The organism is Microbacterium sp. GXF7504 (assembly GCF_054798235.1).
Genome location: NZ_JBSJZI010000004.1, coordinates 55,955 through 167,929, shown reverse-complemented (window position 1 = coordinate 167,929; position 111,975 = coordinate 55,955). Strand labels below are relative to the sequence as shown.

General features: G+C 71.2%; 109 protein-coding genes, 3 tRNA genes and 1 pseudogene (2 of these 113 only partly in view). 53 read left to right on the top strand and 60 right to left on the bottom strand.

Translation table 11 applies throughout. The features are described 5' to 3' along the window. The 3 genes and pseudogenes from ACWAUO_RS11395 to ACWAUO_RS11385 form a co-directional block, all read left to right on the top strand. Nucleotides 1-274, top strand: the final stretch of a protein-coding gene (locus tag ACWAUO_RS11395) for a heme/hemin ABC transporter substrate-binding protein (RefSeq protein ID WP_460775506.1). The gene continues 848 nt to the left of window position 1, outside the view; only the last 274 of its 1,122 coding nucleotides appear in the window; its start codon lies off the left edge, out of view; it ends in the stop codon at nt 272-274. Beyond that, nucleotides 271-1,344, top strand: coding sequence for a FecCD family ABC transporter permease (locus ACWAUO_RS11390; protein ID WP_460775504.1), 1,074 nt, complete (start codon nt 271-273; stop codon nt 1,342-1,344). Before ACWAUO_RS11395 ends, ACWAUO_RS11390 begins: the two co-directional genes overlap by 4 nt. Before the next feature lie 83 nt (nt 1,345-1,427). Continuing rightward, a pseudogene (locus ACWAUO_RS11385) lies at nt 1,428-2,117 on the top strand (heme ABC transporter ATP-binding protein); the annotation flags it as partial. Between the two features lie 10 nt (nt 2,118-2,127). On the opposite strand, the gene ACWAUO_RS11380 reads toward ACWAUO_RS11385, so the two are convergent. Further along, nucleotides 2,128-2,487, bottom strand: a complete 360-nt coding sequence (locus tag ACWAUO_RS11380) for a sterol carrier family protein (protein ID WP_460775502.1) — start codon at nt 2,485-2,487, stop codon at nt 2,128-2,130. An 83-nt stretch (nt 2,488-2,570) separates the two neighbouring features. On the opposite strand from ACWAUO_RS11380, the gene purD reads away from it, so the two are divergent. Further along, a complete protein-coding gene (purD, locus tag ACWAUO_RS11375; protein ID WP_460775501.1) occupies nt 2,571-3,842 on the top strand; it encodes a phosphoribosylamine--glycine ligase in 1,272 nt (423 codons plus the stop codon). A 3-nt stretch (nt 3,843-3,845) separates the two neighbouring features. Here the strand turns inward: purD and ACWAUO_RS11370 are convergent, their stop codons facing one another. Next, nucleotides 3,846-4,199: a DUF2695 domain-containing protein gene (locus ACWAUO_RS11370; protein WP_460775499.1), complete on the bottom strand. Its 354-nt coding sequence runs from the start codon at nt 4,197-4,199 to the stop codon at nt 3,846-3,848. Nucleotides 4,200-4,306: 107 nt separating this feature from the next. On the opposite strand from ACWAUO_RS11370, the gene ACWAUO_RS11365 reads away from it, so the two are divergent. The 4 genes from ACWAUO_RS11365 to ACWAUO_RS11350 all read left to right on the top strand — a co-directional run bounded on the left by ACWAUO_RS11365 (nt 4,307) and on the right by ACWAUO_RS11350 (nt 7,950). Further along, nucleotides 4,307-5,152 (top strand): siderophore-interacting protein, encoded by an 846-nt coding sequence (locus tag ACWAUO_RS11365; RefSeq protein ID WP_460775498.1) that lies wholly within the window; start codon nt 4,307-4,309, stop codon nt 5,150-5,152. 3 nt (nt 5,153-5,155) lie between these two features. Then, nucleotides 5,156-5,497, top strand: a complete 342-nt coding sequence (locus tag ACWAUO_RS11360; RefSeq protein ID WP_460775496.1) for a hypothetical protein — start codon at nt 5,156-5,158, stop codon at nt 5,495-5,497. A gap of 53 nt (nt 5,498-5,550) precedes the next feature. Then, nucleotides 5,551-6,471, top strand: coding sequence for a phosphoribosylaminoimidazolesuccinocarboxamide synthase (locus tag ACWAUO_RS11355; protein ID WP_460775495.1), 921 nt, complete (start codon nt 5,551-5,553; stop codon nt 6,469-6,471). A 159-nt stretch (nt 6,472-6,630) separates the two neighbouring features. Continuing rightward, complete coding sequence (locus tag ACWAUO_RS11350) at nt 6,631-7,950, top strand: uracil-xanthine permease family protein (RefSeq protein WP_460775493.1); 1,320 nt, start codon at nt 6,631-6,633, stop codon at nt 7,948-7,950. 127 nt (nt 7,951-8,077) lie between these two features. Here ACWAUO_RS11350 and ACWAUO_RS11345 read toward each other — a convergent pair whose 3' ends face one another. Genes ACWAUO_RS11345 through ACWAUO_RS11335 form a run of 3 tightly spaced genes read right to left on the bottom strand, consistent with a single transcriptional unit; the run spans nt 8,078 to nt 12,074 of the window. Next, nucleotides 8,078-9,088: a LacI family DNA-binding transcriptional regulator gene (locus tag ACWAUO_RS11345; protein WP_460775492.1), complete on the bottom strand. Its 1,011-nt coding sequence runs from the start codon at nt 9,086-9,088 to the stop codon at nt 8,078-8,080. Nucleotides 9,089-9,105: 17 nt separating this feature from the next. Continuing rightward, complete coding sequence (locus tag ACWAUO_RS11340; protein WP_460775491.1) at nt 9,106-10,551, bottom strand: glycoside hydrolase family 1 protein; 1,446 nt, start codon at nt 10,549-10,551, stop codon at nt 9,106-9,108. Nucleotides 10,552-10,607: 56 nt separating this feature from the next. Next, nucleotides 10,608-12,074 carry an extracellular solute-binding protein gene (locus tag ACWAUO_RS11335; RefSeq protein WP_460775489.1) on the bottom strand — a complete coding sequence of 489 codons (1,467 nt, stop codon included), beginning with the start codon at nt 12,072-12,074 and terminating at the stop codon, nt 10,608-10,610. 136 nt (nt 12,075-12,210) lie between these two features. Between ACWAUO_RS11335 and purS the strand changes: the two genes are divergently transcribed. Together purS and purQ are read left to right on the top strand one after the other, a co-directional pair. Continuing rightward, entirely contained in the window at nt 12,211-12,459 is a 249-nt protein-coding gene (gene purS / locus ACWAUO_RS11330) for a phosphoribosylformylglycinamidine synthase subunit PurS (RefSeq protein ID WP_460775488.1), read from the top strand. After that, nucleotides 12,456-13,163: a phosphoribosylformylglycinamidine synthase subunit PurQ gene (gene purQ / locus ACWAUO_RS11325; RefSeq protein WP_460775486.1), complete on the top strand. Its 708-nt coding sequence runs from the start codon at nt 12,456-12,458 to the stop codon at nt 13,161-13,163. The genes purS and purQ overlap by 4 nt, the downstream gene beginning before the upstream one ends. Before the next feature lie 119 nt (nt 13,164-13,282). On the opposite strand, the gene ACWAUO_RS11320 is transcribed toward purQ, so the two are convergent. After that, complete coding sequence (locus ACWAUO_RS11320) at nt 13,283-13,849, bottom strand: nucleotidyltransferase family protein (RefSeq protein ID WP_460775485.1); 567 nt, start codon at nt 13,847-13,849, stop codon at nt 13,283-13,285. Between the two features lie 49 nt (nt 13,850-13,898). Between ACWAUO_RS11320 and ACWAUO_RS11315 the strand changes: the two genes are divergently transcribed. From ACWAUO_RS11315 to ACWAUO_RS11300, 4 genes are all read left to right on the top strand, one after another. Beyond that, nucleotides 13,899-14,975 carry an XdhC family protein gene (locus ACWAUO_RS11315; protein WP_460775483.1) on the top strand — a complete coding sequence of 359 codons (1,077 nt, stop codon included), beginning with the start codon at nt 13,899-13,901 and terminating at the stop codon, nt 14,973-14,975. Nucleotides 14,976-15,185: 210 nt separating this feature from the next. Next, nucleotides 15,186-15,953 (top strand): nucleoside phosphorylase, encoded by a 768-nt coding sequence (locus ACWAUO_RS11310; protein WP_460775481.1) that lies wholly within the window; start codon nt 15,186-15,188, stop codon nt 15,951-15,953. Nucleotides 15,954-16,153: 200 nt separating this feature from the next. Then, entirely contained in the window at nt 16,154-16,981 is an 828-nt protein-coding gene (locus ACWAUO_RS11305; RefSeq protein WP_460775480.1) for an FAD binding domain-containing protein, read from the top strand. Further along, nucleotides 16,978-19,719, top strand: coding sequence for a molybdopterin-dependent oxidoreductase (locus tag ACWAUO_RS11300; RefSeq protein ID WP_460775478.1), 2,742 nt, complete (start codon nt 16,978-16,980; stop codon nt 19,717-19,719). Before ACWAUO_RS11305 ends, ACWAUO_RS11300 begins: the two co-directional genes overlap by 4 nt. A 273-nt stretch (nt 19,720-19,992) precedes the next feature. Here ACWAUO_RS11300 and add read toward each other — a convergent pair whose 3' ends face one another. From add to allB, 14 genes are all read right to left on the bottom strand, one after another. Then, nucleotides 19,993-21,036 (bottom strand): adenosine deaminase, encoded by a 1,044-nt coding sequence (gene add / locus ACWAUO_RS11295; RefSeq protein ID WP_460775477.1) that lies wholly within the window; start codon nt 21,034-21,036, stop codon nt 19,993-19,995. Then, nucleotides 21,033-21,704 carry a helix-turn-helix domain-containing protein gene (locus tag ACWAUO_RS11290; RefSeq protein WP_460775475.1) on the bottom strand — a complete coding sequence of 224 codons (672 nt, stop codon included), beginning with the start codon at nt 21,702-21,704 and terminating at the stop codon, nt 21,033-21,035. Before ACWAUO_RS11290 ends, add begins: the two co-directional genes overlap by 4 nt. Beyond that, nucleotides 21,679-22,719, bottom strand: a complete 1,041-nt coding sequence (locus ACWAUO_RS11285) for an adenosine deaminase (protein WP_460775474.1) — start codon at nt 22,717-22,719, stop codon at nt 21,679-21,681. The genes ACWAUO_RS11290 and ACWAUO_RS11285 overlap by 26 nt, the downstream gene beginning before the upstream one ends. Nucleotides 22,720-22,772: 53 nt before the next feature. After that, complete coding sequence (locus ACWAUO_RS11280) at nt 22,773-23,654, bottom strand: ABC transporter permease (protein ID WP_460775472.1); 882 nt, start codon at nt 23,652-23,654, stop codon at nt 22,773-22,775. Next, on the bottom strand, nt 23,651-24,481 hold the full coding sequence (locus ACWAUO_RS11275) for an ABC transporter permease (protein ID WP_460775471.1): 831 nt from the start codon (nt 24,479-24,481) through the stop codon (nt 23,651-23,653). The genes ACWAUO_RS11280 and ACWAUO_RS11275 overlap by 4 nt, the downstream gene beginning before the upstream one ends. Beyond that, nucleotides 24,471-25,295 (bottom strand): ABC transporter ATP-binding protein, encoded by an 825-nt coding sequence (locus tag ACWAUO_RS11270; RefSeq protein ID WP_460775469.1) that lies wholly within the window; start codon nt 25,293-25,295, stop codon nt 24,471-24,473. The genes ACWAUO_RS11275 and ACWAUO_RS11270 overlap by 11 nt, the downstream gene beginning before the upstream one ends. A gap of 35 nt (nt 25,296-25,330) precedes the next feature. Beyond that, nucleotides 25,331-26,401: an ABC transporter substrate-binding protein gene (locus ACWAUO_RS11265; RefSeq protein ID WP_460775468.1), complete on the bottom strand. Its 1,071-nt coding sequence runs from the start codon at nt 26,399-26,401 to the stop codon at nt 25,331-25,333. Between the two features lie 230 nt (nt 26,402-26,631). Continuing rightward, a complete protein-coding gene (locus tag ACWAUO_RS11260) occupies nt 26,632-27,123 on the bottom strand; it encodes a nitroreductase family deazaflavin-dependent oxidoreductase (RefSeq protein ID WP_460775467.1) in 492 nt (163 codons plus the stop codon). Between the two features lie 162 nt (nt 27,124-27,285). Further along, nucleotides 27,286-28,671 carry an amidohydrolase family protein gene (locus ACWAUO_RS11255; protein ID WP_460775465.1) on the bottom strand — a complete coding sequence of 462 codons (1,386 nt, stop codon included), beginning with the start codon at nt 28,669-28,671 and terminating at the stop codon, nt 27,286-27,288. A 144-nt stretch (nt 28,672-28,815) separates the two neighbouring features. Next, on the bottom strand, nt 28,816-30,126 hold the full coding sequence (locus ACWAUO_RS11250; RefSeq protein ID WP_460775464.1) for an allantoate amidohydrolase: 1,311 nt from the start codon (nt 30,124-30,126) through the stop codon (nt 28,816-28,818). Further along, nucleotides 30,126-31,310 carry a pyridoxal-phosphate-dependent aminotransferase family protein gene (locus ACWAUO_RS11245; RefSeq protein ID WP_460775789.1) on the bottom strand — a complete coding sequence of 395 codons (1,185 nt, stop codon included), beginning with the start codon at nt 31,308-31,310 and terminating at the stop codon, nt 30,126-30,128. Before ACWAUO_RS11245 ends, ACWAUO_RS11250 begins: the two co-directional genes overlap by 1 nt. 77 nt (nt 31,311-31,387) lie before the next feature. After that, complete coding sequence (locus ACWAUO_RS11240; RefSeq protein WP_460775462.1) at nt 31,388-32,974, bottom strand: AtzH-like domain-containing protein; 1,587 nt, start codon at nt 32,972-32,974, stop codon at nt 31,388-31,390. Next, nucleotides 32,971-34,074 (bottom strand): acetamidase/formamidase family protein, encoded by a 1,104-nt coding sequence (locus ACWAUO_RS11235; protein ID WP_460775461.1) that lies wholly within the window; start codon nt 34,072-34,074, stop codon nt 32,971-32,973. The genes ACWAUO_RS11240 and ACWAUO_RS11235 overlap by 4 nt, the downstream gene beginning before the upstream one ends. Then, nucleotides 34,071-35,411 (bottom strand): allantoinase AllB, encoded by a 1,341-nt coding sequence (gene allB / locus ACWAUO_RS11230; RefSeq protein ID WP_460775460.1) that lies wholly within the window; start codon nt 35,409-35,411, stop codon nt 34,071-34,073. Before allB ends, ACWAUO_RS11235 begins: the two co-directional genes overlap by 4 nt. Before the next feature lie 247 nt (nt 35,412-35,658). Between allB and uraD the strand changes: the two genes are divergently transcribed. Both uraD and uraH read left to right on the top strand, forming a co-directional pair. Beyond that, nucleotides 35,659-36,183: a 2-oxo-4-hydroxy-4-carboxy-5-ureidoimidazoline decarboxylase gene (gene uraD / locus ACWAUO_RS11225; RefSeq protein ID WP_460775458.1), complete on the top strand. Its 525-nt coding sequence runs from the start codon at nt 35,659-35,661 to the stop codon at nt 36,181-36,183. Continuing rightward, entirely contained in the window at nt 36,180-36,515 is a 336-nt protein-coding gene (gene uraH, locus ACWAUO_RS11220) for a hydroxyisourate hydrolase (protein WP_460775457.1), read from the top strand. Before uraD ends, uraH begins: the two co-directional genes overlap by 4 nt. 63 nt (nt 36,516-36,578) lie before the next feature. Here uraH and ACWAUO_RS11215 read toward each other — a convergent pair whose 3' ends face one another. Further along, nucleotides 36,579-37,112, bottom strand: a complete 534-nt coding sequence (locus ACWAUO_RS11215) for an adenine phosphoribosyltransferase (protein WP_460775456.1) — start codon at nt 37,110-37,112, stop codon at nt 36,579-36,581. 81 nt (nt 37,113-37,193) lie between these two features. Here ACWAUO_RS11215 and ACWAUO_RS11210 point away from each other — a divergent pair, with 81 nt between their 5' ends. Next, nucleotides 37,194-38,855 carry a glycoside hydrolase family 13 protein gene (locus ACWAUO_RS11210; RefSeq protein ID WP_460775454.1) on the top strand — a complete coding sequence of 554 codons (1,662 nt, stop codon included), beginning with the start codon at nt 37,194-37,196 and terminating at the stop codon, nt 38,853-38,855. 165 nt (nt 38,856-39,020) lie between these two features. Next, on the top strand, nt 39,021-40,241 hold the full coding sequence (locus ACWAUO_RS11205) for an amidohydrolase (protein WP_460775453.1): 1,221 nt from the start codon (nt 39,021-39,023) through the stop codon (nt 40,239-40,241). On the opposite strand, the gene ACWAUO_RS11200 is transcribed toward ACWAUO_RS11205, so the two are convergent. Beyond that, nucleotides 40,238-40,924, bottom strand: a complete 687-nt coding sequence (locus tag ACWAUO_RS11200; protein ID WP_460775451.1) for a Pr6Pr family membrane protein — start codon at nt 40,922-40,924, stop codon at nt 40,238-40,240. The genes ACWAUO_RS11205 and ACWAUO_RS11200 overlap by 4 nt on opposite strands. A 55-nt stretch (nt 40,925-40,979) precedes the next feature. Here ACWAUO_RS11200 and ACWAUO_RS11195 point away from each other — a divergent pair, with 55 nt between their 5' ends. Further along, the gene (locus ACWAUO_RS11195; RefSeq protein WP_460775450.1) at nt 40,980-43,025 is read left to right on the top strand and encodes an APC family permease; all 2,046 of its coding nucleotides are present in this window, start codon (nt 40,980-40,982) and stop codon (nt 43,023-43,025) included. A 206-nt stretch (nt 43,026-43,231) separates the two neighbouring features. Here the strand turns inward: ACWAUO_RS11195 and ACWAUO_RS11190 are convergent, their stop codons facing one another. Continuing rightward, nucleotides 43,232-44,311, bottom strand: a complete 1,080-nt coding sequence (locus ACWAUO_RS11190) for a hypothetical protein (RefSeq protein ID WP_460775448.1) — start codon at nt 44,309-44,311, stop codon at nt 43,232-43,234. Nucleotides 44,312-44,434: 123 nt separating this feature from the next. Between ACWAUO_RS11190 and ACWAUO_RS11185 the strand changes: the two genes are divergently transcribed. After that, entirely contained in the window at nt 44,435-45,709 is a 1,275-nt protein-coding gene (locus ACWAUO_RS11185; protein WP_460775447.1) for a SufS family cysteine desulfurase, read from the top strand. Continuing rightward, nucleotides 45,706-46,143: a Fe-S cluster assembly sulfur transfer protein SufU gene (gene sufU, locus ACWAUO_RS11180; protein WP_460775446.1), complete on the top strand. Its 438-nt coding sequence runs from the start codon at nt 45,706-45,708 to the stop codon at nt 46,141-46,143. Before ACWAUO_RS11185 ends, sufU begins: the two co-directional genes overlap by 4 nt. A gap of 92 nt (nt 46,144-46,235) precedes the next feature. Here sufU and ACWAUO_RS11175 read toward each other — a convergent pair whose 3' ends face one another. The 6 genes from ACWAUO_RS11175 to ACWAUO_RS11150 form a co-directional block, all read right to left on the bottom strand. After that, a complete protein-coding gene (locus tag ACWAUO_RS11175; protein ID WP_460775444.1) occupies nt 46,236-46,430 on the bottom strand; it encodes a hypothetical protein in 195 nt (64 codons plus the stop codon). A 136-nt stretch (nt 46,431-46,566) separates the two neighbouring features. Further along, nucleotides 46,567-48,099 carry a DEAD/DEAH box helicase gene (locus ACWAUO_RS11170; RefSeq protein ID WP_460775443.1) on the bottom strand — a complete coding sequence of 511 codons (1,533 nt, stop codon included), beginning with the start codon at nt 48,097-48,099 and terminating at the stop codon, nt 46,567-46,569. Between the two features lie 275 nt (nt 48,100-48,374). Further along, nucleotides 48,375-48,539 carry a hypothetical protein gene (locus ACWAUO_RS11165; protein ID WP_460775441.1) on the bottom strand — a complete coding sequence of 55 codons (165 nt, stop codon included), beginning with the start codon at nt 48,537-48,539 and terminating at the stop codon, nt 48,375-48,377. 184 nt (nt 48,540-48,723) lie between these two features. Beyond that, nucleotides 48,724-49,701 (bottom strand): SRPBCC family protein, encoded by a 978-nt coding sequence (locus ACWAUO_RS11160; protein WP_460775439.1) that lies wholly within the window; start codon nt 49,699-49,701, stop codon nt 48,724-48,726. A 49-nt stretch (nt 49,702-49,750) separates the two neighbouring features. Continuing rightward, the gene (locus ACWAUO_RS11155; RefSeq protein WP_460775438.1) at nt 49,751-50,089 is read right to left on the bottom strand and encodes an ArsR/SmtB family transcription factor; all 339 of its coding nucleotides are present in this window, start codon (nt 50,087-50,089) and stop codon (nt 49,751-49,753) included. Nucleotides 50,090-50,138: 49 nt separating this feature from the next. Then, nucleotides 50,139-50,528: a TraR/DksA family transcriptional regulator gene (locus tag ACWAUO_RS11150; RefSeq protein ID WP_460775436.1), complete on the bottom strand. Its 390-nt coding sequence runs from the start codon at nt 50,526-50,528 to the stop codon at nt 50,139-50,141. Nucleotides 50,529-50,603: 75 nt separating this feature from the next. Here ACWAUO_RS11150 and purL point away from each other — a divergent pair, with 75 nt between their 5' ends. The 3 genes from purL to ACWAUO_RS11135 are packed head-to-tail and all read left to right on the top strand — an operon-like array spanning nt 50,604 to nt 54,012. Continuing rightward, complete coding sequence (gene purL, locus ACWAUO_RS11145) at nt 50,604-52,967, top strand: phosphoribosylformylglycinamidine synthase subunit PurL (protein ID WP_460775435.1); 2,364 nt, start codon at nt 50,604-50,606, stop codon at nt 52,965-52,967. Beyond that, nucleotides 52,964-53,095 (top strand): hypothetical protein, encoded by a 132-nt coding sequence (locus tag ACWAUO_RS11140; RefSeq protein WP_460775433.1) that lies wholly within the window; start codon nt 52,964-52,966, stop codon nt 53,093-53,095. Before purL ends, ACWAUO_RS11140 begins: the two co-directional genes overlap by 4 nt. A 47-nt stretch (nt 53,096-53,142) precedes the next feature. Next, nucleotides 53,143-54,012 carry a hypothetical protein gene (locus tag ACWAUO_RS11135; protein ID WP_460775432.1) on the top strand — a complete coding sequence of 290 codons (870 nt, stop codon included), beginning with the start codon at nt 53,143-53,145 and terminating at the stop codon, nt 54,010-54,012. 36 nt (nt 54,013-54,048) lie between these two features. Here the strand turns inward: ACWAUO_RS11135 and ACWAUO_RS11130 are convergent, their stop codons facing one another. From ACWAUO_RS11130 to ACWAUO_RS11120, 3 genes are all read right to left on the bottom strand, one after another. Further along, complete coding sequence (locus ACWAUO_RS11130) at nt 54,049-55,017, bottom strand: aldo/keto reductase (protein WP_460775431.1); 969 nt, start codon at nt 55,015-55,017, stop codon at nt 54,049-54,051. Nucleotides 55,018-55,101: 84 nt separating this feature from the next. Then, on the bottom strand, nt 55,102-56,307 hold the full coding sequence (locus ACWAUO_RS11125; protein WP_460775429.1) for a cytochrome P450: 1,206 nt from the start codon (nt 56,305-56,307) through the stop codon (nt 55,102-55,104). 56 nt (nt 56,308-56,363) lie between these two features. Next, a complete protein-coding gene (locus ACWAUO_RS11120) occupies nt 56,364-57,344 on the bottom strand; it encodes a PDR/VanB family oxidoreductase (protein ID WP_460775428.1) in 981 nt (326 codons plus the stop codon). A gap of 348 nt (nt 57,345-57,692) precedes the next feature. Between ACWAUO_RS11120 and ACWAUO_RS11115 the strand changes: the two genes are divergently transcribed. After that, nucleotides 57,693-58,523 (top strand): fibronectin type III domain-containing protein, encoded by an 831-nt coding sequence (locus tag ACWAUO_RS11115; protein ID WP_460775426.1) that lies wholly within the window; start codon nt 57,693-57,695, stop codon nt 58,521-58,523. Between the two features lie 103 nt (nt 58,524-58,626). After that, complete coding sequence (locus ACWAUO_RS11110; RefSeq protein WP_460775425.1) at nt 58,627-58,914, top strand: DUF2470 domain-containing protein; 288 nt, start codon at nt 58,627-58,629, stop codon at nt 58,912-58,914. Between the two features lie 7 nt (nt 58,915-58,921). On the opposite strand, the gene ACWAUO_RS11105 is transcribed toward ACWAUO_RS11110, so the two are convergent. After that, nucleotides 58,922-59,470, bottom strand: a complete 549-nt coding sequence (locus ACWAUO_RS11105) for a TetR/AcrR family transcriptional regulator (protein ID WP_460775424.1) — start codon at nt 59,468-59,470, stop codon at nt 58,922-58,924. A 229-nt stretch (nt 59,471-59,699) separates the two neighbouring features. Between ACWAUO_RS11105 and ACWAUO_RS11100 the strand changes: the two genes are divergently transcribed. The 3 genes from ACWAUO_RS11100 to ACWAUO_RS11090 are packed head-to-tail and all read left to right on the top strand — an operon-like array spanning nt 59,700 to nt 61,686. After that, nucleotides 59,700-60,089, top strand: coding sequence for a GntR family transcriptional regulator (locus tag ACWAUO_RS11100; protein WP_460775422.1), 390 nt, complete (start codon nt 59,700-59,702; stop codon nt 60,087-60,089). Next, nucleotides 60,086-60,994, top strand: a complete 909-nt coding sequence (locus ACWAUO_RS11095) for an ABC transporter ATP-binding protein (protein WP_460775421.1) — start codon at nt 60,086-60,088, stop codon at nt 60,992-60,994. Before ACWAUO_RS11100 ends, ACWAUO_RS11095 begins: the two co-directional genes overlap by 4 nt. Continuing rightward, entirely contained in the window at nt 60,991-61,686 is a 696-nt protein-coding gene (locus ACWAUO_RS11090; protein WP_460775419.1) for a hypothetical protein, read from the top strand. The genes ACWAUO_RS11095 and ACWAUO_RS11090 overlap by 4 nt, the downstream gene beginning before the upstream one ends. 63 nt (nt 61,687-61,749) lie before the next feature. Here the strand turns inward: ACWAUO_RS11090 and ACWAUO_RS11085 are convergent, their stop codons facing one another. Beyond that, the gene (locus ACWAUO_RS11085) at nt 61,750-62,052 is read right to left on the bottom strand and encodes a chorismate mutase (protein ID WP_460775418.1); all 303 of its coding nucleotides are present in this window, start codon (nt 62,050-62,052) and stop codon (nt 61,750-61,752) included. A gap of 74 nt (nt 62,053-62,126) precedes the next feature. Between ACWAUO_RS11085 and ACWAUO_RS11080 the strand changes: the two genes are divergently transcribed. Beyond that, nucleotides 62,127-63,248: an AI-2E family transporter gene (locus ACWAUO_RS11080; protein WP_460775416.1), complete on the top strand. Its 1,122-nt coding sequence runs from the start codon at nt 62,127-62,129 to the stop codon at nt 63,246-63,248. Nucleotides 63,249-63,264: 16 nt separating this feature from the next. Here ACWAUO_RS11080 and ACWAUO_RS11075 read toward each other — a convergent pair whose 3' ends face one another. The 3 genes from ACWAUO_RS11075 to ACWAUO_RS11065 form a co-directional block, all read right to left on the bottom strand. Beyond that, the gene (locus ACWAUO_RS11075; RefSeq protein WP_460775415.1) at nt 63,265-64,440 is read right to left on the bottom strand and encodes a lactonase family protein; all 1,176 of its coding nucleotides are present in this window, start codon (nt 64,438-64,440) and stop codon (nt 63,265-63,267) included. Between the two features lie 7 nt (nt 64,441-64,447). Continuing rightward, nucleotides 64,448-65,734: an adenylosuccinate synthase gene (locus ACWAUO_RS11070; RefSeq protein ID WP_460775413.1), complete on the bottom strand. Its 1,287-nt coding sequence runs from the start codon at nt 65,732-65,734 to the stop codon at nt 64,448-64,450. Nucleotides 65,735-65,822: 88 nt separating this feature from the next. Further along, nucleotides 65,823-66,767 carry a DUF1254 domain-containing protein gene (locus ACWAUO_RS11065; protein ID WP_460775412.1) on the bottom strand — a complete coding sequence of 315 codons (945 nt, stop codon included), beginning with the start codon at nt 66,765-66,767 and terminating at the stop codon, nt 65,823-65,825. A gap of 94 nt (nt 66,768-66,861) precedes the next feature. Here ACWAUO_RS11065 and argG point away from each other — a divergent pair, with 94 nt between their 5' ends. The 5 genes from argG (at nt 66,862) to ACWAUO_RS11040 (ending at nt 72,610) form a co-directional block, all read left to right on the top strand. Next, nucleotides 66,862-68,304 carry an argininosuccinate synthase gene (gene argG, locus ACWAUO_RS11060; RefSeq protein WP_460775411.1) on the top strand — a complete coding sequence of 481 codons (1,443 nt, stop codon included), beginning with the start codon at nt 66,862-66,864 and terminating at the stop codon, nt 68,302-68,304. Nucleotides 68,305-68,441: 137 nt separating this feature from the next. Next, nucleotides 68,442-69,065, top strand: a complete 624-nt coding sequence (locus tag ACWAUO_RS11055) for a TetR/AcrR family transcriptional regulator (protein WP_460775409.1) — start codon at nt 68,442-68,444, stop codon at nt 69,063-69,065. Next, nucleotides 69,065-69,685, top strand: a complete 621-nt coding sequence (locus tag ACWAUO_RS11050) for a hypothetical protein (protein ID WP_460775408.1) — start codon at nt 69,065-69,067, stop codon at nt 69,683-69,685. Before ACWAUO_RS11055 ends, ACWAUO_RS11050 begins: the two co-directional genes overlap by 1 nt. Next, nucleotides 69,682-71,619, top strand: coding sequence for a YhgE/Pip family protein (locus ACWAUO_RS11045; protein ID WP_460775406.1), 1,938 nt, complete (start codon nt 69,682-69,684; stop codon nt 71,617-71,619). The genes ACWAUO_RS11050 and ACWAUO_RS11045 overlap by 4 nt, the downstream gene beginning before the upstream one ends. Nucleotides 71,620-71,857: 238 nt before the next feature. Further along, nucleotides 71,858-72,610 (top strand): aggregation-promoting factor C-terminal-like domain-containing protein, encoded by a 753-nt coding sequence (locus ACWAUO_RS11040; protein WP_460775405.1) that lies wholly within the window; start codon nt 71,858-71,860, stop codon nt 72,608-72,610. A gap of 128 nt (nt 72,611-72,738) precedes the next feature. Here ACWAUO_RS11040 and mnhG read toward each other — a convergent pair whose 3' ends face one another. From mnhG to ACWAUO_RS11005, 7 genes are all read right to left on the bottom strand, one after another. After that, nucleotides 72,739-73,140 (bottom strand): monovalent cation/H(+) antiporter subunit G, encoded by a 402-nt coding sequence (mnhG, locus tag ACWAUO_RS11035; protein ID WP_460775404.1) that lies wholly within the window; start codon nt 73,138-73,140, stop codon nt 72,739-72,741. Then, nucleotides 73,137-73,406 (bottom strand): monovalent cation/H+ antiporter complex subunit F, encoded by a 270-nt coding sequence (locus tag ACWAUO_RS11030; protein ID WP_460775402.1) that lies wholly within the window; start codon nt 73,404-73,406, stop codon nt 73,137-73,139. Before ACWAUO_RS11030 ends, mnhG begins: the two co-directional genes overlap by 4 nt. Further along, nucleotides 73,403-73,957 carry a Na+/H+ antiporter subunit E gene (locus tag ACWAUO_RS11025; protein WP_460775401.1) on the bottom strand — a complete coding sequence of 185 codons (555 nt, stop codon included), beginning with the start codon at nt 73,955-73,957 and terminating at the stop codon, nt 73,403-73,405. Before ACWAUO_RS11025 ends, ACWAUO_RS11030 begins: the two co-directional genes overlap by 4 nt. Continuing rightward, nucleotides 73,954-75,522 carry a Na+/H+ antiporter subunit D gene (locus ACWAUO_RS11020; protein ID WP_460775399.1) on the bottom strand — a complete coding sequence of 523 codons (1,569 nt, stop codon included), beginning with the start codon at nt 75,520-75,522 and terminating at the stop codon, nt 73,954-73,956. Before ACWAUO_RS11020 ends, ACWAUO_RS11025 begins: the two co-directional genes overlap by 4 nt. Next, nucleotides 75,519-76,043, bottom strand: coding sequence for a Na(+)/H(+) antiporter subunit C (locus ACWAUO_RS11015; protein WP_460775398.1), 525 nt, complete (start codon nt 76,041-76,043; stop codon nt 75,519-75,521). Before ACWAUO_RS11015 ends, ACWAUO_RS11020 begins: the two co-directional genes overlap by 4 nt. Beyond that, a complete protein-coding gene (locus ACWAUO_RS11010; protein ID WP_460775396.1) occupies nt 76,040-78,943 on the bottom strand; it encodes a Na+/H+ antiporter subunit A in 2,904 nt (967 codons plus the stop codon). Before ACWAUO_RS11010 ends, ACWAUO_RS11015 begins: the two co-directional genes overlap by 4 nt. Before the next feature lie 78 nt (nt 78,944-79,021). Beyond that, entirely contained in the window at nt 79,022-80,071 is a 1,050-nt protein-coding gene (locus ACWAUO_RS11005; protein WP_460775394.1) for a LacI family DNA-binding transcriptional regulator, read from the bottom strand. A 50-nt stretch (nt 80,072-80,121) separates the two neighbouring features. On the opposite strand from ACWAUO_RS11005, the gene ACWAUO_RS11000 reads away from it, so the two are divergent. From ACWAUO_RS11000 to ACWAUO_RS10985, 4 genes are read left to right on the top strand one after another with little or no spacing between them, the layout of a single operon-like run. Beyond that, the gene (locus tag ACWAUO_RS11000) at nt 80,122-81,351 is read left to right on the top strand and encodes an MFS transporter (RefSeq protein ID WP_460775393.1); all 1,230 of its coding nucleotides are present in this window, start codon (nt 80,122-80,124) and stop codon (nt 81,349-81,351) included. A gap of 32 nt (nt 81,352-81,383) precedes the next feature. Beyond that, a complete protein-coding gene (nucS, locus tag ACWAUO_RS10995) occupies nt 81,384-82,079 on the top strand; it encodes an endonuclease NucS (protein WP_460775392.1) in 696 nt (231 codons plus the stop codon). Nucleotides 82,080-82,098: 19 nt separating this feature from the next. Next, nucleotides 82,099-82,779 carry an HAD hydrolase-like protein gene (locus ACWAUO_RS10990; RefSeq protein WP_460775390.1) on the top strand — a complete coding sequence of 227 codons (681 nt, stop codon included), beginning with the start codon at nt 82,099-82,101 and terminating at the stop codon, nt 82,777-82,779. Nucleotides 82,780-82,816: 37 nt separating this feature from the next. After that, entirely contained in the window at nt 82,817-84,895 is a 2,079-nt protein-coding gene (locus ACWAUO_RS10985; protein ID WP_460775389.1) for a bifunctional lysylphosphatidylglycerol flippase/synthetase MprF, read from the top strand. 56 nt (nt 84,896-84,951) lie between these two features. Here ACWAUO_RS10985 and ACWAUO_RS10980 read toward each other — a convergent pair whose 3' ends face one another. Beyond that, complete coding sequence (locus tag ACWAUO_RS10980; RefSeq protein WP_460775387.1) at nt 84,952-85,158, bottom strand: cold-shock protein; 207 nt, start codon at nt 85,156-85,158, stop codon at nt 84,952-84,954. A 432-nt stretch (nt 85,159-85,590) separates the two neighbouring features. Then, nucleotides 85,591-86,064: a VOC family protein gene (locus ACWAUO_RS10975; protein WP_460775386.1), complete on the bottom strand. Its 474-nt coding sequence runs from the start codon at nt 86,062-86,064 to the stop codon at nt 85,591-85,593. Between the two features lie 99 nt (nt 86,065-86,163). Between ACWAUO_RS10975 and ACWAUO_RS10970 the strand changes: the two genes are divergently transcribed. The 4 genes from ACWAUO_RS10970 (at nt 86,164) to ACWAUO_RS10955 (ending at nt 91,348) form a co-directional block, all read left to right on the top strand. Further along, the gene (locus ACWAUO_RS10970; RefSeq protein ID WP_460775385.1) at nt 86,164-87,150 is read left to right on the top strand and encodes a helix-turn-helix transcriptional regulator; all 987 of its coding nucleotides are present in this window, start codon (nt 86,164-86,166) and stop codon (nt 87,148-87,150) included. A 79-nt stretch (nt 87,151-87,229) separates the two neighbouring features. Beyond that, complete coding sequence (locus ACWAUO_RS10965; RefSeq protein WP_460775383.1) at nt 87,230-88,027, top strand: cytochrome c oxidase assembly protein; 798 nt, start codon at nt 87,230-87,232, stop codon at nt 88,025-88,027. Then, entirely contained in the window at nt 88,024-88,503 is a 480-nt protein-coding gene (locus tag ACWAUO_RS10960) for a DUF2243 domain-containing protein (RefSeq protein WP_460775382.1), read from the top strand. The genes ACWAUO_RS10965 and ACWAUO_RS10960 overlap by 4 nt, the downstream gene beginning before the upstream one ends. A 187-nt stretch (nt 88,504-88,690) precedes the next feature. Further along, nucleotides 88,691-91,348: a S8 family serine peptidase gene (locus ACWAUO_RS10955; RefSeq protein ID WP_460775381.1), complete on the top strand. Its 2,658-nt coding sequence runs from the start codon at nt 88,691-88,693 to the stop codon at nt 91,346-91,348. Nucleotides 91,349-91,409: 61 nt separating this feature from the next. On the opposite strand, the gene ACWAUO_RS10950 is transcribed toward ACWAUO_RS10955, so the two are convergent. After that, nucleotides 91,410-91,493 (bottom strand) — tRNA-Leu (locus ACWAUO_RS10950). Between the two features lie 151 nt (nt 91,494-91,644). Between ACWAUO_RS10950 and ACWAUO_RS10945 the strand changes: the two genes are divergently transcribed. The 7 genes from ACWAUO_RS10945 (at nt 91,645) to pknB (ending at nt 100,489) form a co-directional block, all read left to right on the top strand. Continuing rightward, nucleotides 91,645-92,382, top strand: a complete 738-nt coding sequence (locus ACWAUO_RS10945; protein ID WP_460775379.1) for an FhaA domain-containing protein — start codon at nt 91,645-91,647, stop codon at nt 92,380-92,382. Continuing rightward, on the top strand, nt 92,379-92,900 hold the full coding sequence (locus tag ACWAUO_RS10940; protein ID WP_460775378.1) for an FHA domain-containing protein FhaB/FipA: 522 nt from the start codon (nt 92,379-92,381) through the stop codon (nt 92,898-92,900). The genes ACWAUO_RS10945 and ACWAUO_RS10940 overlap by 4 nt, the downstream gene beginning before the upstream one ends. A 10-nt stretch (nt 92,901-92,910) precedes the next feature. Next, the gene (locus tag ACWAUO_RS10935) at nt 92,911-94,146 is read left to right on the top strand and encodes a Stp1/IreP family PP2C-type Ser/Thr phosphatase (protein WP_460775376.1); all 1,236 of its coding nucleotides are present in this window, start codon (nt 92,911-92,913) and stop codon (nt 94,144-94,146) included. Then, nucleotides 94,143-95,522 (top strand): FtsW/RodA/SpoVE family cell cycle protein, encoded by a 1,380-nt coding sequence (locus tag ACWAUO_RS10930; RefSeq protein WP_460775375.1) that lies wholly within the window; start codon nt 94,143-94,145, stop codon nt 95,520-95,522. The genes ACWAUO_RS10935 and ACWAUO_RS10930 overlap by 4 nt, the downstream gene beginning before the upstream one ends. Continuing rightward, a complete protein-coding gene (locus ACWAUO_RS10925) occupies nt 95,519-96,976 on the top strand; it encodes a peptidoglycan D,D-transpeptidase FtsI family protein (protein ID WP_460775374.1) in 1,458 nt (485 codons plus the stop codon). Before ACWAUO_RS10930 ends, ACWAUO_RS10925 begins: the two co-directional genes overlap by 4 nt. Beyond that, nucleotides 96,973-98,700 (top strand): protein kinase domain-containing protein, encoded by a 1,728-nt coding sequence (locus tag ACWAUO_RS10920; RefSeq protein ID WP_460775372.1) that lies wholly within the window; start codon nt 96,973-96,975, stop codon nt 98,698-98,700. The genes ACWAUO_RS10925 and ACWAUO_RS10920 overlap by 4 nt, the downstream gene beginning before the upstream one ends. A gap of 82 nt (nt 98,701-98,782) precedes the next feature. Next, nucleotides 98,783-100,489, top strand: a complete 1,707-nt coding sequence (gene pknB, locus ACWAUO_RS10915) for a Stk1 family PASTA domain-containing Ser/Thr kinase (RefSeq protein ID WP_460775370.1) — start codon at nt 98,783-98,785, stop codon at nt 100,487-100,489. Here pknB and ACWAUO_RS10910 read toward each other — a convergent pair. The 3 genes from ACWAUO_RS10910 to ACWAUO_RS10900 are packed head-to-tail and all read right to left on the bottom strand — an operon-like array spanning nt 100,464 to nt 102,057. Next, on the bottom strand, nt 100,464-101,132 hold the full coding sequence (locus ACWAUO_RS10910) for an anthranilate synthase component II (RefSeq protein ID WP_460775369.1): 669 nt from the start codon (nt 101,130-101,132) through the stop codon (nt 100,464-100,466). The two genes, pknB and ACWAUO_RS10910, sit on opposite strands and share 26 nt — an antisense overlap. Beyond that, the gene (locus tag ACWAUO_RS10905) at nt 101,129-101,284 is read right to left on the bottom strand and encodes a hypothetical protein (protein WP_460775367.1); all 156 of its coding nucleotides are present in this window, start codon (nt 101,282-101,284) and stop codon (nt 101,129-101,131) included. Before ACWAUO_RS10905 ends, ACWAUO_RS10910 begins: the two co-directional genes overlap by 4 nt. Then, nucleotides 101,284-102,057: a class E sortase gene (locus ACWAUO_RS10900; RefSeq protein WP_460775365.1), complete on the bottom strand. Its 774-nt coding sequence runs from the start codon at nt 102,055-102,057 to the stop codon at nt 101,284-101,286. Before ACWAUO_RS10900 ends, ACWAUO_RS10905 begins: the two co-directional genes overlap by 1 nt. Nucleotides 102,058-102,110: 53 nt before the next feature. On the opposite strand from ACWAUO_RS10900, the gene ACWAUO_RS10895 reads away from it, so the two are divergent. Then, the gene (locus tag ACWAUO_RS10895; protein WP_460775364.1) at nt 102,111-102,341 is read left to right on the top strand and encodes a cell division protein CrgA; all 231 of its coding nucleotides are present in this window, start codon (nt 102,111-102,113) and stop codon (nt 102,339-102,341) included. 61 nt (nt 102,342-102,402) lie between these two features. On the opposite strand, the gene ACWAUO_RS10890 is transcribed toward ACWAUO_RS10895, so the two are convergent. Continuing rightward, nucleotides 102,403-103,278 carry a rhomboid family intramembrane serine protease gene (locus tag ACWAUO_RS10890; protein WP_460775362.1) on the bottom strand — a complete coding sequence of 292 codons (876 nt, stop codon included), beginning with the start codon at nt 103,276-103,278 and terminating at the stop codon, nt 102,403-102,405. A 3-nt stretch (nt 103,279-103,281) separates the two neighbouring features. Next, complete coding sequence (locus tag ACWAUO_RS10885) at nt 103,282-103,839, bottom strand: peptidylprolyl isomerase (RefSeq protein WP_460775361.1); 558 nt, start codon at nt 103,837-103,839, stop codon at nt 103,282-103,284. A 100-nt stretch (nt 103,840-103,939) separates the two neighbouring features. On the opposite strand from ACWAUO_RS10885, the gene ACWAUO_RS10880 reads away from it, so the two are divergent. Then, nucleotides 103,940-104,524, top strand: coding sequence for a DNA helicase (locus tag ACWAUO_RS10880; protein ID WP_460775359.1), 585 nt, complete (start codon nt 103,940-103,942; stop codon nt 104,522-104,524). After that, entirely contained in the window at nt 104,521-105,021 is a 501-nt protein-coding gene (locus ACWAUO_RS10875; RefSeq protein WP_460775358.1) for an aminoacyl-tRNA deacylase, read from the top strand. The genes ACWAUO_RS10880 and ACWAUO_RS10875 overlap by 4 nt, the downstream gene beginning before the upstream one ends. A gap of 1 nt (nt 105,022) precedes the next feature. Here the strand turns inward: ACWAUO_RS10875 and ACWAUO_RS10870 are convergent, their stop codons facing one another. The 8 genes from ACWAUO_RS10870 to ACWAUO_RS10835 all read right to left on the bottom strand — a co-directional run. Further along, nucleotides 105,023-105,460 carry an NUDIX hydrolase gene (locus tag ACWAUO_RS10870; protein ID WP_460775357.1) on the bottom strand — a complete coding sequence of 146 codons (438 nt, stop codon included), beginning with the start codon at nt 105,458-105,460 and terminating at the stop codon, nt 105,023-105,025. Nucleotides 105,461-105,543: 83 nt separating this feature from the next. Continuing rightward, nucleotides 105,544-106,089 carry a hypothetical protein gene (locus ACWAUO_RS10865; protein ID WP_460775355.1) on the bottom strand — a complete coding sequence of 182 codons (546 nt, stop codon included), beginning with the start codon at nt 106,087-106,089 and terminating at the stop codon, nt 105,544-105,546. 94 nt (nt 106,090-106,183) lie between these two features. After that, nucleotides 106,184-106,259, bottom strand: a tRNA-Ala gene (locus ACWAUO_RS10860). Between the two features lie 13 nt (nt 106,260-106,272). Beyond that, nucleotides 106,273-106,346: transfer RNA gene (locus tag ACWAUO_RS10855), tRNA-Ile, on the bottom strand. A 72-nt stretch (nt 106,347-106,418) separates the two neighbouring features. Continuing rightward, the gene (locus ACWAUO_RS10850; RefSeq protein WP_460775354.1) at nt 106,419-106,823 is read right to left on the bottom strand and encodes a DUF3566 domain-containing protein; all 405 of its coding nucleotides are present in this window, start codon (nt 106,821-106,823) and stop codon (nt 106,419-106,421) included. Continuing rightward, nucleotides 106,820-109,369 (bottom strand): DNA gyrase subunit A, encoded by a 2,550-nt coding sequence (gyrA, locus tag ACWAUO_RS10845; RefSeq protein ID WP_460775352.1) that lies wholly within the window; start codon nt 109,367-109,369, stop codon nt 106,820-106,822. The genes ACWAUO_RS10850 and gyrA overlap by 4 nt, the downstream gene beginning before the upstream one ends. A gap of 29 nt (nt 109,370-109,398) precedes the next feature. Beyond that, entirely contained in the window at nt 109,399-111,423 is a 2,025-nt protein-coding gene (gene gyrB / locus ACWAUO_RS10840) for a DNA topoisomerase (ATP-hydrolyzing) subunit B (protein WP_460775351.1), read from the bottom strand. A gap of 120 nt (nt 111,424-111,543) precedes the next feature. Beyond that, nucleotides 111,544-111,975, bottom strand: partial view of a DciA family protein gene (locus ACWAUO_RS10835; RefSeq protein ID WP_460775349.1) — the 3' portion only. The gene runs 54 nt beyond the window's last position; only the last 432 of its 486 coding nucleotides appear in the window; its start codon lies off the right edge, out of view; its stop codon occupies nt 111,544-111,546.

The following is a 111,975-nucleotide window of genomic DNA, read 5'->3' as shown; positions in this document are numbered from 1 at the left end:
GATGACCGCGGAAGCGCTCGTCGCCGCCCAGCCCGACGTCATCCTGATGATGACCGACGGCCTCGCATCCGTCGGCGGCATCGACGGCCTCCTCGAGCGCATCCCCGCCCTGCAGCAAACGCAGGCCGGCCAGAACCGCCGCGTGATCGACATGGCCGACGGGCAGATCCTCGGATTCGGGCCGCGCACCGCCGAGGTCATCATGGCCCTGGCGAAGGCGCTGTACGCACCGGCCGACACGGCCGCGCCGACCGCCGGACCCTCCGACTCATGACCGGCGAGGTCGTGGTCCCGACGCCGTCACGGCATCGCGGGTCCCGGTTCGCGATCGCGGTGGTCGTCCTCGCGATCGCCCTCGTCGTCGTCTCGATCGTCTCACTGGGGCTCGGCCAGTACGCCCTGTCGCCCGCCGAGGTCGTCGGCATCCTGCTGCGCTCCGTCGGCATCCCGAACGACTGGGCGCCGACCGCGCCCGCGGCATTCGGGGTGCTCCTCGACATCCGGATGCCGCGCATCGTGCTGGGACTGCTGGTCGGGGCGGCACTGTCGGTCTCCGGTGTACTCATGCAGGCGATCTTCGGCAACCCGCTGGCCGATGCCGCCGTCGTCGGGGTGTCGTCGGGCGCAGCCCTGGGCGCGGCGCTCAGCCTCACGTTCTCACTCACGGTCCTCGGCATGTGGACGACCCCGGCGTTCGCGTTCCTGGGCGGCCTCGTCGCCGTGTTCGCGGTCTACCTCATCAGCCGGTCGGGCGGACGCACCGAGGTCGTGACCCTGCTGCTGACCGGTATCGCGATCAACGCGATCGGCGGTGCGGGCCTCGCGTTCCTCACGTTCCTCGGCACGAGCTCCACGCGGGAACAGATCGTGTTCTGGCAGCTCGGCAGCCTCAACGGCGCGATCTGGACGAACGTGGGCGTCATCGCGCCGCTCATCACCGTCGGCATCGTCGCGTCGCTCTTCTACGCACGGAAGCTCGACCTCTTCGCACTGGGTGAACGCACCGCGCGCCACCTCGGCGTCCGCGTCGAACTCCTGCGGATCGTGGTGATCGTCACCGTCGCACTGCTCGTCTGCGCCGCGGTCGCGTTCGCCGGGATCATCGGCTTCGTGGGACTGGTCATCCCCCATCTCATGCGGATGCTGATCGGTCCGGCCCACCTGCCGCTCATGATCACGAGCGCCCTCGGCGGCGCTCTCCTCATCGCCCTCGCCGATCTCGTCGCGCGCACCGCGATCCCGCTGGCCGACATGCCGATCGGCATGATCACCTCGCTGGTCGGTGGCCCGTTCTTCCTGTGGTTGCTGGTGCGGACCCGGCGCCGGGCGGGAGGCTGGGGATGAGCATCCGACTCGTCGCGGAAGCGGTCACGGTCGTCCCCGACGGCGCCGACCGCGCGATCCTGCAGGACGCATCGATCACCCTCCGGGCGGGCGAACTGCACGCGCTCGTCGGCCCGAACGGCGCCGGCAAGTCCACGCTCTTCGGGGTGCTCGCGGGTGACGTGACCCCGACCGCCGGCAGTGTCACGCTCGACGGCACCCCCGTCGCGAGCATCCCGCCCAAGGAACTCGCCCGCAAACGCGCCGTGCTGCTGCAGTCGAACACGGTGACCTTCCCGTTCAGCACGGAGGAGGTCGTGCGCATGGGCCGCGCCCCGTGGGCTCGCACCCCGGCGGAGGACGACGACGATCGCATCGTCGCCGCGGCGATGGCCGAGGCCGACGTCACCCGTCTGGCGCACCGTCCGATCTCCGCACTCTCCGGCGGCGAGCGCGCCCGCGTCGCCCTCGCCCGCGTGCTGGCGCAGGACACCGGCATCCTGCTCCTCGACGAGCCGACCGCCGCACTCGACCTGAAGCACCAGGAGGACGTGCTGCGGATCGCCCGGTCCCGGGCAGCCGCCGGCGCGTGCGTCGCGATCGTGCTGCACGACCTGAACATCGCACTCGCGTTCGCCGACCGGGTCACCCTCCTCTCGCAGGGACGCGTCACCGCGACCGGCGCCCCCGCGGAGGTGCTCACCGCCGAGCGGATCGAGGAGGTCTACGGCCAGCCCGTGGACGTGTTCGACCACCCCGTCACGGGCGTGCCGTTGGTGGTCCCGCGCCGCTGACCGGTCCCGGTCAGGGCCGAAGCGGCAGCAGCGGCGACAGGTCGGCCCGCGTGCCGGAGGCGATGATGCGGCCGGCGGACACCGCATCCGTCCAGTGCTCGGCCCCGGTGGCGAGTGCGATCCAGGTGTCGGGGTCGGTCTCGACGACGTTCGGCGGGGTCCCGCGGGTGTGCCGCGGCCCCTCGACGACCTGCACCGCACCGAACGGCGGCACCCGCACCTCGACCGTGTGCCCCGGCGCCTTCTCGGCGAGCAGCTGCAGCAGGTAGCGCACGGCGGTGGCCCGGTCGGTGCGCGAAGGCGCGTCGGACACCGCGACCGCCTGCAGTGCCGCCCGTCCGTCCTCCGTGCTGATCCCGCGCCGTGCCATGCCCCCACGCTATCCCCGGCATGTCCCACTTCCGACAGCACGTGGGACATGGACGCGGGGACGGAGCTGGATAGGCTGGCGGGGTGAGAATCCTCGTCCTCGGCTCCGGCGCGCGTGAGCACGCCATCGTCCTCGCGCTCGCCTCCGAGGCGGAGCCGCACGAGCTGTTCGCCGCCCCCGGCAACGCGGGCATCGCACAGGATGCGACCATCGTCGCGGTCGATGCGAACGACCCGGTCTCCGTGACCGACTACGCGAACACGAACGCGATCGACCTCGTCGTCATCGGCCCCGAGGCGCCGCTGGTCGCCGGTGTCGGCGATGCGCTGCGCGAGCGGGGCATCCCGGTGTTCGGCCCGGGCAAGGCCGCCGCCCGGCTCGAGGGCTCCAAGACCTATGCCAAGCGCATCATGGATGCTGCCGGCGTGCCCACCGGCCGGGCGGTCCGCGCCCGCGACCTCGACGAGGTCGCCGCGGCGCTGGACGAGCTCGGCGCACCCCACGTGGTGAAGGCCGACGGGCTCGCCGCGGGCAAGGGCGTCATCGTCACGACCGACCGGGAGCTCGCCCTCGAGCACGCCGCCGCCTACCTTCCCACCGGCCCGGTGCTGGTCGAGGAGTTCCTCAGCGGCCCCGAGGTCTCGCTCTTCTTCCTCAGCGACGGCGACACCGTGCGCCCGCTCAGCCCCGCCCAGGACTACAAGCGCCTGCGCGACGAGGACGACGGCCCCAACACCGGCGGCATGGGCGCCTACTCGCCGCTGCCGTGGCTCGCCGACCGCTTCGGCGGCGAGGACGCGTTCGTCGACCTCGTCACCCGCGAGATCGCGGAGCCGGTGGTGCGGCAGATGGATGCCGAAGGCAACCCGTTCATCGGTCTGCTGTACGCGGGGCTCATCCTCACCGAGCAGGGCGTGAAGGTCATCGAGTTCAACGCGCGTTTCGGCGACCCGGAGACCCAGGTCGTGCTCCCGCGCCTGGCCGAGCCGCTGTCCGCCCTGCTGCTCGCGACCGCGACCGGCACGCTCGAGGGCGTCGCCCGTCCGGCGTTCGACGACACCGTCGCCGTCACCGTCGTGCTCGCCAGCGAGGGCTACCCGGAGAAGCCGGTGACCGGCCGAGCGCTCACCGGGCTCGACGTCGCGGCACGGACCGAGGGCGTGCACCTCGCCCACGCCGCCACGGCGGTCGAGGGTGACGGCCTCGTCGCGACCGGCGGACGGGTGCTGAACGTCGTCGCCGTCGGCACCGACTTCCGGCAGGCCCGCTCCCGCGCGTACGACGCGATCGGGCACATCGACCTCAAGGGCGGCCGGTTCCGCTCCGACATCGCGGCGCGGGTCGCGAAGGACTGACGCTCACCAGCGCCTCGCGCGCCAGAGCCCGCAGGGACGGGTGGTCGCCGCGCGGATGCCCAGGCAGCTCGGGAGCGGAGCGTCCTCGGGCATGTCGACCGCGGGACGGACGGCGTTCCACAGCACCTCGCAGTCGCAGTACGCGCCTGCCCCGCGCAGCCGCGACTCGAGCGCCGTGGCCCGCGGCATCCGTTCGTCGCGGAACGCGCCCGTGAACCGGTGCGTGTGGTCGCATCCGAACTGCCCGAGCACACGGTGCAGGTAGCAGATCAGGCATTCACCGGGACCCGACCGCGTCAGATCGGCCGCAAGGGCCCGCACCAGCTGCTCGGCTTCCGTCACGATGCCCGCGTCCATGCCGAGACGATGCCACGCACCACCGACATCCCCCGCGACCGATGCCCGGCATCCGGGCAGACTGTGCTTGGCTCGATCCGAGCAGAGGCTTCAGGGAAGGACGTCGCATGACGGATGCAGTGGACACGGCGGCGGAGTTGTTCCGGCGGGAGGGCGGTCGCAACCGCTTCACGGCCCGGACGGCGACGGTCACCGCGATCGCCGAGGTCGGGGAGTTCATCCGGGTGACGCTCACCGGACCCGAGTTCGTCGACTTCGTCTCGGGCGGGCCGGCGGACCACGTGCGGGTGTTCTTCCCGGACCCCGAGACCGGGGAGCTGGTGGCGCCCGCGCCGGCCGGCCCCGGCGAGGACGGCATCGTCCGTCCGGACCGCCCCATGTTCTCGCGCGACTTCACGCCGCTGCACATCCGTGAGATCGAGGGGTCGCGCTCGATCGACCTCGACATCCTGCGCCACGAGGCGCCCGGCCCCGCCGCCCGCTGGGCCGCGGCCGCCTCGGTCGGCGACACGCTCGTCATCGTGGGCCCGCGCGGCTCCCGCGGCGCGACGCTCCACGCCCCGCGCGTGCTGCTCGTCGTCGACGGCACGGCGCTGCCCTCCGCGGGGCGCTGGATCGCCGACCTGCCCGACACCTGCGACGTCGAGGTGGTCGCGGACGTCACCGGCGATCTGGAGTGGGTCCGGACCTACCTGCGCGGCGAAGGCGGGCGCGACGTCCCCGTCCTGGCCGCGGGCGACGACCTCGCCGAGACGGTGCGTACGCGCAGGATCGACGCGGGCACGTTCGTCTTCGCCGCGGCCGAGGCGTCGCGGCTCGTGCCGGTGCGCCGGTACCTGCGGCACGAACTCGGCCTCCCGCGTGCACAGTACGCGGTCAGCGGGTACTGGAAGCGCGGTACCGCCGGCTTCGACCACCACGCCCCGATCGACCCCGAGGACCCCGAGGACTGACGGGTGCCCGCCCGGGGTGACGTGAAGCGGCGCGGACACGAGCTGTTCGCGCCGATCGAGGACGACCTCCTCACCCGGGACGGCGTCGAGGTGGGGCCCATGTTCGGCTCGGACGGTCTCCGCATCCGGGGCAAGGTGTTCGCGTTCATCGGCTGGGACGGCGGCCTCATCGTGAAGCTCCCCGCCGCCCGGGTGGCGTCGTGGCCGGCCGACAGCGCGGCGATGCCCATGGTGATGCGCGGGCGCACGATGCGCGAATGGCTCGTGGTGCCGCAGTCCGAGGCAGACACGTGGCCGGGGATCGTGCACGAGGCGTTCACGTACGTCGACGCCATCACGCCCTGACCGTCGCGGACGACCCGCGACGGCGGTCCGGCGCTGGGCGGGATAATGGGCGGGTGAGCAACGAGAACCTTCCCGGCTGGCGGCACGTCTACTCCGGCAAGGTGCGCGACCTGTACGTGCCGGCCGAGACCCCCGAGGGCGGTTCCGCCGAGCGCATGCTCGTCGTCGCCAGCGACCGGGTGAGCGCGTTCGACCACGTGCTCGATCCCGGCATCGAGGGCAAGGGCGCCATCCTCACGACCCTCAGCCTGTGGTGGTTCGATCGGCTCGCCGGCGCCGACGGCGGTCGCCGCATCCCGAACCATCTCGTCGCCGACCACGTGCTCGGCGACGACGAGGCCGTCTCCCTCGTGCCGGATGCGGTCACCGGGCGCGCCATGGTCGTGAAGGCGCTCGACATGCTGCCGATCGAGTGCGTCGTCCGGGGGTACCTCACTGGTTCCGGTTGGGCGGAGTACCGGGCCGCAGGCACCGTGTGCGGCATCCCGCTCCCCGACGGACTGCAGGACGGGGACCGGCTGCCCGAGCCGCTGTTCACCCCGGCGTACAAGGCGCCCCTCGGCGAGCACGACGAGAACATCTCGTTCGAGCAGACGGTCGAGCTCGTGGGGGCCGAGCACGCCGCGGCCCTCCGCGACCTGTCGCTCGAGATCTACCGCCGCGCCGCGGCCACCGCCGAAGAGCGCGGTCTCATCCTGGCCGACACGAAGTTCGAGTTCGGCCTTGACGCGGACGGGGTGCTCACCCTCGCGGACGAGGTGCTGACGCCCGACTCGTCGCGGTACTGGGATGCCGAGTCCTGGCGCACCGGCACCACCCCGGCCGAGCGCATGGCGAGCTTCGACAAGCAGATCGTCCGCGACTGGCTCGCGGCGAACTGGGACAAGCTGGGCGAACCGCCCGTGCTGCCCGCCGACGTCGTCGAGCGCACCGTCGCCCGCTACCGCGAGCTGCTCGACCGCCTCGCGCACTGACCTGCGCGCCGCGCGCGCACGGATCCGCCGATCCGCGAGACTCCCCCTGGGAACCGCGAGACTGCATCTGCGCGCCGAGACTGCGGGGTAACCCCGCTGTCTCGGCGGTGGGATGCTGTCTCGCGGCCCGACCCGCATGAACCACTGAGGAGAACCACCATGGCCATCTGGAAGCTGCACGGCGACGGGCGCACCGTCGAACCCGGACAGGTCGTCGCGCCCGACGAACGCCTGAACTGGCCCGCGACCATCGCCATCGGCATCCAGCACGTCGTCGCCATGTTCGGCGCGACCTTCCTCGTGCCCGTGCTCACCGGGTTCCCGGTGCCCACCACGCTCCTGTTCTCGGGTGTCGGCACGCTGCTGTTCCTCATCGTCACGAAGAACAAGCTCCCGAGCTACCTCGGTTCCTCGTTCGCGTTCATCGCGCCGATCACCGCCGCCACCGCGACCGCCGGGATGGGCACCGCCCTCGCCGGCATCGTCGCGGTCGGCCTGCTCGTCATCCTCGTGGGCGTCATCGCCCAGTTCGCGGGCACCGGCTGGATCGACAAGCTCATGCCGCCGGTCGTCGCGGGCGCCATCGTCGCACTCATCGGCTTCAACCTCGCCCCCACGGCGTGGATGAACTTCCAGGCGCAGCCGCTCGTGGCATCCATCACCCTGGTCGCCGTCATCCTGTTCAGCGTGCTGTTCCGCGGCTTCCTCGGCCGGGTCTCGATCTTCCTCGGCGTGATCGTCGGCTACATCGCCGCCGCGATCGGCGGCGTGCTCGACTTCAGCGCCGTCGAGGAGGCCGCCTGGGTGGGCCTGCCCGAGTTCCACCTCGCCGACGTCACGCAGCCGGGCACCTGGGCCGCGATCGCGATGTTCCTCCCGGTCGTGCTCGTGCTCCTCGCCGAGAACATCGGCCACGTGCGCGGTGTCGCCACCATGACCACCCCCGCGGTGAACAAGCAGACCGGCCGCGCGCTCATCGCCGACGGCGTCTCGACCACGATCGCCGGCCTCTTCGGCGGGTCGGGCACCACCACCTACGGCGAGAACATCGGCGTCATGGCCGCGACCCGCGTCTACTCCACGGCCGCGTACTGGGTGGCCGGTGCCGCCGCGATCGTGCTGAGCCTGTCGCCGAAGGTCGGCGCCGTGTTCAACAGCATCCCGGCCGGCGTCCTCGGCGGTGCGACCACCGCGCTGTACGGCCTCATCGGCATCATCGGCATCAAGATCTGGGTCGACAACCGCGTCGACTTCTCGCGCCCGGTGAACCAGTACACCGCCGCGGTCTCGCTCGTCGTCGCGATCGCCGGCTTCACCATGCAGTGGGGCGACTTCCAGCTCGGCGCGATCGTCATCGGCTCGCTCGCCGCGCTCGTGATCTACCACCTGGGCAACTTCATCGCGCGCGTCCGCAAGACCGGCGCGGACGACGGCGGCCCCATCCCCGCGGTCGGCCCGCTCGGCGGCGACCCGGAGTGAGCGCGGTTCATCCGTCTCGGATGCAGGGTGCGCACCGTCCGCACCGCGAATCTGCGACGGGTGAACGGGCCTGAACAACGAACCGCCGCATCCCGGAGCAGGGATGCGGCGGTTCGGCGTTCGGAGGTCAGGCGGATTCGCGGACGATGAGCTCCGTGGGGAGGATCGTGGCGTGATCCGGTTCGCCGCCGGCGAGGAGTTCCAGCAGCACCCGCGCCATCGTCTGGCCCTGCGCGAAGGACGGCTGCCGCATCGTGGTGAGCGTGGGCGTCACGTTCGTGGCGAGCTGGGAGTCGTCGAACCCCATCACGGCGATCTCCTCAGGCACCCGCACCCGGGCGGCCTGCAGCACGCTCATCGCCCCGCGGGCCATGAGGTCGCTGGCGACGAACACGGCGTCCGGAAGACCCGGACCCTCGAGGATGCGGCGCATCGCCGCCGCACCGCCCTCCGCGGTGAAGTCGCCGTCCTCGACCGCGACCTCGGGGAGCCCCGCGGCCTTCATCGCGGCCCGGTAGCCGGCCAGCCGGTCGACGCCGGCCGCCATGCTCCCGGGGCCGGTGATGGTCGCGATGCGGCGGCGCCCCTGACCGATGAGGTACTCGACCGCATCCCGCGCACCGGCGGTGTTGTCGACGTCGACGTAGTAGTCGTTCGGTCGGACCGAGAGGGGACGACCGGCGTAGACGACCGGCATGGTCGAGGCGATGGCCGAGACGAACGTGTCGCTGGTGTGGTGCGAGACGACGATCGCGCCGTCGATGGAGCCGCTGCGCGCGTAGCCGACCATCTTGTCACCGGGGTCGTTGCTGGCGATGTACAGCGTCAGCACGTACGGCGACGAGGCGATCGTCGCGTTGATCCCGGAGACGATCGCGGCGAAGAACGGGTCGCCGAAGAACCGGTGGGTGTCCTCCGGGATGATGACGCCGACCGCCATGGTGCGGTTGCTCGCCAGCGATCGCGCTGCGCGGTTGGGCACGTAGTTCAGGCTCGCGATCGCCGCCCGGACGGAGGCGACGGCCTCGGGGCTGACCGATTCGGAGCCGTTCACGACCCGCGACACGGTAGACCGGGAGACGCCCGCGAGACGGGCGACCTCCTCGATCGTGGCCGTGGTCCGTAACTGCACCGTCATGACCAGATCCTTCCGGCTTACTCCGCGACGGCTCGTGCGGCGATGATGCGACTGTACCTGTGGGCGCTCTCCTTCGGGGTGCGCTCCTGGGTGTCGTAGTCGACCCGCACGATGCCGAAGCGCTTCTCGTAGCCCCAGGCCCACTCGAAGTTGTCCAGCAGCGACCAGTAGAAGTAGCCGCCGACGTCGACGCCGGACTCGATGGTGTCGAGGATCGCCTGCAGGTGCCCGGCGAGGAAGTCGGCACGCTCGATGTCGTGCACGGCGGTGACGCCGTCCTCGACCACGGGGACGTCGTCGTACGCGGCACCGTTCTCGGTGACGAACAGCCGGGTGCCGGCCGCATCCGAGTACTCGGTCGCGACCCGGGTGAGCAGGCGCTTCAGCGTGGCGGGGTCGACCTCCCAGTGCATGGCGGTGCGCGGCAGGCCGCGGTCGTGCCAGTGGATGTCCTGGCCGACCGGCCAGGGCGAGCCGGCGAAGCGGTCGGTGGGCGCGTCGCCCGCGGCCGGCGGGTTCGCGGACGCCTCGGCGCCGACGAACTCGCCGTGGTAGTAGTTCACGCCGAGGGCGTCGATGGGCGCGGAGATGACCTCGAGGTCACCGGGGCGCAGCACCGCTTCGAGGGATGCGGCGGCCTCCGGCGTGCGCTGCCGCATGTCCTCGACGATGTCCTCCGGGTACGAGCCGCGGAAGACCGGGTCGAGGAACCACCGGTTGAACTGCCCGTCGATGCGGCGGGCGGCGTCGACGTCGGCGGGGTCGGCCGGGTCGGCCGGGTCGGCAACCGTGAGGTTGAGCGTGATGCCGAGGTTCAGCGACGCGTCGCGTTCACGGAGTGCGCGGATCGTCTGCCCGTGGCCGAGGAGCAGGTGGTGTGCGGCGGCGACGCCCTCGGCGGCGGAGTAGTGACCCGGGGCGTGGATGCCGGCGGTGTAGCTGAGGAACGAGGAGCACCAGGGCTCGTTGAGGGTCGTCCACACCGACACCCGGTCGCCGAGCGCGTCGTGCATGTCGAGCGCGTACTCGGTGAACCGCTCGGCGGTGTCACGGTTCGTCCAGCCCCCCTGCTCCTGCAGCGCCTGCGGCAGGTCCCAGTGGTACAGCGTGAGCCACGGCAGGATGTCGGCCTCGAGCAGCTCGTCGACGAGACGCTGGTAGAAGTCGATGCCGGCGGGGTTCACCGGGCCGCCGTCGGGGCGCACGCGCGACCACGACGTGGAGAAGCGGTAGGTCTGCAGGCCAAGGCGCTTCATCAGGGCCACGTCGTCGCGGTAGCGGTGGTAGTGGTCGGTGGCGACCTCGCCGTCGTCGCCGTTGATGACGGCGCCCGGCACACGGCAGAACGCGTCCCAGATCGAATCGCGGCGGCCGTCCTCGTGCGCGGCGCCCTCGATCTGAAACGCGGCGGTGGCCGCCCCGAAGAGGAAGTCCTCGGGGAAGGTTCGGGCAGTGGTGCTCATCGCGGGGGTTTCCTCACTGGTCACTGTCGCGGACCGCGCGCGGCGGCCGCAGGGGGTCATGGAACGGTGGTGGCCTCGACCGCCAGGACCCAGCGGTCCCAGGCGTCGGCGGCGGTCACGGCCCCGGCGGTCACGCGGGTGAGCGCGAACGCCATGAGCCGGTCGATCTCCGGGGTCTCGGGGCCGCGGAACCGGAGCCCGGGGATGGCCGCGGCGCGCTCGCGCAGGAGCGCGGCGATCGGGCCCGCGAACGGGTCGTCGTCCTCATCCGGGTCGGTCGTGGCCCCGTCGTCCGGCGCGGCTTCGTCCTCGGGATCCGGCTCACCGGTCGCGTCGGGTCCCGGGGTCTCGCCCTCGGGCGTCGCGGATGCGGTGGGCTCGGCCGCATCCGTCTCCTCGTCGGCGAACGAGAGGCTGGGGAACGCGCCGACCGCGGCGAACATCGCGAGCTGCTGCTCGGGCGCGGTGAGCCAGTCCGCGACCTCGCGGGCGCGGTCGACGTGGGCACCCGCGGCCGGGACGGCGAACGCGCTGAGGACGCTGGTCGCACCACCGCCGGGGAACGCGTCGGCGACCTCCCAGCCGGCGTCGAGGAGCGTCGCGAGCGTGCCGCTGCCGGGGGTCACGGTCTCGGGGTCGGCCGGCGGTGCGGATTCGTCCGCTGGTTCGTCCGCGATCTCGGTCTCGGTGACGGCCTCGGGGTCGGTCGCGCCGATCGTGCCGGCCGCGCACAGGCTCGCCGCGAACCCGCCGGTCGCGGCGGCGGCCAGCCACTCGTCGGTGCCGGGTTCGAGCCCGGCGAAGACCGCGGGATCGGCGGTCACCCGTTCGTAGGCGGTGCGCACGGTCGGGTTGGTGGTCGCGATCACCTCGCCCGTCGCGCGCTTCTCGTACGGCGCGGCGAGCTGGTCCATGGCGACCGAGAAGACGTCGGCGGCGGAGTCCAGGAAGGGGCGGCCGGTCGCCGCGGTGTACCCCGCCGCGGTCTGCAGGAGCCCGGCCCAGTCCTCGGCGAGCGCCCCGAAGCCTGCGGGATCGGCCGGGAGGCCGGCTGCCGCCACCAGCTCGGGGTCGTAGCAGAGCGCGCGCGGCGCGATCGCGGCGGGGTAGGCGTAGACGCGGCCGGCGGTGTCGGTGACCGTGCGCACGGCCCACTCCGGCCAGCGCCCCTCGTCATCCTGCAGTTCGGTGCGCGGGATCGCGGCCAGGAGGTCGGAGTAGAGCATGAGCTCGGGCAGCCAGGTCGAGTCGATCGTGACGACGTCGGCGAGGCCGCTGCGCCCGAGGTCGGCGAAGAGCAGCTCCCGCGCCTCGTCGGCCGGGAGTTCGCGCACGACGATGCGGACGTCGCGGTTCGCCCGGTCGTACTCGCCGAGCAGCGCGCGGTAGGCGGCCCCGGTGGCGTCGCCGGTCACCTGCACCGTCAGCACGGTGGGGCTGGACCGCGCCGTGGCGCCGCTGCATCCGCTGGTGACGGCCACCACCGCGACCCCCAGCGCGAGCGCCCGCGTGCGTCGATGCACCGCGCCCCTCCTCGTCCTTCGCCGATCGTCCTGCAATGATGTCACGATCTGCGAGGGAGCGCTCCCACGAGGCCGGATGCGGGGTGTCGGCCTAGACTGGTGGGGCACATCCGCCGCGCACCCCGGGAGCCTTCGAATGCCCACCATCGTCGTCGACGTCATGCCCAAGGCCGAACTGCTGGACCCGCAGGGCAAGGCCGTCGCCGGAGCCCTCTCCCGGATGGGCGTCGAGTCCTTCTCCGATGTGCGCATCGGCAAGCGTTTCGAGCTGACCGTGGACGGCGAGGTCGACGAGGCCGTGCTCGAGACCGTCCGCACCCTGGCCGACGAGGTGCTCTCCAACGCCGTGATCGAGGACGTCGTCGGCATCGAGGTCGTCGAATGAGCGTCCGCGTCGGGGTCATCACCTTCCCCGGGTCGCTCGACGACCGCGACGCGCAGCGCGCGGTGCGCCTCGCCGGCGCGGAGCCGGTCGCCCTGTGGCACGGCTCGCACGACCTCGAGGGCGTCGACGCGCTCGTCCTGCCGGGCGGCTTCAGCTACGGCGACTACCTGCGTGCCGGCGCCATCGCCGCCCTCGCGCCGATCATGAGCGAGGTCAAGGATGCGGCCGCGGCCGGCATGCCCGTCCTCGGCATCTGCAACGGTTTCCAGATGCTCGTCGAGGCGCACCTGCTGCCGGGCGGGCTCATCCGCAACGCGCATCAGCAGTTCATCCGCCGCGACCAGCGCCTGCGCGTCGAGAACGCGTCCACCGCGTGGACGAGCGACTTCGAGCAGGGGCAGGAGATCACGATCCCGCTGAAGAACGCGGACGGCGGGTACATCTGCTCCGCCGAGACGCTCGAGCGCATCGAGGGCGAGGGCCTCGTGGCGTTCCGCTACGTCGGCGTGAACCCGAACGGGTCGCTCGACGACATCGCGGGCCTCACGAACGAGCGCGGCAACGTGGTGGGGCTCATGCCGCATCCCGAGCACGCCGTCGAGCCGGGCTTCGGCCCCGACACGACCGCCGCGATGCGGTCGGGCACCGACGGTCTGTCGTTCTTCACCTCGGCCGTCGCCGCCGTCGTCTCCGCCGCGGCCTGACGCCGTCCGCGGCACCCCGCGCCGGCGCTACCCCCTCCGCATGCGACACCCGCCTCCGCATCGAGTTGCCTCAGATGTACGCGTGGGAGCGGTTCCCTCGTACATCTGAGGCAACTCGATCAGGGGTGCGGGCGGCGGTCGATGTCGGCGCCGGACCACAGGTCGGCGCACTCGACACCGACGGCGCCGTGCGCGCGGAGGTACGGACCGGCACCGCGGTCGCCCTCCAGGTCTGCGGCGAGCGGCCCCCAGTGGTCGCGGCCGACCAGCACCGGATGCCCGGGGCGACCGTCGTAGACGGCCTGGGCGAGCGCGTCGGGAGCGGCGAGCGACCGGATGCGGTGCACCGCAGCATCCGGCAGGTCCGGGGTGTCGACGGTGACGATGAGGAGCGCCCCGGCATCCGTGGCGGCGGCCGCGGCGAGCCCTGCCCGGACGGTCGCCGCGAGCCCGTCGGCCCAGTCCGCGACCGGCACGGTCTGCACCCCGGGCAGGACCAGCGCACCGACCTCGTCGGCCTCCGCACCGACGGCGACGAGCACCGGTCCGCATCCGCCGCCCCGGAGCGCGTCGACCGCGAGCCCGACCCAGGGGCGGCCGTCCGGCGTCCGCGCGAGCCCCTTGGGACCGCCGAACCGGGTGCCGGCGCCTGCGGCGAGCACGAGGCCGGCGGTCGGTCGATCCATGATCGGTCAGCGTAGCGCGCCGGTAACACGCGGGGACTACCGTGGCGACATGCTCGAACTGGCCGCAGACCTCCTCCCGCTCCTGCGGGCTGGCGAACGCGTCGCCGTGGTCACGGTCGCGCGGGTCGCCCGCAGCGCCCCCCGGGGAGCGGGCGCCGCCATGGCGGTGACCGCCGACGCGCGCGTCATCGGCTCGATCTCGGGCGGGTGCGTGGAGTCGGATGCGGTCTCGCTCGCCCTCGCCGCGCTCGCCCGCGACCGCGGCACGTCGGGGCGCCTCGGGTTCTCCGACGAGCAGGCGTTCGCCGCCGGGCTCGCATGCGGCGGCTCGATCGACGCGGTCATCAGCGTGCTGCATCCGGACGACCACGTCGTGATCGACGCGTTGGAGACGGCGCAGGCCGGCGGGCGCGCGGCCGTCGCCGTCGTGGCGACCGGTCCGCGCATCGGCGAGGTGATCGACCCGGTCGTCGTGGACGGGGTCACGGCCGGCAGCGAGACCCGCATGCTCGAGGCGGCGTACGAGGGCGCCGACGTGCTCCTGGTCCGCACCGCACCGCCGCCGAAGCTCATCCTCCTCGGCGCGGGCGAGCACGCTGCGGCGCTGTGCCGGCTCGGCACCGCGGCGGGCTTCGCCGTCACGGTGTGCGACGTGTGGGACCTCCTCACGACCCGCGAGCGGTTCCCCGACGCGGCGGAACTCGTCACGGCGATCCCGGCCGAGCACCTCGCTTCGCTCGGCCCGGACGAGATCGACGAGCGCACCGCGGTGTGCGTGCTCACGCACGACGTACGGCTCGACATCCCCGCCCTGCGCACCGCGCTCCGGATGCCCGTCGGGTTCGTCGGCGCGATGGGCGCGCGCTCCACGGTCGCCCGCCGGGCGGAGCTGCTCCGGGCCGAGGGCGTCACGGACACCGAACTCGCGCGGCTGCATTCGCCGCTCGGGCTCGACCTCGGCGGCACCAGCCCCGAGCACACCGCGATCGCGGTGCTGGCGGAGATCGTGGCGGTCCGTCACGGCCGCGACGCACAGCCGCTCCGTGACGGCGTCGGCCCCCTGCACGCCCGCGTCGCTCCCGATGCCGGCGCGACGGTCGCCGCGAGCGCCTGCAGCGTGGCCTGAGCGCCCTCTCCCCCTCGCCGAGACCACACCCATTCGCCGAGGCCACATCCAGTTGGGTGTGGTCTCGCTGGATGGATGTGGTCTCGCGCGTTCACAACGGCGTCACACGCGGCGGGTATCCTCGCCGATGCGTGTCCTATCACCATGGAGCCACCCAGGGCGGGGACTGCGACGACACATCGTCCCAGCACCCACCGAGGAGGTACCCCCATGTCCGCAGCCGTCGACAAGTCCCAGGTCGGCCGTGACGCCCGCCAGTTCCACATCGGCATCGCGCCCGGCGAGGTCTCGACCGTCGCCCTGCTCCCGGGCGACCCGTTCCGGGTCCCCTTCGTCGCCGAGTTCCTCACCGAGGTGAAGGAAGTGGCGCACAACCGCGAGCACCGCACCATGACCGGCTGGTACAAGGGCCGACTCATCACCGCCACCTCGACCGGCATGGGCTGCCCGTCCACCGCGATCGCCGTCGAGGAGCTCCACCGGGTCGGGGTCACCTCCGTCATCCGGGTCGGCAGCTCCGGCGCCCTGCAGCCGGGCATCGCCCCCGGCGACCTGATCGTGAGCGAGGGCAGCTTCCGCAACGACGGCACGACCGACGCGTACCTGCCGAAGGGGTTCCCCGCCGTGCCCGACCTCGAGCTCACCGCATCCCTCGACCGCAACTCCCGGCGCATCGCGGAGGCCGTCGGCACGAAGTCCGTGCGCGGCATCACGGTCAGCGACGACGCCTTCTACGCCGAGACGCCGGAATGGATCGCCCAGCTCAACGCCATGGGCATCGTCGGGGTCGAGATGGAGGCGTCGGCGATGTACATCGTCGCGCGCCTGCGCGGCATGCGCGCCGGCATGGTGTGCGCCGCATCCAGCAACCTCGTCGACGGCACCTCGCTGTACGACGACGCGCACCACGGCATCAAGGACGGCTGGATGCGGTCGATCGAGGCCGCGCTGGAGACCGCCGTCGAGCTCGAGCTCTGACCCACCCCGCCGAGACCACATCCTTCCCGCGAGACCACATCCGGTTGGGTGTCGGCGAACGGATGTGGTCTCGCGCTGCCGGGAGGGTGTCCGGCCAGCGGGATCCATGGGGATACTGCCGGTGTCATCACCGGTAACAGCCGTGAAACGTCGCTCTGCTTGACTCACGGTGTTCGTGCCATCAACATTCGGGAGGTCTCGTGGACATCACCACCGTCACGGGCTACCGTGTCGCCCGCTCCCGCGACGACCTGGCGCTCGCGCCGGGCGAGGTCGTGCTCGCCGGGGGCACGTGGCTCATGAGCGAGCCGCAGCCCGACACCACCGGGTTCGTCGACCTCACCGGACTCGGTTGGGACGAGATCGACGCGACCGACGAGGGCCTGCGCATCGGCGCCACCTGCACGATCGCGAACCTGCTCGCGTGGGCCGAGGGGCGTGCCGCGACGACTCCCCCGGCGGACTGGACCGCGGTGTCGATGATCCCGGATGCGGTCAACGCCCTGCTCGCATCGTTCAAGATCTGGAACACCGCCACCGTCGGCGGCAACATCTGCCGCTCGTTCGCGGCCGGCGCCATGGTCTCCCTCACCGCGGGACTCGACGGCGTCGCCGAGATCTGGACCCCCGCCGGGGGAACGCGCCACCAGGCGGTCGCCGAGTTCGTCACCGGCAACGGCACGAACACGCTCGCACCGGGCGAGGTGCTGCGATCCGTGTTCGTCCCCGCATCCGCCCTCCGGTCGCGCGCGCTGCTGCGCAAGATCGCGCTGGCCGAGCTCGGCCGCTCCGGCGCGGTCGTCACCGGGCGCCGCGACGAGGACGGCGCGTGCGTGTTCGTCGTCACCGCCGCCACGCTCACCCCGACCGTGCTGCGATACGCGGGCGTGCCCGCCGCGGCGGAATTGGCGGATGCGGTCGCAGCCGCATCCGGGTACTACACCGACCCGCTCGGCTCGGCGGACTGGCGCCGCGGGGTCAGCGGCGTGCTGGCGGAACGGATCCGCGTGGAGTTGGAGGCCGCATGAGGTTCGAGGTCAACGGCGCGGCGATCGACGCGGAGCCCGCCGCGGGACAGTGCCTGCGGACGCTCCTGCGCGAGCACGGCCACACCGAGGTGAAGAAGGGCTGCGACGCCGGCGACTGCGGCGCCTGCAGCGTCCTCGTCGACGGCCAGCCGGTGCACTCGTGCATCATCCCCGCCGTCCGCATGGAGGGCCGGGCCGTCACGACGGCCGCGGGGCTCGCGCCCGGCGACGAGCTGCACCCGGTGCAGGAGGCGCTCGTCGAGAAGTTCGGCTTCCAGTGCGGGTTCTGCACGCCCGGCATGAGCCTCACCGCATCCACCCTCTGCGCCTCCGACCTCGACGACCTCGACCGGCGCATGAAGGGCAACCTCTGCCGCTGCACCGGGTACCGCCCGATCAAGGAGGCGATCCGCGAGTCCGTGCTCGGTCCGGTGCGCGAGACCGGGCCGGCGCCGGCGCCGCAGGGCGTCGGGCAGTCGGTGCGCCCGGAGGCCGGCCGCCGCGTCGTCCAGGGCAAGGAACCGTACACGTTCGACATCGTCGGTGCGCCCGACCAGCCGTGGGAGGGCACCGCGCTCACCCTGCGCGTCGTGGCCAGCCCGCACGCGCACGCCCGCATCCGGTCGATCGACACGAGCGAGGCGCTCGCGGTGCCCGGCGTCGTCGCCGTGCTCACCCACGAGGACGCGCCCCTCACCCGCTTCTCCACCGGTCGTCACGAGCACCGCACCGACGACTCGGACGACACCCGCGTGCTCGACGACACGGTCCGGTTCATCGGACAGCGCGTCGCCGCCGTCGTCGCCGAGACCGCGGCGGCGGCGGATGCGGCCTGCCGCCTCGTCCGCGTCGACTACGAGGTGCTGCCGGCGGTGTTCGACCCCGAGGAGGCCCGAAGCGGCCGCGCCCCGGTGATCCACCCCGGCCGCACCCCCGAGGACCGCGTGCAGGACGCCGAGCGGAACACCGTGCTCTCCTTCCAGGAGGTGCACGGCGACGACGTCGAGGAGGTGCTCGCCCGCAGCGCCGTCACGGTCGAGGGCACCTGGCGCACCTCCCGGGTCACGCACGCGCAACTCGAGACGCACGGCGCGATCGGGTGGCTCGACGACGAGGGCCGCATCGTCATCCGCTCCTCGACCCAGGTGCCGTTCCTCACGCGCGACGAACTGTGCCGCGTCTTCGGCCTCGAGCGCGACCGGATGCGCGTGTACGCCGCCCGGGTCGGCGGCGGGTTCGGCGGCAAGCAGGAGATCTTCACCGAGGACCTCGTGACCCTCGCGGTGCTGCGCACCGGGCGCCCGGTGGCGTACGAGTTCGCACGCACCGACCAGTTCCAGCGCGCCGCGCTGCGGCATCCGATGCGGGTGTCGGTGCGGCTCGGCGCCGACCCCGACGGGCGCCTCACCGCGATGGCGGTCGACGTGCTCAGCGACGCCGGCGCCTACGGCAACCACTCCCGCGGCGTGCTCTTCCACGCCGTGTCGGAGTCGACGCACATCTACCACGCGCCCAGCCGGCGGATCGACGCCGCCGCGGTCTACACGAACAACGTGCCCTCCGGCGCGTTCCGCGGCTACGGGCTCGGGCAGGTCATGCTCGGTGTGGAGTCCGCCATGGACATGCTGTCGGAGCAACTGGGCATCGACCCGTTCGAGCTCCGCCGGATCAACGCGGCGCGACCCGAGCACGGCGAGCTCGGCAACGGCCTCACCTGGGGCAGCCACGGCCTGGACCAGTGCCTCGCCGACGCGCGTGCAGCGCTCGCCCGCGGCAACGGCGTCACCGCCCCCGACGGATGGCTCGTCGGGGAGGGCATGGCCGCGGCGATGATCGCGACGATCGCGCCGTTCGGCCACGTGTCGCGCACGCACGCGACGCTCCGCCCCGACGGCACCTACCTGCTGCAGGCCGGCACCGCCGAGTTCGGCAACGGCACCTCGACCGTGCTCCGGCAGATCGCCGCCACCGTCTTCGACGTCGGCTTCGACCGACTCACCCTCTGGCACGCCGACACCGACGCCGTCGCCCACGACACCGGGGCGTTCGCCTCGACGGGCATCACGGTCGCGGGCAAGGCGCTGTATGCCGCGTGCGGCATGCTCGAGCGGCGGATGCGGCGGATCGCCGCCGGGCTGACCGGCACGGCGCCCGAGGACGCCCGCGTGACGGCCGACGGCGTGGTCACGGCGGCGCGGACGGTCGGGTTCGACGAGATCGTTGTCGCGGCTCCCGACGACGAGCGGAACGCCGAGGGGCTCACCGCCGACGGCAGCGAGCTCGGCGACATCCGCTCGCTCGCGTTCAACGTGCACGCGGTGCGGGTCGCGGTGGAGCCGGAGACGGGCACGGTCCGCATCCTGCAGTCCGTGCACGCCGCCGACGCGGGCACGGTCATGAACCCGGCCCAGGCGCGCGGCCAGGTCGAGGGCGGTGTCGCGCAGGGCATCGGCAGCGCCCTGTACGAGGAGGTCATGACCGACGGCGCGGGCCGGGTCATCACGCCGGTGTTCCGCACGTACCGCGTGCCGCAGTTCGCGGACGTGCCCGAGACCGAGGTGTTCTTCGCCGACACCGAGGACGCCGTGGGCCCCTTCGGTGCGAAGCCGATGAGTGAGAGCCCGTACAACCCGGTGGCCCCGGCGATCGGCAACGCGATCGCGCGCGCCCTCGGCGTGCGGCCGTTCGAGCAGCCGTTCAGCCGCGACCGCGTCTGGCGCCTCGCCCAGGAGCGCTGAACCCCGCCTCATCCGTCGCGAATGTCGCATCCGCACCCCGCGGATGCGACATCTGCGACGGGTGAAACCCTCCTCGCCTGTCGCGAAGTGCGGCCGCGAGCGACACGTCGCGACAGGTGAGCGGGGCGGCGCGAAGCCGGGACGCGGGCGGCGGGCCGTGCACAACTGCGGAGATCGCGGGCGACACGCCGCATCCGGATGCCGGTGGCACGGCGTGTCGGGGACGAACTCCGCAGTTGTGCTCGCGAAGACGAGCACGCACGCGCGGGCGGGTCAGGCGGGGGCGAGGAGCGCGTCGAGGGCGAGGAACTGCGCCTGGAAGTCCGCGCGGAGGCGGGCCTTCCGGGCCTCGTCGCAGAACGCGCCGTCGATGCCGTTGAGGGCGATCTGCTTCGCGGTGGCGGCGTCGACGCCCATCGCGGCGAGCCCCTCGCGGTACTCGCGGCCGAGGTCGGTGCGGAAGAACATGGCGTCGTCGGTGGAGACCGCGACCCGCAGGCCCGCGTCGATCATGGCGCGGATGCGGTGGTGCTCGTCCAGCGTCCAGCCCGAGCAGATCGTGGTCGAGACCGGCGTCACGGTGAACACGACGTCGCGCTCACGGGCGGAGGCGACGAGCTCCGGATCGTCCACGATGCGGTAGCCGTGGTCGAGGCGGTCGCAGTCGAGCACCTCGAGCGCCTCACGCACGGCGGCCGGCTGCGCGTATGGCGTCTCCGCCACGTGCGCGGTGCGCAGCAGCCCGTGGCGCTTCGCGAGCGCGTACGCCTCGGCGAACCGCGCCGGGTCCTCGGTGTCCTCGGGGGTCAGGTCGTCCTGGCCGATCCCGACGACCTCGGGCAGGTCGTGGTCGATCACCTGCTGCACCATGTCGACGGCGGATGCGGCGGACTCGCGGCGGTTGATCGCCGCGACGATGCCGAACCCCACCCCGAAGTCCTGCTCGGCGGCGCGGAGCCCCGCGATGATCGGGTCCATCACCTGCCGGTACGTGAGCCCGCGGGAGAAGAAGTACTGCGGGTTGACGTAATACTCGCGGTAGCGGAGGTTCGCCTCGGCGACAGCGGCCCGCACGCCCTCGTACGCGACGCGTTCGAAGTCCTCCGGATCGCGCAGCACGTCGTGCGCGTACCGGAACGCGACGAGGAAGTCACGGAGGTCCTCGAAGTCGAACAGGGTCGCCGGGTCGGACGAGGGCAGGCTGACGCCGTGCTTCGCCGCGAGTTCGAGGAACAGCGGCGCACTCATGGTGGAGGCGAAGTGGCAGTGCAGCTCGGTCTTGGGCAGCAGCTGCAGGTAGTCAGGGTACGAGATCACGGGAGCTCCTGGGTGGGGGCGGGCGACCGCAGCCGCGGGCCCTCCTTCACGACGATGAGGCGGTACGGCTCGCCGTCCGCCGACCACCAGCGGTGGCGGACGCCGCCGCCGTAGTAGAGGGAGTCGCCCGGGCCGAGGCGGTACTGCTCGCCGGCGAGTTCGACGACGACCGAGCCGTCGGCGACGTAGAGGAACTCGTCCTCCGCGTGGCTGAACGCCTCACCCGGCTCCACCGCGTCGGAGAGCACCTCCATCGGGTGGAACGGCGACGCGCCGGGCGCCAGCATCCGCGCCGTGCCGATGGCGAAGCCGTCGGGCACCGCACCGGATCCGGCGCGCCGGAGTTCGACGCCGCCGGTCTCCGCCGACGGCTCCTCGGATGCGGCGATGAGCTCGATCGGGCTGGTCTGCAGCGCGAGCGCGATCCGGCGCAGCGACCCCAGGCTCGGCTGGGCGAGGCCGCGCTCGAGCTGGCTGAGGAACGGGTGCGACAGTTCGGTGGCCGCCGCGAGCTGCACGAGGGTGAGCTCGCGAGCTTTGCGCAGCTCCCGGATCCGCGCCCCGAGGCGGAGCACCGCGGCGGTGTCGTCCTCCTGGGCCGGATCCGCGGATCCCGGGATGCTGCTGATCACGGTCGTGGGATCACTCGGTCGGCGCCGCTGCTGCATGCGCGGCAGCGTACTCCTCGACCTTCGCGAGGAACGCCGCGCGGCGGGCCGGGGTGAGCCAGGACGCCTCGAAGGAGTTCTTCGCGAGCTGCACGAGCTCCTCGCGGGTGAGTCCCGCGTGCTCGGCGAGCGCGACGTAGTTGTCGCCGACGTAACCGCCGAAGTAGGCCGGGTCGTCGGAGTTGACGGTGACCTTCACGCCCTGCCGCATGAGCGAGACGATCTCGTCCGACTTCATCTGCTCGGTCACGAACGAGTTCGAGACGGGGCAGCAGGTGAAGCCGAGGCCCCGCTCGGCGGCGAGGGCGACGAGCGCGGGGTCCTCGACGATGTTCGTGCCGTGGTCGATGCGGTCGACCTGGATGTCGTGCAGCACCTGGCCGATGTGCTCGATCGACCCGGGCTGGTCGATGTCGCAGTGCATCGTGAGCAGGAACCCCTCCTGGCGGGCACGGGCGAACACCTCGGCGAACTTCGCCGGCGGGTTGCCGCGCTCGTCGGAGTCGAGACCGACGCCCACGATCCACTGCTTGTAGGGCAGCGCCTCCATGAGGGTGGACATGGCGTGCTCGGCGGTGAAGTCGCGCAGGAAGCACATGATGAGCTCGGCCGAGACGCCGAGCTCGCGCTCGGCGCGCACGACCGCGCGGCGGTAGCCGCCGATCACGTGCTCGAACGGCACGCCGCGGCTGGTGTGCGCCTGCGGGTCGAAGAACATCTCGGCGTGCACGACGCCCTGCGACGCCGCCTTCTGCAGGTACGCCCAGGCCAGGTCGTGGAAGTCGTCCGCGGTCTGCAGCACCCGCATCGCCGGGTAGTACACCTGCAAGAAGCTGGTGAGGTCGGTGAAGTCGTACGTCGCGCGGACGTCCTCGACGGTCTTCTCCGCCAGCTCGATGCCGTTGCGGGCGGCGAGTTCGAACTTGAGCTCGGGCTCGAGGGTGCCCTCGAGGTGCAGGTGCAGCTCGGCCTTCGGCAGGCCATAGGCGAACGCGGTCAGCGCGGTGTCGGTCATGAGGGTCTTCCTGGGTGGTTCTTCGGGTGGGACGGATGCGGACGCGGCGCGGCTCAGATGCCCTTCTGCGCCCGCATCCCCATCCTGGCGAGGACGACGTCCTCGACGATCTGGATGACGTTGTAAAGCACGAGCGACACCACGGTGACGAGCACGACCGCGGTCCACAGCGCGCTGAACTGCGCCTGCGGGATGTAGCCGGCGATCGAACCGCCGATGCCGCCGCCGACCGCGAGCCACTCGGCGAGCAGGGCGCCGGTGATGGCGCCCGGGACCGAGATGCGCACCGCGGCGAAGAACGCCGGGAGCGAGGAGGGCATCGCGACCTTGCGGAGCTTCGTCCAGGAGCCGCCGCCGTAGACCTCGACGAGGTCGTTCATCTGCGGCGAGGCGGACTTGAGACCGAACGAGATGTTCACGAGGGCGGGGAAGAGCACCACGATGCCGCCGATGACCGCGACCGTGGTGATCTCGCGACCGAAGATCATGATGATGACCGGCGCCATGGCGACCAGCGGCACGGAACGCAGCAGCATCGCGACCGGCATGAGCGCGTTCTCGATGCCCTTGGACAGCTGGAACAGCGAGGCGACGATGAGCGCGACGACGAGGCCGGCGATGAAGCCGATCGCCGCGTCGGCGAGGCTCTGGCCGAGCTGCGTGAACATCGTCTCCCGGTTCACGGCGGCGTTGGGCACCGTGAACAGGTAGTTCCAGACGTCGATCGGCCCCTTGGCGATCATCGGCGAGATGTTGAGGAGCGAGATCGCACCCACCCACAGCACGAGGACCGCGGCGATGGTGCCGAAGAACGTGAGCAGCCCCCAGAGGAGCGCCTTGAGGGCGCCGGATGCGGCCTGCTTGCGCATCTTGCCGGCGAGTTCCGGCGCGGGGGTGGTGACGACGGCGGCGGGCGCCTGGGCGGTGGTGGTCACTTGGTTCCTCCCTTCGACCACGGCGCGATGGCGCGCGCGATCAGCCCGACCACACCGAAGCCGGCGAGGGCGACGGCGCCGCTGGCGAGCGCGAGGGCCCAGACGACAGGCGCGTTGGACGCCTGCTGGGCGAGGATCATGGCGAGTCCCACGCCGGCCTCGATCTTGCCGAAGAACTCACCGAGCACGGCGCCGAGGAAGGCGGCGGGCACGGCGATCTGCAGCGCGTTCAGGATGGCGGGGAGGGCGGCGATGAGCCGCACCTTGGTGAGCTGGGTGAGCTTCGAGCCGCCGTAGACGGTGATGACGTCGAGGCTGGCCTTGTCGGCCGACTTCAGCCCGAGGAGGGCGCCGACGACGGTCGTGAAGAAGCAGGAGAGCGCGGCGAGGAAGACGGCGGTGCCGCTGGGGGCGCCCACAGGCGGGGCACCGAACAGGACGACCGCCAGCATCCCGATCGCGACGATCGGCACGCAGTAGGTGAGGATCGCGATCTGCATCGCGACGCCTTCCAGTCGCGGCACCAGCAGCACGAGGAACGCGAGCAGGAGGGCCAGGCCGTTGCCCCACAGGTAGCCGATGCCGGCCTCGGTGAGGGTGACGGAGAAGTTGCGCCAGTAGTAGGCCCAGCCGCTCTCGACGTAGCTGAGGATGACCTCGGGCGGGCTCGGGATGATCTGCTTGCCGGACGGGTTGAGGAACACCGCGGAGAGGATCCACCACAGCGCGACGAGCCCGATCCCGCCGATCGTCCCGGTCACCCAGCCGGGAAGACGGACGTCCTCCCACTGGATGGCGCGGCCCTTCGGCGCTGTCTCAGTGGTCATCGGCGGCGGCGCCTCCCGCGCCGAAGAGGAGTTCGGAGGCCTCGTCCACATAGGCGTGGAACTCGGGCGTGCGCATCATCTCCGGGGTGCGCGGACGCGGCAGGTCGATGTCCATGACCGCCTTGACGCGACCCGGGCGCGGGCTCATGACCGCGACCTTGTCGGAGAGGAAGATGGCCTCGGAGATGCCGTGCGTGACCAGCAGGGTGGTCGCCGGCTTCTCGCTCCAGATGCGCAGGAGCTCCAGGTTGAGCTTCTGGCGCGTCATGTCGTCGAGCGCACCGAAGGGCTCGTCGAACAGGAGCACCTCGGGACGCATGATGAGCGAGCGCGCGATGGACACGCGCTGGCGCATGCCGCCGGAGAGCTGGGCGGGCTTGGCCTTCTCGAAGCCACGGAGCCCCACCAGGGCGATCATCTCGTCGACGTAGGCCTTGTCCACCGGCTTGCCCGCGATCTCGAAGGGCAGCTTGATGTTGCTGTACACGCTCCGCCAGGGCATCAGCGCGGAGTCCTGGAAGGCGATGCCGAGCTTGTTCTCCTTGCGCATCTCCCGGGGGCTCTTGCCGTCCACGCGGGTGGTGCCGCTGGTGGGCTGGTCCAGTCCCGCGAGGATGCGCAGGATCGTGGACTTGCCGCATCCGGACGGCCCCAGCAGCGAGAGGAACGTGCCCTGCTCGGTGTGGAGGTTCGCGTCCTGGAGGGCGACCACGCTCTTGCGGCCGGTGGTGAAGACCTTGTTCAGGCCGGTGATCTGAAGGCCGGTGCCCAGGGTGGTCCCCTGGGCACCGGTCTCGACGACGGTGTTCGTCACGATGGTGCTCCGTGTCGGATTTCTTCGAGGATCGCTTACTTCGCGTAGGCGATCAGGTCGGGGTTCTCGGCGTAGACCTCTTCGAGGAGCGACGTGTCGAACAGCTGCTCGGCGGTCACGTTGATGCCGGCGTTCGCCAGGCTCTTGATCGTGTCGGCCTGCAGTTCGTCGGAGATCGTGAAGAGGCCGTTCTCGACGGTCTCCTCGGAGACGACGAGCTGCTCGAGCTGTGCGATGGCACCCTCGGTCGAGTTGACCGGGTCGAGGTCGAGGTCGGCACCGAAGTCCTCGTAGGCGAGACGGGCGCACTCCTCCGGGTCGTTGACCGCGGCGGCCCAGCCCTGGATCTCGGCCTTGAGGAACGCCTTCACGAGCTCGGGGTTGTTCTCGATCATCTCCTCGGTGGCGACGATGGTCTCGGCCGGGTAGGCGAGGCCGTTGGTCGCAACCGGCAGGTTGACCGTGTCGTAGCCCTCGTTCGCGACGATGATCGACTCGTTGGTGAGGTAGGAGACGAAGCCGTCGACCTCGCCGTTGGTGAGCGGCGCCGGGTCGTACTGCACCGGGACGATCGTCACATCGGAGGTGGTCATGCCGTTGGCGGCGAGGAAGGCGTTGATCAGCGAGGTGTTGGAGTCCTGCACACCGATCTTCTTGCCCTTCAGGTCCTCGACGGTGGCGATGTTGCCGCCGTCCTTGAGGGACAGGATCGTGAAGGGGTTCTTCTGGAAGGTGGTGGCGATGATCTTCAGCGGCGCACCCTCGTTCGCCACGACCGTGCCGACGGCGACGGCGTCGGAGAGCCCGAAGTCCGCGGTGCCGGAGAGCAGCTCGGTGGTGGAGGTGGACGGGCCGGGGACCAGGTTCACGGTGAGACCCTCGGCCTCGTAGAAGCCCTCGGTCTCGGCGAAGTACTCGCCGCAGAACTCCTCGTTCTTGATCCAGGAGAGCTGGACGGTGACGTCGTTGCCGGCGCTGTCGGCGTCGGCGGACGCGCTCGAGGAGGCGTCGGACGCGCCGGAGCAGGCGGACAGGGCGAGCGCCGACAGCGAGACGGCTGCGACGGACAGGGCGACGCGCTTGCGTCGAGGGGTGAAGAAGGACATGGGCTGTGTCTCCAGATGCCGGGTGGTGCACTCGGGTGGGTGAGTGTGCGGTCCTGTGGAACTCGGCCCCGCAACGCATCCGAAGCTATGGGATGTAGATTTCACCAACACTGGCCGAACTGTTTCCGCCCCGTTACGCATTCGGCACTTTTGTTTCGGGGCGACGAGCGGGCGTGTCGGCGACGGGCTGTGACGGCCGGCGGATGCGGGGTGCCTCGCGGCTGTGTCGGTCAGCGGATGCGGCGGGTCGGGCGCAGCAGGAACAGCCGCACCGTGCGACCGGACTCGCGCTCGTACGCGCGGTAGCCGGGCCACTGGCGCTCGATGCGTGCCCACGCCGCGTCGCGTTCCGCATCCGGGATGCGGGTCGCGTGCACCGTGTACTCGCGGCCGCGGACGAGGATGCGGGCGTCGGGGTGCGCCATGAGGTTGTAGGTCCAGCCGGGGTGGCGTTCGCGGGCGAAACTCGTGCCGGCGACGATCGCCCGGCCGTGCCCGTCCGGGGTGTACATGAGGTACGACTCCCGCTCCGCCCCGCTCCTCGCGCCGCGGGTGACGAGGACGAGCGAGGGCACCAGCAGCCCGCTCAGCTGCACCCTCCGGCCGCTGAGGCGCGTCAGCATCCGCTCGATCGGCGGCATCGCCCGCGGTGCGATCCGGCGGAACGCGCGGGTGCGCGTCACCGGTGCGATGCAGCGGCGCACCACGTCGCGGACGTCCATGGCGTCAGCCTAGGCGCGCGGTGCGTGGCGTGCGCGCTTCGCGTCCCGCCGCCCGTGCGCCGTGCACAACTGCGGAGTCGACGGCCGACACGCCGCGTCCGGATGCGGGGGGCACGGCGTGTCGGCGACCATCTCCGCAGTTGTGCTCGCGGCGGGGGCCGCTCAGCGCGGGTGACCGTGCTGCGCGGCGCGAGCCGGCAGGTCGGTGTGCACCCGGGCCGACGCCTCCTCGGCGAGCGGGTTCGTCGAGCGACCCTCCTCGCTCGTGAGGACGCCGCCGACGTAGACCTGCTTGAGGTTCCGCAGGCTCATCGACAGCACGTAGGAGCGCACCGGATGCCACAGCGGACCGACGTCGGGGGTGCGCGGGTCGACGACGACGAAGTCGGCGAACTTGCCCACCTCGAGGCTGCCGACCCGGTCGGCGACGCCGAGGATCTCCGCCCCGCCGAGGGTGTGCAGGCGCAGCACGCGCTCCGGGGTCATCGACAGCGGGTCCTTGGTGCGGGCGCGCTGCATGAAGATGCCCGCGCGCATGTTGCCCCACGGGTCGGCGATGTCGGTGCACGCCTGGTCGTCGAGGCCCATGCCGACGCCCATGCCGAGCTCGAGCATCTCCGGCACGAGGGCGACACCCGAGGCGAGGCGGCCGTTGGAGGCGGGCTGCCACGACATCGACGAGCCGTGCTCGGCGGTGGTGCGGATGATCTCCTCGGTGGTCTGGATGAAGTGGCCGAACATCATGTCGGGGCCGAGGGCACCCGCATCCCGGTACATCGCGAACTTCGCCTGCTGCACCGCGACCGCCTCGGGCGACTCGAGGAAGTGCGCCTGGTTCGTGACGCCGAACCGGCGCATCGCCTCGACCTCGAGTTCGGCGGCCTCGGGACGCGGCGACCACTGCACCTGGCCCATGATCGAGACGCCGAGGGCGAGGTCGGGGTCGAGCGACCGGGTGTGCGCGACCTCGGCGGCGAACCGCTCGAAGATCTCGTCGTCGCTGCCGGTGGACACGTCCATGCCGATCGCGTCGACGAAGCGCAGGCCGGCGTCGAGGCAGCCGTCGGCCTGCCGCGTGTGGTAGGCCAGCTCGCGCAGCGGCGCGTCGCCGCCGAGCCGCTTGCCGTCGACCATCGACTCCCACGCCTGCAGCGGATCGGTGAAGTTGTAGGCGGTGGTGACGCCGTTCGCGAGGAAGTCGAGCGACCCGTGCAGGGTCGACCAGTACATGTCCTCGGGGCTCAGGTGGGCCGTGAACCCGAGCATGGAGTCGCACCAGCCGTACAGGGTCTCGTTCGCGCCGAGCCCGCGCAGGCCGCTCGTGAACAGGTGCGAGTGGCTCGACACGAACCCGGGCGCCACGAACGCGCGCTCGACGTCGAGCACCTCGTCCGCCGCCGTGCGCGTCTCGACGGGGGCGTCGCCCTCGCCGATCGCGGCGATGCGGCCGTGTTCCACCAGCATCCAGCCGTGGTCGATGTACCCCGGATCGTCGGTGCCTGCGGGCACGGTGATGAGGCGGGCGTTCACGACGAGGAGCGTGGTCATGGGCGGTTCCTTCTTGGATCGTCGGGGTGTGCGCCACGCTACCCGTGCCGTGTTTCGGCGCTGCTACGGGGCGTCGGGCGGCGTTCGCCCGTCGCGAATGCAGGGTCCTTGGCGGTGCGACCCCACATGTGCGACGGGCGAACCTCAGGCGGCGGTGCGGTCGGAGGCGAGCTGCAGCACGGACTCGGCGAGGGCGCGGATGCCGAGGGCGACGTCCGACCCGGAGACCGCCTCGGCGGGGTGGTGGCTCACGCCGTCGGGGTTGCGCAGGAACAGCATCCCGACGTCGGTGACGGCGCCGATCGCCATGCCGTCGTGTCCGGCCGGGCTGAACAGGGTCGGCGGCTCGTCGCCCGGGAGCGTGGACAGGATGCCCTCGCGGACGACGTCCTGCAGCAGCGGCGCGCACATCACGGCCGGCGCGTTGTGCACCTCGCGGGCGCTCCAGCGCAGGTGCCGGCGGCCCATGATGGCGTCGAGCTCGCGGGAGATCTCGTCCCACACGCGGTCGCGGTCGCCGTCGAACTCGCCGCGCAGGTCGAGCGAGAAGCGGGTCTCGCCCGGCACGACGTTCACCGCGCCGGGGAACGCCTCGAGCTGGCCGACGGTGCCGATGATGTGGTGCTCGGCGCTGCAGATGCGCTCGACGGCCAGCGCCGCCTCGCTCGCACCGAGCAGCGCGTCACGGCGCATGTCGTACGGGGTGCCGCCCGCGTGTCGGGCCTCGCCCTCGACGACGAGCTGGAACCGGCGTGCCGCGGCGATCGACGACACGACGGCGAGCGACTCGCCCCGGCGGTCGAGCTCGGGGCCCTGCTCGATGTGCGCCTCGAGGTAGCCGACGAGCTCCTCCGGGCGCCGGGCCGCCTCACCGACGCGGGCGGGGTCGAGACCGAACTCGAGGAACGCCTCGCGCAGGGTCGTGCCGTCGGCGTCGGCGAGCGCCCACCACTCGTCGCGCCACTGGCCGGACACCGCCGACGACCCGAGCAGCGCCTTGCCGAAGCGGGTGCCCTCCTCGTCGGAGAACGCGATCACCTCGAGCGCGAAGGGCAGTGCGACGCCGAAGCGGTCGTCGGATGCGGGGGCCCGCAGCAGGCGCGCGACCTCCAGCGCCATGAGCACGCCGACGATCCCGTCGTACCGGCCCGCGTCGATGACGGTGTCCAGGTGCGAACCGAGCACGAGCGCCGGCCGCTCCGGGTCGAGCCGCCCGTCCCGCACGGGTTCCAGCCGGCCGACCTGGTTGCCGGCCGCATCCTGCCGGGTGCGCATGCCGATCTCGCGCATCCACTCGGCGGCGAGCCGGTTCACGCGTGCGTGCTCGGGCGAGAGGTAGACGCGCTCGATGCGACCGCTCGTCGCGGAGACCCGGGCGAGCTCATCGCAACGTGCCATGACGCGCCGTGCGGCCGCCGCCACGCGATCGGGGCTGACCCCGGTGAGCAGGGGCATCAGGCGCGTCCCGCGTAGACGTCCGCCCCCGCTTCGACACCGCCGCCGGCCGGCACCTTCGCGCCGAACCGGCGCAGCGTCGCCTCGAGGGCGGCGAGGGTCGTGAGCACGGCGCCCTTGCGCGCGTTGTAACCCATCGTGCCGATGCGCCACACCTTGCCGTGCAGCGGACCGAACGAGGTGCCGATCTCGATGCCGAAGTCCTCGAGCATCGCGCCGCGGGCGGCATCCCCGGGGACGCCCTCGGGGATCTCGACCGCGACGACGTTGTTCATCTTGTGCGCGACGTCGCCGAAGACCGTCATGCCGAGCCCCTGGACGCCGGCGAGCATGGCGTCGCCGGCCAGCTTGTGGCGGGCGATCACCTCGTCGCGTCCCTCGAGGAGGAGCACGCGGGCGCACTCGCGGGCGGCGTAGAGCATGCTCGTCGCCTCGGTGTGGTGGTTGAGGCGGCGCGGCCCCCAGTAGTCGAGGATCATGCCGAGGTCGAAGTAGTTCGAGCGGACGAAGTCGGATGCCGACTCGTCGCCCGCCTCGCGGATGCCCGCCTCGATGCGGCCGCGGCTGCGGATGACCTCGACCGCCTTGTCGCTGAGGGTGATCGGCGCGGAACCCGAGGGACCGCCGAGGCACTTCTGCAGGCCGGCGGTCGCCGCATCCAGCCCCCAGGCGTCGGCCTCGAAGTCGTTGCCGCCGAGGGACGCGGTCGCATCGGAGTAGAACAGCACGCCGTGCCGGTCGCAGATCGCGCCGATCTCGTCGAGCGGCTGGTTCATCGTGGTCGACGTGTCACCCTGCACGAGTGCGAGCAGCGTCGGCCGGACCCGCACGATGGCCTCCTCGATGACGCTCGGCGCGAACACCTGGCCCCACGCGGTCTCGATCGTGTGGACCTCGGCCATCGCGCGTTCGGCGATCTCGGCGAGGAGGTGCCCGAAGCGGCCGAACACGGGCACGAGCACGCGGTCGCCGGGGCGCACGAGCGAGGTGATGGCCGCCTCGATGCCGGCGCGGGAGGTGCCGTCGACGAGCATGGTGCCCTCGTTGCGGGTGCCCCACACCTGGCGGTACAGCTCCTGCGTCTCGTTCATCGCCGCGGTCATGAAGGGGTCGTACTGGCCGACGAGCGGGGCGGACATGGCCCGCAGCACCGAGGGGTACGCCGAGATGGGCCCCGGTCCCATGAGCAGGCGGGCGGGCGGGTCGATGGGGCCGGGGATCGTCACGGTGGTACTCCTTGTGGTTCTGCTGGTGCGGTCGCTCAGCGGGCGACCGCGGCGAGGCGCCGCGCGAGGCGGACCAGCGCGATGTCGGTGCCGGCACGCGAGACCAGGCACACGCCGACGGGGGCGGGGCCGAGCTGCGAGCGGACGGTCATGAGGGGGGCGGACAGGGCGGGGAGCCCGCCGATGGCCGCGGGGGCGGTCATGCGGAGGGTGGCCTGGCGGACCGCATCGATGCGGGCGCCGTCGGCGGTGCGCATCGGTGCCGGACCGGGGACGGTGGGCAGGATCAGCACCGCGTCGCGCACGACCTCGTGGATGCGCTCGCGCAGCGTCTCGAGGCGGCCGCGCGCATCCTGCTCCTGTGCGGGGGTGACCTCGCTCGCGATGCGGAAGCGCTCCGCGACGGCGGGGCCGACCGCCCCGGGGTGGTCGCGCAGCCAGCGCTCGTTGTTGCGCCACGCCTCGGCGCCCTGCACGACGCGGAACGGGTCGTAGTAGTCGTCGAGCGACCCGATCTCGACCCGGCGCATGACGGGGGCGTCGTCGGATGCGGCGAGTCTGGCGAGGAAGGCGTCGAACGCGGTCCGGGTGTCGGGCTCGACCGCCTCCATGACCTCGTGCGGGACGACGAAGCGCCAGGGCAGGTCGTCGCCGGACTCGCCGTAGACGCTCTCGGTCGACTCGGAGCCGTCGTAGCTCAGCACCCAGTCGGCGACCCGCTGCAACGTCTCGCCGTCGCGGGTGAGCCACCCGACGGTGTCGAACGACTGCGCGAGCGGCAGCATCCCCATGCGCGGGACGAGCCCGTGCGTCGTGCGCAGGCCCCACAGTCCCTGGTAGGAGGCGGGCACGCGGATCGAGCCGGCGGTGTCGGTGGCGAGACCCACCTCGGCCTGCCCGGTGGCGACCGCGGCGGCAGGCCCGGAGGAGGAGCCGCCGGGGAGGGCACCGGGAAGACCGCCGTTCGGCGGGGTGCCGTAGTGCGGGTTGTCGCCGGCGATCGAGTAGGCGAACTCGTCGGTGCGGGCGATGCCGCGCAGCGACGCGCCGCCGCGGAGCAGGTCGGTGACGGCGGGCGCGCTCGTCGGCTCCGGCTTGGCGGATTCGAGGAATGCGGGGTTGCCGGCGCCGATGCGGTAGCCGGAGATCGCGAAGAGGTCCTTCACCGCGACGTGCAGACCCTCCAGCGGGCCCTCCCAGGCGCCCTGGAGCAGCGGGTCGCCGACCGAGCGCCACACGGAGCGGTCGAGCGCCTGCGGGCGGGGCGACACGTGCGCCGCGGTGATGAGCCAGCGTCCGTCGAGCTTCTGCCAGACCTGGGTCTGCAGGCCGGTGCCGCCGCCGCGGTACCGGGAGATGGAGACGAGGAGCGCCACGTCCGGGCCGAGCGGACGGTACTCGATGCGCTCGATCTCGCGCGGCGGGACCCCGCCGCGCACGCCGCGGAACGCGCTGATCGCGTCGTGGCCGACGAGGAGCCCCGCCGCGTCGCCGCGCATGGTGCCGGGGCCGGGCGCGAACATCTCGTCGAGCACGTCGAGGTCGTTGTCGAGGATCGCCCGCTCGTACCGGTCGAATGCGGTGAACAGGTCGTCCGGGACGTCCTCGCCGATGGCGCTCACGCGTCGGCTCCGTTCGCGGTCACGGCGGCGAAGTCCGCCTCGCGGATGCGGGCGTGCACACCGCAGACGATGTCGACGACCTGCGAGATGTCGAAGTCGGTGGCGGCGGACAGGTATGCGTAGGCGAGGTGCTCGTCCATCCCGTACCGGGCCTGCAGCAGGCGGAGGGCATTGCGCACGCAGCGGCGCATCGCCTCGCCGAGGTCGGGGTCCATGCCGGTGGGCACGAGGTAGTCGCCCGTGCGCACGAGCGGGCCGGTGAGCTCGCCGAAGGCGGCGAGCGCCTCCTCGCGGGGCACGACGTCGAAGCGGAGCGTCGCCCGCAGCGACGCCTCCAGCGCGGTGAGCGCCACCTCGCCGTCGCCCTGCGCGAAGTGCGGGTCGCCGACGTAGGCGAGGGCACCCTCGACCTGCACGGGCAGGTAGAGCACGGCGCCCTCGACGAGCAGGTTGATGTCGATGTTGCCGCCGTGGTCGCCCGGGGGCACGGAGTGCGGTCGCTCGTCACCGGCGACCGCGACGCCCATGGTGCCGAGGAACGGTGCGAGCGGGAAGGCGACGGATGCGGGACCGCCGTCGGTGAGCGGCAGCATCCCGACGGCGCCGTCCTCGCGCTCCTCGACGGCTGCGAAGACGCTCACGTTGTGCTGCCCGCGCGGCAGCTCGCCGACGAGTGCGCCCTTGCCGTGCCGGTTGGAGATGACGCCGTACGGCACGCGCGGGTCGAGCGTGACCACCGTGATCTTCAGCAGGTCGCCCGGCTTCGCGCCGGAGACGCGGATCGGGCCGGTGACGACGTGCGGGCCGTCAGCCATGACGTCGCGCGACAGCGAGCGGGCGATCTCGATCGCGTCGGTGAGCACCTGGTCGGCGGGCACGCCCTTGCCGGTGAAGTAGCCGAGCGGGTCCTTGCCCTGGTCCTCGAGGATCCCCTCGTGACTGACCGTGTCGATCGTGACGAGGTCACCGGGCTCGACCGTCAGCACGGGGGCGTCGACGGCGCAGGGCAGACGCCCCCACAGCACGGTCTCGGGGGTCGCGGGCAGGTAGTGGTCGCCGGGGATGGGACCGGTGCCCGGCTGCAGGATCTGTGACGTCACGCTCGCTCCTTCGCGCGGATGAGTTCACGGCCGTGTCGCACCGACACCGCCTCGCCGTGACGGTACACGGCTTCGCCACGCAGGTAGGTCGCGCGGACCCGCCCGGTGAGGGTCGCGCCGTCCCACGGCGTGACCGGGTTGCGGTACTCGAGCTCGTCGGCCCGCACGGCGAACGCGTCGTCCGGGCCGAACACGACCAGGTGGGCGGGCGCGCCCGGTTCGATGCGACCGAGGCCCTCCAGTCCGCCGATGCGTGCGGGGCCGGTGGTCATGAGCGGCAGCACGGTCTCCAGCGGGATGCCGCGTGCCACGGCCGCGGTGTGGACGGCCGCGAGACCGGTCTGGAGCCCCGCGATGCCGCCCCAGGCGAGCCCGAAGTCGGGCTCCCCCTTCAGCTCCACCGTCGCGGGCGAGTGGTCGCTGACGATGGCGTCGATCGTGCCGTCGACGACGCCCGCCCACAGCAGGTCCTGATTCGCGGTGTCGCGGATCGGCGGGCAGCACTTGAACGCACCGGCGCCGTCGGGCACCGTGGCGGCGTCGAGCGTGAGGTAGTGGGGGCAGGTCTCGACCGTGAGCCGGACGCCGTCCGCCTTCGCGGCGCGGACGTCGTCGAGCGCCGCCCCGTCGGAGACGTGCACGATGTGGGCACGGGCGCCGGTGCGCCGGGCGGCCTCGATCACGCTGCGGATCGCGGCGCGCTCCCCCATCGGCGGGCGCGAGGCGAGGTAGTCGGCGTAGTGGACGCCGAGCGAGCCCTCGCCGTGGACGTGCGCCGCATCCTCCGCATGCACGATGAGGAGGCCGTCGAACGCCGCCAGTTCGGTCAGCGCGGCCTCGAGCTGGGCCGCATCCAGGTGCCCGAACTCGTCGATGCCGCTGGGCAGCAGGAAGCACTTGAAGCCGACCACGCCCGCGTCGGCGAGTTCGCGCAGGTGCCCGAGGTTCTCCGGGACGGCGCCGCCCCAGTAGCCCACGTCGACCGCGAGCTTGCCGGTCGCGGCCGCGCGCTTGGCGGCGAGCGCCTCGGGGGTGGTCGTGACCGGCACCGAGTTCAGCGGCATGTCCAGGAGCGTGGTGACGCCCCCGGCGGCCGCGGCGGCGGTGCCCGTGGCGAAGCCCTCCCACTCGGTGCGGCCCGGTTCGTCGAGGTGCACGTGCGAGTCGACGAGGCCGGGGAGCAGCATCGCGTCGTCGGGCAGCACGGTGTCGGCGTCCGGATCGAACGCCTCCACCGCCGCGATCCGGCCGTCGAGGATGCGCACCGTTGCCGGTGTGAACGCACCGTCGACGAACACCCGACGCGCGGCGATCCGCGAGGGCAGGGAATCGGTCATGTCGTTCACGCTAGGCCCCGCGCGTTTCGCGAATGTAACCCAGACCAACATTGCACGTGTCGCGCCGGCGTCCGGGCTCGCGTCGGCGGCGGGTCTCTCGTCGCCGACCCACCCCCTTCTCTGCGAGCCACCCCTCTTTCTGTCGCAGAAACAGGGGTGGTTCGCAGAAAGGGGGGTGGCTCGGCGGGAGGGGATGGCGGATGCGGCGGAAACGGACGCGTCACATCGGCTGGATAGGGTGTCCGCCATGCACCTCAGCGAGTTCAACTCCCTCGACCCCGACGCGGCGGCGCAGACCGTCGCGGTGTGGGCCGCGATCCCCGGCTGGGTGGACGCGGTCGTGGCGGGCCGCCCGTACGCATCCGTCGACGCGCTGGCCGCCTATGCGGGCGAGCTGGCCGACGTGTGGTCGCGCGCCGACCTCGATCAGGCCCTCGCCCACCACCCGAGGATCGGCGAGAAGCCGAAGGGGTCCGGCGCGGAGGCCGCCGCATCCCGGTCCGAGCAGGCGTCCATGCAGACGGCCGCGGACGAGGTCGCCGCGGCGATCGCGGCCGGGAACGCCGCCTACGAGCAGCGGTTCGGCCGGGTGTTCCTCATCCGTGCGGCCGGACGCACGCCGCAGGAGATGCTCGCCGAACTGCACCGCCGCCTCGGGAACGACGACACGACCGAGGCGCGTGAGGCGACGCAGCAGCTCGCGGAGATCGCGCTGCTGCGCCTGCGCACCGCGATCCACGACGACCGCACCGACCCGGAGGACGCGAAATGACCCCCCACCTGACCACGCACATCCTCGACGCCACCGCCGGCACGCCCGCGACCGGGGTCGCCGTCGCACTCCACCGGCAGGCCGACGACGGCTCGCTCGAGCACGTCGCCGCCGGGTCCACCGACGCCGACGGCCGCCTGGGCCTCGGGCCGGAGACGCTCGAGCCGGGGGTGTACGCCATCACGTTCGAGACCGGGGCGTACTTCGTGACCCGCGGCGTGGAGCACTTCCACCCGCGGGTCACGGTGCACTTCACGGTCGCCGACGCCCGGCACTACCACGTGCCGCTGCTGCTCAGCCCCTTCGCGTACTCCACGTACCGGGGCAGCTGACCGCCCTCACGGGTGGGCGGCGGCATCCGCTCTGCGCCGGGGCGCGGGGCGCGCGGCGGGGACTCAGGCGCGGAACACCGCGTGCAGGCCGTCCTCACCGAGCACCGCACGGCCGCCGAGGGCCTCGAGCTCCATAAGCACCGTGATGCCGGCGACCCGGCCACCGACGCGCTGGACGAGTTCACGGCCCGCGGCGAGCGTGCCGCCGGTGGCGAGCACGTCGTCGATGAGCAGGACCCGCGAGCCCTCGGGGATGTCGTCGTGCATCTCGATCGTGGCGGTGCCGTACTCGAGCGCGTAGTCGACGGCCGCGGCCGGACGCGGCAGCTTGCCCGCCTTGCGGATGGGGACGAGCCCCACGTCGTACGCCATGGCTGCGGCGCCGGCGAGCAGGAACCCGCGCGCCTCGATGCCGGCGACCACGTCGAACTCCCCCTCGAACGGGGCGACGAGCGCGTCGATCACGGCGCGGAGGGCGGGGCCGTCCGCCAGCAGCGGGGCGATGTCACGGAAGAGGACACCGGGCTGCGGGTAGTCGGGGATGAGGGCGATCAGGTCTTCGGCGCGCGAGAGGGCGTGCGGATCGGGATGCGGCACCCGTCAACTGTAGTCGTGAGCCGCTGAACGCCCGCCCGACGCCGTATCGAATCGATACGATTTTCCGGGTACCCTGGGTGCATGACCCAGCTGCACGACGCCGCGCCCACCCCCGGCTCCGAGTGGTGGCGCACCGCCGTCATCTACCAGATCTACCCGCGGTCCTTCGCGGACGCGAACGGTGACGGCATCGGCGACCTGCCCGGCATCACCGGCCGCCTCGGCGCCCTCGCCGAGCTCGGCGTCGACGCCATCTGGCTCAGCCCGTTCATGGTGTCGCCGCAGAAGGACGCCGGCTACGACGTCGCCGACTACTGCGACGTCGACCCGCTGTTCGGCTCCCTCGAGGACTTCGACCGGATGCTGGAGACCGCGCACGGCCTCGGCATCCGCGTGATCGTCGACCTCGTCCCGAACCACTCCTCCGACCGGCACGAGTGGTTCCAGGCCGCGCTGAAGTCGGCGCCCGGCAGCCCGGAGCGCGCCCGCTACATCTTCCGCGACGGCCGTGGCGAGCACGGCGAGCTCCCCCCGAACAACTGGGAGTCGGTGTTCGGCGGCCCGATGTGGGACCGCGTGATCGAGCCCGACGGCACCCCCGGCCAGTGGTACCTGCACATCTTCGACTCCTCGCAGCCCGACTTCGACTGGACGAACCCCGAGGTCCGCGCCGAGTTCCGCCGCATCCTGCGCTTCTGGCTCGACCGCGGCGTGGACGGCTTCCGCGTCGACGTCGCCCACGGGCTCATCAAGAAGGACGGGCTCCCGGACTACACCCCGGCCGACGACGCCGACTCGATGGGCGGCGAGGAGGACGACGTCCCCTACTGGGGCCAGCCGGGCGTCCACGACGTATACCGCGATTGGCATGAGGTGCTCGCGGAGTACCCGGGTCACCGCGCCCTGTGCGCCGAGGCGTGGCTGCCGACGCCCGAGAAGACCGCGCTGTGGGTGCGTCCGGACGAGATGCACCAGGCGTTCAACTTCCCGTACGCCATGACCGACTGGGACGGCCCGGCGCTGCGCAAGGTCATCACCGACTCGCTGCGCGCGTTCCCCGCCGTGGGCGCGCCCGCCACCTGGGTGCTCTCCAACCACGACGTGATCCGCCACGCGTCGCGCCTCGCCCTCACCGGCGAGAGCCCGCAGGGCGAGGGCATCGGCCCGATGTCCGAGGCGCAGCCGATCCCGGAGCTGGGCCTGCGCCGCGCACGCGCCGCCACCACGGTCATGCTCGCGCTGCCCGGTTCCGCGTACCTGTACCAGGGCGAGGAGCTGGGCCTCCCCGAGGCCGTGGACCTGCCCGACGACTCGCGGCAGGACCCGACCTGGTTCCGCACGAACCACGAGAAGTACGGCCGCGACGGCTGCCGCGTGCCGATCCCGTGGGAGGCCGATGCGCCGGCGTTCGGGTTCAACGCGACCGGCGAGTCGTGGCTGCCGCAGCCGGCGGAGTTCGGCCGTTTCGCCCGCGACGTGGAGCAGGGCGACCCCGACTCCACGCTGTCGCTGTACCGCACGCTGCTGCGCCTGCGCCGCGAGCACGCGCTCGGCGCCACCGAGCTGACGTGGCTCGACGGCTACGGCGACGAGGTCATCGCGTTCCGCAACGGCGACGTCGTCGTGGTCGCGAACACCGGCACCGAGCCGGTCGAGCCGCCCGCGGGCGACGTGCTCGTGGCGAGCAACCCGCTCGAGGGCGGGCTCCTGCCCGCCGACACCACCGTCTGGATCGCCGCGTAAGCCGCATCCCCACCGAGTGCGCATCCGTTGCGCGAGCGCGTATCCGATCGGGTGCGCACTCGCGGAACGGGTGCGCACTCGTCGTCCGCGTGCACGGATGCGGGGGCGTGCGCGGTCCGGGAGCACGGATGCGGCGGCGCACCCGCCGCACGTAGGCTCTGGCGCATGCCGCTCGACCTCGAGGCGATCTACATCGATCTGCACCGTCACCCCGAACTGTCGTTCCAGGAGGTGCGCACGGCGGAGGTGATCGCCGGCCACCTCGCGGGCCTCGGCATCCCGGCGGAGACCGGCGTGGGCGGCACCGGGATCGTCGCGCGGATCGACAACGGCGACGGACCCGTCGTGTGGCTTCGCGCCGACATGGACGCGCTCCCGGTCGAGGAGCGGACCGGCCTCCCCTACGCGAGCACCGCCCGCGGCGTCGACCCGAACGGTATGGACGTGCCGGTGATGCACGCGTGCGGCCACGACATGCACGTCACCGCCCTCCTCGGCGCGCTCGAGCGACTCCTCGCGACCCGGGACGAGTGGGCGGGCACGGTCGTCGCGGTGTTCCAGCCCGGCGAGGAGCTCGGCGCCGGCGCGCGGGCGATGCTCGATGCGGGCATCCTCTCGCGGCACCCGACCCCCGACATCGTGCTCGGCCAGCACCTGCACCCGCTGCCGGCGGGGGTCATCGGCGTGCGGCAGGGCACGCAGATGGCCGCCGCCGACGCGCTCACGGTGACGCTGCACGGCCGCGGCGGGCACGGCTCCCGGCCGCACGGCACGGTGGACCCGATCGTGATGGCGGCGGCGACGGTGATGCGCCTGCAGACCCTCGTCGCGCGCGAGGTCGACCCGCGGGAGATGGCCGTGGTCACGGTGGGCTCGCTCAACGCCGGCCTCAAGCACAACATCATCCCGACGGAGGCCGTGCTCGGGCTCAGCATGCGGTACGCCGACGACGACGCCCGCGAACGGATGCTGGCACGCGTCGAGCGCGTCATCCGCGCCGAGGCGGCCGCATCCGGGGCCGAGCGGGAGCCCACGATCGAGCGCGAGCACTCCCTCCCGCCGACCATCAACGACCCGGGCGCCACCGCGCGCACGGTGGAGGCGTTCCGCGCCGCGTTCGGCCCGGAGCGTGTGACCGATCCGGGCATGGCCACCGGCAGCGAGGACGTGTCGTGGTTCGCGCGCGACGCGGGCGTGCCGCTCGTGTTCTGGTTCTGGGGCGGTGCCGACCCCGAGGTGCACGCCGCCGCGAAGGCGAACGGCACGATCGACCGCGACATCCCCACGAACCACTCGCCGTTGTTCGCCCCGATCCTGCACCCGACGATCGAGCAGGGTGTCGCGAACCTCGTCGTCGCGGCGCGGACCTGGCTCGAATCGGCCTAGACGGTCACGGGCGCAGGACGGCCGACGCGGCCGAGCAGGCGGTCGATCGCGACGTAGACGAAGGCGACCGCCTCCAACGCGACCGCGAGCGCGACGATCCACACGGCGACGCCGCCCACCCCGAGCCGATCGACCTCCATGAACGGGTACGGGTACGGGCTGCCCCCGCCGAAGGTGCCGCCGAGCGCACCGTAGACGAACGCGAACGCGAGGTACGCGAGCGGGATGATCGCCCACAGCGGCGGGTCGAACCAGCGGAACCGCCCCTTCGGGGTGAACAGCAGCCAATCGAGGATCGTCAGCACCGGCGTGATGATGTGGATGAGGTCGTCGGTCAGTGTGAACGGTGTGTAGCCGTTGCCCTGCGTGAAGGTCTCCGGCACGAGCAGGATCAGGTAGATCAGCATCGTGACGGTGATGGCCATCATGACCGCACCGCCGAAGCGGGCCGAGGGTGTGGACCATCCGCGCGCACCGGAGCGGGCGAGGTCGCGGCCGGTGGCGACGGCGAGCGCCACGAACCAGCCGAGGCACAGGATGTTGCTCAGCACCGTGAAGTACAGGAACTGCACCCCGCTCACGTGACCGGAGAAGAGCCCGGTGATGCGCGCGATGCCCCAGAAGGCGACGAGGGCGGACAGGATGCGGAAGGCCAGCGCCGCCCGTCGGTCGGGGATGTACACGCGTCGATCGTATGCGGCGCACACCACCGTTGCGCACCGGCCGGGCGCGGGCGTAGTGTCACCCGCCGTGATACCTGACGACCGGAGTTCCGGCGCGGATCCGACACCCGACGTCCCCTTGGCCAAACGCATCCTCCTGGGTGACCCGCTGCCCTCCGGCGACGCCGAGGACCACCTCCTCCGCAAACGCATGGCGCTGCCCATCTTCGCCTCCGACGCGCTCTCGTCGGTGGCGTACGCCCCGCAGGAACTGCTGATGATCCTGCTCATCGGCGGCACCGCATTCCTCGCCTTCAGCCCGTGGATCGCGGCGGCGGTCGTGGTGCTGCTCGTCGTGGTCGTGCTGTCGTATCGGCAGCTGATCAAGGCGTATCCGTCGGGCGGCGGCGATTACGAGGTCGCGCGGACGAACCTCGGGGAGGTCCCCGGTGTCGTGGTCGCGTCCGCGCTGCTGGTCGACTACATCCTCACCGTCGCCGTGTCGGTCGCGTCGGGGGTCGACAACATCATCTCGGCGCTGCCGATGCTCGCTCCGTGGCGGGTGGAGCTTGCCGTGGGGTTCGTGGTGCTGCTCGTCGTCGTCAACCTGCGCGGTGTGCGCGAGGCCTCGCGCGCGTTCGCACTCCCGACCTACCTGTTCATCGGGTCGGTCGCGGTCATGGTCGCGGTCGGCGTCATCCGGTGGCTGCTCGGAGATCCGCCCGTCGCGGCGAGCGCCGAGTACGCGGTACAGGCAGACGACCTGTCGCAGGCCGCCGTGATCCTGCTCATCCTGCGCTCGTTCTCCAGCGGATGCTCGGCCCTCACGGGCGTCGAGGCGGTCTCGAACGGGGTCCCGGCGTTCCGGCGGCCCAAGGTCCGCAACGCCCAGCAGACCCTCACCGGGATGGGACTCATCGCCATCCTGCTGTTCGCCGGGCTGGCCCTCCTCGCGCTCGTGTCCGGCGTGCACTACGCAGAGGACCCGTGCCGGCTCGTCGGCTTCGACTGCTCGGCCCCGCAGCCGAGTCTCATGGCCCAGGTGGCGGCGGCGACGTTCGGGATGAACTCGGTGCCGTTCTTCGTGATCCAGGCGGCGACGGCCTGCGTGCTGCTGCTGGCAGCCAACACCGCCTTCAACGGCTTCCCGCTGCTCGGCGCCGTGCTCGCGCGCGACGGCTACGCCCCGAAGTCGCTGAACACGCGGGGGGACCGGCTCGTCTTCTCCAACGGCATGATCATCCTCGGCATCGCCGCGATCGTGGTGCTCGTGGCCTCGGGCGCGAGCCTGTCGATGCTCATCCAGCTGTACATCATCGGCGTGTTCGTCTCGTTCTCGCTCGGCCAGCTCGGCATGGTGCGGCACTGGCGGCGAGCGCTCCGCCGGATGCGGGCGCCCGACGGCCGGGGCGTCACCGGGTTCAGCCGCCGCGAGGTCAGGAACGGCCTGGTGATCAATGCGCTCGGGGCGGGACTGACCGCATCCGTCTTCCTCATCGTGACGGTCACGAAGTTCACACACGGCGCGTGGCTCGTCTTCCTCGCGATCCCGCTGCTCTCACTCGCGATGATCGGGGTCAACCGGTACTACCGCGATGTGGAGCACGAGATCGCCTACGACGACGACACCCGGTTCGGGGCGAGCGGCGACGTCGCGATCGTGCTGGTGGGCAAGCTCCAGAAGCCGGTCGCGAAGGCGCTCGACTACGCCCTCGCCGCTCGGCATCACACGACGATCGCGGTGCACGTGGCCGTCGACCGGGACGCCGCCGACGCGTTGCAGCGGCAGTGGCAGGAGCATCGGATGCCGGTGCCGCTGTACATCATCGAGTCGCCGTACCGCGCCTACGGCGGTCCCGTCTCCGCCTTCATCGACCAGTACCGCGCCAAGCACGGTCCGGCAGTGGTGACGGTCTACCTGCCGCAGTACATCGTCGGGCACTGGTGGGAGGCGTTCCTGCACAACCGGCGGGCGCGGCGTCTCGCGCAACAGCTGATGCTCGTGCACGGGGTGACCATCACGCTCGTGCCGTGGCTGCTGGATTCGTCCGAGCTGATCTACGGCCGCCGGTCGAGGCCGCTGCCGGGGCAGGAGCGCGCGGGCCGTCGCATCGGCGGGTGAGCGGTGGTGCGTCGGGCCGACGGACCCGATTCCGTCGGCCCGACACGATCCGGGGACGACAGGTCCGCTCCGGGCACCCTGGCGCGCGACGCCCCCAACTTCGTTACGCGACACCTCCGGAGCGGACCGTGTCGTGCGATTCACGCTAGCCAGCGACGGCGGCGGGAACCCGTTTGGACTGCAAGTCCGGACAATCCCGGACAGTCTCAGCGCGACGTCGGGAAGGCCGTGCGGGCGCGGCCGGCCGCATGGAGGTACATGATGACCGAGATCGCGGCATAGGCCAGGACCGCTGTCATGAGCTTGTCCCCGATCGAGACGCTGAGGTTGATCGCGGTGACGGTCCGCCAGACATTGTCAGCGATCTCGTGTATGCCGAGATTGGAATGCAGGAGCTGACCGTGGTACATCAGCACGTTGATCGGCGCGCCTATCAACGTGCACAGTCCCGCGACGAGCATGCTCAGTCCGAGGAAGCGCGTGAACGAGCGATCGGCGCGCCAGAGCCGCGCCCCGTACCCCCAGGCGAGCCCCGCCGCGGCGTTCACCAGACCGAAGACGATGGTCTCCGGGAGCGCGATCAACGACGCGAACGCATTGGTGAGCAGGCCCACGGCCGCGCCACGCCACGGTCCGAGCAGCACTGCGGCCACGGCGGTGCCGATGGTGTCGAAGTAGAACGGGCTGTCGAAGCGGTTCGCGAGGGTGCCGCCCACCATGTTGATGCTGATCGCAGCCACCATCACGACCGCCGCGAACTCCGGGGTCGCCGCGAGGCGTTCGGCGACGCTCCGCTCCTCCGTCGGGGGCGGGAGACGACGGGCCGGACCGGACGCCCCACGGGAACCGCGGGCCGTCACCGGCGTCGCGGATGGTGCGGGCTTCGCGGGAGGCACCGGTGAACGCCCCGTGCCTGATCCGTCCGCGGGTGAGGTTGAGGCGTGCGCGACCGACCCCGTGTTCGTCTCCTCGCCGCGAACGGCACCGGCCTGCGCGCGCAGACACCGGGTGCGCCACACCTCCGCCTCGTGCTCGTCACCGCCGAGAGCGAGCACGATCTCCGCGACGAGGTCGGCGTTCACACGACGACGGCCGGTGCGGAACACGTCGTAGACCGAGGACCGCGCGACCTGCGCGGCGGCCGTCGGAACGCCACAGGCCTCGCGGACGGCGCTGATCCGGGCCGCGATCTGCGCGAACGAGGGAGCGCCTGCCTCGAGGCGGCGCTCCTGCAGGGCTGCGGCGAACTCGTCGAGCGTCGCCGGTGCCGTGCTGGCCCCTGTCACATCCACTCCAGATCGACGGCTTGCTGAAGACAGCAGCATAATCCCCGGGCGGGAACGTTCCCGCCCGCCGATGTCACCCAGTGACACGGAGCGGGTCCACTCCCCCGCCCGTACCCTGGAGAGGTGACCCCTTCAGGCTTCGATCCGCTGCGCGTGCGCGCGGAGTTCCCCCTGCTCGCTCAGGAGGTGAACGGGCATCCGCTCGTCTACCTCGATTCCGGCGCGACGAGCCAGAAGCCGCAGCAGGTCATCGACGCCGAGGTCGACTTCCTCACCCGTACGAACGCCGCCGTCCACCGCGGCGCGCACACGCTCGCGGCCGAGGCGACCGAACTGTTCGAGGACGCCCGGCACACCGTCGCCGCGTTCGTCGGCGCCGACGAGGAGACCCTCGTCTGGACGCACGGCGCGACCGAGGGGCTGAACCTCGTCGCGTACGGGATCGGCAACGCCACCGCCGGTCGCGGCGGCGCCGCATCCGCGCACCTGGCGCTGCGCGAGGGCGACGAGCTCGTCGTCACCGAGACCGAGCACCACGCGAACCTCATCCCCTGGCAGGAGCTCGCCGTCCGCACCGGCGCCAGGCTCCGCCACATCCCCGTGCACGACGACGGGACACTCGATCTGGATGCGGCGGCCTCGATCATCGGCGTACGCACCCGCGTGGTCGCGTTCCCCCACGTCTCCAACGTGCTCGGCATCGTCAACCCGGTCGCGGAGCTCGTCGGGCTCGCCCGCGCCGCCGACGCGCTGACCGTCATGGACGCCTGCCAGTCGGCGCCGCACGTGCCGCTCGACCTTCCCGCGCTCGGCGTCGACCTGGCCGTCTTCAGCGGCCACAAGATGCTCGGCCCCTACGGCGTCGGCGGCCTCTACGGGCGCCGCGAGGTGCTCGAGGCGCTGCCGCCGTTCCTCACCGGCGGCTCGATGATCACCACCGTCACGCTCGACGACGCCGAGTACCTCCCGCCGCCGCACCGCTTCGAGGCCGGTACCCAGCCGGTGTCGCAGGCCGTCGGACTCGCCGCCGCCGTCCGCTACCTCGACGGACTCGGGATGGCCGAGGTGCACGCGCACGAGCGGCTGCTCGAGGCGCGGATGCGCGACGGCCTGCGGGGCATCGACGGCATCCGGATGCTGGGTGACGCGGATGCCGAACGCGTCGCGCTCGTCGCGTTCGAGGTCGAGGGCGTGCATGCGCACGACGTCGGGCAGGTGCTCGACGCCCGCGGCGTCGCCGTCCGGGTCGGCCACCACTGCGCACAGCCGCTGCACCGTCGGTTCGGGCTCACCGCCACGGTGCGCGCCTCCGCATCCGTCTTCAACACGGTCGACGACGTCGACGGGTTCCTCGACGCCGTCTCGGGCGTGCGCGCGTACTTCGGGGTGCAGGCATGAGCGGGCTCGACGGGCTCTACCAGGAGCTCATCCTCGACCATTCCAAGGCTCGCGACGGCTTCGGGCTCGCCGAGGAGGAGGGCGCCTGCGCGACCTCGCACCAGAAGAACCCGATCTGCGGCGACGAGATCACGCTGCGGGTGCGCCTGGACGGCGATCGCATCCGCGACGTCACCTGGGAGGGCGCGGGCTGCTCGATCTCGCAGGCGTCCGCCTCGATGCTCACCGGGCTCGTCGACGGCGTCGAGCGCGACCGGGCGACCGCGCTCATCGACGCGTTCCGCGAGGCGCTGCGCTCGCGGGGCAAGGTCGAGCTCGACGAGGACGACTTCGGCGACGCCGCGGCCCTCGGCGGGGTCTCGAAGTTCACCGCACGGGTCAAGTGCGCGATGCTCGCATGGGTCGCGCTCGAGGACGCCCTCGCCCGAGCCTGAGCAGCCCCGGTCGAGTTGCCTCACATGTACGCGACACGCCGCCGTGCGCGGACATCTGAGGCAACTCGATCCGAAACGGAACGCTGCGGGCGCTACAGCCAGACGAACGGGATCGTCAGCGTCAGCACGGCCGTGACGATGAAGATCGCGGTACCGGTGCCGATGAGGATCCACTGCATCAGCGGGCGGCGCACGACGGCGGCGACACCGAGGAGGAACAGCGTGATGGCCATGAGCGCGGTGTAGAGCCCCAGCGTGTCGCCGCGAAGGCCACCTATCGGCGACACGTCGGCTGCCTCCCCGGTCGACTTGCCTCAGATGTACGCGACGCGCGGTCGTACGCGTACATCTGAGGCAAGTGGACCGAGAACGGGTCCGCCCCCGTCGTGCGCGACGACGGGGGCGGACCCGGGAAACGAGCGGTCAGCGCGAGGAGCTTGACCACACGGTGGTCGAACCGCCGCCGCCCGACGCGCGGCGGTTGCGGCGCTGGCCGCCGGTGCGCCCGGCGCCGGATGCTGCGGGGCGACCCGTGCCGGACGCCGCGGCGGGGCGCTGCGCGCCCGCGGCCGCCGGTCGGCCCGACACCGTCGCGCCGGAACCGGCCTGACGGCGCTGGCCGCCCTGCCCGGCGCCCTGCGAGCGGCCCGAACCGCCACGGCCGGAGCCGCCACGACCCGAACCGCCGGCGTTGCCGCCGCGTCCGCCGCTGCCGTTGCCGCCGCGACCCGAGCCGCGCCCGCCGCCCTGCGGCTGCTGCTGCGCCTGCACGGGCGCGGGCTTCACGTACGCCGCGACCTCGCCGACGAGCTCCGCGACGGCCGGGTGGGCGGCGTCGACGGACTCGAAGTCGGCGCTGATCGCCGCCTGGCGCAGCATCTGAGACACGTCGCGCTTCTGCGAGGCGAGCACGACCGTGACGACCGTGCCCTCGGCACCGGCGCGCGCGGTGCGGCCGGAGCGGTGCAGGTACGCCTTGTGCTCGGTCGGCGGGTCGACGTGCACGACCAGCTCGACGCCGTCGACGTGCACGCCGCGGGCGGCGACGTCGGTCGCGACGAGCACGCGCACGCCGCCCTCGGAGACGGGTGCGCCGAACGCGGCGAGGTTCCGCTCGCGGGCGTTCTGCGACAGGTTGCCCTGGAGGTCGACGGCGGGGATGCCGGCGGCGGTGAGGGTCTTCGCGAGCTTCTTCGCCTGGTGCTTGGTGCGGGTGAAGAGGATGCGGCGGCCCTCGCCGGACGCGAGGGTGCGCACGAGCTCGTTCTTCGCGTCGTCGGCGACGAGCAGCACGCGGTGGGTCATCGCGGCGGCGGGGACGCTCGACTCGTCGACCTCGTGGCGCACCTCGTTCTGCAGGAACTTGCGGACGAGGCCGTCGATGCCGCGGTCGAGGGTGGCGCTGAACAGCATCCGCTGGCCGCCGGTGGGCGTCGCGCCGAGGATGCGGGTCACGACGGGGAGGAAGCCGAGGTCGGCCATGTGGTCGGCCTCGTCGAGCACGGTGATCTCGACGCGGTCGAGGTGGATGAGCTGCTGCTTCATGAGGTCGTCGAGCCGGCCGGGGCAGGCCACGACGATGTCGACGCCGGCGCGCAGCGCCTGCTCCTGCGGCTTCTGGCTCACACCGCCGAAGATCGTGGTGACGCGCAGACCGGAGGTCTCGGCGAGCGGCGTGAGGGTCGCGGCGATCTGCGTCGCGAGCTCACGGGTCGGGGCGAGCACGAGCCCGCGGGGGCGACCCGGGGTGCGGCGGCCGTCCGCGAGGCGGGCGACCATCGGCAGCGAGAACGCGAGCGTCTTGCCGCTTCCGGTGCGGCCGCGGCCGAGCACGTCGCGCCCGGCGAGCGAATCGGGCAGGGTGCTCTGCTGGATGGGGAACGGTTCGGTCTTGCCGGACTCGGCGAGGACCGCGGCCAGGCGTGCGGGCACGCCGAGGTCGATGAACGAAGGCATAGGGATGCGACTTTCGGGAAGAGCGCGATCGGAGTCGATCGCGGAACGTGGGCGACGGCGCGGATTCGCGCATCGGTTCGCCGCTCGAGAAGAGGCCCAGCGGTCCGAGACCGGGGCAGCGTATCGACGACGCAGGCGCTGGGAAGCGCCGCACCGACCCTAGCACGCGGCGCTGCGCATCGGTTGTGAGGCCCTGGGAAGACGAGGGAGGCCCCGATCCGTCTGGATCGGGGCCTCCCGGAAGCGGTCAGGCGGTCAGCTGAGCGCCTTGGCCTTCAGCGCATCGAACTCCGCCTGCGTGATGCGCCCGCATCCAGCAGCGCCTTCGCCTTCGCGATCTCGTCGGCGGGGCTCACGGTGCCGTCGCCTGCGAGCGACTTGATGCACTCGGCCTGGGCATCCTGCAGCTGCTGGGCCTGCGCGCGACTGCGTGCGCCCATGCCCCGGCCGCGGGCGATCAGGTAGAGATCGGTCCCTCTCGGATGCGGGTGGAGACGCGGTCGACGGGTTCCGACGCGCGTCAGGGCGCACAGCGCACCCCCTGATCCTGCGCGTCGGACGCCGTGCCCGTGCGCGGGCGGACGAAACGTCACCGTGGCGCTCACCCGCGACCCCACCCGCCTCTCACCCGGCGAGCACGGTCTCCAGCCGGGCGTAGCTCGTCTCCATGCCCTCGGTCATGCCGGTCGCCAGCACCGTGTCGCGCGTCTGCATGTCGGGGTACTCGATGAGGAGCGTGAGGAGGGTCGCGCCGTCCTCCTCGTAGAGCTGGAGGTCGTTCGTCGTCGACGGGTAGTCGGTGTCGGTCATGTGCTCGGTCGAGACCATGCGCCGCGTCGGTTCGACGAGCAGCGTCTCGCCGTCGAACCCGAACGCCTCACCCGGCGTGTCCCCCACCGGCGCCCAGGCATACCGGTAGCGGCCGCCGGGCGTGGGGTCGAGCTCGCAGACCGTCATCTCCCAGCCGTCCGGGCCCAGCATCCACTGCCGCAGCAGCTCCGGCTCGGTGTGCGCGCGCCAGACGAGGTCCTGCGGCCCTTCGATGAGACGCGTGATCCGCACGTGCGTGTCGTCGAGCAGGTCGGTGCGGGTGCCCTTTCCGCCGGCGTATGCGCGGAGGTCCTGCAGCACGGCGTCGAGCTGTTCCATTGCCATCCGCGACCCCTCGACGGCGCCCATCGCGACGACCTGGTCGAGCGCCTCCACCGAGGTGAAGTAGGTGATGTTGCGCAGGCGCGACCCCTGTTCGGTCTCCTCGACGAGGAAGCGCATGCGCATGGCCGGCATGTCCTCGACCGGCTTGCCGTCCTCGCCGTAGAACGCGTCGAGCACCTCGAACGCGTCCGGCTCGTCGATGCTGAGGAACTCCCAACCACCGCGGGACTGCTCACCGGTCGGGCTGGTCATGGCGTACCGCGCGCCGCCGCCGACCGTGAAGTCGAAGTGGGTGAACGTCGCGGGCCAGCCGGGAGGGCCCCAGAAGCGCTCGAGCTGGCGGGGGTCGGTCAGGGCGCGCCACAGTCGCTCGCGCGGCGCGTCGAAGTCGGCCACGAGCGTCATGGTGAGCTGGTCGGGATCGGTCGTGATGTCGGTGACGGGCATGTCGGTTCCTCACGGATCGTGGATGCGGCGGCATGCCGGCCGCATCCGGTCACGGTTCTTCGGACAGCAGTGCGTCGAGTCGGTCGATGCGTGCGCGCCACAGCTGCTCGTAGTCGGCCAGCAGGCGGCGGGCGCGGGCGATGGTCTCGGGGCGCGCGCGGACGAGTCGTTCGCGCCCCTCCGCCCGCTTGATCACCAGTTCCGCCGCTTCCAGCACGGCCACGTGCTTCTGCACCGCCGCGAACGTGACCTCGTAGGCCGCGGCGAGTGTCGAGACGGACTGCTCCGCCTCGATGGTGCGCCGCAGGATGTCACGGCGCGTGGCGTCGGCGAGCGCGCGGAAGAGCCGGTCCACCGCGGCGTCGTCGAGTTCGTAATGTACAACCATTTGGTTGCACGTTAGACCTGTGCGGGCGCGTGCACAACCCCCGGATGCCTCAGCCCCCGGTCGCCGCCTGACACGCCACGCACATGGTGGCGAAGGGGCGCGCCTCGAGCCGCGCCGCCGGGATCGGCTCGCCGCAGCGCGCACACACCCCGTACGTGCCCACTGCCACGCGCGCGAGCGCGGCCTCGACCTGGGCGCGCTCGGCGAGGGTGGCGCGGCGGAGCGCCTCGACCCGCTGCCACTCGCCGGAGAGCGTCGACCCCTCCGGGTCGTGCTCGTCGTCGGCCGTCCCGTCGGCGCGGTCGACGCGGAGGCTCGCCTCGTCGTCGTCGAGCCTCGCGAGCATCGCGTCGAGAGCGTGCGCACGGGCGGCGAGCGCCGCCGCGGGGCCGGTGGCGACCGCATCCGACGCGGCCGGATCGGACTCGGACGAGGACATGTGTGGAGACTACGCCCGACCTGTGGTGGTGCGGCCCGACGCAACTAGACTGGTCGCGTCCGGCACCCGCGATCCATGGAGCTCAGCCGCGTGACCACCCCCACCGAGAACCCCACCGCCGCGCGTCCCGTCGCCGACACCGTGGAGAACGCCATCGCGACGCCTGAGAAGGAGCAGCCGTACGCGGCGCTCGGCCTCAAGGACGACGAGTACGCGAAGATCCGCGAGATCCTCGGCCGCCGCCCCACCTCGGGCGAGCTGGCCATGTACTCGGTCATGTGGAGCGAGCACTGCTCCTACAAGTCCTCGAAGATCTACCTCCGCAAGTTCGGCGAGAAGGTCTCGGACGAGATGAAGACCCGCCTCATGGTGGGCATGGGGCAGAACGCCGGCGTCGTCGACATCGGCGAGGGCTGGGCGGTCACCTTCAAGGTCGAGTCGCACAACCACCCGAGCTACATCGAGCCGTTCCAGGGCGCCGCGACCGGCGTCGGCGGCATCGTCCGCGACATCATCTCCATGGGCGCGCGCCCCGTCGCCGTCATGGACCAGCTGCGCTTCGGCGCCATCGACCACCCCGACACCGCCCGCGTCGTGCACGGCGTCACCAGCGGCATCTCGTTCTACGGCAACTGCCTGGGCCTGCCGAACATCGGCGGCGAGACCGTGTTCGACGCGGTCTACCAGGGCAACCCGCTCGTGAACGCGCTCGCGGTCGGCGTCATGCGCCACGAGGACATCAAGCTCGCGAACGCCACCGGCGCCGGCAACAAGGTCGTGCTGTTCGGTGCGCGCACCGGCGGCGACGGCATCGGCGGCGCGTCGATCCTCGCCTCCGACACGTTCGCCGACGGCGGCCCGACCAAGCGCCCCGCCGTGCAGGTCGGCGACCCGTTCGCCGAGAAGGTGCTCATCGAGTGCTGCCTCGAGCTCTACCGCGACGAGCTCGTCGAGGCCATCCAGGACCTCGGCGCCGCCGGCATCTCCTGCGCGACCAGCGAGCTGGCCGCCAACGGCGGCTCCGGGATGCGGGTCGACCTCGAGAACGTGCTGCTGCGCGACCCGTCGCTCACGCCGGAGGAGATCCTCATGAGCGAGAGCCAGGAGCGCATGATGGCGATCGTCGCGCCGGAGAAGCTCGACGCGTTCCTCGCGGTCGTCGGCAAGTGGGACGTCGAGACGAGCGTGCTCGGCGAGGTGACCGGCGACGGGCGCCTGCAGATCTTCTGGCACGGCGAGCAGATCGTCGACGTCGACCCCTCCACCGTCGCGGTCGACGGCCCGGTGTACGAGCGCCCGGTCGCGTACCCGACGTGGATCGACGCGCTGCAGCAGGACTCCGCGGCGGCCCTGGCCCGCCCGACCGACGCGGAGACGCTGCGCACGCAGTTCCTCGACCTGCTCGGCAGCCCAAACCTCGCCGACACGTCGTGGGTCACGAACCAGTACGACTACTACGTGCTGGGCAACACCGCGCTGAGCTTCCCCGACGACGCCGGCATGATCCGCGTCGACGAGCAGTCCGGCCTCGGCTTCGCGATCGCCACCGACTGCAACGGGCGCTTCTGCCAGCTCGACCCGTACCAGGGCGCCAAGCTCGCCCTCGCCGAGGCCTACCGGAACGTCGCCGTCACCGGCGCCACCCCGACCGCGGTCACCGACTGCCTGAACTTCGGCAGCCCCGAGAACCCCGAGGTCATGTGGCAGTTCTCGCAGGCCGTCGAGGGCCTCGCGGACGGCTGCCTCGAGCTCGGCATCCCGGTCACCGGCGGCAACGTCAGCTTCTACAACCAGACCGGCGACGTGCCGATCCACCCGACCCCGGTCGTCGGCGTCATGGGCATCATCGACGACGTCGCCCGCCGCATCCCGAGCGGCTGGCAGGACGCCGGCGAGAACATCTACCTGCTCGGCATCACCCGCAACGAACTCAGCGGCTCGGCGTGGTCGCAGGTCGTGCACGACCACCTCGGCGGGCGTCCCCCGGTCGTCGACCTCGCCGGGGAGAAGCGCCTCGGTGAGCTGCTGCGCGCGGCGTCCGACCAGGGGCTGGTCTCGAGCGCGCACGACCTGTCGGCCGGCGGCCTCGGCCAGGCACTCGCCGAGGGCGTCATGCGCTTCGGCGTCGGCGCCCGGGTGTGGCTGCGCGAGATCCTCGAGCGCGACGGGGTGGATGCCGCATCCGCCCTGTTCTCGGAGTCGACCGGCCGCGTCATCGTCACGGTGCCCCGCGAGGAGGACGTGAAGTTCCGCGGGCTGTGCGAGGGACGCGACTACCCGGTGCTGCGGATCGGCGTGACCGACATCGCCACCGACGGCGCGGCCGCCCTCGAGGTGCAGGACCTCTTCACGGTGTCGCTCGGGGAGCTGCGTTCCCGCTCGCGCGCCACCCTGCCGGCCGCCTTCGGTCCGACCGTCACCGAGGAGGTCACGGCGTGACCGACGACGAGATGGACGACCTGCGCACCCGGCGCCAGTTCCGGATGCGGGTGACCGCGTGGATCGTGATCATCTCGCTCGTGCTGGTCGGCGGCGGCTCGACCGTCATCGCGCTGCTGTTCGGCTGATCCACCGTGCCGGCCGGCGCCGGACGGACCGCGGCTAGCATGGCAGGGTGGAGCCGATTCTCGTGTTCCTCACCACATGGTGGTGGGCCGCGCCGACGGCCGCCGGTCTCGGCGCCATCGGCTATGCCGGCCTGACCACCGGACGACGGCGCTCGAAGCGCCTGGCGGTCGACGCGGCACGGCACGAGGAACGCGAGGCCCTGAACCGGCTGATGCAGGCGCAGGCCGACACCCGTTCCGCGCAGGCGGTGGTGCTCGCCGCGAAGGCCAACCGGGGCGATCTGCGCGGGATCCTCGACGCCCGTGCGGCGCTGCAACGCGCGAAGCAGGCGCAGCGTGCGGCCGCACTCGCGCTGAAGGCCGCGCGGGCGCACGTCCGCGCCGAGCGGGTGCGCGCCCAGTCGGTGCGCGGCGACGACCTGCCGTTGCCGAGGCTCATGCGCGAGCACGACGCACTCACCGCGCGGTGGCTCGAGTACGAGACCGACGTCGAGAACGCCATCGCCTTCCCGCAGATGAGCGACCCCCATCATCCCGTCACGGCCGCGTTCCTCCGGGCCCAGCAGGAGGCGCTGCAGCTGCGCCCGGCGTCGGCGGGCGCACGGATGCGGCCGGAGGAGTTCGTCGCGTACCGTGCGGCGGTCCGCCGTGCGACGGAGGCGTTCGAGACGGCGGAGGATGCGGCGCTGCGGGCGTCCGCGACGCGGCGACCGGTCCGTCCGGCGGCACCACCGCGTGCGACCCCGCGGCCGTCGCCGCAGGCACGGCCGGCGGAACCGGAACCCGTCTCGGAGCCGCGGCGGGAACCCGCGGCCGAACCGCATCCGGGAGCCGCAGCCGAGACCCCACGGCCCGAACCGGTCCGGCGAGCGCCCTGGCCGGTGCCCCGCCGAGACCCGCGACCCCCGGCAGGGTGACCGGGCTATGGGCACCGATCGTTGCTCACCCCGTGCTCAGTACCCGATCGGGGATCGGGGCCTGTACGCGCTCTCCAATCGACTGCGCTCATCCTCGGTCAGCGTGATCTCGAGTGCAGCCACCGCGTCATCCAGGTGGTGGGGTGCGGTGGCGCCGGCGAGGGCGACCGCGACGACGGGGTTCGAGAAGACCCAGGCCATGGAGATCTGAGCCATGGGGACACCGCGCTCGCCCGCGATCTCTTGGGCTGCGCGGATGATCTGTTCGTCGCCGTCCCCGAAGAACCGCTTGCCGAAGCCGTCGTGCTCGGAGCGTCGCGTGGTGGTCTGGAACGGTCGAGCAAGCCGCCCTTGGGCCAGTGGACTCCAGACGATGCTGTCTACCTGTTCGTCCGCCAGCAGACCGAACATTTCGCGCTCCTCTTCTCGCTCCAGGAGCGAGTAGTGGTCCTGCATGCTGATGAACGGTGTCCATCCGTTCGCGCGTGCTGTGTATTGGAGCTTCGCGAATTGCCACGCGTGCATCGAGGACGCGCCGAGGTAGCGGACTTTGCCTCCTTCGACGAGCTCGTGGAGTGCTTCCAGGGTTTCCTCGACCGGGGTCTCGGGATCGAATCGATGGATCTGGTAGAGATCGATGTAATCGGTTTGCAATCGTCTCAGGGATGCATCGATCTGTTTGTTGATCGCCCGTCGTGACAGCCCTCGGTCGTCCGCGGCCGGTCCGACGGGGTAGTACACCTTCGTGGCCAGAACGATCTCGTCCCGCGTGGTCAAGGACGTGAGTGCCCTGCCGATGAATTCTTCTGAGGTGCCTCCGCCGTAGATGTTCGCCGTGTCCCAGAACGTGATGCCGAGGTCGAGCGCGCGCCGGAGCACCGGTCGCGACTCGGACTCGGAGAGCGACCATTCGTTGAATCCCGGGACATGCTCGCCGATGCTCATGCAACCGAGTCCTATGCGGCTCACGGTGAGGTCGGTGCCTCCGAGGGTCGTGTACTGCATGAAGCTCCTGCTTGTCAGAGGGATCGGGGGCAACACGCAAGCAGACGGCCCGAGCGCTGGGCCCAGGCCGTCTGTGCGTTCGGATCAGGCGGGGGTGAAGGTGGCCCGGAACTCGGACACCATGTTGAACCGTGGGTTCGCAGGGCGACGCAAGTCGGCTGTGACGGTGATGTCGGATACGCGCTCGAGGAGCTGCTCCAGGAAGACCCGCATCTCTCGCCGTGCGAGATGCTCACCGAGGCACTGGTGGGGGCCGCCGGCGCCGAACGCGACCTGCTTGCTCGCATCCCGAGTGATGTCGAAGCGCTGAGGGTCCTCGAAGACCCTGTCATCGAAGTTGGCCGCCTCATAGTACATGACGACCTTGTCGCCCTCGGCGATCTGCTGTCCGTTGAGTTCGATGCCTTCGGTGGCGGTGCGCCGCCAGGCCACGACAGCGGAGGTGTAACGGCAGAACTCGTCGACGGCTTTGGGGATGAGAGTTCGGTCGTTCTTGAGCAGCTGCCACTGCTCAGGGTTCTTGGCCAGCTGCCAGAGGCCGGTGGCCAGGGAGGAACCGGTCGTCTCGGCACCGGCGCCGATGAGGAGGGACACGAAGCCTCCGACCTCCAGATCGGTGAGCTGGCGGCCCTCGACTTCGGCGGTGACGATGCGGCTCATCACGTCGTCGCCCGGGTTCGCCCGGCACTTGGCCGCGAGAGCGGTGCCGTACTCGATGAGCGCTCGGTGTGCGGCGTTTCCCTTCACGCGGTCTGTTCCGAATGCGAGGTAGGTCCATTCGACGAACTGGTCGTGGTCCTCCTTCGGCATGCCGAGCATGTCGGCGATGACGCGCACGGGGTAGGAGTTCACCAGGTTCGTGACGACATCGACATCGGGCTCTGCGATGAGTTTGTCGATCACATCGTTCGCGTTCTCACGGATCTTGTCGAGGATGCGGTCGAGGTAGCGCGGGGCGAAGGCGGGGCCGACGATGGAGCGCCAGATACGGTGCTCCGGGTCGTCCATGTGGAGCATTCCGAGCGCGCGGACGCGGTCCTCGGGCCATTCCTCGGGCTGTGTCCCGCCCCGGGTGCTGAACGTCTGCGTGTTCCGGGTCACCGCGGTGACATCTTCGTGGCGAGTGATCGCCCAGTATCCCGCACCTCCCTCCGGTGCCCACGGAGCGGGGACTTCGGGGTGGAATGCGACCGGCATCCGGTCACGCATGACGCGGAACGCGTCCGCTCTGTCGGGACGTGCCCAGAAATCCGGTCGGGAGAGGAGTAGGTCGTCCGTCTCGTCGACCATGGCCTTGGTGTCAGTCATCTCGTGAGCTCCTTCGCTCTGTCGGTTGGTGGTGGGGGCTAGATGTCGAGGACGATTCGGGGGCAGGCCGCCCGAGAGACGCAGATCATCATCGAGCAGGACGCCTGGCGTTCTGCGTCGCTCAGGACGGAGTCGAGGTGGACGACCTCGCCCGAGATGATCGGCGTTTCGCAGGTGCCGCATGTCCCTTCGGCGCATGAGGCGGGCGCTTCGATCCCGGCTTCGGCAACCGCGTTGAGAATGCTCTGGCCGGGCCCGACGTGCACGTCGATGCCCGTGTACTCGCAGTGCACATCGAATTCATCAAGGCCGCGATCGTCGCCGAGCGGACGTGGGATGAATCGTTCGACGTGCGCGTCGATGTCCTCGTGGGTGCGACCGAGATTCTCGACTGCCGCCATGAGCGTCTCGGGACCACAGCAGTACACATCTGTCGGCCGGTGCCCACGGATGATCTCATCCAGATCCGGTCGAGCGGACGTGTCACGCGGGTAGAGGTGAACCCGTCCGGTGTACACCGACAATTCGTCTGCGTACGGCATGTGGTCCATCGATCGACCGACGTAGTGGATCGCCCAGTCGAGTCCGGCGGCGTCCGCAACCTCGATCATGGGCAACAGCGGAGTGATGCCGATGCCGCCGGCGACGAAGACCGGGCGGACCTCGGGTTCCGCCGAGAACGGGAAGTGATTCCGCGGGGTGCTGAGGGTGAGCTTCGTGCCTGGGCGCGCGTTCTCGGCGATCCACACAGAGCCGCCGCGGCCTTGCCGGTCGATGAGAACGCCGAGTGTCCATGTGGGAGCGGTCGGCGACCCCGCAAGCGAGTACTGGCGCGCGGTGCCGTCGGGCAGGATCACATCCACGTGGGCGCCGGGCGCCCACTCGGGGAACCGCCCGCTCGTCGGCTCCAGCGTGATCTGCAGCACATCTGCCGCGATCTCGCGGACGCCCGTCACAAGCGCCGTGATCTGTCCAGTCGCCGGCGACACGGTCTGCAAAGCACTCAACGTCGAGGTCATGCGTGGAATGGTAATCGTCTTACCGTTTCAGGTCAAGGGCTGTGGAGCGAACCAGTGACGGCGTCATCGCGGCGCGGGAAAAGAAGGTGTTGGCGTCGAACGGTAATCGCATTACCATCACACCTGGATCGCTCGGCACGGCCGTCACGTCACGGGGTCATCTCGTCGATCCGTTGTTCGGCACGATCAGTGGGCGACGAGGCGCTCATGACCGGGCGGCTCGACGCCACCGATGATTCGGCGGAATCGCCCTCAGCGTGAAGTCCGGGGAGCAGTCGGCACTGCTGCCCGTGGCTTTTCGGACCTCGACCCCGGGCGCCTTCGTGCGCTCGCAAAGGAGAGAGTCACTTGAAAGACAGAACCAAGAACCGATCGGGACGTCTCGTCGCTGGTGGGTTAGGCGTTGCACTCACCGCGTCATTCCTCGACACCGGCACGTTTGCCGGCCCCGCAGTGGCAGCAGGGCTCGACAAGGGGACACTGACCTTCACGGTCCCCGCCACCCCCGACGCCCCATCGGTGTCGGTCGACGGCCGGAACATCACGGTCGCATGGGCGGCGCCCGCGGACGGAGGGGCACCGATCGAGGAATATGTGATCACCCTCTCCGACACCACGAGCGCGACCGTCGAAGCCGGGCGACTCACGCACACATTCGTCGATCTGCCACCGCGCACCTACACCGCCACCGTCGCTGCAGTCAACGAGATCGGCTCGTCGCCTGCGTCACCGCCCTCCCCCGCAGTGACGATCTCCAGGTCACCGGTCGATCCGTCGACGGTGCACGGAACGGTGACGGTCACAGGGGCACTGGTCCCGGGCGGCAGGATCTCGGTCAAGGGAAGCGGACTGGCAGCCGACACCGCAGGATTCCGTGGCGAACTGCATTCCGATCCGGTCTTGCTGGGCACGGTCACCTCCGACGCGAGGGGCGCCTTCGAACTCACCACGACCGTTCCGACCGCGACGCCCGCGGGCACGCACCGCGTCGTCGTCCTCCTCGAGGGCGTCGAGGTGGCTGCGTCGACCATAACGATCGAAGCGGCGGCCGCCTCCGGCGCGGGAGCCCTTGCCCGGACCGGAATTGACGTTCCCTTCTGGGCGGTGGGAGCGGGGATCCTCGGGATCCCGATCCTCGGGCTGCTGCTGCTGGTCGTGCGGCGCCGACTCACCTCGTAACGGTCGACCGTGCTGCTCGGCGGGTCGAGCCGTCGGCCCGTCGAGCAGCACGTGCATCAATTCGGGTCCTGCGAGGCAGGCCCCACTGATTCAGGAGAGACACATGGCATTCAGCGACGACGTCGTGCAAGCGATCTGCGATTACATGAACAACGACCCGATGGAGAGCAACCTGACGATCATCCAAGGTCTCGATGGGGATCGGACGGCGACACAGGCCGATCTCCAGTACTTCGACGAAGACGGCGCGGACTTCCGAGTCACGAACCCTGACGGAATCCGCGACGTCCGCATCCCGTGGGAGCATCGGATCTCCGAACGACCGGAAGTCCGCGAGCAACTCTTCGCGTTGCTGAACAGGGCCATGGACGCGTTCGGTTCGAAGCCCTGACGCGCCGTCAGGGGTGTGGGAAGAGCGTACGTTTCGCGACGCGGACCACCCGGGCGACGAACGCTTCGTACTTCTCCGGTTCATGGCTGAGCCAGCCATCGCCGTACATTGCGCGGAAGACGCACTCTTGATGGATCATGCGGCTGACATCTCGGTTGACGCCCGCGACGGGCGCGGGTAGCAGATCGGCCGCCAAGTCGACGAGTGCGAGGGATTCCCGGCCCCCGCGCCGGTTCAACGCCTCGTCCGAAGTCGAGTAGTTGACGATCGGATGGAGGAAGGCCGCGTGTGCTTCCCAGGTGTCGGTCATGGCACGCACAGTGGCCTCGACACGGGCTTCGGAGCCTGCGGGAAGTTCCGCAGCCAGTGCGAGCCCTGAGCGATACGTCTGGGTCACGTCCTGCATCCGGGTGTCATAGATGGCCCAGAAGAGTCCCGAGAGCCCGTCGACTCGGCGGTAGATGACCGTGGGCGCGACCTTCGCACGCCGGCACACTGCGGCGATCGTCAATGCGTCGCGCCCCTCGTTCTCGAGGATCCAGATCCCTTCGTTCACGACCCGCTCCCACGCAATGCGACTCCGCTCCTGCTGAGGAGGACGGATTCGGACAGTCCCGGTAGTCGGCGTGGTCATCGTTCCATCATGGTAGGCGTTCTCCGGTGCCGACCGGGCCTTGACCCTCGCCGACGTCCCCCCACCCCGTCCGTGGGCCGCGGGATGTTGACAGGCACCGCCGTACTGTGGTTCATTACTTGAGTAACTAACCCACAGACCGGAGGTTCACGTGATCGAAGAGGGGAAGGCACTCTTCCTGCAGATCGCGGAGCGCGTGGAGGACTCGATCATCGAGGGCTCCCTTCCCGAGGAGACCCAGGCCCCCTCGACGAATGAACTCGCCTCCTTCCACCGCATCAACCCGGCCACCGCAGCGAAGGGAGTCAACATGCTCGTCGACAAGGGAGTGCTCTACAAGCGCCGCGGCATCGGCATGTTCGTCGCACCCGGCGCCCGGGAGCTGCTGCTGACCGAGCGGCGCACCGCGTTCGCCGACACATACGTCGAACCCCTCCTCGCCGAGGCGGGCAAGCTCGGCCTCGGCCCCGACGACATCGTCCGGATCATCTCCGACCGGGCAGCCACCGCATCCACCACCGACGAAGGGACCCGGCCGTGACTGCTGTGATCGAGGTCCAGGACCTCACCAAGCGCTACGGCGACACGCGCGCCCTGGACGGCGTCTCGTTCTCGATCGAGCGGGACACGATCTACGGGCTGCTCGGCCGCAACGGCGCCGGCAAGACGACGATCATGTCCATCCTCACCGCACAGAACTTCGCCACCTCGGGCGACGTCCGCGTCTTCGGCGAGGACCCGTATGAGAACGCGCGTGTCCTGTCGCGCCTCTGCTTCGTCCGCGAGAGCCAGAAGTACCCCGACGACGCGATGCCCGTCCACGCGTTCCGCAGCGCCCGCCTCTTCTTCCCGAACTGGGACCAGGAGCTCGCCGACCGGCTCGTCGCCGACTTCCAGCTGCCGCTGAAGACGCGCATCAAGAAGCTCTCCCGCGGGCAGCTCTCGGCGGTGGGCGTCGTCATCGGCCTCGCCTCGCGTGCCGAGATCACGTTCTTCGACGAGCCCTACCTCGGGCTCGACGCCGTCGCGCGCCAGATCTTCTACGACCGGCTGATCGAGGACTACGCGGAACACCCCCGCACCGTGATCCTCTCCAGCCACCTCATCGACGAGGTCGCGAACCTCATCGAGAAGGTCATCGTCGTCGACCACGGCCGCGTGATCATGGACGAGGACACGGATGCGGTGCGTGACCGCGCCGCGAACGTCGTCGGCGAAACCGCCGCCGTGGACGCGTTCGTCGCCGGCCGCACCGTCATCCACCGTGAGACGCTCGGCCGCGTCTCATCCGTGACCGTCATGGGCGCGCTCACCGACGCGGACCGGCGCGCGCTCGCCGCGCAGGGCCTGGACGTCACGCCCGTCTCACTGCAGCAGCTCGTCGTCCGCGCGACGCAGCACGCGGCCGGCACCAGCGCCGCGTCCGAGGAAGGGACCCTCCGATGACCCGCACGCTCAACGTCGTCCGGATGCAGCTCGCGAACCGCGAGACCTACATCTGGGTGCCGCTCATCGTCCTCGGCGGCGCGTTCGTGATCTCGTTCGCGATCTGGGCGATGCTCGAGACCAGCGGCGTCGAGGGCGTCAAGTACGGCGGCGGGGCGCAGGCTCCGCTCTGGTACTTCGCCGTCGTCGGCGCGCAGGCCCTCGCCCGGGTGTTCCCGTTCTCGCAGGCCATGAGCGTCACCCGCCGCGAGTTCTACCTCGGCACGATCCTCACGGCGGCGCTCACGTCGCTCATGCTCGCCGTCATCTTCATCGTCGGCGGGCTGGTGGAGCACGCGACGAACGGGTTCGGCGTGAACGGCTACTTCTTCGCCCTCGATTGGCTGTGGCTGGACGGCCCCGTGATCGCCGGGTTCTTCTACTTCGCGATGGCGATGCTGTTCTTCATCGTCGGGTTCGCCGGCGCCGCCGTCTACAAGCGGTTCGGCAACGTGTGGCTGACCGTCGCCATCATCGGCGTCGCGCTGCTGCTCATCGGCGGGCTCTGGGTCATCGGGATGTTCGACGCGTGGGGGCCGTTCTTCGGCTGGTTCGCGACCTCCGGGCCGGGGATGCTGGCCCTCATCATGGCCGGTGTCGCGGCCGTCCTCGCGGCGGTCTCGTTCCCGGTGCTGCGCCGCGCGGTGCCCTGACCGGCCGCATCCCACCTTCGACCGGCGGCGTCCTCCGGATGTCGCCGGTCGGTCGCCCCGGACTCAGCGCGAGCCGTCGGCGGCCGCCGTGTGGTGCCGGATGACCTCGGCGACGACGAACGAGAACCACTTCTGTGCGAACTCGGGGTCGAGGTCGGCCTCGAGGGCGAGCGCCCGCAGGCGCGCGATCTGCTGCTCCTCACGGGCGGGGTCGGACGCCGGCATCCGGTACTCGGCCTTCAACTCCCCGACCTGCTTCGTGCAGCGGAAGCGCTCGGCGAGCATGTAGATGAGCGCTGCGTCGATGTTGTCGATGCTGGCACGCAGCCGCTGCAGCGTCTGGGTCGGGTCCGTGGGCTCGGTCATGGCGGCCTCCTCTCCTCCGACACTATCGCGGGGCTCCCCCACCGCCGCGCCCCGGCGCCCCTAGAGTGAGTCCCATGAGCGACACCTCCGCTGACCCGACAGCGCCCGTGCCCCCCGCGTCCGCCCCCTCCTCGGTGCGCCTGACGGCCGTCCGGTCGCCGTTCGCGCTGGGGTTCTTCGTGACGCTGGGCGGCCTCGCGGCGTTCGTGCTGGGGCTCGCGGTGTCGAACCTGTCGACGGTCATCATCTACGTCGTGTTCGCGCTGTTCGCCGCCCTCGGACTCGACCCGGTGGTGCGGATGCTGTCGCGGCACAAGCTCTCCCGCCCCTGGGCCATCGTGATCGTCTACGCCGGGTTCGCGATCGTGCTGGTCGGCATCCTCATGCTCATCATCCCGACGGTGGTGAAGCAGGTGGCCCAGTTCATCAAGGACATCCCGCAGATCATCACCGACTTCATGGCCTCGGACGTCTACGCCTGGCTCCACGACACGTTCGGCTCGTCGGTCTCGGACCTGCTGTCACAGGCGCAGTCGTTCATCACGAACCCCAGCAACATCGCCGCGATCGGCGGCGGCGTCATCCAGATCGGCGCCTCGATCGCCACCGGCATCTCGGGCGTCATCATCATCCTGGTGCTGAGCCTGTACTTCCTGGCCACGCTGCCGGTAATCAAGCAGTCGTTCTACTTCGTCGCCCCCGCCTACGCCCGGTCGCGGGTGAAGGACCTCACCGAGCAGATCACCGACTCCATCGGCGGCTACCTCATGGGCATGGTGATCCTGGCGTTCTTCAACTCGGTGGTCGCGTTCATCCTCTACCTGGCGATGGGGCTGCCGTTCCCGCTCCTCATGGCGGTCACCGCGTTCTGCATCACGCTCATCCCACTCGTCGGCTCGGTGCTGTTCTGGGTCATCGGCACGACCCTGGCGCTGTTCACCAATCCGCTCTTCGCGCTCATCTTCGCCGCGGCCTACCTCGTCTACATGCAGATCGAGGCATACGTGCTCACGCCGAAGGTCATGAACCGTGCGATCTCGATCCCGGGCTCGCTGGTCGTCATCGGTGCACTCGTCGGCGGCACCCTGCTGGGGCTGCTCGGCGCGCTCGTCGCGATCCCGGTCACGGCGTCGATCCTGCTCATCATCAAGCAGGTGCTCATCCCCGCCCAGGACTCGAAGCTCACCAAGCTCTGAGCCGGGGGTTCGGCGCTCAGCGCGCGGGCAGGAGGCAGGTCGGCGCCGGCACGGCGGTGCGGTGCCGCACCCGCCCTGGCACCCCGGTGCGCTCGTCGAGGGTGAGGGACGCCACCTCGTCCGAGCGCTGGCCCGCCACGAGCAGGGTGTCGCGCACGACCACGTGGTGCCGGGGCCAGACGACCCCGCTCTCCACGAGCGCGACCGGCCGGAGGAGTTCTCCGGCGCCCGTCACCCGGAGCACCGCGATCGTGTCGGTGCCTCGGACCCCCGCGTAGAGGAACGACCCGTCGCGGGAGACGGCGAGTTCGGCCGCGGTGTCGTCCGCCGAGGTCCCGGGGCCGAGCGGCGCCGCCGAGAAGAGGTGGAAGTCACCGCGCTCGTCGGGCGTGAGCACGAAGACCTCGCGGCTGAGCTCGGTGACGACGTAGAGGTGTCCGCTCGGGTGGACCACCATGTGCCGGGGACCCGTGCCGCGCGGCAGTGCGACCCGGCCGTCCTCCCGCAGGCCGCGCTCGGTGGGGCGCCAGATGCGCACGAGGTCGTAGCCGAGGTCGGTGGTGGCGATTCGGCCGTCGGGGAGGAACGCCGCCTGATGCGCGCGGGAGACGCGCTCGGCGGGCTCCGCCTCTTCGACGGCGTCCTCCGCATCCGCGATGTCCGGCACGAGATGCGCGTACTCCGCGCCGGCGGCCTCGCGCAGGGCACGGGCGGCGGCGGCGAGATCCAGCTCGGGCGCAGCTGTCGGTGAGGTCACGGTGCCGCCGTCCGCGTACGGATCGGATGCGGCGGGCGCCGTGACGGGATCGGTCGGGGCGCCGGCGGCGTCGAGCCGCATCCGCACCACGGCACCGTCGCCCCAGCAGCTCGCGATGAGCGACCCGCCGTCGGGCGCGACGGCGACGTGACAGAGCGCCTCACCGGCGTGGACGGGCGCTCCCAGCCGGGCGAACGAGCGCTCCCCGGTGCGGCGGAACGCCTGGACGGCGCCGACCCCCTCGAGCGCGGCGTAGAGCACGTCGAGCGTGGGGTGCGCGGCGATCCACGACGGGGAGGGCGCTGCGGCGACCGTGCCGCCGAAACCGAGCGGGCCGCCGGCCAGGTGGTCGTCCGGCGTACCGGCGAGCACCTCGCCGACACCGTCCGCGGCGCCGTCCATGTCGGCGCCGTACCCGCCCGCCCAGAAGCGCATCGGCGTGTCAGTCCACGAGGTCGTGGCGCACGATGACGGCGTCGCGGGCGGGGCCCACACCGATCACCGAGATGCGGGTGTTGCTCATCGCCTCGAGGGCGAGCACGTAGTCCTGCGCGGTCTGCGGCAGGTCTTCGAAGGTGCGCGCGGTGGAGATGTCCTCGGTCCAACCGGGGAAGTACTCGTAGATCGGCTTCGCGTGGTGGAAGTCGGTCTGGTTGACGGGCACCTCGTCGAACCGCTCGCCGTCGACGTCGTAGGCGACGCACACCGGGATCCGCTCGAGGCCGGTGAGGATGTCGAGCTTGGTGAGCACGAGGTCGGTGATGCCGTTGATGCGGGTCGCGTACCGGGTCACCGGGGCGTCGTACCAGCCGACGCGGCGCGGTCGGCCGGTCGTGGTGCCGAACTCGAAGCCGCGCGAGCGCAGCCAGTCGCCCTGCTCGTCGAACAGCTCGGTGGTGAACGGGCCGGACCCGACGCGCGTCGTGTACGCCTTCACGATGCCGACGATGCGGTCCAGGCGGTTGGGGCCGACGCCGGAACCGGTGGCCGCGCCGCCCGCCGTCGCGGAGGAGGAGGTCACGAACGGGTAGGTGCCGTGATCGACGTCGAGCATGGTCGCCTGGCCGCCCTCGAACACGACGACCTCGCCGCGGTCGAGCGCGTCGTTGAGCATGAGGCCGGTGTCGGCGACCATCGGGCGCAGCCGGTCGACGTACGACAGCAGGTCCTCGACGATCTCGTCGACCGCGATCGCGCGCCGGTTGTAGACCTTCAGCAGCAGGTGGTTCTTCTGGTCGAGGGCGCCCTCGACCTTCTGCCGCAGGATGTTCTCGTCGAAGAGGTCCTGGATGCGGATGCCGACCCGGTTGATCTTGTCGGCGTAGGCCGGGCCGATCCCGCGACCGGTGGTACCGATCTGGCGCTTGCCGAGGAAGCGCTCGGTGACCTTGTCGAGGGTGCGGTGGTACTGCGTGATGACGTGCGCGTTGGCGCTGATGCGCAGGCGCGACGTGTCGAGCCCGCGGGCGTTCAGCGCCTCGATCTCGGCGAACAGCACCTCGAGGTCGACGACCACGCCGTTGCCGATGACGGCGTTCACGCCGGGCGAGAGGATGCCGCTGGGCAGCAGGTGCAGCGCGTACTTCTCATCGCCGATGACGACGGTGTGGCCGGCGTTGTTGCCGCCGTTGAACTTCACCACCCAGTCGGTCCGGTCGCCGAGGAGGTCGGTGGCCTTCCCCTTGCCTTCGTCGCCCCATTGGACGCCGACGATCACGATGCCTGGCATGTGGGATGCTCCCTCGGTGTTGGACCGGTACACCCCATCCTAACGAGCGGGCGCGGAAGGGCCGGTCAGGACGACATCCGTGCCGCCATCAACCGGCCGGGACGAGCTCCGGCACCCGCCACGACCCGTCCAACGCGGCCGGACGCGGGCGGTAGAGCCGCACCAGCAGGTTCCACCCCTCGGGGACGATGACGGTGTTCGGCTCGCCGCCGTCCTCGGTGCGGAACCGCACGGTGACCGCACCGTCGGCGTCGGGCACGCCGGTGACCGAGTTGACCGTGTAGCGGCCCCACGGGTTCGGTTCGAAGAACCCGCGTGCGTTGTAGACCGAGATCGACCAGAAGGCGTCGACCGGCACGTCGCGCATCACGAGGTCGTACGCGCCGGGGGCGAGGCCGGGCGCGACCCCGATGTAGGTGGCCTCGGAGGTCGGCAGCCCGCCCCAGCCCGCGGCGGTGCCGATGAGATGGCGCACCGGGTCGACCTCGTCCGGACCGCCGAACATGCGCTCGAACCCGGTGAGACCGGCGGCGAGCGCCAGCAGGGCGTCGCGCGTCGCGTCGAAGGATGCGGTGTCGTAGTCCGGGAGGTCGAACGGGATGGACGAGGCCGCCTCGAGCACGAGCGCGTCCTGCACCCGTGCGACCTCGGCGACGTCCGCGGGGTCGGTCGGGTCGACGAGCGTCCGGACGGCGACCAGGACGTGGTCGCCGTCGACGATCACGTCTCGGAGGTCGTGCATTCCCGGCTCGTGCCAGACCGCCCGCACGAAGTGGCCCTCGTCGACGACCATCGCCGAGAGGTACCGGCCGCCGGCGTCGGGGAGGGTGAGCGTCGCCCCGGCGCGCACGTCCACGATCGCGAAGCTGTAGAGGGTGTCGCGGTTCAGCCGGATCACCGTCTGCTCCTCGATCGGCGCAGGCGTCCGGTTATGGCGGAAGCGGTTCACCCCGCCCGCATCCCGCTGGATGTCGGCGAACATCCGGGCGGTCTCGGCACGGACGAAGGTGTCGGCGTTCACGTGGATCCCCATCCGGTCATCGTGGCGGAGATGTCGTGCCGCCGCCAGCGCCCGGGCCACGCGGCATCCGCATGAGCGCGCCCGACGCGCCGGTAGAATCGACGTCATGACCAAGGTTCTCGAGTCCCTCCCCGTCGGCGAGCGCGTCGGCATCGCATTCTCGGGGGGACTCGACACCTCCGTCGCCGTGGCCTGGATGCGCGACAAGGGCGCCATCCCCTGCACCTACACCGGCGACCTGGGCCAGCCCGACGAGGACGACATCGCGTCGATCCCGGGCCGTGCGACGCAGTACGGCGCCGAGGTCTCGCGCCTGGTCGACTGCAAGACCGCGCTGGTCGAGGAGGGCTTCGTCGCCCTGTCCTGCGGCGCGTTCCACATCCGTTCCGGCGGCCGCACCTACTTCAACACCACGCCCCTCGGCCGCGCCGTCACCGGCACGCTCCTCGTGCGCGCCATGAAGGAGGACGGCGTCGACATCTGGGGCGACGGCTCCACCTACAAGGGCAACGACATCGAGCGGTTCTACCGCTACGGCCTGCTCGCGAACCCCGCTCTGCGCATCTACAAGCCGTGGCTCGACGCGAACTTCGTCACCGAGCTCGGCGGCCGCAAGGAGATGAGCGAGTGGCTCGTCGAGCACGGCTTCCCCTACCGCGACTCGGCGGAGAAGGCGTACTCGACCGACGCGAACATCTGGGGCGCCACCCACGAGGCGAAGACGCTCGAGCACCTCGACGTGTCGCTCGAGACGGTCGAGCCGATCATGGGCGTCCGGTTCTGGGACCCCGAGGTCGAGATCGCCACCGAGGACGTCACCGTGACGTTCGACCGCGGCCGCCCGGTCGCGCTGAACGGCGTGGAGTACACCGACCCGGTCGAGCTCGTCTTCGAGGCCAACCGCATCGGCGGCCGTCACGGCCTCGGCATGAGCGACCAGATCGAGAACCGCATCATCGAGGCGAAGTCCCGCGGCATCTACGAGGCCCCGGGCATGGCGCTGCTGTTCATCGCCTACGAGCGGCTCGTCAACGCCATCGTGAACGAGGACACCCTCGCGACCTACCACGAGCAGGGCCGCCGCCTCGGCCGCCTCATGTACGAGGGCCGGTGGCTCGAGCCGCAGTCGCTCATGCTGCGCGAGTCGATCCAGAAGTGGGTCGGTTCGACCATCACCGGCACGGTCGCCCTGCGCCTGCGCCGCGGTGAGGACTACACCGTGCTCGACACCACCGCACCGGTCATGTCGTACGGCCCGGACAAGCTCTCGATGGAGCGCGTCGGCGACGCCGCCTTCGGCCCCACCGACCGCATCGGCCAGCTCACCATGCGCAACCTCGACATCGCCGACTCGCGCACCCGCCTCGAGCAGTACGCCGGCATGGGCCTCATCGGCGGCCCGACCGGCGCCCTGGTCGGCTCGCTGCGTCGCGGCGAGGCCGAGGAGATCACCGAGAGCGCCCAGCGCGCGACGGCCGAGCAGACCCAGCTCGCGGAGGCCACCGACGCCGCGAACGAAGCCTCGGCCTTCGACTTCGGCACCGACTGACCCGAACACAGCTGCGGAGGCGACTCCGCGACACCCCGGCGCGAACGTGGTTCGGCCGGGGTGTCGTCGTCTCAGCTCCGCAGCTGTGTCCGGAGAACCTGCACATGGGTGTGCAGGTTCGGGCGTAGGATGCTGCGGTGACCACGACGACCCCGACCCGCCCACGACGGGATGCGGTCGCCAACCGCGCCGCGCTGCTCACCGCCGCACGTCGCGTCGTCGCCCAGGACCCGGCCGCGTCCATGGACGCGATCGCCCGCGCCGCCGGCCTCTCGCGGCGGGCGGTGTACGGCCACTTCGCCGACCGCGACGCGCTGCTGAGTGAACTCATCCGCACCGGTGCCGACCGGTTCAACGCGATCGCCGCACAGCTCGACGACACCGACGCCCCCACCGCGCTCGCCCGGCTCGCCGTGCGACTGTGGCGCGAGGCCGCGCAGGTGCGCTTCGCCGCATCCCTCGCACTCGACGAGACGCACCTCGCCGAGACCGCCGCCGCCCTGCGCCCCCTGCGCGAACGCGTCCTGGCGATCGTGCGCGCCGGACAGGATGCCGGCAGCATCCGCACCGACCTCGAGGCCCCGCTGCTCGCGCGGCTCATCGAGGAGGCGGCCCGCACCGCGGTGGTCCGTCTGGACGTGCCGTCCACCGCCGTGCCGACCGTCGCGGTCAAAGCCGTGCTGGGCATCGCCGGTCTGTCGTGGCGCGAAAGTCTCGCGGTGCTCACCGCGAACCCGGATCTGGAACAGGAAACCGACTGATGCGCATCGAACTGCAGCAGGTGTCGAAGGGGCGCGGACTCGCGCTCCCGGAGACGACGCTCGCCTATGGCGCCGGCGCCGCACGCCTGGCCCTGGCCGAGACCGAGCAGCGGCCGACCGTCCTGGGGCTCATCGCCTCGGGACGGATGCGGCCGGGCACCGGTCGCATCCTCATCGACGGCGCGGAGGACACCGCGGCCGTGCGCCGCCGGGTCGCGCTGGTCGACGCCCCCGAGGTGTCCGCCCCTGCCCCGGACGTGTCGGTGCTGGGCGTCGCCGCGGAGGAGCTCATGTTCGCCGGCCGCGCCTCCGGCCGCCGCGCCGTGCGCACCTGGCTCGCCGAGATCGGCATGGCCTCGCTCGCGAACGTCCCGATCGCCGACGTCGCGCCGACGATGCGACTGCGGCTCCTGCTCGAACTCGCGGCCCTCCGGCCCGACGTCGAGGGGCTCGTCCTCGTCTCCCCCGACCGGCACGGCGGCGACCCCGCCGCCTGGTGGGACCTCGCCGAGGAGTTCGGCGGGCGCGGGTACGCCGTGCTCGTCATCGCCGGCGCCGCATCCGCATCCGTCCTCGCGGGCCGGGCCGCCCGCGCCGAGACCGAGGAGGCCGCCCGATGAAGATCCCCGCGATGATCCTGGCGGAGTTCCGTCGGCTGACCTCCCGCGGCATGGCACGGCTCGCCCTCGCCGCGCTCATGATCGTGCCGATCCTGTACGGCGGGCTGTACCTCTGGGCGAACCAGGACCCCTACAGCCGGCTCGACCAGGTGCCGGTCGCGCTCGTGGTGTCCGACGAGGGTGCGGTGGTCGACGGCGAGGAGACCCGGTACGGCGACGAGGTCGCCGCGAACCTCGTCGAGGACGGGTCGTTCGACTGGCGGCGCATGGACGGCGCCGAGGCGCGCACCGCGCTGGAGCGGGGCGAGGTCGACTTCGCCGTCACCATCCCCGCGGACTTCTCCACCGCCCTCGCGTCGGCGGGCGGGGAGAGCCCCCACCAGGCGACGCTGCTGCTGGCCACGAACGACGCGAACAACTACCTCGCCTCGACGATCGGGGCGCAGGCGATCGAGCGCATCCGCACCTCCGTGTCCGAGATGGTCGGCGAACAGGCGGCCGGGCAGCTGCTGGACGGACTCGCCGATGCGCGCGAGGGCTTCGCCACCGCCGCCGACGGGGCCGGTCGGCTCGCGGACGGCGCGGGCAGCGCCGCCTCCGGGGCGACGGACCTCGCCGCAGGGGCCGCGCAGCTCGAAGCCGGCGCGGGCGAGCTCGCCGCGGGGACCGGGACGCTCGCGACCGGCACCGCGCAGGTCGCGTCCGGCGCTGCGGGCGTGGCCGACGGCGCCGCGCGCGTCGCCGACGGCGCGCAGCAGGTCGCCGCGGGCACCGCGACGCTCGACGGCTACGCCGATCAGGCCGGCGCCGCCGCGCAGGCCGCCGTCGACGCGCTGCCGCAGCTGCGGAGCGACCTCGAGGCCGATCTCGCCGAGCAGGGCTTCACCCCGGAGCAGATCGAGGCGATCCTCGCCCGCCTGGAGCCGCTCGCGACGCGGCTGACGGAGGCCAACAGCACCGTGCAGTCCGCGGTCGCGCAGGTCGACACCCTCGCCGCCGGTGCCGCCCAGCTCTCCACCGGCGCCGCGCAGCTGTCCGGCGGCGCGACGCAGCTCTCATCCGGCGCCGCACAGGTCGCCGCCGGCGCCGCATCCGCCGCATCCGGGGCGGGCGCGCTGCACTCGGGCACCGTGTCCCTCAGCGACGGCGCCGCCACGCTCGACGGCGGACTCGCCGAACTCTCCTCCGGTGCGGGCGACCTGCACAGTGGCCTGACGGACGCGGTCACGCAGATCCCCGCATCCGACCCCTCCCTGCGCACCGATCAGGCGCAGACGATCGCGGACCCCGTCGCGATCTCGTCCGACAACGTCGCCTCCGCCGGCGAGTACGGCGCCGGGCTCGCGCCGTTCTTCGCGGCCCTCGCCGGCTGGATCGGCATCTACGCGCTGTTCCTCATCGTGAAGCCGATCTCGCGCCGGGCGGTCACGGCGCTCCACTCCCCCGTCCGGGTCACGATCGCCGGCTGGCTGACCCCGGCCGTGCTCGGCGGCATCCAGATGGTTGCCCTGTTCGGGGTGCTCGCGCTCGCCCTCGGGTTCTCGTTCGCGAACCCGCTGGCCACCCTCGGCGTGATGGCGCTCGCCTCGTTCGTCTACGCGGCGATCATCCTCGCGCTGAACGTGTGGCTGGGATCGGTCGGGCAGTTCCTCGGCCTCGTGCTCATGGTGCTGCAGCTGGTGACCGCGGGCGGCACCTTCCCGTGGCAGACGCTGCCCGCACCGCTCGCGGCGCTGCACCAGGTGCTGCCCATGGGCTACGTCGTCGACGCGATGCGCCAGCTCATGTACGGCGGCGACCTCGCCCGCATCGGGGGCGACGTCACGGTGCTCCTGACCTGGATGCTGGGCGCCCTCGTGGTCGCCGTCTTCGGCGTCACACGCATGACCCACCGGCACACGCTGCGCGACCTCGCGCCGAGCATCATGGTCTGAGCGCCCTCAGGTCACGACCAGGTAACGGTCGGGAGCCGTCCAGACGGACCGTCTACCGTTGCCGGGTCCGCTGCGCCGGCCCGACGGCCCTGGTGGATGCCCCGGATGCGGCGGGTTCCGCCGCGTGCCCACGACGCGCACACCGGGGCGACCGACCCGTGCGCGCGTGTCCTGCACGTCGAGCCCGCCTGCCGTTCCGGCGGCCCGGCCCACGGGGAAGCCCGAACAAAGGAGCCCTGTGCGCCTTCGCACGTCCGCGCCCGCCGCATCCCCCCGTCCCCGTGTCCGCCCCCGTACCGCCGCCGCGCTCGTCGCCGGTGTCGTCGCCCTCGCCGCCGGCGCGGGTGTCGGCATCACCGCCGCACAGGCGGCCGAGCCCGTGGTGGCCGACGCCGCACCCGCGCAGGTGCGCGCGGTCGACGCCGACGCCGCCTTCTACCTCGGCATCGCCCGCACCACCGCGGCCGCAGCGGACGGCAAGGTCGACACGACCGGCCTGCGGGTGCGCATCGCGCAGCTCGCGGACGCGGACACCATGCCGCAGGACGCGGTGGACGCGCTCATCGGCCAGCTCCGTACGAGCGTGCGCGCGACCTCTGCGGCGCTGAAGACGTGGGAGGCGGAGCAGGCCGCCGCCGCTGCCGCCGCACAGGCCGCCGCCGAGGCACTGGCCGCCGCGAACAGCCCCGAGGGTGCCCGCGGGACCGCGCGCGCCATGGCCGCCGACCGCTTCGGCTGGGGCGACGGGCAGTTCTCCTGCCTCGACTCGCTGTGGACGAAGGAGTCGAGCTGGGACTTCCGGGCCGAGAACCCCTCGAGCGGTGCCTACGGCATCCCGCAGTCGCTGCCCGGCGACAAGATGGCCACGGTCGGCGCGGACTGGCGCGAGAACGCCGCGACCCAGATCGCCTGGGGCCTGGACTACATCTCCCGCGCGTACGGCACCCCGTGCGCCGCGTGGTCGCACTCGCAGGCCACCGACTGGTACTGACCCCCTGAACCGCGAGGCCGGTGAACCGCGAGACTGCTTCTGCGCGACGAGACTGCATCCAATGTCAGCAGTCTCGTCGCGCAGATGCAGTTTCGGCGTCCTGACCCGGACGGGATGCGGCGCGGAGCTCAGCCGCCGGATGCGGGCGGGGTGCGCTTGGCGGCCTCGAGCTCGTCGACGTAGAGCGAGGTGCGTTCGTACGTGCCGTTCCGGTACGCCTGGCGCCCGACCATGTGCGCCGACAGCGGCGCCGTCGCGAGCTGGATGAGCACCACCGGCACGAGGAACGCGACCACCGGCCACGACCGCAGCGACAGCGCGATCGCCAGGCAGATGAGGATGAGGCCGAGCACCTGCGGCTTCGTGGCGGCGTGCAACCGCGTCGGCACGTCGCGGAAGCGGAGCAGCCCGATCGCGGCCGTGAGGCACAGCACCGCCCCGGCGAGGATGAGCACGAGCACCACGACGTCGATCCAGGCGTCCGGCGCGGTCGCGGCGGCGTCGGTCCCGACGGCTGCGAAGCGGATCATCGGCGGTCACCGTCCCTCCGTGCGACGAACCGGGCGATGGAGATGGACCCGAACACCCCGACCCCCGCGATCACGAGCAGCACCGGCAGCGTCCGGGTGTGCTGGTTGATCGCCATCTCCGTGCCGAGGACACACAGCACCTCGGTGAGGAGCACATCGGATGCGACGGCGCGGTCGAGGATCGACGGGCCGACGACGATGCGCCACAGGGTGAGCACCGCGGCGACGGCGAAGACCGCGTACACGATGACGAGCAGGACGTTCACGCCGCACCTCCCCTGATCTGCGCGAGCTGCGCCCGCGAACCGACCGCACGGACGATCCGCCGCTCCCACCGCAGCACGGTCTGCTTCTGCGCCTCGAGGTCGTCGTCGTCGCGGACGCCGATGACGTGCAGGTAGAGGATGCCGCGTTCCCGGTCGACGTCGATGATCAGCGACCCCGGGATGAGCGAGCAGGTCACCGCGGTGTGGGCCAGGATGAGGTCGTCGTCGACGAGCATGGGCACGGCGATGATGGCCGCGCCCGGATCGTGCCGCGGGTCCAGCACCTGCCATGCGACGGTGAGCGAACCACGGATGAGCGCCCCGATGAAGGTGACGACGAACACCAGGCCCCACCAGAGGTTGAGCCGACCGGAGAGTTCGACCGGCGGCAGGCGGAACACGACCGTCACGAGCACCGCGGCGGCGAGGCCCGTGATGAAGGCGAGCAGCGTGAACTGCCCCCACAGCAGCATCCACAGTGCGATCAGCCACAGGAAGAACGGCAGCTGTCGCCAGGTGGTGGCGAGGAAGTGGCGGACGGACGTCTTCACTCGACCACCTCCGCGTACTCCTCGACCTGCACGAGCTGCACGGGCTGCACGAGCGCGTCGCCGATGCGGACGCACACGTCGTAGAGCGGCCCGGCGAACACGGTCAGGGCGACGGTCACGGCGACCATGCCCGCGGTCGCGGCGATCATGACGCGCGGGATGGCACGGGTGCCGGTCTCGACCGTGGCGGCGGGGGCGTCGCCGAGGTAGGACAGCCGCGCCTCGACCTCGCCGGGCTCCTCGGCGTTCTCGTCCTCGCGCCAGAACCCGAGGTTCCACGCGCGCATGAGGGCGTAGAGCGTGAGGAGCGAGGTCACGACACCGCCGACGATCAGCACGATCATGAGCGGGGAGCCATCCTGCGCCGCGGCGTCGAACAGGGCGTACTTGCCGATGAACCCGGAGAACGGGGGCAGCCCGCCGAGGTTGATCGCGGGGATGAAGTAGAGCACGGCGAGCACCGGCGCGGCCTTCATCATGCCCTTGAGCTTCAGGATCGAGGTGGTGCCGGCCTGTCGCTCCACGAGTCCCACCGCGAGGAACAGGGTGGTCTGCACCACGATGTGGTGGACCATGTAGTAGATCGTCGCGCCGATGGCCGCCGGGGTCGCGATGGCGAGCCCGAACACCATGTAGCCGATGTGGCTGACGAGGGTGAACGACAGGATGCGTTTCAGCTCCGCCTGCGCGACGGCACCCAGCACGCCGACGATCATCGTCGCGAGCGCCACGATGAGCAGCAGGGTGTTCACGTCGTTGTCGGCGAACAGCTGCGTCTCGGTGCGGATCATCGCGTAGACGCCGACCTTGGTCAGCAGGCCTGCGAACACGGCCGTGACCGGGGCCGGGGCGGTCGGGTACGAGTCCGGCAGCCAGAACGAGAGCGGGAAGACGGCCGCCTTGATGCTGAACGCGAGGAGCAGCATGAGGTGCAGCACGAGCTGCACGTCCTGCGGGATCTCCGTCATCCGCTCCGAGATCTGCGCCATGTTCACGGTGCCGAGCGCGGCGTAGACCATCGCGATCGCGGCGAGGAAGAGCACCGAGGAGACGAGCGAGACGACGATGTAGACGATGCCCGAGCGGATGCGGGCCTCGGTGCCGCCGAGGGTGATGAGCACGTACGAGGCGACGAGGAGGATCTCGAACCCGACGTAGAGGTTGAACAGGTCGCCGGCGACGAAGGCGTTGAAGATGCCCGCGGCGAGGATGAGGTACGACGGGTGGAAGATCGACACCGGGGTGTCGTCGTCGCCGTCCGCCGCGCCCTGGCCGACCGAGAAGAGGAGGACCGCGAGCAGCACGATGCTCGACACGAGCACCAGCAGCGCCGCGAGCCGGTCGACGTAGAGCACGATGCCGAACGGCATCGGCCACCCGCCCACCTCGACCGCCAGGGGCGTGCCGGAGTCGACGACGTACAGGAGCACGGCGGCCAGCACCATGACGGCGGTGAGCGTCGTGATCGACACTCCCACCTGGATGCGGCGGCGACGGCCGAACACGAGGGCGATCGCCGCGCCGAGCAGCGGCAGCGTGACGAGCAGCGGTACGAGGGAGGTCATGCATCACCGCCTTCGGGGCCGCGGTCGGTGGGGGCGTCGTCCCGGAGTCCCGGGACGTCCGCGCTGCCGAGCACGGTGATCGGGGAGGTGTCGATGTCGACGAAGTCGCTCGTGGCGTCGTCGTCCTCGTCGGTGATCTCCTGCTCCATCGAGTCGTCGGTCTCCGAGCCGCGGGCGCGGACGGCGATGTCCTCGACGTCGTCCTCGACGGTGTCGGCCTGACCGAGCTGCCAGGACCGGTAGATCAGCGCGAGGAGGAAGGCCGACACGGCGAAGGTGATGACGATGGCGGTGAGCGTCAGCGCCATCGGCAGCGGGTCGGAGAACTCGGCGACCTCGCCGTCGCCGAAGAACGGCGCGATCCCGGGGGCGCCCATGACGATGAGCAGCAGCAGGTTGGTCGCGTTGCCGAGCAGCAGGAAGCCGATGAGCACGCGGGTGAGGCTGCGCTCGAGCATGGCGTAGACGCCGCAGGCGAAGAGCACCGCCATGACGACGATGAGGACGAGCGAGACGGTCATCGCGGGCTCACCTCCTTCGCGGGCTCGTCGAGCCCCTGCCGGTCGACCTCCGCGCCGAGGCTGCGGAGCACGTCGAGCACGAGACCGATGACGACGAGGTACACGCCTATGTCGAAGATCGTGGAGCTGACGAACTCGATGTGGCCGAGCAGCGGCACCTCCACCTCGAAGAACGCGCTGGTGAGGGGCGCTGCGCCGAAGAACAGCGGCACGACGGCGCAGCCGACCGCGAGGATCATGCCCGCGCCGAGGAGGCGCCCGGCGTCCGCGGGCGCGGCGACGCCGAGCTCGTAGCGACCGCCGGCGACGTACCGCATGACGAGCGCCATGCCGGCGACGAGCCCGCCGGCGAATCCGCCGCCGGGGAGGTTGTGCCCGGCGAACAGCAGGTACAGCGACACGATGATCACGGAGTGGAACAGGATCCGCACCATGATCTCGAGCAGGATCGACCGGTTCTCTGGCCGCACGCGCTGCCCGCCGAGGAGCCACGCGCGCTGCCCGGTCACCCCGGACGCCTGGGGGCGCACGCCCTCCTCGGTCTCGACCAGGAGGCGGCGCTTGCGCACCTGCTGCAGCGGGCGGGTGAGGTCGGACAGCGTGTCGGCGCGGTGGGTGACGAACACGAGCGAGGCGACGCCGGTCGCGGCGAGGATGAGCACCGACAACTCGCCCATCGTGTCCCAGCCGCGGAGGTCGACGAGCGCCACGTTGACGACGTTCTTACCGTGACCGAGTTCGTACGCGAGGTCGGGGAAGGCCTCGGAGATGGGGCGGGTGACCCGGGCACCGGCGGCGACGATCGCGACGAGGGCCATCGTCAGGCCGACGCCGACCGCGAGCACCGCGCGGGCGATCGGGGCGACGGATGCGTTGTGGTCGCCCATCCGCGCCGGGATGCGGCGCAGCACGAGCGCGAACGCGACGAGGGTGACGGTCTCGACGAGCACCTGCGTGAGCGCCAGGTCGGGCGCACCGCTGGAGGCGAAGAGGAACACCATCCCGAGCCCCGTGACCGCGACGAGGACGACGCCGCTGTACCGCTTGCGGGCGATCACCGACAGCACGCCGGCGATGATCATGATCGGGGCCACGACCGGCTGCACGGGCGACTGCCAGGCGTCGAGCTCGGCGCGCCACTGGTCGCCGGCGAGCAGTGCCGTCCCCTGCGCGGCGACGAAGACGATGAAGATCGTGCCGACGTACAGGGGCAGCGACCCGCGCTGGGTGAGGCTCGTCGTGAACACGGCCGCCTTCAGCACGCCGCGGATCGTGCCGTTGTAGGCGTCGACGGCGGTGAACGGCAGCATCCTCGGCCGGCCGCTCCAGCGCGTGCGGGCTGCGAGCCAGAAGACGAGGGCGCCGACGACGATCGTGCCGAGCGAGATCCACAGCGCCGGCTCGAACCCGTGCCAGAGGGCCAGGTGCGCGACGTGCTCGCCGTGGGCGGGGATGAGGTCGGCGTAGCCGCTGAACGCGGTGTCGAGCCACGACGCGGCGAACCCGCTCACGAGCGTGAGCGCCGACAGCAGCACGGGCACCGCGGTGAAACCCGCGCCCGGGCGCGGCCAGTCGGTCGGCGTGCGGGCGGTGCCGTCGGCGTCCTTCTTCGTCCAGAACGCGCCCCAGACGAACCGCATGCCGTACGCGACGGTGAGCACGGAGCCGAGCGCGACGCCGACGAGCGCGACCCATCCCCATGCCGATCCGTCGTCGAGGAAGGCGGCGAGCACCCCCTCCTTGGCGACGAAGCCGATCGTGGGGATGATCCCGGCCATCGAGGCGATCGCGATCATCGAGAACGCGGCGAGCGCGGGTGCCTGCCGACCGACGCCGGACAGCTCGGTGATGTCGCGGGTGGAGACCTGGTGGTCGATGATGCCGACCACGAGGAAGAGCGAGGACTTGAACAGCGCGTGGCTGAGGAGGAGCGCGAGCCCGGCGAGCGCGGCGTCGCGGGTGCCGAAGCCGAGCACCACGGTGAGGAAGCCGAGCTGGCTCACGGTGCCGAACGCGAGGATGCGCTTGAGGTCGTGCTCGCGCATGGCCTGCACGCCGCCGAGCAGCATCGTGAAGACGCCGAGGACGATCACGACCGGACGCCACGGAGCCTCGAGCGCATACACCGGCGCGAATCGCGCGATGAGGTAGATGCCCGCCTTCACCATCGCCGCCGCGTGGAGGTAGGCGCTCACCGGCGTGGGGGCGGCCATGGCGCCGGGGAGCCAGAAGTGGAACGGGAAGATCGCGGACTTGCTCAGCGCGCCCACGAGGATGAGCACGAGCGCCGCGTCGACGACGGGGCCGGTGGGCGCCTCGGCGAGGATGACGGACAGGCTCGACGTGCCGGCCTGCACGACGAGCAGGACCACGCCGATGAGCATGACGAGGCCGCCGAGGCTCGTGACGAGGAGGGCCTGCAGCGCGGCACGACGGCTGGCGCCGCGGGCGTGGTAGAACCCGATCAGCAGGTAGGAGAGGACACTCGTGACCTCCCAGAACATCACCAGCACGACGATGTCGTCGGTGAGCACGAGACCGTACATGGCGCCCGCGAACGCGAGCAGCACCGCGGTGAACTGGCCGAGCCCGGACTTCTTCCCCTTGAAGTACCAGGTGCAGTAGATCATCACGAGCGCGCCGACGCCGGTGACGACCAGCGCGAGCAGCCAGGACAGTGTGTCCATCCGCATCGACAGCGCGATGCCGAGCCCGGGGATCCACTCGAACCGCTCGGTCGGCACCTCCCCCGCGAGGACGGCGGGGGTCTGCAGCACCGTGTCGGCGAACGCCACGAGCGGCAGGATCGCGGCGAGCAGGAAGGCCCTCGACCCCATGCGGCGCACCAGCACCGGCATGACGAGCGGCACCAGGGCGAACGCAGCGAGGAGGACCAGCATGCGGCCTCCTCGTGGTCGTCGGCCGGCAGCCGTGTGCCGGGCTCAGGCGATCGGGGTTGTCGCGTCCAGTCTACGGGGTCAGTGTCCGGGGGTCGGCGCGGCCGCCGTCGTATCCCCGAGACGGAATGCAGTCGTGAGCTGGATGCTGGCGGGCAGCGCACCGGCGAGCATCGCGGTGATCGCGGCGCCGGCCGCGCGGCCCTTCGCAGCCGCGGGCTGCTCCATCGTGGTGAGCGTGAGCGGCGCGATGCCGTCGGCGTCGATGCCGTCGAAGCCGGTGACGGAGACGTCTTCGGGCACGCGGACCCCGGCGTCGCGGAGTGCGCGGATGACACCCACGGCGAGCAGGTCGCTCTGGGCGATGACGGCCGTCGGCCGCGGCGTGCGGGCGAGGACCGCCTGTCCCGCGGCATAGCCTTCGTCGACGAGGCTTCCCGCGGTCGCGTAGACCCGGAGCCCGGGGAACACCTCCCGTGCGCCGGCGAGCCGGTCGCGGGTGACCTCGACCGTCATGTCCTCCGGGCGGACGTGGTCCACCCACCCCCGCTCACGCCGCCCGTCGACGGGCAGCGTCACGGTGACGACCTCGCGGTGGCCGAGCTCGGCGAGGTGGCGCGCGATCCGCGCCTGTCCCTCGCGGTTGTCGAGTCCGATGCGCGGGATTCCCTCCCCCGCGTCGCCCTCGATGACGACGACCGGCAGCCCGCGCGAGCGAACCACGTCGAGGCTGTCCCGCATCCGCATGCTGCAGCCGATGAGCACGACGGCGTCGACCGGCGCGGAGTTCACGCTGAGCTCCCCGTCCGCAGCGTCCTCGCGGAGCAGGAGCAGGCCCGCGTCGTCGACGCCGTCGGCGAGGCCGTCCATCATGACGCGGGTCACCGGGTCGAGGAAGACCGTGCCGAGCCGCTCGCTGAACACGACGCCGACGATCCCGGAGCGCCCGCGGCGCAGCGACGCCGCCCGCGGATCCGGGCCCGCGTAGCCGAGGGCGGCGGCCGCCGCCAGCACCCGCTCACGGGTGCGCGGCGAGACGCGCGTCTTGCCGCTGAAGACCACCGACGCGGTGGATGCCGCGACGCCCGCTTCCCGCGCGACGTCGGCGATCGTCGCTCTGCGCACGCTCATGCTCCGATGGTAACCCGCACAGGCTCGAATCGATTCGGTAGACTCCCCGCGTGGACACGACCTTGACCCGCACGCAGTTCGTCCGGTGGCGGACGGCGATCTTCGCCATCTTCCTCGTCAGTGGCTTGAGCGTCGCGACGTGGGCCTCGCGCGTCCCCGCCATCAAGGAGACGCTCGGCATCTCGAAGGCCGAGATCGGCATCGTGCTGCTGCTCGGCGGCATCGCCTCCATCCTCGGCCTCTCCATCAGCTCGATCGTGCTGGCGCGCCTGGGCGCGCGACGCGGGATGCTGCTCATGATGATCGTGTTCGGGGTCGGGGTCGCCGTGATCGGGGTCGGCACCGACGTCCTCCAATCGGTCGCGGTGGTGATCCTCGGCGTCGCGCTGTGGGGCTTCGGGAACGGGTGCCTCGACGTCATGATGAACGTCGAGGGCGCCGCCATCGAGGCGCAGTCGGGCAAGACGCTCCTCCCGCTCTTCCACGCCTTCTTCAGCTTCGGCACGGTCATCGGCGCCGGCCTCGGCGCCGCCCTCATCGCGATCGGGCTGGACGTCGTCGCACACCTGTCGATCGTCGCTGTGACGATCCTCGTGGTCGCCGTCGTCTCGGTCGCGAACGTCCCGGTGCGTTCGGAGGTCATGGACGACGCGTCCGACGACACCCCGCGAGGCTGGCGGGCGAAGCTCTCGGTCGCCCTCTCCGCCTGGAAGGAGCCCCGCACCTACGCGCTCGGCGTGGTCATGCTGGGCATGGCGTTCGCCGAGGGCGGCGCGAACGACTGGCTGGCGCTCGGTGTGGTCGAAGGGCACGGCGCACCGGAGCACAACGGGGCGCTCGGCCTCACCGTGTTCTCGGTGGCGATGACGGTCGTCCGCATCTTCGGCGGGCCGCTCGTCGACCGCTTCGGCCGCGTCGCGGTGCTGCGCGTGCTGTCGGTCGCCGCTGCGGCGGGCCTGCTGCTGTTCATCCTCGCCCCGAACCTCCCGCTCGTCTTCGTGGGAGCGGCACTGTGGGGCGTCGGTGCCTCGCTCGGGTTCCCGCTCGGCATGTCCGCGGCCGGCGACGACCCGGCACGCGCCGCAGCGCGGGTGAGTGCCGCCGCGACCATCGGCTATGTCGCCTTCCTCGCCGGTCCCCCGGTGCTGGGCCTGATCAGCGAGCAGTTCGGGCTCCTGAACACCCTGTACATCCTCGTCGTGCTGGTCGTCGCATCCGGGTTCTTTTCCGCCGCCGCCCGCCCGCTGCCCGGCAGCCAGGTCGGCGCCGGGCACCACTGAGCCGGGTGCGCTCCCGCAGGTAGGCTCGTCGGGTGCGTCTCGTCATTGCCCGCTGTTCCGTCGACTACACCGGTCGCCTGAACGCACATCTCCCCCTCGCCACGCGCCTGCTCGTGCACAAGGCCGACGGCAGTCTGCTCGTGCACTCCGACGGCGGCTCCTACAAGCCGCTGAACTGGATGAGCCCGCCGTGCCGGCTCGAGGTGCAGGTGCCCGACGAGGACGCCGCGAGCGTCGGCGTCGTGGAGCAGTGGCGGGTCACGCACGCGAAGACGGGCGACGCCCTGCTCGTGCACCTGCACGAGATCCTGCACGACTCGGCCCACGAACTGGGCGTGGACCCGGGACTGGTCAAGGACGGCGTCGAGGCCGACCTGCAGCGCCTGCTCGCCGAGCAGGTCGAGCTCATTGGCGACGGTCTCAGCCTCGTGCGACGCGAGTTCCCCACCGCCATCGGCCCGGTCGACCTCCTCCTGCGCGACCCCGCGGGCGGCACGATCGCCGTCGAGGTGAAGCGACGCGGCGACATCGACGGCGTCGAGCAGCTCACCCGGTACCTGGAGCTCCTCGGCCGCGACCCGCACCTCGCCCCGGTGAAGGGCGTGTTCGCCGCCCAGGAGATCAAACCGCAGGCGAAGGTGCTCGCCACCGACCGCGGCATCCGCTGCGTCACGCTCGACTACGACGACATGAAGGGCACCGCCTCGGGCGCACCGCGGCTGTTCTGACACGCGATACCGTGGGAGCGTGACCCCCCGCTCCCCCTTCTCCTGCATCCTCTGGGACGTGGACGGCACGCTCGTCGACGCGTCCGTCGGCATCCTCCGCCGGCTCAGCGTGACGCTCGAGCACTACGGCCTGCCCGCCCCCACCCGTGAGGAGCTGGTGCACTGGATCGGGCCGCCGATGCACGAGTCGTTCCAGCGGCAGGCGGCGATGACCCCGGAGCAGGCGACCGAGGCGGTGGCGTTCTACCGCACCCTCGGCCGCGCCGACGGCTACACGACCGACGTGCGCACCTACCCGGGCGTGGTCGAGCTCGTCGCGGAGATCGCCGCGGCCGGCATCCCGCAGGCCACCGCGAGCTCGAAGCCCGAGATCCAGGTCACCGCGCTCATGGAGCACTTCGGGCTCACCGAGCACCTCGCCGTCATCACCGGCGCGACCCTCGACGAGAAGACCCTGGCCGGCAAGGCCGAGATCGTGGCCGAGGCGCTGCGCCGCCTCGAGGCCGCGGGCGTCGACGTGTCGCGCCCCGTGCTGGTCGGCGACCGGCACCACGACGTCGAGGGCGGCGCCGTGAACGGCGTCCCCGTGATCTTCGTCCGCTGGGGCTTCAGCTGGCCGCACGAGGCCGACGGCGCCCAGGCGGCGGTCGACGACGTGGACGGCCTCCGCGCCCTCCTGCTGGTCGACGACCCCGCCTGATCCGGGCGACGCGGCCGGCGTCGCTATCGTGAGGACCATGACGGTCACCCGAACCCGCCTCACGCCGCTCGCCGTGCTCCGCCGCATCCCGGCGACGCTCTCCGTCGTCGGGCTGCTGCTCGTCGTGGGCGTGCTGACCACGGCACTGTGGACGCCGTTCGAGCGGCATCCGCTGTGGGACACCCTCGCCTACGGGCTGCCGGCGTTCGAGGCCGGCAGGTGGTGGACGCCGCTGACCGGCACCTTCATCGCCGCGCGCCCGTGGGTGTACGCGATCGTCATCGTCGGCTTCTGGGGTATGGCGTTCCTGGAATACAAGCGCGGCTCGCGCGTCGCACTCCTCTATTTCGGCGGCGGCCAGCTGTTCGCCGTGCTGGCGGGCGCCCTGTCGGTGTGGCTCCTCTCGCTCACGGGCTGGCCGTGGGCCGTCCTGGAGGCGGGGATGCTGGACGTCGGCCCGTCCGGCGGCGGCATGGCCTGCATCGCGGCCGCGATCACGCTGTTCCGGCCGCCGTGGCGGGTGCGCGCCTGGCTGGTGCTGCTCGCCTTCGTCATCGTGATGATGATGTTCTGGGGCAGCCTCGACGACATCGAGCACCTGCTCGCCGTGCTGCTCGTGCTCGGCATCGACCGTTCGCTCCACATCCAGCGCGCGACGCTGCGCGAGCAGCGCCTCGTCGCGTTCATCGTGCTCGTCACCCTCGGCGTCGTCGAGATCATCGCGTTCCTGGTCCCGACCGACGGCCCGTTCGGGTCGTCCGAGCCCGTCTCGGGCGGCATCTGGGACGTCGCGATCGACATCGTCGTGATCACGGTCCTCGCCAACGGTCTGCGCCGTGGCCGCCGCTGGGCGTGGGTGCTCGCGCTCGTCCTGACGATCCTGAACGTGCTCGCGTTCGCGGCGACCCTCACGGCCGTGCAGATCTTCGGCGAGACCGATGTCGAGGTGTCGCTCAACGGCGACGTGTCGCTGAGCCTGGCGCTCGGCAGCCTCTGGGTGCCGCTGCTCGTCTATCTGCTGTGGGTGCGGAAGGCCTTCCGCGCACACCGCAAGGCCGACATCGGCACGGCGCCCGAGCCGAACCGCGCCGAGGTGCGCGAGCAGCTCCGCGCCCACGGCGGCGGCACCCTCTCCTGGATGACCACGTGGGACGGCCTGCGGTACGCCCGCACCGGCGACGGCATCGTCGCCTACCAGCGCCGGGCCGGGGTCGCGCTCGCCCTCGCCGACCCGATCGGCCCTGAGCCCAGCCGCGACGCCTCCGTCGAACGGTTCATCGCCGACGCCGAGCGCGCCGGGCTCATCCCCTGCTTCTTCAGCGCCGGCGAGGACACCCGGGCCGCGGTTCCGGCGGGATGGCGGCGCCTGATCGTGGCGGACGATACGATCGTCGACCTCCCCGGCCTGCAGTTCACCGGTAAGGCGTGGGCCAGCATCCGCACGTCCCTCAACCGGGCCGAGCGCGAAGGCGTCACGTTCCGGCTGGCGCACCTGCACGAGCTGAGCTGGGGCGTGCGCGCACAGCTGCGGACGATCTCCGAGGGGTGGGTCGGCGACAAGGGACTGCCGGAGATGGGCTTCACCCTGGGCACGCTCACCGAGGCCGAGGACCCGGAGGTGCGCATCGCGCTCGCGACCGCGCCGAACGGCGACGTCGAGGGCTTCCTGTCGTGGCTGCCGGTCTACGGCGAGGCCGGCGCCGTGCGCGGGTGGACCCTCGACCTCATGCGTCGGCGCGACGGCGGGTTCCCGCCGGTCATGGAGTTCCTCATCGGCTCCTCTGCGAAGGCGTTCAGCGAGGAGGGCGCCGAGATCATGTCGCTCTCCGGCGCGCCGCTCAGCCACGAGTACCCCGCGGACGCGGGTGTCATCGCCGATCTCAGCGCGAAGCTCGCGGAGATGCTGGAGCCGGTCTACGGGTTCCGGTCGCTGCACCGCTTCAAGGAGAAGTTCCACCCGCGGTACGAGACGATGTACCTCCTCTTCCGCGACGAGAGCGACCTCACCCGCATCGGCCTCGCCCTCACCCGGGCGTTCCTGCCGACCGCGACGTTCGGACAGCTCGCCGGCGCGGGGCTGGAGCTCGTCCGCGGCGGCGGGAACGACAAGTCATAGGCCGGACATGACGAAGGGCCGGGACGCGGCGTCGCACCCCGGCCCTTCCCGAACGCTCAGAGCGCGCGGATGTTGGCGGCCTGAAGGCCCTTGGGGCCCTGCTCCACCTCGAACTCGACGCGCTGGTTCTCCTCGAGGGAACGGTAGCCGGAGCCGTCGATCGCGCTGAAGTGCGCGAAGACGTCTGCGCCGCCCTCATCGGGAGCGATGAAGCCGAAGCCCTTCTCGGAGTTGAACCACTTGACGGTACCTGTCGTGCTCATGCCATGCCTTCTCTTGCTGCCGGCACCCACTGCACCGGTGGCCTCTTACCGTAGCGGTCGACCTCGACGCGCAACAGAGGGGGTGACACAAACGTTGCAGAGCAGACACAGGCGTGAACCATTCGACGCCCGGGCCGAGCTGAAGCTCACAGGCCCGGGCGTCGACGGATCCCCCCGGATATGTCACGCAATGCGCAACAGCGATCACTTTAGTGGGCGGGATCGGTAAAAGGGAGAGGTCGGGACGCACGAGATCGAAAAAATCTCGCGAAATGTGCTCCACGGCAAGGAAAGACCCCCTCCCAGCTGGGGGAAAGTGGGAGGGGGCCGGGACGATCCTCCGTTTGGGGGGAACGGGACCGGATTCGTCCCTTCAAGGGTACGCCTCGCGCTTGCACCCGCGGCGGCCCCCAGCCGAACCAAACGAAACACTCAGCTTCGGGCGGCCGCATCCGCCGGGACGACGCTGAACGACCACGTGACGCCGAACCGGTCGGTGAGCATGCCGAACCCGGGGCTCCACGTGGACGGCGCGAGCGGCTCGAGGATCGTCGCCCCCGGGGTCAACCGTTCCCACCGAGATCGGAGCAGCTCGAGGGAATCCCCGGTGACCGCGACGAACGCGGCCTGGTCGGTCAGGGTCAACCCCTGCTCACGCCGGGTCGCGCCTCCCCCGATCACCCCGCCGGCGCGGGCACCGGGAGTGTCGTACGCCATCACGCGGAAGCCGTCGTCCGACGCCGCCTGCCCGAAGACGACGCCGTCCGCCCCGAGGGCGTCGGGGGGTGCGCCGAGCTGCGCGTACGTGGTGATGGCGACGGCAGCGTCGAACGCGGCGGCGTAGAACTCGAGGGCGGCGCGCGCCTGTCCGCGGAAGTTCAGATGGATGGTGGTGTGCATGGTCATGGCCGACTCCTGTCGTGGATGGGTCCCGTGTCCCGGGTGCACCCACGCTCCCGCGAGAAGAGGACTGTTTCCGGCCGCTTCTCGAACTACTCTCGGCGCATGGCCACGACGTCGCGACTGCTGACCCTCCTGTCGTTGCTGCAGGCACGACGGGACTGGCCGGGGGAGGCGCTGGCCGAGCGGCTCGGCGTGAGTCCGCGGACGGTGCGACGTGACGTCGACCGTCTTCGCGAGCTGGGCTACGCGATCGACGCTGCGAAGGGACCGGCGGGGGGCTATCGGTTGGCGCCGGGGGAGCGCCTCCCGCCGCTGCTCTTCGACGAGGAGCAGGTGCTGGCGCTCGGGGTCGCCCTTCGCGCCGCCACGTCGACGGGTGCGGGAACCGGTGAGGCGGCACTGCGCGCCCTGACCGTGCTGCGGCAGGTGATCCCGTCGCGGCTGCGGCATCGGCTCGACGCGGTCCCCGTGACCGTCATGTCCGGCGGTCCCGGTGACGGGCCGCTCGCGACGACGGACCCGGACGTCCTCGTGGCGGTCGCCGCCGCCGTGCGGGCGGGGGAGACGCTGCGGTACGACGCCTCCGGGCGGGATGCCGGGTCCGCTCCGCCCGGGACGATCGAGCCGCATCGCCTGGTGCAGCTGCACGGCCGCTGGTACCTCGTCGGCTGGGAGCCGGCGGCGGGGGACTGGCGCATCCTCCGGGCCGACCGGATCGTGCCGCGGACACCGAACGGACCGCGGTTCGCCCGGCGGGAGGTGCCGGGCGGCGACGTCGCGGCGTTCGTGTCGGCACGGTTCAAGGGGTCCGACGAGGGGGATCGCTGGCCGTGCGTCGGGACGGTGGTGGTGCACCTGCCGGCGCGAAGGGTGCGTCCCTTCGTCGGTGACGGGGAGGTGACCGAGCTCGAGGGGGGCCGCTGCGTCCTGCGGTCGGGATCGTGGTCGTGGGGTGCCCTCGCGGCGGCACTGTGCCGCTTCGAGGCGCCGATCGACGTGGTGGAGCCGGCGGCGCTCGTCGCGGCGTTCTCGGAGCTCGCCGGGCGAAGCGCGGCGACCGCGTCCCGCGGCACGGTCCGAAACGCCTGACATCCGGGCGGCATCCCGTCAACGCCCTTGGGGTCGGACGACAGCACTGGTGTTCTTGCTCCCGACGGAAGGGGACGCGATGCCGGGCGCGCACGATCACGGCGGCGACGCACTGCTCGAGGCGGTGCTCGCCGGTCCGTTCGTCGTCGCCGCGGTCGCGTACGTCTGGGCCGTGCTGGGCACCCGGCGACGCGGACGACCGTGGCCGTGGCACCGCACGGCGTGCTGGCTCCTCGGCCTGGGCGCGGCGGCATCCGGGTTCGTCGGCCCGCTCGCCGACGCGGCGCACGGCGACTTCGTCGCACACATGGGCGCGCACCTCCTGGTCGGCATGCTCGCGCCGCTCCTGCTCGTCCTCGCCGCACCCGTCACCCTCGCCCTTCGGGCGCTCGACGTCGTGCCGGCGCGGCGGCTGAGCCGGATCCTCCGGAGCGGCCCGGCGACGTTCCTCACGCACCCTGTCGTCGCCGCCGCACTCAGCGTCGGCGGTCTGTGGCTCGTCTACACGACGCCGCTGCACGGCTGGATGCGGGAGGACCCGCTGCTGCACCTCGTCGTTATGCTGCACCTGCTGCTGGCGGGGCTCCTCTTCACTGCGGCGATCGCGCCCGTCGACCCGTCACCGCACCGGGCGTCGTTCCCGGTGCGCGCAGGCGTGTTCGTCGCGGCGGTGGCGGCGCACGGGATCCTCGCGAAGTCGCTGTACGCCGCGCCGCCGTCGGGTGTGCCGGTGGCGGACGGGATGGCGGGAGCCCGCCTCATGTTCTCCGGCGGCGACGTGATCGAGCTCGCACTCGCGGTCGTCCTCTGCGCGGGGTGGTACCGCGAGACGGGACGCCGGACGGTCGCCGTCCCGACGGGGGAGGCGAGGGCATGACGCAGCGCTCGGCGCGGGTGGGCGAGCGGGCGTACTGGGCGGGCGTGCTGCTCGGGGTCGCAGCGATGGCGGCGGTCGACGAGATCGTCTTCCACCAGCTGCTCGGCTGGCACCACTTCTACGACGGCGCGACCCTGCAGATCGGACTCCTCTCGGACGGCCTGCTGCACGCGTTCGAGCTGTTCGTGGCCGTCTTCGGCGTGTTCCTCCTGCTTGACGCCCGACGCCGAGGTCGTGTCCGCGCCGCAACGGCATGGGCCGGTGCCTTCACCGGTGCCGGAGCGTTCCAGCTCTGGGACGGTCTCATCGACCACAAGGTCCTGCAGGTGCACCAGGTCCGCTACGGCGTGGACCTGCTCCCCTACGACGTCACGTGGATCGCCTCAGGGGGGATGCTGTTCGTCGCCGGGCTCGCGTGGACCGCCGTCCTCTCCCGTCGCACGCCGCATCGTCCCTCCGTTGGCGGCCCTCGCTGACGGCCCTCGCTGACGGCCGACCCACCCCCTTTTCTGCGACCCACCCCCTTCTCTGCAGCAGAAAGGGGGGTGGGTCGCAGAAAGAGGGGTGGGTCGGCGAACGTGCGCCGAGAGTGGCGGTCGGTACGACCGCACCGATATGGTCGGACTTCCGTGTGTCCTGGGGGGAAACGCAATGAAGCGAGCGGTGTCCGCAATCGTCGTGTGTGCGCTGATCGGCGCGGGAGCCGTGTTCGGGGGGAGTGCCGCGACCGCGGTCGACGACCCCGTCGACGTCATCCCGACGCTCGCCGACGCCCTGGCGGATGCTGCGGAGGGCGGCGCCGCTGATGCTGCGGCCCTCGCCGACGCCGTGGGTCTGCCCGAAAGCGGCCCCGGCAGCCTCGACGTCGATTCCGACGGGCGCGTGCAAGCCACCGTCACGTTCACCGGGCGGCCGAGCGACGCCGACCTCGACGCCGTCCGCGCGCTCGCCACGGTCGACACGGTCTACCGGTTCAGTCCGGCCGCAGGGGTGACGGTGGACCCCGCACTGCTTGACGATCTCGCAGCCCTGCCCGGGGTGCTCGCGGTCGCGCCCGTGCTGGCACCCACCGTGGGATCGACGCAGGCCACCACCGCCGGCATGACGGCAGCCCCTGCCGCATCCGGGCCGGGAGCGGCATGTCGCGAGTTTCCGAGTGATGCCGTCGGGCCCCTCGCCGTCGACATCGCGCGCGAGACCTTCGGTGTGGACGGGAGCGGCGTGACGATCGGCATCCTGTCCGACTCGTTCGCCGCCGCGGATCCGGAAGGCCCGCAGGGCGACATCGCGTCGGGCCTGCTTCCGGGCCCCGGGAACCCCTGCGGCTTCGACACCGCGGTGACCGTGCTCGAAGACGGGGCCGGCAACGACGAGGGCAGGGCGATGGCCCAACTCGTGCACGCGATCGCCCCGGGTGCCACGATCATGTTCCATACGGCGAACGGCGGCTCGCACGCCATGGCCGATGCGATCGTCGAGCTCGCCGAAGCGGGCGCCGACGTCATCGTCGACGACGTCGGATACACGGACGAGCCGCGCTACCAGCAGGGCGTGATCTCCGCAGCCGTGCTGTCCGTGCAGGCGTCCGGGGTCGCGTTCTACAGCGCGGTCGGCAACGACAACGTCGTCGGAAGGCAGGGTTCGTCCACCGGGCGGGCCATCGGCGCGTGGGAGACGGACGCGTTCCGGGGAACGGCCTGCCCGGGATGGGTGGAGGTGCCGACGACGCTCGTCGCGTGGGAGTGCCTGGACTTCGACCCGTCCGGCGCCGGCGACCCCACGGACACCCTCGTCTTCGACGGCGCGGCGTCCCCGACCGTCATGGTGTCCTGGGCGGAACCGCAGTACGGCGTCGCGAGCCTCGTCATCCCCCAGCTGTACGTGGACGAGCAACTCGTCTCCACGCCGATGCTCCTGCAGGGAGACCTCCCGGTCGTGCTCGCCGGGACGGGGACGGGGCGGACGGTGCAGGGCGACGTCGATCTCGTCGTCATCCGGGCGAAGATCGGCCCCGCTTCGTCGTCCCCTGCGGTGTGGACGGCCTTCTGGGACGGCGGACGGCAGCTGGCCGCCCGCGAGCACGACACCTCTACGGGTACGGACCGGGTCGGTCTTCGCGCGATGGGTCACGCCGCGGACGGGTCGGCGATCGGTGTCGCGGCGGCGAGCTGGCGTACGCCCGACCTGCCCGAGACGTTCACCTCGCCCGGGGCTCCGGACATCGTCTTCGAGCCGGTCGCGTTCGGACCGGACGCGCTGCCAGTGCCCTCACCCGCGTACCCCGTGCCGCTGTCGGTACCCGGACCGCAGATCGCCTCGGTCGACGGCAACCGCACCAGCTTCTTCGGATCGAGCGAGACCGTCGACGGCGAGACCGAATGGTTCTTCTACGGCACGTCCGCGGCGGCGCCCAACGCCGCAGCCGTCCACGCACTCGCCATGGAGTACGCCCCGCAGGCAACCGCGGACGAGATCTCCCGAGCGGCGTTCGCCACTGCGCGCACGATGCGCAACCCGCTCGCGTCATCGGTGACGGACGAAGAACTCTTCGGTGCCGGGCTGATCGACGCACATGCGCTGCTCGGGCAGCTGCCTCCGCACGCCGTGACGGGGCTGGGCGCGACCGCACTGTCGGATTCGAGCATCGCCGTCGAGTGGGATGCGGTCGCCGGCGCGACCGGGTACCGCATCGAGGTGCTCGCCGGCGGCGCACTCGTGACGAGCGAGGACACGGATGCGGACACCACCGCCACGACCCTGTCCGGCCTGCAGCCGGAGACCGCGTACACGGTGCGACTGTCCGCGCTCGGCGCCGCCGTCCCCGGCCCGGCCACGACGACCGAGGTCGTGACGCCGCGCCCCGCCGTGCCCGCACAGGCGCCCGCGGCCCCGTCGGCATCCGCGCTCGGTCCGCAGCCGGACCCCGGCCTCGCCGCGGCTCCGGCCACGGTGGCGGCCGGCGGGAGCGTCACGGTCACGGGCCTGCCCGCGCGGTCCTGGGTGTACGGCTGGCTGTTCTCCGACCCGACCGCTCTCGGCTGGGCCTGGACCGGCACGGACGGGTCGGTGACCCTGACCGTGCCCACCACGGTGCCCGGCGGTGCGCACCGGCTCGCCCTCAGCGCCGCCGACGGTTCGCTGCTCGGCTGGGTCGCCCTGGACGTGACCGCGGCCGCCCCGGTCCCGGCCGCGGCCGTGCTCGCGCGCTCGGGCTTCGACGCGGACCTCGCCCCCGTGGCGGCGCTCGGTGCGCTCACGCTCCTGGCCGGCGCCGGTATCGTCGGCGGATCGCTCCTCCGCATCCGCCGCGGGACACGCTGATCCGCGGGCGCGCCCGGAACGCAGAAGACCCCGACCGGGATCCGGTCGGGGTCTTCCTCTGTGCGCGAGGGGGGAGTTGAACCCCCACGCCCTTTCGGGCACTGGCACCTGAAGCCAGCGCGTCTGCCTATTCCGCCACTCGCGCGAGTCGCCGTCTCCGGGGATCCGGCGAAACTCAACTTCTCGAGGTTATCACGCTCCCGAGGGGCTCCGTGCACACTCCGGGCCCCCGACGGTCGCCTTCCCAGGTCGGACAACTACGATGGTGCCACCCGTTCGCCTGCCTGAGGAGTCGCGTGGGACTACTTGACAGCTTCGAAAGAGGTCTGGAGCGTGCCGTCAACGGCGCGTTCGCGAAGACCTTCCGCAGCGGGATCCAGCCCGTCGAGATCGCGTCCGCCCTGCGCAGCGAGCTCGACACCAACGCCGCGGTGGTCTCCCGCGAGCGCATCCTGGTGCCGAACACCTTCACGGTGTACCTGTCCTCCGGCGACCTCGACCGCATGCGTGCGCTCGGCGGGCAGCTCGTCGACGAACTGAACGGGATCGTGCACGACCACGCCCGCAAACAGCACTACTCCTTCCCGGGCGCCGTCTCGATCTCCCTCGCCGGCGACCAGAAGCTCTCGACCGGCCAGCTGCGCGTGGAGTCGCAGTCCGCGGGCGGTGGCGGCCGCGTCACTTGGCGCGGCGTGCTCGAGATCGCCGGGCGGCAGCATCCGCTCTCCGCCGCGCGCACCGTCATCGGCCGCGGCAGCGACGCCGACATCACCATCCCGGATGCGGGCACCAGCCGTCGCCACGTCGAGATCCTGTGGGACGGCGAGCGCGCGATGGTCCGCGACCTCGGGTCCACGAACGGCACGAAGCTCAACGGCCGCAAGGTCTCCGAGGCGCCGTTGCCGCCGGATTCCACCGTGAGCATCGGTCGTACCGATATCGTGTTCCGGGTCGTCCCGCAGACCGTCGCGGACGACGCGACCCGGGCCTTCCCCGCACGTGAGGCCCCGCCGTGGAGGGATCCGCTGACATGAGCCAGCTCACCCTGCTGTTGCTGCAGGTCGGCTTCCTCGTCCTGCTGTGGTTCTTCGTGTTCGCGGTCGTCTACTCGCTCCGCGCCGACGTGTTCGGTGTGCGTGCCCGCAAGCTCCCGGAGCCCGCGGCCGCGCCGACCCCCGCGCCCGCCGCGGCCGCCACCGCGCCGGTGGCACCGAAGGCGGCGCCGAAGAAGCAGCCGAAGGGCGCGAAGGCCACCGTCGAGACCGCGCACCGCATCGTCATCACGAGCGGACCGAAGACCGGCCTCGAGATCCCGCTGGGCTCCGAGCCGCTGACGATCGGCCGGTCCAGCGAGTCCGGCCTGGTCATCCGCGACGACTACACGTCCAGCCACCACGCCCGGCTCATGCTGTGGGGCGAGCAGTGGATGCTGCAGGACCTCGATTCGACGAACGGCACCTGGCACGACGGCGAGCGCGTCTCGGCGCCGGTGCCGATCGTGCTCGGCGCCCCCATCAAGGTGGGCGCGACGACCTTCGAGCTGCAGGGCTGACGGGCGACGGATGGTCTTCCAGGGCTCGAGCGCGGCGCTCTCGCACACCGGCAAGGTGCGATCGAACAACCAGGACTCCGGCTACGCCGGTTCCAACCTGTTCGTCGTGGCCGACGGCATGGGCGGGCACGCCGGCGGCGACGTGGCCTCGAGCCTCGCGATCTCCCGCATCGAGGAGCTCGACCAGCCCTTCGGCTCCACCGGCGAGGCCGAGAGCGCGCTGCAGCAGGCGATCACCGACACGGCCGGGATCATCATCGACACGGTGCGCACGCGCCCCGAACTCGCCGGCATGGGGACCACCGTCAGCGCCCTGCTCATGGTCGACGACTACGCGGTCATCGCGCACATCGGGGACTCGCGCATCTACCTCTACCGCGACGGCGCGCTCACCCAGATCACCACCGACCACACCTTCGTGCAGCGGCTCGTCGACACCGGTCGCATCACCCCGGAGGAGGCGCGCTACCACCCGCGCCGTTCCGTGCTCATGCGGGTGCTCGGCGACATGGACCCCGACCCCGAGGTCGACACGTTCATCATGCCGACGCGGCCGGGCGATCGCTGGCTGCTGTGCTCCGACGGCCTGAGCGGCGTCATCGACGACGCGCACACCATGAAGGCCCTCGCCGCGGGCAACGCGCCGGCGCGCACGGCCGACCACCTGCTCAAGCAGGCGCTCGACGCCGGCGCCCCCGACAACGTCACGATCGTCATCGTCGACGTCGGCGGACACCACCCGGTCTTCTCCGGCACCCCCGCGATCGTCGGGTCGGCCTCGACGCCGACCGGCATCGAGGTGCCGGCGGCACGTCCCGGCCGCGCGTCCTGGCTGCATCCGAACCGCCAGGCCGCGAACGAGCCCACGCACTTCGAACCGGCACCGGAGTTCCTCGAGGAGCTCATCGAGGAGGACCGCCGCCGGGCGCGCCGGCGCCGTATCGCCTGGCTCGCCGGCCTCGTGCTCGTGCTGGCCGCGATCGGGGCGGCGCTGTTCGCCGGATACAACTGGACCCAGACGCGCTTCTTCGTCGGCGCCGACGACGACACGGTCGTGATCTACCGCGGCGTGCAGCAGAACATCGGTCCGATCTCGCTGTCCACCCCGTACGAGGACACCGGCATCCTGCTCGCCGACCTCACCCCGTTCGACCGGCTCACGGTGGAGAACACCATCTCCGCACGCTCGCTCGCCGACGCCGAGGCGATCGTGCAGCGTCTCGTCCCGGAAGAGGCGATCGGATGACCGATTCCCGGACCGTCGCCCCCGACACGGCCGTCCTGCGCGCCCTGAAGCGCATCCGGATGCCGCAGAAGCAGCGCAACCGCGAGCTCGGCCTGCTCCTGTTCAGCCTCATCGTGAGCGGCGCCGCGATCGCGCTCGTGCAGCTCGGCGTGCTCGGCTCGATCGACCCGAGCTTCCTGTGGTACTGCGGCGTGCTCGCGGTGCTGGCACTGGCCCTGCACATCGTGCTCCGGGTCGTGGCGCGCGACGCCGACCCGTTCGTCCTCCCGATCGGCACGCTCCTGACCGGCCTCGGCCTCGCCATGATCTACCGCATCGACCTCGGCGACGAGGCGACCGGCTGGTCGGCCGCCTCCACCCGCCAGCTGGCGTGGGCCGCGATCGCGTTCGCCCTCGCCATCGCGGTGGTGCTGGCGCTGCGGAACTACCGCATCCTGTTCCGCTACACCTACGTCTCCGGCTTCGTCGGCGTCGCACTGCTGCTCCTCCCGGTCGTGCCGGGCCTCGGCGGCGGTGGGAACGCCGACGTGTGGGTCTCGCTCGGGTTCTTCTCGTTCCAGCCGGGCGAGCTGGCGAAGATCGCCCTCGCGATCTTCTTCGCCGGGTACCTGGTGCGCACCCGTGAGAGCCTCACCTCGGTGGGGACGCGGTTCCTCGGCATCACCTGGCCGCGCGCCCGTGAGCTCGGTCCGATCCTCGTCATCTGGCTCATCTCGCTCGGCATCATCGTGCTCCAGCGCGACCTCGGCACCGGCCTGCTCATCTTCGGCATGTTCGTCGCGATGCTCTACGTCGCCACGGGCAAGACCAGCTGGGTGCTGCTCGGCGTCGTCCTCGCCGCCGCGGGCGCCTTCGCCGCATCCCGGGTGCTGCCGTACGTCGGTGCCCGGTTCACGAACTGGCTGGACGCCTTCAACCCCGCCCTCATGGACAACAGCAGCTACCAGCTGGTGCAGGGCATCTTCGGCCTGGCGCACGGCGGGCTCATCGGCACCGGTCTCGGCCAGGGCCGCCCGGGGCTCACGCCGCTCGCGCAGAGCGACTACATCGTGCCGAGCCTCGGCGAGGAGCTCGGGCTCATCGGCGTGTTCGCGATCCTCTGCCTCTACATGGTCTTCACCAGCCGCGGCATCCGCATCGGCGTCGCCGGGCAGGACGACTTCGGCAAGCTCCTGGCCACCGGCATGGCGTTCACGATCGCGCTGCAGGTGTTCATCATGGTCGGCGGCGTCACCCGGGTGATCCCCCTCACCGGGCTCACGACACCGTTCCTCGCGGCCGGCGGCTCCTCGCTCGTCGCGAACTGGATCATCGTCGCGCTGCTGCTGCGCATCTCCGATTCCGTGCGCAACCAGCCCCGGGTGGTGATCGGATGACCCGGCAACTGCGACGGCTGAGCCTGCTCATGCTCCTGATGTTCCTCGCGCTGTTCGCGTCGACGAGCTGGATCCAGGTGGTGCAGGCCGACACGCTCGCCGCCAACGGCGAGAACAAGCGCGCGCTCTACGACTCCTACGAGGTGCAGCGCGGCTCGATCATCGCGAGCGGCGTGGGGATCGCCACCTCGGTGCCCTCCGGCGACGTGTACTCCTGGCAGCGGGTCTACGCCGACGCCGACATGTGGGCGCCGGTGACCGGCTACATCAACCCGGTGCTCGGTTCGGCGACCGGCATCGAACAGGCCATGAACCGCGAACTCTCCGGCACCGGCGGGTCGCAGTTCCTCTCCCGTGTGGAGCAGATCTTCACCGGCCAATCACCGCAGGGGTCGAACGTCATGCTGACCCTGGACGCCGCCGTGCAGAAGGCCGCGTACGACGCGCTCGGCGACCTCGAGGGGGCGGTCATCGCGATCGAGCCGTCCACCGGCCGCATCCTGGCGATGGTCACGAGCCCGAGTTACGACACCAACCTCCTCGCCGCGCACGACGCGAACATCGTGAACGCCACCTACGACGAACTCGTCGCGAACGCGACGCATCCGCTCTACAACCGGGCCATCGGCGGCAACCTGAACCCGCCCGGTTCGACCTTCAAGCTCGTGGTCGCGTCGGCGGCACTGGCGAGCGGCCGGTACACCCCGGACTCCACGTTCCCGAACCCGGCGGAGTACACCCTCCCCGGGACCAGCACGAACATCCGGAACGCCGGCGGCGGCACCTGCGGGGGCGGCGAGACGGTCACCCTCGCGGACGCGCTGCGACTCAGCTGCAACATCCCGATGGCGGAACTCGCCGCCGAACTCGGCGACGACGCGATCCGCGAGGAGGCGGAGAAGTACGGCTTCAACTCGGCGTTCACCATGCCGCTGGAGTCGACCCCGTCGAGCTACCCGCGCGCCCTCGACGACGCGCAGACGGCGCTCACCGGGTTCGGTCAGGGTCAGGTCACCGCGACGCCGCTGCAGATGGCGATGGTGTCGGCCGGCATCGCGAACGGCGGGATCGTGATGAACCCGCGCATGGTCGACCAGGTCATCGGGTCGGACCTGTCGGTGCAGCAGACGTTCGAGGACACGGAGTTCGGGCGGGCGCTCGACGAGGAGCTCAGCGCGGAGATGGTGCGGATGATGGTCGCCAATGTCAGTGACGGCGCGGCCTCGAATGCAAGAATGGACGGCGTCGAGGTTGCGGGGAAGACCGGCACCGCGGAGAACGGGAACGACAAGCCGTACTCCCTGTGGTTCACCGGTTTCGCCCCCGCCGACGATCCGCAGGTCGCCGTCGCGGTCGTCGTCGAGAACGGCGGCGGTCAGGGTCAGTCCGGCAGCGGGAACACCATCGCCGCGCCGATAGCGAAGAAGGTCATGGAGGCGGTGCTGGGACGATGAGACCGACGCAAGGTGCGACATTCGGCGGCCGGTACGAGCTCGACTCGCGGATCGCGATCGGCGGCATGGGCGAGGTGTGGGAGGCCACGGACCACGTCATCGGCCGCACGGTCGCGATCAAGATCCTCAAGGACGAGTACATGGGGGACCCCGGGTTCCTCGAGCGGTTCCGTGCCGAGGCGCGGCACGCGGCCCTCGTGAACCACGAGGGCATCGCGAGCGTGTTCGACTACGGCGAGGAGAACGGCTCCGCCTTCCTCGTCATGGAGCTCGTCCCCGGCGAAGCCCTCTCGACGGTCCTCGAGCGCGAAGGCTCGCTGTCCACCGACAAGACGCTCGACATCGTCGCGCAGACCGCGTCCGCACTGCAGGCGGCGCACGCCGCGGGCCTCGTGCACCGCGACATCAAGCCGGGGAACCTGCTCATCACGCCGGACGGCCGGGTGAAGATCACCGACTTCGGCATCGCGCGCATCGCCGACCAGGTGCCACTCACCGCGACCGGTCAGGTCATGGGCACGGTGCAGTACCTCTCGCCCGAGCAGGCGTCGGGTCACGCCGCGTCGCCCTCGACCGACATCTACTCGCTCGGCATCGTCGCGTACGAGTGCCTGGCCGGCAAGCGTCCGTTCACCGGGGAGTCGCAGGTCGCGATCGCGATGGCGCAGATCAACGAGCAGCCGCCGCCGCTGCCCGCGACGGTCGCCGAACCGGTGCGCAACTTCGTCATGGCGATGATCGCCAAGAAGCCCGAGGACCGCCCGGCGTCCGCCGCGACGGTCGCCCGCGCCGCGAACGCGCTGCGCCGCGGTGACGTCGCCGCAGCGGCGGCGGCGGTCCCCGCGATCGCCGCCGGACTCGCCGCGGACGATGCGACCGCCCTGCTCGGCGTCGGTCCCGACACCGCCACGGCCACCCAGCTGCTGCCGTCCGCGACCACCGTCGCCGCCGGCACGGAGACCGAGAAGCCCAAGCGCAAGCAGAGCCCGTGGACGTGGCCGCTCATCGCCCTCATCGCGATCCTCGTGATCGTGCTGGGCGGTACCATCTGGGCGCTGTTCGGCAACCCCGGCCCGAGCGACGACGACACCCCCACCGGCACGCCGACCCCCTCGCGCTCGTCCGCGACCCCGACCCCGACCGCGACGACCGTCGACGTGAACGGGCTCGAACTCGTCGGGCTGAGCTGCGAGGCCGCATCCGAGAAGGTCGGCGCCGCCGGCCTCGCCGCCACGTGCGAGCAGGGGAACGCGGCTCCGACCTCGAACCAGGTCGGCCAGGTGTACCAGGTCAGCCCGACCGGCAACGTGAGCCCCGGCACCGTGCTCAAGCTCACCGTGTACGCCGACCTCGTGCCGCTGAACGCACCGGCAGCGCCCTCGATCTCGGGCAATGCGGTCGCCGGCGGGACCGTCCAGGTCACCTGGAGCGGCTACCAGTGCCCGTCCGGCACCGGCAATGTCAGCGCGTACAACCTGACCGCGACCAACGGCACGTTCAGCTCGACCGGGCAGTCCAGCGCCGCGTTCGGCCCCAACGAGCGCAGCGGCCAGCTGCTGGTGGCGGACAACCCGGGCCAGACCGTCATCGTCACGTACACCGTGACCTGCTCGGGCAACGGCTCGGGCGAGCAGCGCACCACGGGCTCCTCGCCGGAGGCGACCGCGCAGATCCAGGGGAAGCCGAACCCCGAGCCGACGCAGACCGCCGAACCGGAGGAGTGAGGTCGGGCGGACCTCGATCCGCGTCCAGGGTTCGCCGGTCGCCGTCGGTTAGGCTGGGAGCCGTTGCACCCAGGGAGTCACCGTGACAGATGTTCCGCGCGTCCTCGCGGGCCGATACCGGGTCGATGCGCTCATCGGCCGTGGCGGGATGGCGAGCGTGTACCGGGGCTACGACACGACCCTCGGTCGCGACGTCGCGCTGAAGCTGCTCAAGCGTGAGCTGGCCGAGGACGCCACGTTCCGCACCCGCTTCCGCCTCGAGGCGCAGGCCGCGTCGCGGATGGCGCACCCGACGATCGTGCGCGTCTACGACGCCGGCGAGGACGTCGAGACGACCCCGGACGGTGTGGACCACCCGGTCCCCTACATCGTCATGGAACTCGTCGAGGGCACGCTCCTGAAGGACCTCGTCACCGAGGGCCCGGTGCCGGTCGAGGATGCCGTGCGCTACGTCGACGGCATCCTGGAGGCGCTCGACTACTCCCACCGTGCCGGTGTCGTCCACCGCGACATCAAGCCCGGCAACGTCATGGTCACCGCCGCCGGCCAGGTGAAGGTCATGGACTTCGGGATCGCCCGCGCGGTGTCCGATTCGTCGTCGACCGTCGCCGAGACCACCACCATCCTCGGCACCGCGGCGTACTTCTCGCCGGAACAGGCCAAGGGCGAACCGGTCGACGCCCGTGCCGACCTCTACTCCGCCGGGGTGGTGCTCTACGAGCTCCTCACCGGTCGGCAGCCGTTCCGCGGCGACACCCCGGTCGCCGTCGCCTACCAGCACGTCAGCGAGGCACCGCTCCCGCCGTCCGAACTGGTGGAGGATCTTCCGCGCGGTCTCGACGCGGTCGTGCTGCGGGCCCTCGCGAAGGACCCGTTCCAGCGCTATCAGGATGCGGCGTCGTTCCGTGAGGCGCTCGGCGCGGGGCTCAGCGGCAAGGCGCCGACGAAGCGGCAGCTCGGCGCGCTGACGAGCGAGCTGTACGGCCCGAACCCGCGGCAGGCCGCCGAGACGGCCCGCACGCTCCGCCAGCTCTCCGCCGACTCCACGATGAAGCGCACCCAGGCCGGCCCCCCGGCGGCCTGGATCTGGGCAGGTGTCGCGGTGCTCGCCGTCCTGCTGATCTCGGTGCTCTTCTGGGTGCTCTCCATCCGCAGCGGCGCGCAGGTCGCGGACGAGTCGCGGACGGTCCCCGAGGTGGCGACCATGACCTACGACCGCGCCGCGCTGCTCATCCAGGAGGCCGACCTCGTGCCGGAGCGCAAGGAGGTCACGGACGACCAGATCGCCGCGGGGAACGTCGTCGGTACCGATCCCGCCGGCGGCACCGCGGTGGCCAAGGGCGCGACCGTCACGATCCTCGTCTCCGCCGGACGCGAGACGGTCCTCATGCCCGCCATCATCGGGGTGTCCGAACAGGCCGCACGTGACGCGATCAACGCCGCCGGACTCGTCGTCGGCACCATCACCCCGGTGAACGACCCCCAGATCAGCGCCGGGACGGTGCTCTCGACCGACACGGCCACCGGTCCCCTGAACACGGGCGACGAGGTGCCCGTGGGGACCACCGTGAACCTCAAGGTGGCCAGCGGCAAGGTCGTGCTGAACGACGTGACCGGCTACACGCTGGATGCGGCGACCCGCGACCTGCAGGCGATCGGCCTGCAGGTGCTCACGGCGGAGGACCCGAACTGCACGGCCACGAACCCGCCCACGGTGGGTGCGATGTCGGTGGCACCGGGCGAGGTGCAGATCCGCTCGGAGATCACGCTGACGGTGTGCTCGGGCTGACCGCGCCACGGTGCGGCGACAGCGTCGCACCGCGGACGGCCGCGCCCGGCTGCCCCACCGATTCGAGCCAGTTGCCGAGCATGCGATAACCACCGTCGGTGAGCACGCTCTCGGGGTGGAACTGCACGGCGGTGATCGGCAGGTCCCGGTGGGCGAGTGCCATGACGGTGCCGTCCGCCGTCGCCGCCGTCACCTCGACGTCCTCCGGGAGGGTCTCCCGGGGGACGACGAGCGAGTGGTACCGGCCGGCGGTGAAGGGCGACGGGATGCCGGAGAAGAGCGCCGACCCGTCGTGCTCGACCTCGGAGGTCATGCCGTGCATGAGCGAGGATGCACCGGTCACCGACGCGCCGAACGCGACGGCCACCGCCTGATGACCGAGGCAGACGCCGAGGAGCGGGGTCCGCGCCCGCGCCGCGCCGCGCACGACGGCGACGGATGCGCCGGCGGACTCGGGACGACCGGGCCCGGGGGAGACGACGACGCCGTCGTACTCCGACACCAGGTCGGCGACCGCATCCGGATCCAGTTCGTCGGCCTCGCGCAGGTCGACGTGGGCGCCGAGCTCGACGAGATAGCCGACGAGGGTGTGCACGAAACTGTCGTGGTTGTCGACCATGAGCACGCGGACGGCGCGGCTCATTCGACCGTGACTTCCTGCGGGTTCAGGAAGGTCGACACCCACGGGTAGACGTAGGTGAACAGCGCCCACACCACGACCGCGAGCAGCACGAGGAGGATGAACACCCGCAGCCACCACGGGCCGGGGAGGATGCGCCAGAGCGCGGCGTACATCAGGTGGCCTCCTGAAGGGATGCGGGCGGCCCGTCCGCTCGCGGGGTGAACCCCTCGAAGACGTTGTACGCGATGATCCGCTCGGTCATGGCGTACATCGGGCTGCAGCTGGTGAGCGTCAGGTAGCTGCCGTTCACCGCGGCGCCGGGCTGACGGGGGACGGGCAGGAGCACGTCGCCGGCGTCCGGTTTCACGTATTCCAGCGTGCGGAAGCGGTAGGTGTACCAGCCGTCGGGTGTCTCGATCACCACGGCGTCGCCGATGCGGAGGTTCGCGATGAGGTTGAACGGCTTGCCGAACGTCGTCCGGTGCCCGGCGAGCGACACGTTGCCCTCCGCACCCGGCATGGGCGTGCCCGGGTAGTGCCCGATGCCGATCGGGTCGAGCGTCCGCGCGCGCGAGACGCCGCCGGCGATGGGCATCGCGTAGTCGGAGCCGAACCGCGGGATGTACATGGTGCCGAACACCTCGCCGTCGGCCGCCTCCGGGAGCACCGGGATGTCGATCGCCGCGGGCTCCGCAGCCTCGGTCGGGGGCTCGTCGGTCTCGACCGTGGACTCCTCGTACTGCTCCTGCCACTGCTCGGACAGGGTGCGTGCCTCGGCCGCGCGTTCGTTCGCGTAGATGATGTCGCCGATCCACAGCTGCCACGCCACATAGAGGAGCGCGACCATGCCGAAGGTGATGAGCAGCTCTCCGAACACGCCGACGACGCTGGTACGCCGTCGACGTCGACGGGTACGCCTGGTCGGTGGGATCGGGGCGTCGGTCACGATGGGGATTGTAGCGATCGCGGCCCAGAGGGGCTCACAGGTAGGATTGCGGCATGGCACGCACCGACAAGGCAGACGAGACCCCGGAGGCCGGCGACAAAGCCCCGAACCCCGTGTGGTTCCTGCCCATCATGATCGGCCTCATGGTCGTGGGCCTCGTGTGGGTGCTCGTCTTCTACCTGAGCAACATGCAGTTCCCGATCCCCGGCATCGACGCCTGGAACCTCGTCATCGGCTTCGGCATCGCCTTCATCGGCTTCCTGATGACCACTCGCTGGCGCTGAGGATCACAGGAACTACACCGGTGTAACTCATCCCCACCTGTGGACGGGGCTGTGGATAACTTCAGCCCCAGACGGCCGGTGGGATGAGCAGCAGCAGCGCCAGCACCACGACGAGCGCACCGAGCAGCACGAACTGCAGCGTCCGCTGATCGCGTCGGCGCGTCCGCGCGAAGATGAGTCCGGCCAGCGCGCCGGCGACGAGTCCGCCGACGTGCGCCTGCCACGAGATCCCCATGCCGGGGATGAACCCGATGGCGAGGTTGATCCCCAGGATCACGAGGATCCCGGCGAGATTCGCGCCCAGGTGACGGGCGATGATGACGAGTGCGCCGAAGAGGCCGAAGATCGCGCCCGACGCTCCGACCACCCAGGTGCCGAGGTCGAGGAGCGTCACCCCGACCGCGCCGCCGAAGGCGCCGATGAGGTACAGCGCGAGGAACCTCCCGCGACCGAGCAGGGGCTCCAGGATGCGGCCGATCATCCACAGGGACAGCATGTTGAGGCCGACGTGCCACAACGACGAGTGCACGAGCGCACCGGTCAGCATCCGCCACGGCTCGAACGCACCGCTGTACTGGGGATAGAGGAACAGCCCGTTGAAGGCGAACCACTGCACGACCGGCACGCCGGGGATGAGCGAGAGGACGTACGCGGCGAGCGTCACGCCGATGATCGCGTAGGTGACCACCGGTCGGCCCGTGCGCACCGCGGTCGGTGCCGGACCCCGGCCCCAGCGACGCTCCGCGCGTCGCTGGGCCGGGGACGTGTCACGGCGCTGCTCGGCCATGCAGTCGGGACAGATGACCCCGACCGCGCCCTGGGTCTGGCATTCCGGGCAGATCGTCCGCAGGCACCGCTGGCAGAGCACGAAGCTCTGCCGGTCGGGGTGCCGGTAGCAGAAGTTGTCGCGGTTGCGCGTGAACTCAGGGCTCGTCACGGCTCAGGCCGCGGCGATGTCGATCGAGGAGATGACGACGGGCTCGATCGGACGGTCGGCGGCACCGGTGGGCACGGCGGCGATGGCGTCGACCACCTTGCGCGAGGCGTCGTCGGCGACCTCGCCGAAGATCGTGTGCTTGCCCTGCAGCCACGGGGTCGGGTCGGTCGTGATGAAGAACTGCGACCCGTTCGTGCCCTCGACCGCGCCGGTGATGGCGTTGCGGCGCAGACCCGCGTTCGCCATGGCGAGCAGGTAGGGCTTCTGGAACGTGAGCTCCGGGTGAATCTCGTCGTTGAAGGTGTAGCCGGGGCCACCGGTGCCCTGGCCGAGCGGGTCGCCGCCCTGGATCATGAAGCCGGGGATGATGCGGTGGAAGATGACGTCCTGGTAGAGCGGGCCCTCACCGGGCTTGCCCGTCGCGGGGTCGGTCCACGATCCGGTGCCGTCGGCGAGGCCGACGAAGTTCTGCACGGTGCGCGGCGCGTGGTCGCCGAACAGGTTGACGACGACGTCGCCGTGGTTGGTGTGGATCGTTGCTACGGCGGTGGGAGTGACCATGGCTACATTCTCGCAGAGTTCCCTGCAACCCCGGCTGTGCCGGCGCCCCCGCTCTGGCAGTATGGGGTGACCGACCCACCCACTGATAGGGGGAACCCTCGTGAGTCTCAGCCGCAAGCGCAAGAAGGAGCTGCGCAAGCTCCAGACCCAGGCCAACAAGATCTGGGAGTCGCAGCAGGTCCTCGTCGGCGAGGCGGCGGACGTCGCGCGTGAAGCGGGACGCCAGCTCGGGAACTACAACCGCGAGACGGTGCTGCCGGCGGTCCAGGACGGCTACCACCGTTACGCCGAGCCGTACGTCTCCCGTGGCGTGTCCGCCTCCAAGCGCGTCCTGAACGACGCCGTCATCCCGGCCGCCGGCGCCGTCGTGGGCAGCGCGCTCTCGGTGTGGGATGCGGCGAACGACACCCGTTCGCGCCTCTCCGCGGGCAAGGGGTTCGCCCTGCCGAACGCTGCGGCGTACCAGAAGAAGGCCGCGAAGTACGGCAAGCAGACCACGAAGCAGCTGTCCGCGAAGCTCGCCCAGCTCGAGCCGAAGAAGAAGGGCATGGGCGCCGGCGGCGTCATCGCCCTCATCCTCGGCGGGATCGCCGCCGCCGGCGTGCTCTACGCGGCGTGGCAGACCCTGCGCGCGGACGACGAGCTGTGGGTCGCGGACGACCCGCTGCGCGCACCGGACGCGTGAATCCGGAAGACCTCTCGATCGCCGACGGCGATCCGACGGAGCGGGTGCGGCGTGCCGCATCCGCTCTCGGTCTTTCCGTGGAGATCCGTGAGCGCCCCGAGGCCGCGAACCTCCCCGATGCGGCGCGGCTGCTCGGCATCCGTCCTGCGGACATCGTGAAGACGCTCGTGGTGAAGCGCAGCGACGACACCTACCTGTTCGCACTCGTCCCGGGCGACCGCGGGATCGCGTGGCCGAAGCTGCGCAGCGTCGTCGGCGTGAACAAACTGCAGCTGCCCGACCCCGAACGCGCGCTCGCGGCGACCGGCTACGAACGCGGCACGATCGTGCCGCTCGGCAGCACGACGGCATGGCCGGTCTTTGCGGACGAGTCGATCTGCGGGCGACGGATCGCGATGGGCGCCGGCGCGCACGGGTACAGCCTCTTCGTCGACGCGGACGAGTTGCTCACGGCGCTCCAGGCCACGGTCGCCGACATCAGTCAGCCCCTGAACTGACTCAGCGGCGCGGGACCGGCGGCAGCCCCGCCCAGGTGCGGGCGATGTCGATGAGCTTGCCGCGGCGCAGCGACCGCATCTGGTCCAGGCTGAACCAGCCGGCCTCGTCGGTCGAGCCGCCCACCTCGTCGCGCAGGTCACCGCCGATCACCCGCGCCCGGTAGACGATGCGGAGCGTGTGCAACGGCACGTCGCTGTCCGCGATCCGGCGGGCCGCCGGGATGACGCGGGAGTGGATGCCGAGGAGTTCGCCGACTTCCGCGACGTAGCCGGTCTCCTCCTCGATCTCGCGCCGCACGGCGTCCTGCGGATCCTCGCCCGCTTCCAGGCCCCCGCCGGGGAGCGTCCAGGCGCGGTGACGCCCTTCGCTCCAGTGTGCGAGCAGCATCCGGTCCTCGTCGTCGAGGATCACACCGTAGGCGGCCACGCGCAGGTCCATCCCGCGATGCTATCCGGCGACGCGAGCACCCGGTGCCGCGAATCGGTGATGCCACGGATGCGGCGGCCCCGCGCCCGCGTCGGTCACGCCTCGTCCGCCTCGGCGATCGGACCACCGGAGCCACCGTAGGTCCGGCCGCGCACGATGTTGCTCACCACTTGCTGGCTGGTGCCGTACTTCGCCGCCAGCTCGGTCTGCGTCGCACCCTCGGCGTACGCACGCCGCATCATTCGGACATCCTCGTCGGCGAAGCCGGTCTCGCGCTTCCGGTCGGCTCCCTTCGTCGCGCCACGGCGCACGGAGTCGATGGTCCACACCGAGACGCCGAAGGCGGCGGCCAGCTCGGCGCGGGAGTCGCCCGCCGCCGATCGCGACAGGATCTCCTCGACCTGCTCGGTCGAGAGCGGCCGTGCGCGCGGCGCGGTGTCCTTCGCGGCCCGCGGACGAGCGCCGGACGCAGGCTTCGCGACGGCACCCGGTGCGATCGGGCCGCCGGCGTCCGAGCGGTTGCGTCCGGTGACGATGGCGGACACCGTGTTCTGCGCGACGCCGTATGCGTCGGCCAGTGCGCGCTGCGTCGCGCCGGCCGCGTACTCGGCGCGCATCCGCCGGACTTCGTCATCGGTCAACCGCCGGGCCATGTGCTTCCTCGTCGTCGAGTCGTGTGGGTGGGGCGTCGGGAAACGAAGAAGGACCGTCCTGTTGGACGGTCCTTCTTCGAACTGGTGGAGCCTAGGAGATTCGAACTCCTGACATCCTGCTTGCAAAGCAGGCGCTCTACCAACTGAGCTAAGGCCCCGGGGCGTTTTTTGTGGGGCTACCAGGACTTGAACCTGGGACCTCTTCATTATCAGTGAAGCGCTCTAACCGCCTGAGCTATAGCCCCGTCTTCGGCCGACTTCCGTCGACCAACCTCGAAAACTTTACCGGAGTCTCGAGGATTTCTCGAATCGAGCGGTCAGTTGCTGGTGAAGCCCACCAGCAGACCGCCCGTGATCTTCACGGCCAGGTTGTAGATGCCGGCCACGACCGCGCCCATCACGGTCACGACCACGAGGTTGAGGATCGCGACGACCGCCGCGAACGCCATCACCTGCGGCAGCCCGATGAACTGCGACAGCGACAGGCTGCCGTCGGTGAAGGACTGGAAGAACTCGTCGGCCTTGGTGATGAGGCCCGTCGCCTGGACGACCATGTAGACGAGGAAGTACGCCACCACCGTGACGATCGCGAGGGCGACCGCCGCGAGGAACGACAGCTTCACCGCCGACCAGAAGTCGATGTACACCAGGCGCAGGCGCACCTGCTTCGCACTGGTCTTGCTGGCGGACTTCTTGGCGAGCTTGTCGGCTACCGTGCTCATGCGTCAGTACTTTCGTCGGGGGTGTTCTCGCCGGCGCCCTCCGCGGTGGCCTCCTCGGCCGTCTCGGCGAGGCCACGCTCTCCGTTGCGGGCGATGGCGATGATCCGGTCGTCGTCGTCAGGTCGTGCGAACACGACTCCCATGGTGTCGCGGCCCTTCGCCGGCACCTCGGCCACGGCAGAGCGTACCACCTTGCCGCTGGCGAGAACCACCAAGACCTCGTCGTCCTCGGAGACGATCAGACCGCCCGCGAGGTCGCCCCGGTCGTCGGTCAGTTTGGCCACCTTGATGCCCAGACCGCCGCGGCCCTGGATGCGGTACTGGTCGACCGCGGTGCGCTTGGCGTAGCCGCCCTCGGTCACGACGAACACGTACCCCTCGTTGCGGACGACCGACGCCGACAACAGGCTGTCGTTCTGTCGGAACGACATGCCTTTCACACCCTCGGTCGACCGGCCCATCGGGCGGAGCGACTCGTCGGTCGCGGTGAACCGGAGCGACATGCCGTGACGGCTGATGAGGAGGATGTCGTCGTCCTCGTCGACCAGCAGGGCACCGACGAGCTCGTCTTCCTCGCGCAGTTTGATCGCGATGACGCCGCCCTGACGGTTGGTGTCGTACTCGGTGAGGCGGGTCTTCTTCACCAGCCCGCCACGGGTGGCGAGCACGAGGTAGGACGCGGCGGAGTAGTCGCGGATGTCGAGGATCTGCGCGACCTGCTCCTCGGGCTGCAGGGCGAGCAGGTTCGCCACGTGCTGGCCCTTCGCGTCGCGGCCGGCCTCCGGGACCTCGTAGCCCTTCGCGCGGTAGACCCGGCCCTTGTTCGTGAAGAACAGGAGCCAGTGGTGGGTCGTCGTGACGAAGAAGTGCTCCACCACGTCGTCGGCACGCAGCTGCGCGCCCTTCACACCCTTGCCGCCGCGGTGCTGCGAGCGGTAGTTGTCGCTGCGGGTGCGCTTGATGTATCCCTCGCGGGTGATGGTGATGACCATCTCCTCCTCGGGGATGAGGTCCTCGACCGACATGTCGCCGTCGAAGCCGAGCAGGATCTCGGTGCGCCGCTCGTCGCCGAACTTCTCGACGATCTCGGTGAGCTCGTCGCGCACGATCGCGCGCTGGCGCGCCGGGGTGGCGAGGATGTCCTTGAAGTCGGTGATCTGCGCCTCGAGCTCGGTCGCCTCGTCGATGATCTTCTGACGCTCGAGCGCGGCGAGACGGCGCAGCTGCATCGCGAGGATCGCGTCGGCCTGCACGTCGTCGATGTCGAGCAGCGACTTCAGCCCGCTGCGCGCCTCGTCGACGGTGGGGGAGCGGCGGATGAGCGCGATGACCTCGTCCAGCGCGTCGAGCGCCTTCAGGTACGCGCGCAGGATGTGCATGCGCTCCTCCGCCTTCCGCAGGCGGAAGGTGGTGCGGCGCACGATGACGTCGATCTGGTGGGTGACCCAGTGGGCGATGAAGCCGTCGATCGGCAGGGTGCGCGGCACCCCGTCGACGATCGCGAGCATGTTCGCGCCGAAGTTCTCCTGCAGCTGGGTGTGCTTGTACAGGTTGTTCAGCACGACCTTCGCGACGGCATCCCGCTTCAGCACGACGACCAGGCGCTGACCGGTCCGGTCGCTGGTCTCGTCGCGGATGTCGGCGATGCCGCTGATCTTGCCGTCGCGCGCCAGGTCGCGGATCTTCACCGCGACGTTGTCGGGGTTCACCTGGTACGGGAGCTCGGTGATGACCAGGCACGTGCGGCCCTGGATCTCCTCGATGTTCACGACCGCGCGCATCGTGATCGAGCCGCGGCCCGTGCGGTACGCGTCGATGATGCCGCGGGTGCCGAGGATCTGCGCACCGGTCGGGAAGTCGGGGCCCTTGATCCGCTGGAGCAGCGCCTCCTGCAGCTCCTCGGGGGTCGCGTCGGGGTGGTCGAGCGCCCACAGCGCGCCGTCCGCGACCTCGCGGAGGTTGTGCGGCGGGATGTTGGTGGCCATGCCGACCGCGATGCCCACCGAGCCGTTGACCAGCAGGTTCGGGAACCGCGCCGGCAGGACGGTCGGTTCCTGGGTCTGGCCGTCGTAGTTGTCCTGGAAGTCGACGGTTTCCTCTTCGATGTCGCGCACCATCTCGAGCGCGAGGGGAGCCATCTTCGTCTCGGTGTACCGGGGGGCTGCCGCACCCTGGTTGCCGGGCGAGCCGAAGTTGCCCTGGCCGAGCGCGAGCGGGTACCGCAGCGACCACGGCTGGACCAGGCGCACGAGGGCGTCGTAGATCGGCGCGTCACCGTGCGGGTGGTACTGACCCATGACCTCGCCCACGACGCGGGCGCACTTCGAGAACGACTTGTCGGGGCGGAACCCGCCGTCGTACATGCCGTAGATCACACGGCGGTGCACCGGCTTCAGCCCGTCGCGGACGTCGGGCAGCGCACGCCCGACGATGACGCTCATCGCGTAGTCGAGGTAGCTGCGCTGCATCTCCGACTGCAGGTCGACCTGGTCGATCCTGCCGTGGTTGTGCTCGGGCGCGGTGTCGGGGCGTTCTTCGTCAGCCATGAATACTCAGTTCTCTCGTCGCGCCGCGATCAGATGTCCAGGAAGCGCACGTCTTTGGCGTTGCGCTGGATGAAGTGCCGGCGGGACTCGACGTCCTCGCCCATCAGGGTGGAGAAGATCTCGTCGGCCGCGGCGGCGTCGTCGATCGTGACCTGCAGCAGCGTGCGGGTCGTGGCGTCCATCGTGGTCTCCCACAGCTCCTTGGGGTTCATCTCACCGAGACCCTTGTAGCGCTGGATGCCGTTGTCCTTGGGGATCCGCTTGCCGTTCGCGAGCCCGTCGGCGAGCAGCGCGTCGCGCTCGCGGTCGGAGTACACGTACTCGTGCGGGGAGTTCGACCACTTCAGGCGGTACAGCGGCGGCTGCGCCAGGTACACGAAGCCGGCCTCGATGAGCCCGCGCATGTAGCGGAACAGCAGCGTCAGCAGCAGCGTCGTGATGTGCTGGCCGTCGACGTCGGCATCCGCCATGAGCACGATCTTGTGGTACCGCGCCTTGCTGATGTCGAAGTCCTCGCCGATGCCCGTGCCGAAGGCCTGGATCATCGCCTGGATCTCGTTGTTGCCGAGGGCGCGGTCGAGCCGGGCGCGCTCGACGTTCAGGATCTTGCCGCGCAGGGCCAGGATCGCCTGGGTGTGCGGGTCGCGGCCCTGCACGGCGGAGCCGCCGGCCGAGTCACCCTCCACCAGGAAGATCTCGCTGATCGACGGGTCCTTGCTGGTGCAGTCCTTGAGCTTGTCCGGCATCGACGCGGACTCGAAGACGCTCTTGCGGCGCGCGGTCTCGCGCGCCTTCCGGGCCGCGAGACGGGCGGATGCGGCGTCGATCGACTTGCGGATGATCGCCTTCGCCTGCTGCGGGTTGCGGTCGAACCAGTCGCCGAGCCGGTCGCCGACGACCTTCTGCACGAACGCCTTCGCCTCGGTGTTGCCGAGCTTCGTCTTGGTCTGCCCCTCGAACTGGGGCTCGGACAGCTTCACCGAGATGACCGCGGTGAGGCCTTCGCGCACGTCCTCGCCGGAGAGGTTGTCGTCCTTCTCCTTGAGCAGGTTGTTCGCGCGGGCGTACTTGTTCACGAGGGTCGTGAGCGCCGCACGGAACCCCTCCTCGTGCGTGCCGCCCTCGTGCGTGTTGATGGTGTTCGCGTAGGTGAAGACGTTCTCGGTGTACGCCGTCGTCCACTGCATCGCGATCTCGAGCGCGATCTTGCGCTCGGTGTCCTCGGACTCGAAGTCGATGATCTCGGTGTGCACCGGCTCGCTCTTGCGCACCCGGTTGAGGTACTCGACGTAGTCGACGAGGCCGCGCTGGTACAGGAACTCGTCGTGCGGCTGCGCCGTGACGAGCTGCCCGTCGACCTCCTGGTCGACGGCGCGGTCCTCGCGCTCGTCGCGGAGGGTGATGCGCAGGCCCTTGTTCAGGAACGCCATCTGCTGGAACCGCGTGCGCAGGGTGTCGTAGTCGAACTCGACGGTCTCGAAGATCTCGGGGTCCGGCCAGAAGGTGATGGTGGTGCCGGTGACCTCGCTGTCCTCGCCCTGCGCGAGGGGCGCCTGGGGCACGCCGCCGTTGCGGTACGACTGCCGCCACACCGAGCCCTGCCGGTGTACCTCGACCTCGAGGCGCGTGGAGAGCGCGTTCACGACGGACGAGCCGACGCCGTGCAGACCGCCGGAGACCGCATACCCGCCGCCGCCGAACTTGCCGCCGGCGTGGAGGACGGTGAGCACGACCTCGACCGTGGACTTGCCCTCGGTCTTGTGGATGTCCACCGGGATGCCGCGACCGTTGTCGACGACGCGCACGCCGCCGTCGGCGAGGATCGTCACCTGGATCGTGTCGCAGTATCCGGCCAGCGCCTCGTCGACCGAGTTGTCCACGATCTCGTACACCAGGTGGTGGAGACCCCGGGGGCCGGTGCTGCCGATGTACATGCCCGGGCGCTTGCGGACCGCCTCGAGCCCCTCGAGCACCTGGATGGCGTCGGCCCCGTAGTCGTTCCGTTCGGGACGGGTACCGTTTTCCGGAACGTCAGCGGGGTTTTCAGTCGTCATAGGTCTCGAACGCTCCGGATCAGTGTATGGACCCGTTCATCCTATCAACCGGAGGCTCTCTCCGGGCTCTGTACGCCCGTGTGGCGTCACGAAACGGACACGGCCACCGGCGGACATGGCTCAGCCGTAGGTATCCCGCGGACCGCGCCCTGGAACGGCTCTCGGGCCCCATTTCCAGGAAGGGACGTCCGGGCCGACGAAACGTACGTCCTCCACCCCGGCCTCCGGGTACCGCTGCCCGATGCGGGTGACGATCTGTGCACGCATGAGCTTCAGCTGCTTCGCCCACGCGGTCGAATCGCACTGGATCGTGAGGATGCCGCGTTCCAGCGCGACCGGCCGCGTGTGCGCCGCGGTGTCCTCGCCGGCGACCTCCGACCACTGGCGGACGAGGTCTTCGCGGGCGAGCTGCGGTTCCCAGCCGGCCTGCTTCGTCCACGATCCCAGGACGTCGGCGAGTCCCTTCGGGTCACGTCCGGGTGCGAACGGTGCGTTCTCGTCGTCCTCGTCGACCCGCCTCCGGCGCCGCTTGCGGTGCATCGTCGGCTCGAG

What these genes read in the sequence shown, in the direction of transcription:
- allB (WP_460775460.1), bottom strand. Translation starts at nt 35,411, where the DNA reads ATGACCGATTCCCTGCCCTCGCGGATCGCCGCGCGTCGGGTGTTCGTC.
- ACWAUO_RS10930 (WP_460775375.1), top strand. Translation starts at nt 94,143, where the DNA reads ATGACCGATTCCCGGACCGTCGCCCCCGACACGGCCGTCCTGCGCGCC.
- ACWAUO_RS10885 (WP_460775361.1), bottom strand. Translation starts at nt 103,839, where the DNA reads ATGGTCACTCCCACCGCCGTAGCAACGATCCACACCAACCACGGCGAC.
- gyrA (WP_460775352.1), bottom strand. Translation starts at nt 109,369, where the DNA reads ATGGCTGACGAAGAACGCCCCGACACCGCGCCCGAGCACAACCACGGC.
- ACWAUO_RS10975 (WP_460775386.1), bottom strand. Translation starts at nt 86,064, where the DNA reads ATGACCATGCACACCACCATCCATCTGAACTTCCGCGGACAGGCGCGC.
- gyrB (WP_460775351.1), bottom strand. Translation starts at nt 111,423, where the DNA reads ATGACGACTGAAAACCCCGCTGACGTTCCGGAAAACGGTACCCGTCCC.
- ACWAUO_RS11255 (WP_460775465.1), bottom strand. Translation starts at nt 28,671, where the DNA reads ATGACCACGCTCCTCGTCGTGAACGCCCGCCTCATCACCGTGCCCGCA.
- ACWAUO_RS11065 (WP_460775412.1), bottom strand. Translation starts at nt 66,767, where the DNA reads ATGGGGATCCACGTGAACGCCGACACCTTCGTCCGTGCCGAGACCGCC.
- ACWAUO_RS11165 (WP_460775441.1), bottom strand. Translation starts at nt 48,539, where the DNA reads ATGGGCGCACGCAGTCGCGCGCAGGCCCAGCAGCTGCAGGATGCCCAG.
- ACWAUO_RS11015 (WP_460775398.1), bottom strand. Translation starts at nt 76,043, where the DNA reads ATGACCGTCTCGCTCGTCCTCATCGTCGTCATGGCGGTGCTCTTCGCC.
- purL (WP_460775435.1), top strand. Translation starts at nt 50,604, where the DNA reads ATGGAGCTCAGCCGCGTGACCACCCCCACCGAGAACCCCACCGCCGCG.
- purQ (WP_460775486.1), top strand. Translation starts at nt 12,456, where the DNA reads ATGAGCGTCCGCGTCGGGGTCATCACCTTCCCCGGGTCGCTCGACGAC.
- ACWAUO_RS11250 (WP_460775464.1), bottom strand. Translation starts at nt 30,126, where the DNA reads ATGCCCCTGCTCACCGGGGTCAGCCCCGATCGCGTGGCGGCGGCCGCA.
- ACWAUO_RS11275 (WP_460775471.1), bottom strand. Translation starts at nt 24,481, where the DNA reads ATGACCACTGAGACAGCGCCGAAGGGCCGCGCCATCCAGTGGGAGGAC.
- ACWAUO_RS10965 (WP_460775383.1), top strand. Translation starts at nt 87,230, where the DNA reads ATGCCGGGCGCGCACGATCACGGCGGCGACGCACTGCTCGAGGCGGTG.
- ACWAUO_RS11020 (WP_460775399.1), bottom strand. Translation starts at nt 75,522, where the DNA reads ATGACCTCCCTCGTACCGCTGCTCGTCACGCTGCCGCTGCTCGGCGCG.
- ACWAUO_RS11085 (WP_460775418.1), bottom strand. Translation starts at nt 62,052, where the DNA reads ATGACCGAGCCCACGGACCCGACCCAGACGCTGCAGCGGCTGCGTGCC.
- ACWAUO_RS11260 (WP_460775467.1), bottom strand. Translation starts at nt 27,123, where the DNA reads ATGGACGTCCGCGACGTGGTGCGCCGCTGCATCGCACCGGTGACGCGC.
- ACWAUO_RS11070 (WP_460775413.1), bottom strand. Translation starts at nt 65,734, where the DNA reads ATGCCAGGCATCGTGATCGTCGGCGTCCAATGGGGCGACGAAGGCAAG.
- ACWAUO_RS10970 (WP_460775385.1), top strand. Translation starts at nt 86,164, where the DNA reads ATGGCCACGACGTCGCGACTGCTGACCCTCCTGTCGTTGCTGCAGGCA.
- ACWAUO_RS11170 (WP_460775443.1), bottom strand. Translation starts at nt 48,099, where the DNA reads ATGCCTTCGTTCATCGACCTCGGCGTGCCCGCACGCCTGGCCGCGGTC.
- ACWAUO_RS11285 (WP_460775474.1), bottom strand. Translation starts at nt 22,719, where the DNA reads ATGACCGACACCGCGCTGACCGCGTTCGCCTATGGCCTGCCGAAGGCC.
- ACWAUO_RS11080 (WP_460775416.1), top strand. Translation starts at nt 62,127, where the DNA reads ATGAGCGACACCTCCGCTGACCCGACAGCGCCCGTGCCCCCCGCGTCC.
- ACWAUO_RS10940 (WP_460775378.1), top strand. Translation starts at nt 92,379, where the DNA reads ATGAGCCAGCTCACCCTGCTGTTGCTGCAGGTCGGCTTCCTCGTCCTG.
- ACWAUO_RS10920 (WP_460775372.1), top strand. Translation starts at nt 96,973, where the DNA reads ATGAGACCGACGCAAGGTGCGACATTCGGCGGCCGGTACGAGCTCGAC.
- mnhG (WP_460775404.1), bottom strand. Translation starts at nt 73,140, where the DNA reads ATGATCCGCTTCGCAGCCGTCGGGACCGACGCCGCCGCGACCGCGCCG.
- ACWAUO_RS11310 (WP_460775481.1), top strand. Translation starts at nt 15,186, where the DNA reads ATGTCCGCAGCCGTCGACAAGTCCCAGGTCGGCCGTGACGCCCGCCAG.
- uraD (WP_460775458.1), top strand. Translation starts at nt 35,659, where the DNA reads ATGCACCTCAGCGAGTTCAACTCCCTCGACCCCGACGCGGCGGCGCAG.
- ACWAUO_RS11045 (WP_460775406.1), top strand. Translation starts at nt 69,682, where the DNA reads ATGAAGATCCCCGCGATGATCCTGGCGGAGTTCCGTCGGCTGACCTCC.
- ACWAUO_RS10935 (WP_460775376.1), top strand. Translation starts at nt 92,911, where the DNA reads ATGGTCTTCCAGGGCTCGAGCGCGGCGCTCTCGCACACCGGCAAGGTG.
- ACWAUO_RS11340 (WP_460775491.1), bottom strand. Translation starts at nt 10,551, where the DNA reads ATGAGCACCACTGCCCGAACCTTCCCCGAGGACTTCCTCTTCGGGGCG.
- ACWAUO_RS11110 (WP_460775425.1), top strand. Translation starts at nt 58,627, where the DNA reads ATGGCATTCAGCGACGACGTCGTGCAAGCGATCTGCGATTACATGAAC.
- purS (WP_460775488.1), top strand. Translation starts at nt 12,211, where the DNA reads ATGCCCACCATCGTCGTCGACGTCATGCCCAAGGCCGAACTGCTGGAC.
- ACWAUO_RS11290 (WP_460775475.1), bottom strand. Translation starts at nt 21,704, where the DNA reads ATGCAGCAGCGGCGCCGACCGAGTGATCCCACGACCGTGATCAGCAGC.
- ACWAUO_RS11160 (WP_460775439.1), bottom strand. Translation starts at nt 49,701, where the DNA reads ATGCCCGTCACCGACATCACGACCGATCCCGACCAGCTCACCATGACG.
- ACWAUO_RS11365 (WP_460775498.1), top strand. Translation starts at nt 4,307, where the DNA reads ATGACGGATGCAGTGGACACGGCGGCGGAGTTGTTCCGGCGGGAGGGC.
- ACWAUO_RS11125 (WP_460775429.1), bottom strand. Translation starts at nt 56,307, where the DNA reads ATGGTCGACGAGACGGACGACCTACTCCTCTCCCGACCGGATTTCTGG.
- sufU (WP_460775446.1), top strand. Translation starts at nt 45,706, where the DNA reads ATGAGCGGGCTCGACGGGCTCTACCAGGAGCTCATCCTCGACCATTCC.
- ACWAUO_RS11245 (WP_460775789.1), bottom strand. Translation starts at nt 31,310, where the DNA reads ATGGGACCGGGGCCCATCTCGGCGTACCCCTCGGTGCTGCGGGCCATG.
- ACWAUO_RS11050 (WP_460775408.1), top strand. Translation starts at nt 69,065, where the DNA reads ATGCGCATCGAACTGCAGCAGGTGTCGAAGGGGCGCGGACTCGCGCTC.
- ACWAUO_RS11300 (WP_460775478.1), top strand. Translation starts at nt 16,978, where the DNA reads ATGAGGTTCGAGGTCAACGGCGCGGCGATCGACGCGGAGCCCGCCGCG.
- ACWAUO_RS11390 (WP_460775504.1), top strand. Translation starts at nt 271, where the DNA reads ATGACCGGCGAGGTCGTGGTCCCGACGCCGTCACGGCATCGCGGGTCC.
- ACWAUO_RS10850 (WP_460775354.1), bottom strand. Translation starts at nt 106,823, where the DNA reads ATGAGCACGGTAGCCGACAAGCTCGCCAAGAAGTCCGCCAGCAAGACC.
- ACWAUO_RS10905 (WP_460775367.1), bottom strand. Translation starts at nt 101,284, where the DNA reads ATGTACGCCGCGCTCTGGCGCATCCTCCCCGGCCCGTGGTGGCTGCGG.
- ACWAUO_RS11320 (WP_460775485.1), bottom strand. Translation starts at nt 13,849, where the DNA reads ATGGATCGACCGACCGCCGGCCTCGTGCTCGCCGCAGGCGCCGGCACC.
- ACWAUO_RS11155 (WP_460775438.1), bottom strand. Translation starts at nt 50,089, where the DNA reads ATGGTTGTACATTACGAACTCGACGACGCCGCGGTGGACCGGCTCTTC.
- uraH (WP_460775457.1), top strand. Translation starts at nt 36,180, where the DNA reads ATGACCCCCCACCTGACCACGCACATCCTCGACGCCACCGCCGGCACG.
- ACWAUO_RS10925 (WP_460775374.1), top strand. Translation starts at nt 95,519, where the DNA reads ATGACCCGGCAACTGCGACGGCTGAGCCTGCTCATGCTCCTGATGTTC.
- ACWAUO_RS11005 (WP_460775394.1), bottom strand. Translation starts at nt 80,071, where the DNA reads ATGAGCGTGCGCAGAGCGACGATCGCCGACGTCGCGCGGGAAGCGGGC.
- ACWAUO_RS11345 (WP_460775492.1), bottom strand. Translation starts at nt 9,088, where the DNA reads ATGACGGTGCAGTTACGGACCACGGCCACGATCGAGGAGGTCGCCCGT.
- ACWAUO_RS11315 (WP_460775483.1), top strand. Translation starts at nt 13,899, where the DNA reads ATGCTCGAACTGGCCGCAGACCTCCTCCCGCTCCTGCGGGCTGGCGAA.
- ACWAUO_RS11075 (WP_460775415.1), bottom strand. Translation starts at nt 64,440, where the DNA reads ATGCGCTTCTGGGCGGGCGGGTACGGCGCCGACATGGACGGCGCCGCG.
- ACWAUO_RS10895 (WP_460775364.1), top strand. Translation starts at nt 102,111, where the DNA reads ATGGCACGCACCGACAAGGCAGACGAGACCCCGGAGGCCGGCGACAAA.
- ACWAUO_RS11205 (WP_460775453.1), top strand. Translation starts at nt 39,021, where the DNA reads ATGCCGCTCGACCTCGAGGCGATCTACATCGATCTGCACCGTCACCCC.
- ACWAUO_RS10980 (WP_460775387.1), bottom strand. Translation starts at nt 85,158, where the DNA reads ATGAGCACGACAGGTACCGTCAAGTGGTTCAACTCCGAGAAGGGCTTC.
- ACWAUO_RS11130 (WP_460775431.1), bottom strand. Translation starts at nt 55,017, where the DNA reads ATGCAGTACACGACCCTCGGAGGCACCGACCTCACCGTGAGCCGCATA.
- ACWAUO_RS11090 (WP_460775419.1), top strand. Translation starts at nt 60,991, where the DNA reads ATGACCCGCACGCTCAACGTCGTCCGGATGCAGCTCGCGAACCGCGAG.
- ACWAUO_RS11380 (WP_460775502.1), bottom strand. Translation starts at nt 2,487, where the DNA reads ATGGCACGGCGCGGGATCAGCACGGAGGACGGACGGGCGGCACTGCAG.
- ACWAUO_RS10870 (WP_460775357.1), bottom strand. Translation starts at nt 105,460, where the DNA reads ATGGACCTGCGCGTGGCCGCCTACGGTGTGATCCTCGACGACGAGGAC.
- ACWAUO_RS10985 (WP_460775389.1), top strand. Translation starts at nt 82,817, where the DNA reads ATGACGGTCACCCGAACCCGCCTCACGCCGCTCGCCGTGCTCCGCCGC.
- ACWAUO_RS11150 (WP_460775436.1), bottom strand. Translation starts at nt 50,528, where the DNA reads ATGTCCTCGTCCGAGTCCGATCCGGCCGCGTCGGATGCGGTCGCCACC.
- ACWAUO_RS11265 (WP_460775468.1), bottom strand. Translation starts at nt 26,401, where the DNA reads ATGTCCTTCTTCACCCCTCGACGCAAGCGCGTCGCCCTGTCCGTCGCA.
- ACWAUO_RS11370 (WP_460775499.1), bottom strand. Translation starts at nt 4,199, where the DNA reads ATGGACGCGGGCATCGTGACGGAAGCCGAGCAGCTGGTGCGGGCCCTT.
- ACWAUO_RS11010 (WP_460775396.1), bottom strand. Translation starts at nt 78,943, where the DNA reads ATGCTGGTCCTCCTCGCTGCGTTCGCCCTGGTGCCGCTCGTCATGCCG.
- ACWAUO_RS11120 (WP_460775428.1), bottom strand. Translation starts at nt 57,344, where the DNA reads ATGACCTCGACGTTGAGTGCTTTGCAGACCGTGTCGCCGGCGACTGGA.
- ACWAUO_RS11210 (WP_460775454.1), top strand. Translation starts at nt 37,194, where the DNA reads ATGACCCAGCTGCACGACGCCGCGCCCACCCCCGGCTCCGAGTGGTGG.
- ACWAUO_RS10910 (WP_460775369.1), bottom strand. Translation starts at nt 101,132, where the DNA reads ATGAGCCGCGCCGTCCGCGTGCTCATGGTCGACAACCACGACAGTTTC.
- ACWAUO_RS11350 (WP_460775493.1), top strand. Translation starts at nt 6,631, where the DNA reads ATGGCCATCTGGAAGCTGCACGGCGACGGGCGCACCGTCGAACCCGGA.
- ACWAUO_RS10960 (WP_460775382.1), top strand. Translation starts at nt 88,024, where the DNA reads ATGACGCAGCGCTCGGCGCGGGTGGGCGAGCGGGCGTACTGGGCGGGC.
- argG (WP_460775411.1), top strand. Translation starts at nt 66,862, where the DNA reads ATGACCAAGGTTCTCGAGTCCCTCCCCGTCGGCGAGCGCGTCGGCATC.